Source organism: Anoxybacteroides voinovskiense (genome assembly GCF_014196205.1).
In the GTDB taxonomy this organism is placed as follows: Bacteria; Bacillota; Bacilli; order Bacillales; family Anoxybacillaceae; genus Anoxybacteroides; species Anoxybacteroides voinovskiense.
Map to the genome: position 1 here is coordinate 35,694 of NZ_JACIDE010000006.1, position 115,343 is coordinate 151,036.

General features: G+C 43.4%; 118 protein-coding genes, 5 pseudogenes and 5 riboswitches (1 of these 128 only partly in view). Of the genes and pseudogenes, 72 read left to right on the forward strand and 51 right to left on the reverse strand.

Annotation, left to right across the window (positions count from 1 at the left end; genetic code table 11):
- Nucleotides 1-418, reverse strand: a pseudogene (locus GGR02_RS05360) (hypothetical protein); the annotation flags it as partial.
- A 226-nt stretch (nt 419-644) separates the two neighbouring features.
- Complete coding sequence (locus GGR02_RS05365) at nt 645-1,031, reverse strand: permease (RefSeq protein WP_183183711.1); 387 nt, start codon at nt 1,029-1,031, stop codon at nt 645-647.
- An 80-nt stretch (nt 1,032-1,111) separates the two neighbouring features.
- On the opposite strand from GGR02_RS05365, the gene GGR02_RS05370 reads away from it, so the two are divergent.
- Nucleotides 1,112-1,798 carry a hypothetical protein gene (locus GGR02_RS05370; RefSeq protein ID WP_183183712.1) on the forward strand — a complete coding sequence of 229 codons (687 nt, stop codon included), beginning with the start codon at nt 1,112-1,114 and terminating at the stop codon, nt 1,796-1,798.
- A 55-nt stretch (nt 1,799-1,853) separates the two neighbouring features.
- Here GGR02_RS05370 and cdr read toward each other — a convergent pair whose 3' ends face one another.
- Both cdr and GGR02_RS05380 read right to left on the reverse strand, forming a co-directional pair.
- Nucleotides 1,854-3,500, reverse strand: a complete 1,647-nt coding sequence (cdr, locus tag GGR02_RS05375) for a CoA-disulfide reductase (RefSeq protein WP_183183824.1) — start codon at nt 3,498-3,500, stop codon at nt 1,854-1,856.
- Between the two features lie 22 nt (nt 3,501-3,522).
- Complete coding sequence (locus tag GGR02_RS05380) at nt 3,523-3,798, reverse strand: hypothetical protein (protein WP_183183713.1); 276 nt, start codon at nt 3,796-3,798, stop codon at nt 3,523-3,525.
- 246 nt (nt 3,799-4,044) lie between these two features.
- Between GGR02_RS05380 and GGR02_RS05385 the strand changes: the two genes are divergently transcribed.
- The 9 genes and pseudogenes from GGR02_RS05385 (at nt 4,045) to GGR02_RS05425 (ending at nt 13,354) form a co-directional block, all read left to right on the forward strand.
- The gene (locus GGR02_RS05385) at nt 4,045-5,253 is read left to right on the forward strand and encodes a S1C family serine protease (RefSeq protein WP_183183714.1); all 1,209 of its coding nucleotides are present in this window, start codon (nt 4,045-4,047) and stop codon (nt 5,251-5,253) included.
- A 162-nt stretch (nt 5,254-5,415) separates the two neighbouring features.
- Entirely contained in the window at nt 5,416-5,724 is a 309-nt protein-coding gene (locus tag GGR02_RS05390; RefSeq protein WP_183183715.1) for a DUF962 domain-containing protein, read from the forward strand.
- A gap of 72 nt (nt 5,725-5,796) precedes the next feature.
- Nucleotides 5,797-6,210, forward strand: coding sequence for an RDD family protein (locus GGR02_RS05395; RefSeq protein WP_183183716.1), 414 nt, complete (start codon nt 5,797-5,799; stop codon nt 6,208-6,210).
- A gap of 324 nt (nt 6,211-6,534) precedes the next feature.
- Nucleotides 6,535-7,870 (forward strand): annotated as a pseudogene (locus GGR02_RS05400) (amino acid permease); the annotation flags it as partial.
- A gap of 121 nt (nt 7,871-7,991) precedes the next feature.
- Entirely contained in the window at nt 7,992-9,101 is a 1,110-nt protein-coding gene (locus GGR02_RS05405; RefSeq protein WP_183183825.1) for a nitric oxide synthase oxygenase, read from the forward strand.
- Between the two features lie 41 nt (nt 9,102-9,142).
- Complete coding sequence (locus GGR02_RS05410; RefSeq protein WP_183183718.1) at nt 9,143-9,586, forward strand: DUF2935 domain-containing protein; 444 nt, start codon at nt 9,143-9,145, stop codon at nt 9,584-9,586.
- Nucleotides 9,587-9,921: 335 nt separating this feature from the next.
- Nucleotides 9,922-11,175 (forward strand): methyl-accepting chemotaxis protein, encoded by a 1,254-nt coding sequence (locus tag GGR02_RS05415; RefSeq protein ID WP_183183719.1) that lies wholly within the window; start codon nt 9,922-9,924, stop codon nt 11,173-11,175.
- A 57-nt stretch (nt 11,176-11,232) separates the two neighbouring features.
- Nucleotides 11,233-11,347: riboswitch (TPP riboswitch) on the forward strand.
- A gap of 119 nt (nt 11,348-11,466) precedes the next feature.
- Nucleotides 11,467-13,188 carry a phosphomethylpyrimidine synthase ThiC gene (gene thiC / locus GGR02_RS05420; protein ID WP_183183720.1) on the forward strand — a complete coding sequence of 574 codons (1,722 nt, stop codon included), beginning with the start codon at nt 11,467-11,469 and terminating at the stop codon, nt 13,186-13,188.
- Nucleotides 13,166-13,354 (forward strand): coiled-coil domain-containing protein, encoded by a 189-nt coding sequence (locus GGR02_RS05425; RefSeq protein ID WP_183183721.1) that lies wholly within the window; start codon nt 13,166-13,168, stop codon nt 13,352-13,354. The genes thiC and GGR02_RS05425 overlap by 23 nt, the downstream gene beginning before the upstream one ends.
- Nucleotides 13,355-13,663: 309 nt before the next feature.
- On the opposite strand, the gene GGR02_RS05430 is transcribed toward GGR02_RS05425, so the two are convergent.
- Genes GGR02_RS05430 through GGR02_RS05450 form a run of 5 tightly spaced genes read right to left on the reverse strand, consistent with a single transcriptional unit; the run spans nt 13,664 to nt 18,869 of the window.
- Nucleotides 13,664-14,119, reverse strand: coding sequence for a (2Fe-2S)-binding protein (locus GGR02_RS05430; RefSeq protein ID WP_183183722.1), 456 nt, complete (start codon nt 14,117-14,119; stop codon nt 13,664-13,666).
- The gene (locus GGR02_RS05435) at nt 14,116-14,952 is read right to left on the reverse strand and encodes an FAD binding domain-containing protein (protein ID WP_183183723.1); all 837 of its coding nucleotides are present in this window, start codon (nt 14,950-14,952) and stop codon (nt 14,116-14,118) included. The genes GGR02_RS05430 and GGR02_RS05435 overlap by 4 nt, the downstream gene beginning before the upstream one ends.
- Complete coding sequence (locus GGR02_RS05440) at nt 14,939-17,263, reverse strand: xanthine dehydrogenase family protein molybdopterin-binding subunit (protein WP_183183724.1); 2,325 nt, start codon at nt 17,261-17,263, stop codon at nt 14,939-14,941. Before GGR02_RS05440 ends, GGR02_RS05435 begins: the two co-directional genes overlap by 14 nt.
- A complete protein-coding gene (locus tag GGR02_RS05445) occupies nt 17,260-17,871 on the reverse strand; it encodes an NTP transferase domain-containing protein (protein ID WP_183183725.1) in 612 nt (203 codons plus the stop codon). The genes GGR02_RS05440 and GGR02_RS05445 overlap by 4 nt, the downstream gene beginning before the upstream one ends.
- The gene (locus GGR02_RS05450; protein ID WP_183183726.1) at nt 17,868-18,869 is read right to left on the reverse strand and encodes an XdhC family protein; all 1,002 of its coding nucleotides are present in this window, start codon (nt 18,867-18,869) and stop codon (nt 17,868-17,870) included. Before GGR02_RS05450 ends, GGR02_RS05445 begins: the two co-directional genes overlap by 4 nt.
- Before the next feature lie 209 nt (nt 18,870-19,078).
- On the opposite strand from GGR02_RS05450, the gene nirB reads away from it, so the two are divergent.
- From nirB to cobA (GGR02_RS05465), 3 genes are read left to right on the forward strand one after another with little or no spacing between them, the layout of a single operon-like run.
- Entirely contained in the window at nt 19,079-21,499 is a 2,421-nt protein-coding gene (gene nirB / locus GGR02_RS05455; protein WP_183183727.1) for a nitrite reductase large subunit NirB, read from the forward strand.
- 2 nt (nt 21,500-21,501) lie between these two features.
- Nucleotides 21,502-21,822, forward strand: coding sequence for a nitrite reductase small subunit NirD (gene nirD / locus GGR02_RS05460; protein WP_183183728.1), 321 nt, complete (start codon nt 21,502-21,504; stop codon nt 21,820-21,822).
- A 15-nt stretch (nt 21,823-21,837) separates the two neighbouring features.
- A complete protein-coding gene (gene cobA, locus GGR02_RS05465; protein ID WP_183183729.1) occupies nt 21,838-23,217 on the forward strand; it encodes a uroporphyrinogen-III C-methyltransferase in 1,380 nt (459 codons plus the stop codon).
- A 51-nt stretch (nt 23,218-23,268) separates the two neighbouring features.
- On the opposite strand, the gene GGR02_RS05470 is transcribed toward cobA (GGR02_RS05465), so the two are convergent.
- The 3 genes from GGR02_RS05470 to GGR02_RS05480 form a co-directional block, all read right to left on the reverse strand.
- The gene (locus tag GGR02_RS05470) at nt 23,269-25,779 is read right to left on the reverse strand and encodes a bifunctional diguanylate cyclase/phosphodiesterase (protein ID WP_183183730.1); all 2,511 of its coding nucleotides are present in this window, start codon (nt 25,777-25,779) and stop codon (nt 23,269-23,271) included.
- A 198-nt stretch (nt 25,780-25,977) separates the two neighbouring features.
- Nucleotides 25,978-26,157 carry a type II toxin-antitoxin system antitoxin gene (locus GGR02_RS05475; protein ID WP_183183731.1) on the reverse strand — a complete coding sequence of 60 codons (180 nt, stop codon included), beginning with the start codon at nt 26,155-26,157 and terminating at the stop codon, nt 25,978-25,980.
- Between the two features lie 15 nt (nt 26,158-26,172).
- Nucleotides 26,173-27,018 (reverse strand): SPFH domain-containing protein, encoded by an 846-nt coding sequence (locus GGR02_RS05480; protein WP_183183732.1) that lies wholly within the window; start codon nt 27,016-27,018, stop codon nt 26,173-26,175.
- Nucleotides 27,019-27,137: 119 nt separating this feature from the next.
- On the opposite strand from GGR02_RS05480, the gene GGR02_RS05485 reads away from it, so the two are divergent.
- From GGR02_RS05485 to GGR02_RS05570, 18 genes and pseudogenes are all read left to right on the forward strand, one after another.
- The gene (locus GGR02_RS05485) at nt 27,138-28,472 is read left to right on the forward strand and encodes a D-serine ammonia-lyase (RefSeq protein WP_183183733.1); all 1,335 of its coding nucleotides are present in this window, start codon (nt 27,138-27,140) and stop codon (nt 28,470-28,472) included.
- Nucleotides 28,473-28,716: 244 nt separating this feature from the next.
- A riboswitch (cyclic di-GMP riboswitch) is annotated at nt 28,717-28,802 on the forward strand.
- Nucleotides 28,803-28,913: 111 nt separating this feature from the next.
- Complete coding sequence (locus GGR02_RS05490; protein WP_183183734.1) at nt 28,914-29,261, forward strand: DUF192 domain-containing protein; 348 nt, start codon at nt 28,914-28,916, stop codon at nt 29,259-29,261.
- Nucleotides 29,262-29,298: 37 nt separating this feature from the next.
- A complete protein-coding gene (locus tag GGR02_RS05495; protein ID WP_183183735.1) occupies nt 29,299-29,496 on the forward strand; it encodes a Flp family type IVb pilin in 198 nt (65 codons plus the stop codon).
- Between the two features lie 60 nt (nt 29,497-29,556).
- Nucleotides 29,557-30,078: an A24 family peptidase gene (locus GGR02_RS05500; protein WP_183183736.1), complete on the forward strand. Its 522-nt coding sequence runs from the start codon at nt 29,557-29,559 to the stop codon at nt 30,076-30,078.
- Nucleotides 30,075-30,458: a TadE/TadG family type IV pilus assembly protein gene (locus GGR02_RS05505; RefSeq protein WP_183183737.1), complete on the forward strand. Its 384-nt coding sequence runs from the start codon at nt 30,075-30,077 to the stop codon at nt 30,456-30,458. The genes GGR02_RS05500 and GGR02_RS05505 overlap by 4 nt, the downstream gene beginning before the upstream one ends.
- A gap of 1 nt (nt 30,459) precedes the next feature.
- The gene (locus GGR02_RS05510; RefSeq protein WP_183183738.1) at nt 30,460-31,368 is read left to right on the forward strand and encodes a TadE/TadG family type IV pilus assembly protein; all 909 of its coding nucleotides are present in this window, start codon (nt 30,460-30,462) and stop codon (nt 31,366-31,368) included.
- An 8-nt stretch (nt 31,369-31,376) separates the two neighbouring features.
- Nucleotides 31,377-32,057 (forward strand): Flp pilus assembly protein CpaB, encoded by a 681-nt coding sequence (gene cpaB, locus GGR02_RS05515; protein WP_183183739.1) that lies wholly within the window; start codon nt 31,377-31,379, stop codon nt 32,055-32,057.
- A gap of 24 nt (nt 32,058-32,081) precedes the next feature.
- A complete protein-coding gene (locus GGR02_RS05520) occupies nt 32,082-32,909 on the forward strand; it encodes an AAA family ATPase (protein WP_229706098.1) in 828 nt (275 codons plus the stop codon).
- A 1-nt stretch (nt 32,910) separates the two neighbouring features.
- Nucleotides 32,911-34,341: a CpaF family protein gene (locus tag GGR02_RS05525; RefSeq protein WP_183183740.1), complete on the forward strand. Its 1,431-nt coding sequence runs from the start codon at nt 32,911-32,913 to the stop codon at nt 34,339-34,341.
- Nucleotides 34,329-35,291, forward strand: a complete 963-nt coding sequence (locus tag GGR02_RS05530) for a type II secretion system F family protein (protein WP_183183741.1) — start codon at nt 34,329-34,331, stop codon at nt 35,289-35,291. Before GGR02_RS05525 ends, GGR02_RS05530 begins: the two co-directional genes overlap by 13 nt.
- Nucleotides 35,292-35,294: 3 nt before the next feature.
- Nucleotides 35,295-36,200 (forward strand): type II secretion system F family protein, encoded by a 906-nt coding sequence (locus GGR02_RS05535; RefSeq protein WP_183183742.1) that lies wholly within the window; start codon nt 35,295-35,297, stop codon nt 36,198-36,200.
- A gap of 156 nt (nt 36,201-36,356) precedes the next feature.
- Nucleotides 36,357-36,806, forward strand: a complete 450-nt coding sequence (gene hutP, locus GGR02_RS05540) for a hut operon transcriptional regulator HutP (protein WP_183183827.1) — start codon at nt 36,357-36,359, stop codon at nt 36,804-36,806.
- 89 nt (nt 36,807-36,895) lie between these two features.
- Entirely contained in the window at nt 36,896-38,419 is a 1,524-nt protein-coding gene (hutH, locus tag GGR02_RS05545) for a histidine ammonia-lyase (RefSeq protein ID WP_183183828.1), read from the forward strand.
- Nucleotides 38,420-38,433: 14 nt separating this feature from the next.
- Nucleotides 38,434-40,083, forward strand: coding sequence for a urocanate hydratase (hutU, locus tag GGR02_RS05550; protein WP_183183743.1), 1,650 nt, complete (start codon nt 38,434-38,436; stop codon nt 40,081-40,083).
- Between the two features lie 2 nt (nt 40,084-40,085).
- Entirely contained in the window at nt 40,086-41,348 is a 1,263-nt protein-coding gene (gene hutI / locus GGR02_RS05555) for an imidazolonepropionase (protein WP_183183744.1), read from the forward strand.
- Nucleotides 41,332-42,276, forward strand: coding sequence for a formimidoylglutamase (gene hutG / locus GGR02_RS05560; protein WP_183183745.1), 945 nt, complete (start codon nt 41,332-41,334; stop codon nt 42,274-42,276). The genes hutI and hutG overlap by 17 nt, the downstream gene beginning before the upstream one ends.
- 128 nt (nt 42,277-42,404) lie before the next feature.
- Entirely contained in the window at nt 42,405-43,091 is a 687-nt protein-coding gene (locus GGR02_RS05565) for a TerC family protein (protein WP_268238435.1), read from the forward strand.
- Nucleotides 43,092-43,145: 54 nt separating this feature from the next.
- A pseudogene (locus GGR02_RS05570) lies at nt 43,146-43,889 on the forward strand ((Fe-S)-binding protein); the annotation flags it as partial.
- A gap of 325 nt (nt 43,890-44,214) precedes the next feature.
- Here GGR02_RS05570 and GGR02_RS05575 read toward each other — a convergent pair.
- A complete protein-coding gene (locus GGR02_RS05575) occupies nt 44,215-44,661 on the reverse strand; it encodes a C40 family peptidase (RefSeq protein WP_183183746.1) in 447 nt (148 codons plus the stop codon).
- Between the two features lie 312 nt (nt 44,662-44,973).
- Between GGR02_RS05575 and GGR02_RS05580 the strand changes: the two genes are divergently transcribed.
- Genes GGR02_RS05580 through GGR02_RS05590 form a run of 3 tightly spaced genes read left to right on the forward strand, consistent with a single transcriptional unit; the run spans nt 44,974 to nt 48,466 of the window.
- On the forward strand, nt 44,974-47,427 hold the full coding sequence (locus tag GGR02_RS05580) for a putative bifunctional diguanylate cyclase/phosphodiesterase (RefSeq protein WP_183183747.1): 2,454 nt from the start codon (nt 44,974-44,976) through the stop codon (nt 47,425-47,427).
- Nucleotides 47,428-47,429: 2 nt separating this feature from the next.
- Nucleotides 47,430-47,801, forward strand: coding sequence for a DnaJ family domain-containing protein (locus GGR02_RS05585; protein ID WP_183183748.1), 372 nt, complete (start codon nt 47,430-47,432; stop codon nt 47,799-47,801).
- A 47-nt stretch (nt 47,802-47,848) separates the two neighbouring features.
- Nucleotides 47,849-48,466 carry an NAD(P)-binding protein gene (locus GGR02_RS05590; RefSeq protein ID WP_183183749.1) on the forward strand — a complete coding sequence of 206 codons (618 nt, stop codon included), beginning with the start codon at nt 47,849-47,851 and terminating at the stop codon, nt 48,464-48,466.
- A gap of 8 nt (nt 48,467-48,474) precedes the next feature.
- Here the strand turns inward: GGR02_RS05590 and bshB2 are convergent, their stop codons facing one another.
- On the reverse strand, nt 48,475-49,122 hold the full coding sequence (gene bshB2, locus GGR02_RS05595; protein ID WP_183183750.1) for a bacillithiol biosynthesis deacetylase BshB2: 648 nt from the start codon (nt 49,120-49,122) through the stop codon (nt 48,475-48,477).
- Nucleotides 49,123-49,135: 13 nt separating this feature from the next.
- On the reverse strand, nt 49,136-49,480 hold the full coding sequence (locus GGR02_RS05600; protein ID WP_183183751.1) for a YojF family protein: 345 nt from the start codon (nt 49,478-49,480) through the stop codon (nt 49,136-49,138).
- 145 nt (nt 49,481-49,625) lie between these two features.
- Here GGR02_RS05600 and GGR02_RS05605 point away from each other — a divergent pair, with 145 nt between their 5' ends.
- Nucleotides 49,626-50,375, forward strand: coding sequence for an arginase family protein (locus tag GGR02_RS05605; protein ID WP_183183752.1), 750 nt, complete (start codon nt 49,626-49,628; stop codon nt 50,373-50,375).
- Nucleotides 50,376-50,412: 37 nt separating this feature from the next.
- Here GGR02_RS05605 and GGR02_RS05610 read toward each other — a convergent pair whose 3' ends face one another.
- The 10 genes and pseudogenes from GGR02_RS05610 to GGR02_RS05650 form a co-directional block, all read right to left on the reverse strand.
- Complete coding sequence (locus tag GGR02_RS05610; protein ID WP_183183753.1) at nt 50,413-50,685, reverse strand: acylphosphatase; 273 nt, start codon at nt 50,683-50,685, stop codon at nt 50,413-50,415.
- 86 nt (nt 50,686-50,771) lie between these two features.
- Nucleotides 50,772-51,512: a sirohydrochlorin chelatase gene (locus tag GGR02_RS05615; protein WP_183183754.1), complete on the reverse strand. Its 741-nt coding sequence runs from the start codon at nt 51,510-51,512 to the stop codon at nt 50,772-50,774.
- Nucleotides 51,513-51,592: 80 nt separating this feature from the next.
- The gene (cobA, locus tag GGR02_RS05620; protein WP_183183755.1) at nt 51,593-52,357 is read right to left on the reverse strand and encodes a uroporphyrinogen-III C-methyltransferase; all 765 of its coding nucleotides are present in this window, start codon (nt 52,355-52,357) and stop codon (nt 51,593-51,595) included.
- 153 nt (nt 52,358-52,510) lie between these two features.
- Nucleotides 52,511-53,113: an adenylyl-sulfate kinase gene (gene cysC, locus GGR02_RS05625; protein WP_183183756.1), complete on the reverse strand. Its 603-nt coding sequence runs from the start codon at nt 53,111-53,113 to the stop codon at nt 52,511-52,513.
- Nucleotides 53,114-53,128: 15 nt separating this feature from the next.
- Nucleotides 53,129-54,286 (reverse strand): sulfate adenylyltransferase, encoded by a 1,158-nt coding sequence (sat, locus tag GGR02_RS05630; RefSeq protein ID WP_183183757.1) that lies wholly within the window; start codon nt 54,284-54,286, stop codon nt 53,129-53,131.
- A gap of 51 nt (nt 54,287-54,337) precedes the next feature.
- Nucleotides 54,338-55,408: an inorganic phosphate transporter gene (locus tag GGR02_RS05635; RefSeq protein ID WP_183183758.1), complete on the reverse strand. Its 1,071-nt coding sequence runs from the start codon at nt 55,406-55,408 to the stop codon at nt 54,338-54,340.
- 13 nt (nt 55,409-55,421) lie between these two features.
- On the reverse strand, nt 55,422-56,123 hold the full coding sequence (locus GGR02_RS05640; protein ID WP_183183759.1) for a phosphoadenylyl-sulfate reductase: 702 nt from the start codon (nt 56,121-56,123) through the stop codon (nt 55,422-55,424).
- Between the two features lie 67 nt (nt 56,124-56,190).
- Nucleotides 56,191-56,298: riboswitch (SAM riboswitch) on the reverse strand.
- A 101-nt stretch (nt 56,299-56,399) separates the two neighbouring features.
- Complete coding sequence (locus GGR02_RS17445; protein WP_229706104.1) at nt 56,400-56,939, reverse strand: peptidoglycan-binding domain-containing protein; 540 nt, start codon at nt 56,937-56,939, stop codon at nt 56,400-56,402.
- Between the two features lie 9 nt (nt 56,940-56,948).
- Nucleotides 56,949-57,449 (reverse strand): annotated as a pseudogene (locus GGR02_RS17450) (peptidoglycan recognition protein family protein); the annotation flags it as partial.
- A gap of 125 nt (nt 57,450-57,574) precedes the next feature.
- Nucleotides 57,575-57,799 carry a DUF1128 domain-containing protein gene (locus GGR02_RS05650; RefSeq protein WP_183183761.1) on the reverse strand — a complete coding sequence of 75 codons (225 nt, stop codon included), beginning with the start codon at nt 57,797-57,799 and terminating at the stop codon, nt 57,575-57,577.
- 102 nt (nt 57,800-57,901) lie between these two features.
- Here GGR02_RS05650 and GGR02_RS05655 point away from each other — a divergent pair, with 102 nt between their 5' ends.
- Nucleotides 57,902-58,372, forward strand: a complete 471-nt coding sequence (locus tag GGR02_RS05655; RefSeq protein ID WP_183183762.1) for a low molecular weight protein-tyrosine-phosphatase — start codon at nt 57,902-57,904, stop codon at nt 58,370-58,372.
- Nucleotides 58,373-58,393: 21 nt separating this feature from the next.
- A complete protein-coding gene (locus GGR02_RS05660) occupies nt 58,394-59,224 on the forward strand; it encodes a YihY/virulence factor BrkB family protein (RefSeq protein ID WP_183183763.1) in 831 nt (276 codons plus the stop codon).
- 191 nt (nt 59,225-59,415) lie between these two features.
- On the opposite strand, the gene GGR02_RS05665 is transcribed toward GGR02_RS05660, so the two are convergent.
- Together GGR02_RS05665 and GGR02_RS05670 are read right to left on the reverse strand one after the other, a co-directional pair.
- Nucleotides 59,416-59,562: a BH0509 family protein gene (locus tag GGR02_RS05665; protein ID WP_183183764.1), complete on the reverse strand. Its 147-nt coding sequence runs from the start codon at nt 59,560-59,562 to the stop codon at nt 59,416-59,418.
- 119 nt (nt 59,563-59,681) lie between these two features.
- Nucleotides 59,682-60,821 carry an MFS transporter gene (locus tag GGR02_RS05670; protein WP_183183765.1) on the reverse strand — a complete coding sequence of 380 codons (1,140 nt, stop codon included), beginning with the start codon at nt 60,819-60,821 and terminating at the stop codon, nt 59,682-59,684.
- A gap of 86 nt (nt 60,822-60,907) precedes the next feature.
- Between GGR02_RS05670 and GGR02_RS05675 the strand changes: the two genes are divergently transcribed.
- The 3 genes from GGR02_RS05675 (at nt 60,908) to GGR02_RS05685 (ending at nt 63,318) form a co-directional block, all read left to right on the forward strand.
- A complete protein-coding gene (locus GGR02_RS05675) occupies nt 60,908-61,312 on the forward strand; it encodes an OsmC family protein (RefSeq protein ID WP_183183766.1) in 405 nt (134 codons plus the stop codon).
- Nucleotides 61,305-62,357 (forward strand): calcium/proton exchanger, encoded by a 1,053-nt coding sequence (gene cax, locus GGR02_RS05680; protein WP_183183767.1) that lies wholly within the window; start codon nt 61,305-61,307, stop codon nt 62,355-62,357. The genes GGR02_RS05675 and cax overlap by 8 nt, the downstream gene beginning before the upstream one ends.
- 196 nt (nt 62,358-62,553) lie before the next feature.
- A complete protein-coding gene (locus GGR02_RS05685; protein ID WP_183183768.1) occupies nt 62,554-63,318 on the forward strand; it encodes a YfkD famly protein in 765 nt (254 codons plus the stop codon).
- A 26-nt stretch (nt 63,319-63,344) separates the two neighbouring features.
- Here GGR02_RS05685 and yfkAB read toward each other — a convergent pair whose 3' ends face one another.
- The gene (gene yfkAB / locus GGR02_RS05690) at nt 63,345-64,469 is read right to left on the reverse strand and encodes a radical SAM/CxCxxxxC motif protein YfkAB (RefSeq protein WP_183183769.1); all 1,125 of its coding nucleotides are present in this window, start codon (nt 64,467-64,469) and stop codon (nt 63,345-63,347) included.
- 100 nt (nt 64,470-64,569) lie between these two features.
- On the opposite strand from yfkAB, the gene GGR02_RS05695 reads away from it, so the two are divergent.
- From GGR02_RS05695 to GGR02_RS05720, 6 genes are all read left to right on the forward strand, one after another.
- Entirely contained in the window at nt 64,570-64,752 is a 183-nt protein-coding gene (locus GGR02_RS05695; RefSeq protein WP_183183770.1) for an SE1561 family protein, read from the forward strand.
- A 114-nt stretch (nt 64,753-64,866) separates the two neighbouring features.
- Nucleotides 64,867-66,405 carry a fumarate hydratase gene (locus GGR02_RS05700; RefSeq protein ID WP_183183830.1) on the forward strand — a complete coding sequence of 513 codons (1,539 nt, stop codon included), beginning with the start codon at nt 64,867-64,869 and terminating at the stop codon, nt 66,403-66,405.
- Nucleotides 66,406-66,531: 126 nt separating this feature from the next.
- On the forward strand, nt 66,532-67,317 hold the full coding sequence (gene pdaA, locus GGR02_RS05705; protein WP_183183831.1) for a delta-lactam-biosynthetic de-N-acetylase: 786 nt from the start codon (nt 66,532-66,534) through the stop codon (nt 67,315-67,317).
- A 55-nt stretch (nt 67,318-67,372) separates the two neighbouring features.
- Nucleotides 67,373-68,239: a DNA-3-methyladenine glycosylase family protein gene (locus GGR02_RS05710; protein WP_183183771.1), complete on the forward strand. Its 867-nt coding sequence runs from the start codon at nt 67,373-67,375 to the stop codon at nt 68,237-68,239.
- 11 nt (nt 68,240-68,250) lie between these two features.
- Nucleotides 68,251-69,609, forward strand: coding sequence for a 23S rRNA (uracil(1939)-C(5))-methyltransferase RlmD (gene rlmD / locus GGR02_RS05715; RefSeq protein ID WP_183183772.1), 1,359 nt, complete (start codon nt 68,251-68,253; stop codon nt 69,607-69,609).
- A 77-nt stretch (nt 69,610-69,686) separates the two neighbouring features.
- A complete protein-coding gene (locus tag GGR02_RS05720; RefSeq protein ID WP_183183773.1) occupies nt 69,687-70,445 on the forward strand; it encodes a PmeII family type II restriction endonuclease in 759 nt (252 codons plus the stop codon).
- Here the strand turns inward: GGR02_RS05720 and dcm are convergent.
- The 5 genes from dcm to GGR02_RS05745 form a co-directional block, all read right to left on the reverse strand.
- Nucleotides 70,442-71,797 carry a DNA (cytosine-5-)-methyltransferase gene (gene dcm / locus GGR02_RS05725; protein WP_229706097.1) on the reverse strand — a complete coding sequence of 452 codons (1,356 nt, stop codon included), beginning with the start codon at nt 71,795-71,797 and terminating at the stop codon, nt 70,442-70,444. The two genes, GGR02_RS05720 and dcm, sit on opposite strands and share 4 nt — an antisense overlap.
- Before the next feature lie 280 nt (nt 71,798-72,077).
- The gene (locus GGR02_RS05730) at nt 72,078-72,272 is read right to left on the reverse strand and encodes a hypothetical protein (protein ID WP_183183774.1); all 195 of its coding nucleotides are present in this window, start codon (nt 72,270-72,272) and stop codon (nt 72,078-72,080) included.
- A gap of 36 nt (nt 72,273-72,308) precedes the next feature.
- The gene (locus GGR02_RS05735; RefSeq protein ID WP_183183775.1) at nt 72,309-72,488 is read right to left on the reverse strand and encodes a hypothetical protein; all 180 of its coding nucleotides are present in this window, start codon (nt 72,486-72,488) and stop codon (nt 72,309-72,311) included.
- Entirely contained in the window at nt 72,485-72,715 is a 231-nt protein-coding gene (locus tag GGR02_RS05740) for a hypothetical protein (protein ID WP_183183776.1), read from the reverse strand. Before GGR02_RS05740 ends, GGR02_RS05735 begins: the two co-directional genes overlap by 4 nt.
- Nucleotides 72,716-72,747: 32 nt before the next feature.
- Nucleotides 72,748-73,275 carry a hypothetical protein gene (locus tag GGR02_RS05745; RefSeq protein WP_183183777.1) on the reverse strand — a complete coding sequence of 176 codons (528 nt, stop codon included), beginning with the start codon at nt 73,273-73,275 and terminating at the stop codon, nt 72,748-72,750.
- Nucleotides 73,276-73,487: 212 nt separating this feature from the next.
- Here GGR02_RS05745 and GGR02_RS05750 point away from each other — a divergent pair, with 212 nt between their 5' ends.
- Genes GGR02_RS05750 through GGR02_RS05760 form a run of 3 tightly spaced genes read left to right on the forward strand, consistent with a single transcriptional unit; the run spans nt 73,488 to nt 79,540 of the window.
- On the forward strand, nt 73,488-74,945 hold the full coding sequence (locus GGR02_RS05750) for a type I restriction-modification system subunit M (protein ID WP_183183778.1): 1,458 nt from the start codon (nt 73,488-73,490) through the stop codon (nt 74,943-74,945).
- 9 nt (nt 74,946-74,954) lie between these two features.
- The gene (locus GGR02_RS05755) at nt 74,955-76,151 is read left to right on the forward strand and encodes a restriction endonuclease subunit S (protein WP_183183779.1); all 1,197 of its coding nucleotides are present in this window, start codon (nt 74,955-74,957) and stop codon (nt 76,149-76,151) included.
- Between the two features lie 47 nt (nt 76,152-76,198).
- Nucleotides 76,199-79,540: a DEAD/DEAH box helicase family protein gene (locus GGR02_RS05760; RefSeq protein ID WP_183183780.1), complete on the forward strand. Its 3,342-nt coding sequence runs from the start codon at nt 76,199-76,201 to the stop codon at nt 79,538-79,540.
- Between the two features lie 158 nt (nt 79,541-79,698).
- Here GGR02_RS05760 and GGR02_RS05765 read toward each other — a convergent pair whose 3' ends face one another.
- Together GGR02_RS05765 and GGR02_RS05770 are read right to left on the reverse strand one after the other, a co-directional pair.
- On the reverse strand, nt 79,699-79,932 hold the full coding sequence (locus GGR02_RS05765; RefSeq protein WP_183183781.1) for a hypothetical protein: 234 nt from the start codon (nt 79,930-79,932) through the stop codon (nt 79,699-79,701).
- A 73-nt stretch (nt 79,933-80,005) separates the two neighbouring features.
- A complete protein-coding gene (locus GGR02_RS05770; RefSeq protein ID WP_183183782.1) occupies nt 80,006-80,866 on the reverse strand; it encodes an RpnC/YadD family protein in 861 nt (286 codons plus the stop codon).
- Between the two features lie 216 nt (nt 80,867-81,082).
- Here GGR02_RS05770 and GGR02_RS05775 point away from each other — a divergent pair, with 216 nt between their 5' ends.
- The 5 genes from GGR02_RS05775 (at nt 81,083) to GGR02_RS05795 (ending at nt 87,415) form a co-directional block, all read left to right on the forward strand.
- Complete coding sequence (locus GGR02_RS05775) at nt 81,083-82,525, forward strand: protein adenylyltransferase SelO (protein ID WP_183183783.1); 1,443 nt, start codon at nt 81,083-81,085, stop codon at nt 82,523-82,525.
- 88 nt (nt 82,526-82,613) lie between these two features.
- Nucleotides 82,614-83,231 carry a Crp/Fnr family transcriptional regulator gene (locus tag GGR02_RS05780; protein ID WP_183183784.1) on the forward strand — a complete coding sequence of 206 codons (618 nt, stop codon included), beginning with the start codon at nt 82,614-82,616 and terminating at the stop codon, nt 83,229-83,231.
- A gap of 68 nt (nt 83,232-83,299) precedes the next feature.
- The gene (locus GGR02_RS05785; protein WP_183183785.1) at nt 83,300-83,488 is read left to right on the forward strand and encodes a YgaP family membrane protein; all 189 of its coding nucleotides are present in this window, start codon (nt 83,300-83,302) and stop codon (nt 83,486-83,488) included.
- A 222-nt stretch (nt 83,489-83,710) separates the two neighbouring features.
- Nucleotides 83,711-85,441, forward strand: coding sequence for a methyl-accepting chemotaxis protein (locus tag GGR02_RS05790; protein WP_183183786.1), 1,731 nt, complete (start codon nt 83,711-83,713; stop codon nt 85,439-85,441).
- Nucleotides 85,442-85,508: 67 nt separating this feature from the next.
- Nucleotides 85,509-85,604, forward strand: a riboswitch (cyclic di-GMP riboswitch).
- A 119-nt stretch (nt 85,605-85,723) separates the two neighbouring features.
- Complete coding sequence (locus GGR02_RS05795) at nt 85,724-87,415, forward strand: methyl-accepting chemotaxis protein (RefSeq protein ID WP_183183787.1); 1,692 nt, start codon at nt 85,724-85,726, stop codon at nt 87,413-87,415.
- Nucleotides 87,416-87,436: 21 nt separating this feature from the next.
- Here GGR02_RS05795 and GGR02_RS05800 read toward each other — a convergent pair whose 3' ends face one another.
- Together GGR02_RS05800 and GGR02_RS05805 are read right to left on the reverse strand one after the other, a co-directional pair.
- On the reverse strand, nt 87,437-87,655 hold the full coding sequence (locus GGR02_RS05800) for a hypothetical protein (RefSeq protein ID WP_183183788.1): 219 nt from the start codon (nt 87,653-87,655) through the stop codon (nt 87,437-87,439).
- A gap of 160 nt (nt 87,656-87,815) precedes the next feature.
- Nucleotides 87,816-88,172 (reverse strand): helix-turn-helix domain-containing protein, encoded by a 357-nt coding sequence (locus GGR02_RS05805; protein WP_183183789.1) that lies wholly within the window; start codon nt 88,170-88,172, stop codon nt 87,816-87,818.
- Nucleotides 88,173-88,698: 526 nt separating this feature from the next.
- Here GGR02_RS05805 and GGR02_RS05810 point away from each other — a divergent pair.
- The 4 genes from GGR02_RS05810 (at nt 88,699) to GGR02_RS05825 (ending at nt 92,931) form a co-directional block, all read left to right on the forward strand.
- Nucleotides 88,699-89,433, forward strand: coding sequence for an EAL domain-containing protein (locus tag GGR02_RS05810; RefSeq protein ID WP_183183790.1), 735 nt, complete (start codon nt 88,699-88,701; stop codon nt 89,431-89,433).
- Between the two features lie 421 nt (nt 89,434-89,854).
- Nucleotides 89,855-90,883, forward strand: coding sequence for a hypothetical protein (locus GGR02_RS05815; protein WP_183183791.1), 1,029 nt, complete (start codon nt 89,855-89,857; stop codon nt 90,881-90,883).
- Nucleotides 90,862-91,497: a response regulator transcription factor gene (locus GGR02_RS17775; RefSeq protein ID WP_221210722.1), complete on the forward strand. Its 636-nt coding sequence runs from the start codon at nt 90,862-90,864 to the stop codon at nt 91,495-91,497. The genes GGR02_RS05815 and GGR02_RS17775 overlap by 22 nt, the downstream gene beginning before the upstream one ends.
- Nucleotides 91,498-91,680: 183 nt before the next feature.
- On the forward strand, nt 91,681-92,931 hold the full coding sequence (locus GGR02_RS05825; protein WP_229706096.1) for a methyl-accepting chemotaxis protein: 1,251 nt from the start codon (nt 91,681-91,683) through the stop codon (nt 92,929-92,931).
- 22 nt (nt 92,932-92,953) lie between these two features.
- Here the strand turns inward: GGR02_RS05825 and GGR02_RS05830 are convergent, their stop codons facing one another.
- Complete coding sequence (locus GGR02_RS05830; RefSeq protein ID WP_183183792.1) at nt 92,954-93,295, reverse strand: STAS domain-containing protein; 342 nt, start codon at nt 93,293-93,295, stop codon at nt 92,954-92,956.
- Nucleotides 93,296-93,683: 388 nt separating this feature from the next.
- Nucleotides 93,684-94,412 (reverse strand): EAL domain-containing protein, encoded by a 729-nt coding sequence (locus GGR02_RS05835; protein ID WP_183183793.1) that lies wholly within the window; start codon nt 94,410-94,412, stop codon nt 93,684-93,686.
- A gap of 121 nt (nt 94,413-94,533) precedes the next feature.
- Nucleotides 94,534-94,629: riboswitch (cyclic di-GMP riboswitch) on the reverse strand.
- 224 nt (nt 94,630-94,853) lie between these two features.
- Here GGR02_RS05835 and GGR02_RS05840 point away from each other — a divergent pair.
- Nucleotides 94,854-95,066 carry a hypothetical protein gene (locus GGR02_RS05840; RefSeq protein WP_183183794.1) on the forward strand — a complete coding sequence of 71 codons (213 nt, stop codon included), beginning with the start codon at nt 94,854-94,856 and terminating at the stop codon, nt 95,064-95,066.
- Between the two features lie 16 nt (nt 95,067-95,082).
- Here the strand turns inward: GGR02_RS05840 and GGR02_RS05845 are convergent, their stop codons facing one another.
- From GGR02_RS05845 to GGR02_RS05860, 4 genes are all read right to left on the reverse strand, one after another.
- Nucleotides 95,083-95,262 (reverse strand): YfhD family protein, encoded by a 180-nt coding sequence (locus GGR02_RS05845; protein WP_183183795.1) that lies wholly within the window; start codon nt 95,260-95,262, stop codon nt 95,083-95,085.
- 81 nt (nt 95,263-95,343) lie between these two features.
- Nucleotides 95,344-95,472, reverse strand: coding sequence for a YfhE family protein (locus GGR02_RS05850; RefSeq protein ID WP_084256191.1), 129 nt, complete (start codon nt 95,470-95,472; stop codon nt 95,344-95,346).
- Between the two features lie 104 nt (nt 95,473-95,576).
- Nucleotides 95,577-96,134 carry a GNAT family N-acetyltransferase gene (locus tag GGR02_RS05855; protein WP_183183835.1) on the reverse strand — a complete coding sequence of 186 codons (558 nt, stop codon included), beginning with the start codon at nt 96,132-96,134 and terminating at the stop codon, nt 95,577-95,579.
- Nucleotides 96,135-96,366: 232 nt separating this feature from the next.
- Nucleotides 96,367-97,272 carry a TIGR01777 family oxidoreductase gene (locus tag GGR02_RS05860; RefSeq protein WP_183183796.1) on the reverse strand — a complete coding sequence of 302 codons (906 nt, stop codon included), beginning with the start codon at nt 97,270-97,272 and terminating at the stop codon, nt 96,367-96,369.
- A 58-nt stretch (nt 97,273-97,330) separates the two neighbouring features.
- Here GGR02_RS05860 and recX point away from each other — a divergent pair, with 58 nt between their 5' ends.
- Nucleotides 97,331-98,140, forward strand: a complete 810-nt coding sequence (gene recX, locus GGR02_RS05865; RefSeq protein ID WP_183183797.1) for a recombination regulator RecX — start codon at nt 97,331-97,333, stop codon at nt 98,138-98,140.
- Between the two features lie 263 nt (nt 98,141-98,403).
- Here the strand turns inward: recX and GGR02_RS05870 are convergent, their stop codons facing one another.
- A complete protein-coding gene (locus GGR02_RS05870) occupies nt 98,404-99,072 on the reverse strand; it encodes an SDR family NAD(P)-dependent oxidoreductase (RefSeq protein ID WP_183183798.1) in 669 nt (222 codons plus the stop codon).
- A gap of 56 nt (nt 99,073-99,128) precedes the next feature.
- On the opposite strand from GGR02_RS05870, the gene GGR02_RS05875 reads away from it, so the two are divergent.
- Entirely contained in the window at nt 99,129-99,455 is a 327-nt protein-coding gene (locus GGR02_RS05875) for a YfhH family protein (RefSeq protein WP_183183836.1), read from the forward strand.
- Between the two features lie 41 nt (nt 99,456-99,496).
- Here GGR02_RS05875 and GGR02_RS05880 read toward each other — a convergent pair whose 3' ends face one another.
- Nucleotides 99,497-99,658, reverse strand: a complete 162-nt coding sequence (locus GGR02_RS05880; RefSeq protein WP_183183799.1) for a YpzG family protein — start codon at nt 99,656-99,658, stop codon at nt 99,497-99,499.
- A gap of 30 nt (nt 99,659-99,688) precedes the next feature.
- Nucleotides 99,689-99,844 carry a small, acid-soluble spore protein K gene (locus GGR02_RS05885; protein ID WP_183183800.1) on the reverse strand — a complete coding sequence of 52 codons (156 nt, stop codon included), beginning with the start codon at nt 99,842-99,844 and terminating at the stop codon, nt 99,689-99,691.
- 109 nt (nt 99,845-99,953) lie between these two features.
- Between GGR02_RS05885 and GGR02_RS05890 the strand changes: the two genes are divergently transcribed.
- Entirely contained in the window at nt 99,954-100,223 is a 270-nt protein-coding gene (locus tag GGR02_RS05890) for a YfhJ family protein (protein ID WP_183183801.1), read from the forward strand.
- A 19-nt stretch (nt 100,224-100,242) separates the two neighbouring features.
- Here GGR02_RS05890 and GGR02_RS05895 read toward each other — a convergent pair whose 3' ends face one another.
- Nucleotides 100,243-101,223, reverse strand: a complete 981-nt coding sequence (locus GGR02_RS05895) for a metal-dependent hydrolase (protein WP_183183802.1) — start codon at nt 101,221-101,223, stop codon at nt 100,243-100,245.
- A 125-nt stretch (nt 101,224-101,348) separates the two neighbouring features.
- On the opposite strand from GGR02_RS05895, the gene mutY reads away from it, so the two are divergent.
- Nucleotides 101,349-102,479 (forward strand): A/G-specific adenine glycosylase, encoded by a 1,131-nt coding sequence (mutY, locus tag GGR02_RS05900; protein ID WP_229706095.1) that lies wholly within the window; start codon nt 101,349-101,351, stop codon nt 102,477-102,479.
- Nucleotides 102,480-102,498: 19 nt separating this feature from the next.
- Here the strand turns inward: mutY and GGR02_RS05905 are convergent, their stop codons facing one another.
- On the reverse strand, nt 102,499-102,723 hold the full coding sequence (locus GGR02_RS05905; protein ID WP_183183803.1) for a cytosolic protein: 225 nt from the start codon (nt 102,721-102,723) through the stop codon (nt 102,499-102,501).
- Nucleotides 102,724-102,790: 67 nt separating this feature from the next.
- Between GGR02_RS05905 and fabL the strand changes: the two genes are divergently transcribed.
- The 9 genes from fabL (at nt 102,791) to GGR02_RS05950 (ending at nt 110,660) form a co-directional block, all read left to right on the forward strand.
- On the forward strand, nt 102,791-103,534 hold the full coding sequence (gene fabL / locus GGR02_RS05910) for an enoyl-[acyl-carrier-protein] reductase FabL (protein ID WP_183183804.1): 744 nt from the start codon (nt 102,791-102,793) through the stop codon (nt 103,532-103,534).
- Nucleotides 103,535-103,591: 57 nt separating this feature from the next.
- Nucleotides 103,592-103,795: a gamma-type small acid-soluble spore protein gene (locus tag GGR02_RS05915; RefSeq protein ID WP_183183805.1), complete on the forward strand. Its 204-nt coding sequence runs from the start codon at nt 103,592-103,594 to the stop codon at nt 103,793-103,795.
- A gap of 136 nt (nt 103,796-103,931) precedes the next feature.
- Nucleotides 103,932-104,183, forward strand: a complete 252-nt coding sequence (locus tag GGR02_RS05920) for a YgaB family protein (protein ID WP_183183806.1) — start codon at nt 103,932-103,934, stop codon at nt 104,181-104,183.
- Between the two features lie 69 nt (nt 104,184-104,252).
- Complete coding sequence (ntdP, locus tag GGR02_RS05925) at nt 104,253-104,789, forward strand: nucleoside tri-diphosphate phosphatase (RefSeq protein ID WP_183183807.1); 537 nt, start codon at nt 104,253-104,255, stop codon at nt 104,787-104,789.
- Between the two features lie 276 nt (nt 104,790-105,065).
- A complete protein-coding gene (locus GGR02_RS05930; RefSeq protein WP_183183808.1) occupies nt 105,066-106,091 on the forward strand; it encodes an ABC transporter ATP-binding protein in 1,026 nt (341 codons plus the stop codon).
- On the forward strand, nt 106,057-107,022 hold the full coding sequence (locus GGR02_RS05935) for an ABC transporter ATP-binding protein (protein ID WP_183183809.1): 966 nt from the start codon (nt 106,057-106,059) through the stop codon (nt 107,020-107,022). Before GGR02_RS05930 ends, GGR02_RS05935 begins: the two co-directional genes overlap by 35 nt.
- Nucleotides 107,023-107,067: 45 nt before the next feature.
- Nucleotides 107,068-108,678, forward strand: coding sequence for an ABC transporter substrate-binding protein (locus GGR02_RS05940; RefSeq protein ID WP_183183810.1), 1,611 nt, complete (start codon nt 107,068-107,070; stop codon nt 108,676-108,678).
- 63 nt (nt 108,679-108,741) lie between these two features.
- Entirely contained in the window at nt 108,742-109,746 is a 1,005-nt protein-coding gene (locus GGR02_RS05945) for an ABC transporter permease (RefSeq protein ID WP_183183811.1), read from the forward strand.
- Between the two features lie 17 nt (nt 109,747-109,763).
- The gene (locus GGR02_RS05950; RefSeq protein ID WP_183183812.1) at nt 109,764-110,660 is read left to right on the forward strand and encodes an ABC transporter permease; all 897 of its coding nucleotides are present in this window, start codon (nt 109,764-109,766) and stop codon (nt 110,658-110,660) included.
- Nucleotides 110,661-110,733: 73 nt separating this feature from the next.
- On the opposite strand, the gene GGR02_RS05955 is transcribed toward GGR02_RS05950, so the two are convergent.
- The 3 genes and pseudogenes from GGR02_RS05955 to GGR02_RS05965 all read right to left on the reverse strand — a co-directional run.
- Complete coding sequence (locus GGR02_RS05955) at nt 110,734-111,798, reverse strand: FUSC family protein (RefSeq protein WP_183183813.1); 1,065 nt, start codon at nt 111,796-111,798, stop codon at nt 110,734-110,736.
- A 127-nt stretch (nt 111,799-111,925) separates the two neighbouring features.
- Nucleotides 111,926-112,805 (reverse strand): annotated as a pseudogene (locus tag GGR02_RS05960) (IS982 family transposase).
- Nucleotides 112,806-113,095: 290 nt separating this feature from the next.
- On the reverse strand, nt 113,096-115,343 hold the 3' portion of the coding sequence (locus GGR02_RS05965) for a glutamate synthase-related protein (protein ID WP_183183838.1). Its footprint extends 2,225 nt past the window's final position; only the last 2,248 of its 4,473 coding nucleotides appear in the window; the start codon falls outside the window, past its right edge; it ends in the stop codon at nt 113,096-113,098.

Consider the following 115,343-nt stretch of genomic DNA (forward strand, 5'->3'; position numbering starts at 1 on the left):
CGAGCTCTTTTGTGAAACTATGCTTCACTTCTTCCAGTTCTTGTTTCGTGGCCATATTAGCTTTAATATCTTCCAGTTCTTTTGTGAAACTATGCTTCACTTCTTCCAGTTCTTGTTTCGTGGCCATATTAGCTTTAATATCTTCTAGTTCTTTTGTGAAGCTTTGTTTTACTTCTTCGAGTTCTTGTTTCGTGGCCATATTAGCTTTAATATCTTCCAGTTCCTTTGAGAAGCTTTGTTTTACTTCTTCGAGCTCTTGTTTCGTTGCCATGTTCGCTCTAATGTCTTCGAGCTCTTTTGTGAAACTATGTTTCACTTCTTCCAGCTCTTGCTTTGTTGCCATGTTCGTTTTGATGTCGCTTACTTCACTTTCAATAGTTTGAAGCTTGTCCAAAATTTGTGTCAATATCGCTTCCAAGGAAACCCCTCCCTTCTACTAAAAGTAAACGATGGTAGCCATGGAAAAGTGTGTGGTGATGAATCGCTCCTTCCTTTGAAAAATGGGGAAACGAGTGCGTAGAGTAAGTGGTTGAGGCAAAGGATGGTATTGTGGCGCAGAACAAGTGAGGATAATCGTTTCCCACCCATATTATAAATGATTCACAGAAATTTGAAAATAACGTTCTTGGCGTACTGTGTATGTGTCATTGTCGCTTTATTAATATACGAACTAGTTGCGCTAAAACACCGGCAACCATCCCAATCCCTGCAAGAAAAAGAAAAGCAATGATACTCGTTAAATCACTCCATCCATCGTTTGCTCGCGTCCATGAAAGAAAGAGTAAATACATAATGGCAATAACATAAAAAGAAAATGAAACGGTAAAATAAGTTGTTCCGCCAAAAAAACCCCCGACTCCAGCTATCATAGCTAGTAGAAACGAAACGATTAAAAAAGCGATAACGTTTTTTGCATCTACCGCTACATGCAGCATAAAGCGGGACAGTAGAAGCATAATGAATAATAAAAGAAAAACACCTCCAGTAATCCAATACCAGCGAGAAGAAAATTTAGGTGGAAGGTTGAACATATTCATCGCTCCTTTACAATGAGTTGCTTTCACTATATCATAAAATGAAAGCGTTTACGAATGAAAAGGTGGGAGAAAAAATGAAACGAAAATGGCTGCTTGTCGGTACTTTTCTCGTTACCGTTATTTCTGGCTGCACGAACAAGACGAATGATGATGCGCAAATCAATGCGTTAAAAACGAAAGTGGAAGAACAGCAAAAAGTCATCCACCAGCTCAAACAAGAGAATGAAAAGTTGACGAAAAAAATATCCGAACAACAAATGAACAAGGATGTGCTGCATATAGCGCTAGATGTTGTAGCAGCACTTCAAGCAAAAGATATGAGTAAAGTAGCCACATATGTCCATCCAGAAAAAGGAGTACGTTTTAGTCCATATGGTCATGTAAACATTGACAGCGATGTTGTTTTTAAGAAGAACGAACTTCCTTCTTTAATGGAGAGCGACCGTATTTATCATTTTGGTACGTTTGATGGTTCCGGACAGGCGATTGATATGACGTTTCGCGACTACTTTCAAAAATTTGTGTATGACGTCGATTTTGCTTCTCCGCACATGATCGGAAACAACGTAGTTATCGGAAAAGGAAATACGTTAGAAAACATTCATGACGTATACCCGAACGCCGTATTTGTCGAGTTTCATTTTACCGGTTTTGATAAGCAGGCGAATGGAATGGATTGGCGAAGCTTACGGCTTGTATTTGAAAAACAAGGAGATACGTGGTATTTAGTCGGAATCGTTCACGATCAATGGACGATTTAAAAAACGACCTGCTCTACAAAGAAGAGCAGGCCGTTTTTACGGTTAAGACATCTTTTTATTTCGCGCCAAATACCAAGGAATATAATTTATATCCGCCATCTAAGTTTTTCGCGGCAAATCCGTTTTCTTGCAAAATACGAGTGGCTAAATAGCCGCGTAGCCCGACTTGGCAAGTAACATAAATCGGTTGGTCGCTCGGCAATTCATGTAATCGCTCGCGAAGTTCGTCGAGCGGAATATTGACAGACCCATCGATAGCGCCACGTGCTACTTCTAGTGGGGTGCGGACATCGACGAGGAATCCACCGTTGGCAACGATGTCATCAATCTCGTGCCATTGTACTGTCTCAACCCCGTCCATGATGTTCGATGCCACGTACCCAGCCATGTTTACCGGGTCTTTCGCCGAGGAGAACGGCGGTGCATAAGCAAGTTCTAAATCTGGCAACTCACGGACAGTTAACCCGCCTTTAATAGCAGTAGCAATGACGTCAATGCGTTTGTCCACCCCATCTTTTCCAACCGCCTGTGCCCCGTAAATTTTTCCTGTTTGTTTATCGAAAATGAGCTTTAGCGTCATTTGTTGGGCGTTTGGATAATAGCTTGCATGGCTCATTGGGTGAATGTGTACGACTTCGTACGGAACGTCGAGCTGTTTTAACGTTTTTTCATTATTTCCTGTAACGGCAACTGTTAAATCAAACACTTTCGCAATTGCCGTTCCGAGCGTGCCGTTATATTTCACGTCGATTCCATGAATATGGTCAGCGACAAGGCGACCTTGCCGGTTTGCTGGCCATGCGAGCGGGACGAATGTCTCAAAGCCGTGAATGTAGTTTTTCACTTCAATCGCATCGCCAATCGCGTAAATGTTCGGGTCGGACGTTTGTAAATGCTCATTCACTTTAATTGTCCCGCGGATACCTAATTCAAGCCCTGCATCTTTTGCTAATTGGCTTTCTGGCTGTACTCCGATCGCTAAAATAATCATATCGGTATCAATCACTTGCCCGCTCGTTAAGACGATGCGGCGACCGTTATTTTCAAACGATTCCACCCCATCTTCTAACATAAGTTGAATACCGTGCTCTTTCATGTGAGTATGCACAATCGCTGCCATTTCATAGTCGATTGGCGGCATTACTTGATTTGCTCGTTCGATGAGCGTGACGTTTACCCCGCGCTCGGCTAAGTTTTCTGCCATTTCGACACCGATGAATCCACCGCCGATAACGACAGCGTGTTTTGGTTGTTGTTCATCGACGTATGCTTTAATTTTATCTGTATCTGGTACGTTGCGAAGTGTAAAGAGCGCTTCGGCTGTTTCAATGCCTGGAATCGGCGGCACGATTGGCTTTGCGCCAGGGGATAAAATGAGTACATCGTACGTTTCTTCGTACTCTTCTCCTGTCAAGACGCGCTTCACAGAAACCGTTTTTCGGTCGCGATGAATCGCAGTTACTTCGCTAAAGTTGCGAATATCCAGCTTAAACCGTTTGGACATGCCTTCGACTGTCTGCACTAATAATTTTTTGCGGTCGGTAATGACTTCCCCGATATAATACGGTAATCCGCAATTGGCGAAAGAAATATATTCTCCGCGTTCAAACATGACGATTTCGTATTTTTCGCTTAACCGGCGCAAACGCGCTGCGGCGGTAGCTCCCCCTGCCACTCCGCCGACGATAACAATTTTTTTCATCACGTAGCCCCTCCCATAGAATTTATGCTGTTTTTATTGTTGGTTTGATTTCTAAGCAACATACTCCCTTTATTTGAAATCCGTACCGCTTCAATTTGCGCACCCCTAAATTTGTCGTAATCGCATCAGATGTAATCAAAATAACATCTTTATAAGGAATTTGATGGTAATTGCGCTCGATGTACGATAACGGCAAAAGAATTGCCATTGGAACAGGGAGTGCCGTTGCCTCGTTATATTCGCGCAAGTCAATGACAGCAACATGTTTTATATTAGATAGTTGTGTCTTTGAAATCATGGAAACACCGCAAACTGGCACGTATCGTATATACAGCTGGTATATGATTGTACTAACAATTAGAGTAAGCAATAATTCCATGTCGTTGAATACATCCCTCCATTTCTATATACCCCATAAGGTATATTAACAATTGTTTGTTGATTTGTCAAGGAGGTTTAAAAGAACGGGTTTGCTTTCACCATATTTTCACTTTTCTTTTTTACACTGAAACTAGAAAACGAAATACAACGAGGAGGAATCGTGATGAACATGACACCGTATGAATATACGACACCACCAGTGAAAAAGCGAGGGTTTTTCTCTGTTTTATCTGCTTCTATCATCGGGGCAGTGATTGGAAGCGGGGTGACGCTTTATGCTGCACCGCATTTAGGGGTGCTACCGATAGAAACGAAACAAACGAAAATTGCTTCAACGGAAACAAAGCAAGAAACGACTGAAAATGCTCTATCGCTTCAACAAACGGCCAGCACCGCAACCAATATGATTGATGCCATCAATCAAGTAGCGGACGCAGTCGTTGGGGTTGTCAACATTCAAAAACAAACGGACTTTTTCTCTGGCTCTTCTTCAGAACAAGAGGCAGGGACTGGCTCGGGTGTTATTTTTAAAAAAGAAGGGGACAGTGCGTATATTGTGACAAACAACCACGTCATTGAAGGGGCAAATAAAGTAGAAGTATCGCTAAGTAAAGGAGAACGTGTGGCAGCAACGGTTGTCGGCGCCGATCCGTTAACGGACTTAGCCGTATTAAAAATCGATGGAAAATACGTGAAAAAAGTCGCTAGTTTCGGTGATTCGTCTTCGCTTCGTATCGGTGAGCCAGTTGCAGCGATTGGCAATCCACTCGGCTTAGATTTGTCGCGCACCGTAACAGAAGGAATTGTCAGCGGCAAACGAACGATTCCTGTTTCGACATCGGCAGGAGAATGGGAGTTGAATGTCATTCAAACCGATGCGGCCATTAACCCTGGCAATAGTGGCGGTGCGTTAATTAACAGTGCTGGACAAGTTATCGGGATTAACAGTTTAAAAATTGCTCAAGAAGGAGTAGAAGGGTTAGGATTTGCGATTCCAATTCAAGATGCTAAACCGATTATTGAGCAATTGATGCAATATGGAAAAATTAAGCGTCCGTACCTTGGCGTCGGATTGCGAGACGTTAGCGAAATTCCAGCGGACGTTCGTTTTGAACAACTTGGATTGCCAGAAAATGAAACGAATGGAGTAGTTGTCACAGCGGTCGAGCCATCTTCGCCAGCTGCCAAAGCAGGGCTGCAAGCGAAGGATGTGATTACAGCGATTAACGACACAACGATCAACAACGTCAGCGAATTAAGAAAATACTTATATACGAATACAAAAGTTGGCGAAACCGTCCAACTCCACATTTTACGTAACGGCAAAAGCATGACAATCCCCCTTCAATTAAGTGAGCGGAAGGATCAATAAAAAGAATGCGGTCAAGATTCCTTGTTTACCAAAAAATCGCGGTCATCGTTTAGGCGAATGGCCGCATTTTTTTTAGGCATCGGTGCATAGAAATGATAAAAAAGGAATTTTTTTTAGTATATAGAATTAAAAAATAAAAACGATACCATTGGAGGGAGGCAAATGAAGTTTAAGAATTACGAAGAGTTTTGGCCGTTTTATTTATCGCAACACAGCAAGCGAGCAACGAGAGTTTGGCATTTTATTGGGACTAGTTTTGTCTTTATTTTTCTTGTCATAGCACTTGTGACGGGGAACGCTTGGTGGATATTAGCCGCTCCGATAGTAGCGTATTCGTTTGCTTGGATTAGCCACTTTTTCATCGAAGGGAATAAGCCAGCGACGTTCGGCCATCCGTTTTGGTCGCTTCGAGCAGATTTTCGGATGTATCGGCTCATGTTGCTTGGAAAATTAGAAAAAGAGCTCGAGTAGCGCAGCTTGCCTTCGAATGAGGCGTATTTGTAAAGCATATAGTAGTAATATATCGAAAAGGGGGAATACAGCTTGGTGACAAAACCAGCGGGCTTTTGGAAACGATTTCTTGCGAGTTTTTTAGACGGTCTTATTATCGGTATTCCGTTAAGTATTATTGGTTATTTCATTACTGGCAAGGCAGATGGAAATTGGTTCACTTCGCTTATGAACATGCTATATATGTGGCTTATTCCGGTTGTATGGTCCGGATATACAGTAGGGAAGAAAATCGTCGGTATTCGCATTGTGAAGGTAAACGGGGAGAAACTTGGCGTTGGTGCGATGTTTTTGCGCTCCTTTGTCGCCTACCTTATTTATGGGCTTACGCTAGGAATTGCCTTCTTAGTCAGTGCCATTATGGTTGCGGCTCGTGAAGATAAACGGGCGATTCACGACTTTCTCGCTGGAACATACGTAACGACCGAACCGAAAGTGGAGGCGTAAAAACGACAACAATTATTGTGCTACGCAAGGAAATCCGCTCCTCTTTGAGTTTTTATTCATCGAGGAGCGGATTTTTTATGCTTTTTCAGATTAAAGAAAGCATATTCATTCATATATAAATTTTTTTAAAATATTTATAAAAACGAATTTATAAAGATTCATCATTGTTTTTAAATATTCTACTAAAAAACTTTTTGCGTTTTTCTCTTGGATAATGTTAATATTAGAATAACTAAAAATATTCTTAATTAATAAAAAAGGGGGAAGGGCTTTATTAAATATAAAGCGCTTACATAAAAACGATAACAAAGGGGAGGAAGGTATATGCAACCATCACATGGGTTAAAACGGGAGTTGAAAAGCAGGCACTTATTTATGATCGCACTTGGAGGCGTCATCGGAACAGGATTGTTTTTAGGCTCAGGGTACACAATCCATGAAGCGGGGCCGGGGGGAGCGCTTGTTGCTTACTTGTTCGGCGGACTTGTCATGTATTTGACAATGCTTTGTCTTGGAGAATTGGCAGTTTCCTTGCCGGATGCAGGTTCGTATCAAACGTATGCAACCAAATACATTTCGCCTTCCGCAGGATATGTCATCGGCTGGCTTTCATGGCTAAACTGGTCGGTGACAGTAGGATTGGAGCTTTTGACAGTCAGTATTTTAATGAAACGGTGGTTTCCAGACGTTCCTTCTTGGATTTGGTGCGTCGTTTTTGCGGTTGTACTATTTTCCATTAACGCGCTTTCGACAAGAAGTTTTGCCGAAGTAGAGTTTTGGTTTTCGAGCATTAAAGTATTAACGATTATTGCGTTTATTATTTTAGGCGGGGCAGCGATGTTTGGTTTCCTAGAAATGAAAGGTGGAAAGCCCGCTCCGATGTTTTCTAACTTTACAGACCATGGGGGATTGTTCCCGAATGGCATCGCGGCCATTTTAGTGACGATGATTGGGGTAAACTTTTCCTTCCAAGGAACAGAGCTTGTCGGTGTAGCAGCAGGGGAAAGTGAAAATCCAGAAAAAACGGTGCCAAAAGCGATTAACAATACGGTTTGGCGCATTTTGCTCTTTTTTGTATTAGCCATTTTTGTGCTGGCAGGGCTTTTCCCGTGGGAAAAAGCAGGATTAGTAGAGAGTCCGTTTGTTGTTGTCTTTGACAGCATCGGCATCCCATATGCAGCTGACATTGTAAACTTCGTAATTATTACAGCTGTTCTTTCTGTCGCCAATTCCGGCTTGTACGCTACTTCCCGCGTCCTTTGGTCGATGTCGCGTCAAGGAATGGTGAGCCCTGTGTTCAGCAAGTTGTCGAAAAACGGGGTACCGCTCAACGCGCTCATCGCTAGTATGCTCATCGGCTGTCTTTCTTTATTAAGCGGCATTTACGCAGAAGATACGGTCTACTTATGGCTTCTTTCCATTGCAGGATTTGGTGCGGTAACGGTATGGGCATCCATCGCATTATCCAACTATTTAGGGAGAAAAGCGTTTTTAAAACGAGGCGGCAATGTGCGTGATTTGAAATATAAAACACCGCTTTATCCATTCGTCCCACTTTTAGCGTTTGCGTTAAATGTGCTCATTATCGTTAGCCTTGCGTTTATCCCAGAGCAACGCATGGCACTTTATTGCGGCATTCCATTTATGATTGCTTGCTATATTTATTACCATTTTGTCGCAAAACACCGAACAACCGAACAACGAATGACTTCCAAAGTAGAAATGGAGAGAATGTGAAGGTAAAAACAGGCTTCCGGACAAGGGGCCTGTTTTTTGGTACAATGGTGGGGGAAAACAAAAAGGGAGGGCGTGTGTTGGAGAAACAACCGTTATGGAATGAAGCAGAAGCGTTTATTCGCACATGTTATCAAGAACTAGGGAAAAATGGGATCGATACTGAACGTCGTCTTACGGAGATTGAGCGAGAGATTGCCCTTACCGGTACGTATACTCATACATATGAAGAATTGGAACACGGTGCCAAAATGGCGTGGCGCAATAGCAACCGCTGCATCGGTCGTTTATTTTGGCAAACGCTACATGTGTTTGATGCGCGGAATGTGGAAACAGAAGAAGAAGTAGCTGAACAGCTCTTTCGTCATATAACGTTTGCGACAAACGGTGGAAAAATTCGCCCGACAATTACAGTGTTTAAGCCAGATGGAGAAGTGCGCATTTGGAATCATCAACTCATCCGCTATGCAGGGTATGCAACAGAACTTGGGGTAATCGGTGACTCGTCTTCTATTTCTTTTACAAAAGCATGCGAACAGATGGGATGGAAAGGAGAACGAACAAATTTTGATTTGTTGCCTCTTGTCGTTCAACAAAAGGGGAAGCAACCGAAATGGTTTGACATCCCACGTGAACTTGTACTAGAAGTGCCGATCGAGCACCCTGAGTTTGTGTGGTTTCAAGATTTGCAGCTGAAATGGTATGCGGTGCCCATTATTTCGGACATGTGTCTAGAAATCGGGGGCATTCGTTATATGGCTGCTCCGTTTAACGGCTGGTACATGGAGACGGAAATTGGTGCCCGTAATTTAGCAGACGACTACCGGTATAACATGCTTCCGAAAATTGCTTCATGTATGGGACTTGATATGAGCACAAACGCAACGCTTTGGAAAGATAAGGCGTTAATTGAGTTGAATGTGGCAGTTCTTCACTCATACAAAAAAGCAGGCGTCAGCATCGTCGACCACCATACAGCAGCACAGCAGTTCAAGCGATTCGAGCAAAAAGAACAGGAAGTTGGTCGGCACGTCACCGGCGATTGGACGTGGCTTATTCCGCCTGTTTCGCCAGCAACGACACACATTTTCCATAAAGACTATGACAATACGACCGTAACGCCGAACTTCTTTTATCAAAAGCGACCGTACGAATAACATGGCCTTTCTCTCCATATAGTAAAGTGGAGGGGATGCGTATGCAATTTTACTACGGTCAGCAAATGCCGTTGCGTATTTTAGATGAAGCGGAATTTTGGAAACATCAAGAAGAAGAGCATACCGTTGTCATTCGCGAGCTTGTGACCGGATTAGAACAACCGTTTGTCGAGGCATTGCAAAAATGGGAAGAGGCATTGTCAGCTACCCATCAGCAAATCGTTCGCTATATCGAGTCCGTTGTTCGTGCGGGGGCGTATGTATCTAATGAACTGTATCAGCAAGTGTTGCATTTAGTGTCATTTTGTTTGCAACAAAGTCTAGCATTTATTCAGTTATGCCGGCAACTAAAAACCGACAGCGCTGCTGTTCGGCAAAATAAAACCGCGAACGTCGTCTTAAACCACATTATTCGCGAATCGGAGTACTTTGTCGGCATTGCCCAAGCACTGTTGTACAGAAAACAAGATGCCTACTCAAGGTAGGCATCTTTTATTTTAAGGTAAGAAAGTATAAAATTTTACGATTAGGTGGGGCGCTGTCTAGCTCCAAGCGCCATCGGCTCGAGTCGCTCCGCCCCACACTGCGGCGGCAACAGCCTCCTCGGTGGGGCTTGTGCGATCTTCGCCGATAGGCGGGCGCTTTGCGCTTTTCTTAAAAACTATATTTACAAAACAAAAAAGAAAAATAGGACCTTTGGATGTTTTATTATATCGTTTTTTAACAGTATATTATAATAAAAATTCTCTTTCCTTTCTTCAAGGAAATGATATAATAAAAAATAAATTCTTAATTTACCGAAAATTTGGAGGGGGAAAACGTGTCGCTGTCGAGTTATATTATTCGCACACTGTTAGTCGTCATTCCAGGGACGGCGCTTATTGGCTTAGGGGTGTGCATTGGAAACGGAGTGGATGGTCTTGCTTTTTGGTGGACAATGGCAGCAACCGTATTGCTAGGTATTATTCTTGGAACGTTATCCGCAACGATAAACTATCGCCGCTTTGTCGCACCAATTGCCGTCATTAACGAACATTTGCAAAAAATGACGAACGGGGACTTATTAACTCGTGTTCCGCTTGAGCGTGTACGGGAGTTAAAACCGATTGCTGTTTGTATGAATACCATGGCAGAAACATGGGGCGAAATGATGGGAAACATGAAACGTCATTCCGATGAGATGGCACATTTTTCTGAACAGCTTTCGCACATTGCCGAACAAACGACAAAAGCAACGGAACAAATTGCAACCACGATGGAAGATATCGCCGTGCACGCTGAACAGCAAGTAAAAATGGTACAGGAAACGTCTCGGTCGATGAATGAAATTTCGCATTCGCTCACGAATGTTGCAGCGAATACGGAGCGTGTATCAGCGAACACAGGGGAAACGTTAGTGAAAGCAACGACAGGGAAGCAATCCATTGAGCAAATGGAAGAACAAATGAAATTTATTCATGCACATGTGCAAACGCTTGGACAAGTGGTAAAAGGATTAGGGGAGCGCTCGAACGAAATCGGGCAAATTACGCAAGTCATTACTGGCATTGCTTCGCAAACGAATTTGTTGGCGTTAAATGCAGCCATCGAAGCGGCACGAGCAGGCGAACAAGGAAAAGGATTTGCTGTCGTTGCCGACGAAGTGCGTAAACTCGCCGAGCAATCCGCTCAATCTGCTCAGCAAATTACCCAACTAATCGGCGACATTCAGAAAGAAACAGAACAAGCGATTCGCTCGACAGAAACGGTCGTTGGCGAAGTATCGGAAGGGCTTCATGCTGTGCAAACCGCTGGCTTGTCATTTGAACAAATTCGTCAGTCCATCAACGGCGTCAATGAACAAATGGAACACGTTTCTTCCGTCATTCAGCAAATGACAACAAGCGCCCAACAAGTAGCCACCTCGATTGAACAAATCATTGCCATTGTAGAACAATCATCGGCAGGTTCTACAAACATCTCCGCAGCTACGGAAGAGCAAATGGCATCAATGGAGGAAATCGCTTCTTCTGCTGCCTCGCTCCGCAAAATGGCGGAAGATATGCAGCGACTTATGCAGAGATTCCGAGCATAAAAAACGTTTACAAGCGTGAATAAATATGCTAGAATTTTAGAAAAAATAAATCCATGCTTGATCTACTAGGGGAGTCCAATAGCTTGGACTGAGAGAAGAACGCGCGAAAGTTCTTTGACCCTTCGAACCTGATCTGGGTTATACCAGCGTAGGGAAGTAGATAGTGGGAGTATCCTATATACTTTACGCTATTTATACATTCCATCGGGTTCTCTTTATAAGAGAGCCCGATTTTATTTGTCCATACGTTTTGGTGTAACTTCGGATCAAATCAAAAAAGGAGGAAGTTGCATGCAAAACGTTTTATCTTCTATGCCGTTTCCAGCAAGCAAAAAAGTGTATGTGGAAGGATCGCGCCCAGATATTCGCGTGCCGATGCGAGAAATTACGCTAAGCCCGACGAAAACAGAATTTGGCACGTTTGAAAACGCACCCGTTCGCGTCTATGACACAAGCGGGCCATACACAGATCCACAGTTTCAGCCCGACATTCATAAAGGCTTGCCAGAATTGCGCAAGCGCTGGATTTTAGAGCGCGGCGACGTCGAACAATATGACGGACGGCCGGTAAAACCGGAAGATAACGGTGTTCGCAACGGAAAACAGCCAGAAATCGTTCCACCGTTTGCCCGTAAGCCGCTTCGAGCAAAAAAAGGGCATGTCGTCACCCAAATGCATTACGCCAAAAAAGGAATGATTACACCGGAGATGGAATTTGTTGCGCTTCGTGAGCAAATGGATCCAGAATTCGTCCGCCAAGAAGTGGCTGCAGGGCGAGCGATTATCCCGTCGAATATTAACCACCCAGAAAGCGAACCGATGATTATCGGCAGCCGATTCCATGTCAAAATTAATGCGAACATCGGCAACTCGGCAGTCACGTCGTCGATTGAAGAAGAAGTTGAAAAAATGCTTTGGGCAGTCCGCTGGGGCGCTGATACGATTATGGATTTATCGACTGGAAAAAACATTCATGCAACGAGAGAATTTATTATTCGCAACTCGCCAGTTCCTGTCGGGACGGTGCCAATTTATCAAGCGTTAGAAAAAGTCAATGGCGTTGTCGAAGATTTAACATGGGAAATTTATCGCGATACACTCATCGAACAAGCGGAACAAGGGGTCGATTATTTTACGATTCATGCTGGCGTCTTGCTTCGCTATATTCCGTTGACGGTTCAGCGGACGACTGGCATCGTGTCGCGCGGTGGCTCGATTATGGCACAATGGTGTTTAGCTCATCATCAAGAAAACTTCCTATACACGCATTTTGAAGAAATTTGCGAAATTTTAAAAGCCTATGACATTGCCGTTTCGTTAGGGGACGGTTTGCGGCCTGGTTCGATTGCTGATGCAAACGACGAAGCACAGTTTGCGGAATTAGAAACGCTTGGAGAACTAACGAAAATCGCATGGAAGCACGATGTGCAAGTCATGATTGAAGGACCTGGACATGTGCCAATGCACAAAATTAAAGAAAATGTTGACAAACAAATCGACATTTGCCAAGGGGCACCGTTTTATACATTAGGTCCGCTCACGACAGATATTGCCCCAGGGTATGACCATATTACATCGGCAATCGGAGCAGCAATGATTGGCTGGTTTGGGACATCGATGCTTTGTTACGTTACCCCGAAAGAACATTTAGGATTGCCGAATAAAGAAGATGTACGACAAGGGGTTATTGCGTATAAAATTGCTGCCCATGCCGCCGATTTAGCCAAAGGGCATCCTGGGGCGCAATTGCGCGATGATGCATTGTCGAAAGCGCGTTTTGAATTCCGTTGGCACGATCAATTTAATCTCTCTCTTGACCCAGAGCGAGCGCGGGAATACCATGACGAAACGTTGCCAGCGGAAGGAGCGAAAATCGCTCACTTTTGCTCCATGTGCGGACCGAAGTTTTGCTCGATGAAAATTTCGCACGAGCTGCAAAAGGCGGTGAAAGAAGAAGGGATGAAACAAAAAGCGAAGGAGTTTGTTGACAATGGCTCAGCCCTTTACCAATGAAACCGTTGCCGCATTAAAAGAAGAAATCGCCCAACTAAAAGGACGAATCGCGCAATTAGAGCAACAAATCGCAGACATTCAAGCAAAATGCCAACATATCTTTTCTGAAACGCCCATCATGCGTAAATGCGTGAAATGTGGGTATACGGAAAGCATGTACTACTAAACTGCTTAACAGAAAGAGGTCGCCTTGCTAGCGCCTCTTTCTTCTGTGAAAATATATAAGTTGCAATAAAGAATTTCCGATTTTTCATTTCCGTTTTCATCTCAATACAAGCAGATATAGTATAACGTGGAAGGTAATCAGCTGGATGTAAAACAAAATTTCAACTTATATAGCAAATCGATGAGCGGTTATTTTTCATGCTTGGATGAGGAGGAACACCTGCTCATGGATGTTTTTCTGTGAAATAACCGACCAATGAAACGGCTACTTCCATGTTTAGATGGCGAGCAAAATTTGCCCATGGACATGCTACCGCTTCTTTTGTACGAGAACAGAACGCACTGCCTGCTCAATTTCCTGATAGCTTGTGCAGCGGCAAATGTTGGACTCCAGCCATTTTCGAATCGTTTCCTCGTCTGCGTCTGGCTTTTGTGTTGTTAAAGCGTAAGCATTCATCACAAATCCTGGCGTACAATAGCCGCACTGAAACGCAAACTGTTCGACGAAAGCGCGTTGAATGGCAGTGTCATGCAGCCCTTCAATCGTCGTAATCTCCTGTCCAACCGTTTCTATCGCTAGCATCATGCACGATTTTATTGGCGTATCGTTCACAAGGACTGTACACGCCCCGCAATCACCGTTTAAACAGCCAGGCTTTGCACCGGTTAGCTCTAAATGGCGAAGCACGACCAATAACGTATCTGCTTGACGAATGACTGTCGACCGTTGTTCGCCGTTAATATGCAAAATGACTTCGGATTTCATGCTGATTCCCCTTCCAGCGCAGTAATGACGTCCAAAAGCGCATGTCTTAGTACAAACAAACGGTAGTTTGCTGACCCTTCGATATCATCCAACACCGGAGATGGAAGTGCTTCGATCGCATTAGCGATGCGAACATCAAGCGGTAGCTTTCTGTTTAGCCGTTCTTCCACTTCCAATGAGCGAAACGGAAACGGACAGACACCGCTGAAGGCGACGCGAAGCTTCTCGTCTTTTTTCAATGCAGCGACCGTCACGAGCGGATACCCAGTATTTCCTTGTTGCCGACGTTTCGTATGGACGTATGGCAGTTTATTGTATACGGCATCAATTTTTACTTGCACGAGAAATTGAGATGGAGAAAGGCGCATATATTGCTCGAACACCTCATGAATGGACTGTTCACTTATTCCTTCTTTCCCAGCGATAACAACCCGACTATCGGCAAGCAAGAAAGGAAGGACGGCTTCGTGGTAAAAAATACGCCCACAAATATTGCCGCCGAGTGTAATTTGGTTGCGCGCGGTTCGGTCAGCGATTTCACGTACGGCTTTTGTCAATAGCGGAAACGAATTTGCTTCTTCAATCGTAGAAAGTGAAAGGGCTGCGCCGAACGTCAACTCATGCGCTGTGACAGAAAGGATACGGCATTCAGGAAGAGATTTAAGGTCAATGACCGCATCGGCAAACGTCCGTCCTAGGCGTGCTAACGTAATAAATTCGGTGCCGCCGCCGTAATAAAGAGGGCGCTTTCCTTCGGCTTCGAGGGAGGAAAACAGTTGGACTGCTTCTTCAATCGTAGACGGGCGATAGTACGCTACATCAAACGGAATCATTAAACCACCCTTCCTTTGTCCGCCAAATCAGCTCTGGAAGGAGCGGCAATTGGTTAAGTGGAACTTGGGCGGCCGTCGATAAGGCGTTCGCTAAGGCAGCAGGCATCCCAATTAGTCCGTGTTCTCCGACGCCGCGAGAGCCATATGGCGCATCAATTTGTGGGGTATAGACGAAATCAGCGATGTACTCTGGATGTTCCCCAAACCGAAGCGGGCGGTACGTTCGAAATTGCGCGTTTAACACGCGCTCATATCGGTCGAAGAAAAACGTTTCGCGACTAGCAAAGCTCAATCCCATGCTCATTGCTCCCATCACTTGCCCAAGCGCAGCCTTTTCATTTAGCACTTTTCCAATATCAATAACCGAAACGGCTTTTATAATGCGATACGTATAGTCACGTTTATCGAACTCTACTTCGACGGCATGCGAACATACCGTCCATTCTGGCCCAGGTTTTCCGGCGCCTGTTTCTTTGTCAAGCGGGGTTAAGTGGCGTAAAATATAGTGGCCGCGCCCAATAATTTGCCCGCCGATGGCATTTCCGTTCGGGTATTTGTAGCCGTAGGCGATTTCTTTTATCGGTATATAGACGCTTGGATCGTCGCGCAAAAAAACGTTGCCGTAACCGACTTCTAAATCTTCGCTAGAAACGCGGAGGATGCAGGCAGCGATGGCTTTTAACTGGCGAATGGCGTCATCCGCCGCGGATAAGACAGCGCGTCCAGCCATAAACGTGCCGCGGCTTGCGACCGTTTTCCAATGTTCTGGTGTCGTTTGCGTATCGATGTCCATTTTGACATGAATATCGTTAATGTCCATTTTCAACTTTTCGGCAAGGATTTGCGCTAAGACGGTTTTTGTCCCTGTTCCGATTTCGACAACGCCAGTGATAAGGTTTATGCTTCCGTCTGTGTTAAAAGTAATGATGGCACCTGAGCTAGCGTCTGTGTCGATGGTAGACGTTTTCCAGCTACAGCTAACACCTTTCGCTCGTACGAGACGGGAGTTGATTTCGATACGTTGCCATTCATCCCATTCGATTAGTTCGCGCACTCGAGCGATACAAGCAGGCAAGTTGCCGACATTGCTTTTATTGAGCATGACTTGTGTCGGAGTAGTATTGCCAGGGAGAATGGCATTTCGTTCGCGAATCGCTAATTTGTCCATTTGTAATTTTTCCGCTAGCATATCAATCGTTCGCTCAATGGCAAATGCTTGCTCACAATGGCCGAAACTGCGAAACGGAGAAGCGTACGGATGGTTTGTATAGACGCATAACGAGTCGCACCATACGTTGTTAATGTGATATGGACCAGTGCAATCCGCCGCGGCCGCTCGGGTCACATCAATCGCCTTATCAGAATATGCCCCGCCGTCAAATAAAAAGACCATTTCGGCTGCTGTTATTTTACCATCTTTCGTTGCCCCTAGCTTAATCGTTGCTTCCATGCCGATATGAACAGGCGAAGTGACCATGTCTTGTTCACGTGTGTTCCATACGCTCACCTTTCGTCCACCAACCGCTTTCGCCGCAAGATAAGCGAGCAATTCTAGTTGAACAGGCGCTTTTCCGCCGTACGCTCCGCCAACGAATGGGGTATGAACGACCACTTTGCCCACTTCTTCTCCGAAATATTCCCCAATGAGCCGTTTAATCATAAATGGCGCTTGCGTCGACGCTGTGATGACAACTGTTCCGTCTGCTCGAATTTCCGCGGTTGCACATCTCGTTTCCATCGCGGCGTGGTCGGAAGGGGAAAACGAAAAGCTTGCTTCGACAACTACATCACTTTCCGCCCATCCTTTTTCCATTGATCCTTTGCGAATTTTCGTGCGGTGGGCAATGTTTGTGCCAGGTTCGGGGTACGTATATTTTCCTTTTTGATAGGTTGCTAAGTTTTCATGAAGAAGCGGTGCTCCTTCTGCTAGCGCTTCTTTCGGTGAACCGACGACACGGAGTGGCTCATAGATAATAGAAATAAGCTGCGCTGCTTGTTCTGCTTGCATAAGCGTATCTGCCACTACAACGGCGACGACTTCACCGTGGTAGCGAACTTTTTCCCATGCGATTGGCGGGCGATCGCGCAAATCTTCTCCTGTTAATGGCAGCCCTTCACCTGTGAGAATAGCGCGTACTCCGGGGGCAGCGTACGCTTTTTCGGTGCGAATGTCGCGAATGCGAGCGTGGGCGTATGGGCTTGTGACAAGCTTTGCATGTAACGTTCCACTACTAACCGTATCGAGCGTATATTTTGCTTTTCCTGTTACTTTTTCCCACGCTTCTTTTCGAATGACGCTTTTTCCAATCATCCTATTCCCCCTTTTTCCCAGTACTCAAGTGCTTGTTTGTACTCTTCCATTGTGTCAATGTCGAAAAAAAGGCGATGGTCATCAGTATAAAGCAATGTTCCGTTCCAATGTTTTTGGCGAATGAGCTGCCGTGCTCCTTCGTCGCCTTGAATGTTCAGGAGCAAAGGAAAGACAGTCGCGTTAAACAAAATGGGCGGAAACGGAATGCTGTTATTGGTAAACGCTACATAGTCCGTGCGCGTTTGCGCGAAGCAAGCGATGAGCTCGTTAATCGTTTCCTTTCGGACAAATGGTTGATCGGCTAGTAAGACGATAGCGGCTTCTGCTTGGTGGCGAATGGCTTCACGAACGCCGCATCGCAGTGAAAAAGACTGGGTAGCTGAAGGACAACGAACAATCGTGATTTTTTCGTGGTGTAATAACGGAGATACTACCCAATCGAGCGAATCATTTGGCTGTACGATGAGAAAAACGGTCGAAAGAAAAGAAGAGAGAGCGGCTTGCAACGCGCATGAGCCGAGGGAAGAGTCAGCAAGCGGAAGCGCCCGTTTATCCGTTTCCATTCGCCTGCTGTTTCCAGCGGCTAAATAAATGCCGACAGTGATCATCCTTTTCCTCCTCGTAAAGCCTCGATCATTTCAGCGACGATGCTAATTGCAATTTCCTCTGGACTGCGCGCGCGAATGGCAAGCCCTGCTGGCGAGCGAACAGTCGAAGGGATATGGCCGCTAAACAAGCGAGCGGTGCGAGCTTTCGAACTTAACACACCAAGATAATAAAGCGGCTTGTCACGCAGCAAGGCTAAAATTTCTTGATCGCGCTGAAAATGATGGGTCATGACGACAACGAAATCTCGCTCATGCATAGAAAGCGTTGGGATAACCTCCCGTGGAAACCCATGCTTTATTTCTGCGAACGGGAAATACTGTGCATCCGCATAAGCTGGTCGCCAATCGACAACAATGATACGAAACCCGAGTTGATGGGCGAAAGAAGCAAGTGGACGCACATCTGGATTCGCTCCAAACAAAATAAGACGAGGCTTTGGCCAAAAATGGTGTACATAAATAGGGAGGTTGCCAATTGTACAGATGCCGTTAGCCATCGAAAAAGATGGGGTCGTTTGTAAAATGTTAATCAGTTCATCATGAATTCCTGAAAGCTCACCAAATACTTGCCCGCTTTCAGTGACAAAAAGCCATGGCCGATTTATTTGTAGTTTGTCAATTGGTCTAGCAAACACGACATGTTCTCCGCGGTCAAGGCATGCTTTCACGGCGAGTAAATGGGCACGAAAGGATGCGGTAAGCGGCTGTAACAACACGTGAATCGTTCCGTTGCATCCTACTTGCCCCCAAGAAAAATCATCTTCTTGTGTTAAATCATAAACAACGACAGTAGCGGTTTTCGTGCGCCATACGTCGTCTGCTTTAGCGGCTAAATCTTCTTCAAGGCAGCCGCCGCTCAATATTCCCATTTGCGCCCCGTTTTCCCCAAATAGCATACATGTTCCTTCTTTTTGATACGACGAGCCTTCGACATGAATAATCGTCGCTAGCACATGCCAACTACAATGCCCGACTATTTCCAATAGATGATATTCCATTGTTTTCCCTCCATTCGTATTGTATTAACGACTTTTCTGCAATATGTATATGTGAATGGGAATGTTACAATTTTGTGAAACTATTCACATTCATTGTTCTTAATGTGATAAAATTCACAAACATAAAAATGATTCAATAATAAAATAAAACTAGCGAATCTGTAGATATTTATATGTGAATTATTGAGCAAATAAGGAGTGTTTCAACGATGCAGAAGCGAAAACTAGTAATGATCGGAAACGGAATGGCAGGGGTACGGACGATTGAAGAACTAGTAAAAATTGCTCCAGATGCGTTTGATATTACCATTTTCGGAAAAGAGCCGTATCCAAACTATAACCGCATTCAATTATCCACGATTTTGCAAGGGGAAATGTCGTTTTCTGATATCATTATGAACGATTGGGATTGGTATGAAAGCAATCATATTCAATTATATGCCGGTGACCAAGTGGTGCGGGTCGATACGAAAGAAAAAATCGTTTACTCAGAGTCTGGTCGAGCGGTGCCATATGATGAACTTATTTTCGCGACTGGCTCGCTTCCGCTTATGTTGCCGATTCCAGGCATCAATAAACAAGGCGTAATCGGGTTTCGCGATATTCACGATTGCGAAATGATGATGCAAGCAGCCAAACAATATAAAAAAGCAGCAGTCATCGGGGCAGGGTTGCTCGGGTTAGAAGCGGCAAGCGGGTTAGTGCATCTTGGTATGGACGTTCATGTCGTACATTTGTTTGGACATATTATGGAAAAGCAATTAGATGAAACAGCTGCTCGTTTATTACAGCGTGAACTAGAAGCGCAAGGCATGAACTTTTTATTAGAAAAAGAGACAGTAGAAATTCTCGGCGATGATCGCGTTACGGGTCTCCGCTTTAAAGATGGCTCGGAAATTGCGGCAGATTTCGTCGTCATGGCCGCAGGCATCGTACCAAATGTGAAATTGGCGAAAGAAAGCGGGTTATTTGTCAATCGCGGCATCGTTGTAAACGATTATTTAGAAACGAGCGTTCCGAACGTGTACGCCGTCGGAGAGTGCGCAGAACATCGCGAAATTGTATACGGGCTTGTTGCACCGCTTTATGAGCAGGCACAAGTGTTAGCAAAACGACTCGTTGGCATGGTAGAGAAGGGCTATGAAGGCTCGATTGTCGGCACACAGTTAAAAGTATCTGGCATCGATTTATTTTCTGCAGGAGAGATTTACGAAGCGTACGAAACAAAAGCGATTAAAGTGCATAACGAATTAGACGGCGTTTATAAAAAAGTATTGATTCGCGACGGCCGCATTGTCGGCATTGTCTTATATGGCGATACGTCCGATAGCACCCGCCTATTTCGGATGATGCAGCAAAAACAAGACGTTTCTTCTTTAACAGACATCGCCTTTTTAAAAGAAGGGGGAGCAAAAGAAGAAGACGTTGCGATGATGGCGGATGAGGAACTGGTGTGCGGATGTAACGGTGTTACGAAAGGAACGATTGTGCAGGCGATTCAACAAGGGGCATCGACGGTCGAACAAGTCGGCGGCTGTACGAACGCTGGGCGCTCGTGCGGCAGATGCAAGCCGTTGATTGCGAAAATTTTAGAACATACGCTTGGGGATGCGTTCGCCGGGCAAGCGCAAAAAGAAACGTTATGTAGCTGTACCGACTTAAACCGCGACGAAGTTGTAGCCGAAATTCAAGCGAAAGGACTAACAACCGTAAAAGAAGTAATGCACGTCTTAGGCTGGAAAAACGAAGAAGGGTGCTCGAAATGCCGACCAGCGCTGAATTATTACCTTGGCGTCATTTACCCAGAATATCGTGATGACCGCGATTCGCGGCTTGTGAACGAAAAAATGCACGCCAATATTCAAAAAGACGGCACGTATTCGGTCGTGCCAAGAATGTACGGAGGGGTGACGACACCAGAAGACCTTCGCCGCATTGCTGATGTCGCGGAAAAATATCGTGTGCCGCTTGTGAAATTAACGGGTGGTCAGCGCATCGCGTTGTTTGGCATTAAAAAAGAAGATTTGCCAAACGTATGGGCAGATTTAGGCATGCTTTCGGGCTACGCTTACGGAAAAACGTTACGGACGGTGAAAACGTGCGTTGGTGCTACGTTTTGCCGATATGGAACGCAAGATTCGATGCAGCTTGGCATTGAGCTAGAAAAACGGTTTGAGCGGCTTGATACGCCGCACAAAGTAAAAATGGGCGTATCGGCTTGCCCGCGCAACTGCGCCGAAGCAGGCGTAAAAGATGTCGGCATTGTAGGGGTCGATGGTGGCTGGGAAATTTATGTCGGGGGAAACGGCGGCACCGATTTACGGGCAGCGGATTTATTGTGCACCGTCAAAACAGCGGAAGAAGTGTTCGAGATTGTTGGCGCATATTTGCAATATTACCGCGAAACAGCAAAATATTTAGAACGGACGTCAAAGTGGCTTGAACGAGTCGGACTTTCTCACGTCAAAGAAGTCGTAGCGGACGAAGAGAAACGCACCGCATTGAACGAACGGCTGCAACGCACGCTTGTTCGCTATGAAGACCCATGGCGAAAAGTGCTAGAAGACGAACCTCTTCGGCAACATTATTACACGAAACGTTCCATTCCTGTTTCGGTGAAGGAGGATTAACGATGCAACAAACTGTCACACGCGTTTTCGTTGCGAAATATTCCGAACTGCCAGAGCGAATCGGTCAAGCAGTGAAAGTTGGAGAGGAAGAAATTGCGCTCTTTCGCTTAACGAACGGGGACGTACGGGCGATTGAAAACAAAAGCCCACACCCAAAAGGCGGAGTGCTTTCGGAAGGATTGGTTAGCGGAGAATACGTTTTCTGCCCGCTTTATGATTGGAAAATTTCTTTAATTGACGGGAATGTCCAACCGCCAGATGAAGGAAAAGTGAAAACGTACGCTGTGGAAGTCGATGGCGATGACGTATATCTTTTATTATGAAAGAAGGAAAAAAGAATGCCTGTAGGAACGGTCTATTTCGTCGGGGCTGGCCCTGGCGATATTGGTCTAATTACGGTGAAAGGACTGGAACGATTAAAACAAGCCGACGTTGTGTTATATGACCGGCTTGTGAATCCAGAGCTATTAGCTTATACTCGCCCAAATTGTGAAAAAGTATATTGTGGGAAATTGCCAAAACACCACATCTTACGGCAGGAACAAATTAATGCGGAACTTGTCGCTAAAGCGAAAGAAGGAAAAACGGTCGTGCGGCTAAAAGGCGGGGATCCTGGCGTATTTGGTCGCGTCGGGGAAGAAGCGGCTGAACTTGCAAAACACGGCATCCCGTTTGAAATCGTTCCTGGCATTACGTCCGGCATCGCCGCACCACTTTATGCTGGCATCCCGGTGACGCATCGAGAATATGGCCATTCGTTCGCTCTTGTGTCTGCGCACGGAAAAGCAACGGAACCACAAGTCGATTGGGCGTCGCTAGCGAAAATGGATACGATTGCGTTTTATATGGGGGTTGCTAATCTCCCGCTGATTTGCGACCAGTTGCTAGCGCACGGAAAGCGAAATGATACGCCGGTCATTTTAATTCGATGGGGAACGATGGGACGGCAACAGACGCTCGAAGGAACGCTTGAAACGATTGCCAAAAAAGCAGAGGAAGCGGCGTTTTCCAATCCGGCGATTACGCTTGTCGGCGACGTCGTCGCATTGCGAAAAACGACGAATTGGTTTGAGAAAAAGCGATTGTTTGGGCAGCAAATTTTACTTGCGAGCGATGGGACAGAAACCGAATTTGCTCAAACGTTGCGGGCAGAAGGAGCGGACGTGTTCGAATTTCCGAAATGGAAGCTAGTAAAAAAAGAAATCGCTCACTATGTGTTTACTAACCTTTCTTCTTACGAACAGATTGTTTTTGTTTCGAGTGAGAGTGTCCATTTCTTTTTCGCCGCGCTTCGTTCAGAAAAAATAGATGTCCGGACGATAAAAGCGGAGCTGTACGCTCGCACACCTAGCGCTAAACGAGCGCTAGAAGAGCGGGGATTTTGCGTAAGCGACGGACAGCAAAAGGGAAAAACGTTAGTTGTTGGAGAAGAAGCTGTTGAAAACGAAGAGTGGTGTTTGACGCACGAAGTAAAACAAGAGGAAACGAGCCAGCTGTTATGGGAACGGATGAAAGAAGAGGCAGACGTTCGTACGGTCATTTTTCCAACAGTCGCTTCCGTTCATCGTTTGCTTGCAATGAGCGACAAAGCATGGCTCAAAGAGCGGACGATTCTTTGTTTCGACGACGAAACGAAAGAAGTAGCGCGAACGTACGGGGTATTTGCTCGTTGTATCGAAAAAGAAACACTAATCGATTATTTAGCGAGGGAGCGTTAACGCTCCCTCTACTAGTTGAATCGACAATCCCCGCTTATGAGATGAGGAGAGTTACACATTGACGCGCTGTTGCAAAAGCGGGAAAAGCTGTCCAAACGGAACCGGCGGGCTAAATAAATAGCCTTGTACGCGGTCGCAGCGATGTTTGTTTAAAAAGGAAAGATGTTCTGTGCTTTCGACCCCTTCGGCGACAATTTGCAACCCTAAACTATGCCCGAGCGTAATGACGGCAGCGGTCAAGCGGGCGGTAGCGTCATGATTTATCACATCGAATATGAATGATTTATCAATTTTTAATGTATCAATCGTAAATTGTTTTAAATAGCCAATCGATGAATAGCCGCTACCGAAATCATCAATGGCAATGCGAAAGCCTAGTTGTTTTAACGCTTGAATTGTACGAATGACATGTTCATCGTCGCTAAGAGCAATCGTTTCAGTAATTTCCAATTCGATATTGTGTGGATGAACATGTATGTCATGAAGCAACTGTTGAACAAATGATAAAAAGTGTTCGTGTTGTAGCTGTTTAAGTGATAAATTAACGCTCATGTATAAATCGGTAAACCCGCTATGCTGCAATTCGCTCAAATGCTCGCAAGCTGTTCGCAGCACATATTCGCCGATAGGAACGATGAGCCCGTTTTCTTCCGCGATCGGAATAAATTCGCTTGGGGAAATGAACCCGATGTCTGGGTGGTGCCAGCGCACTAACGCTTCTAATCCGACCGTTTTTTTCAACGATGTATCAACGATTGGTTGGTAATACAACGCAATTTCTTTCTGCTCCAGTGCCGTATGCAAAAGACGTTCGATTAATAAGTTTCTTGCCCGCCGCTGTTCTAGCTGTTTCGTATAGCGCAAAAACTGATTTTTTCCTTTCTTTTTTGCTTCGTACATTGCCATATCGGCATGTAAAATTAAATCCATTTCCGTTTCTCCATCGTCAGGGTACAAACAGATGCCGATACTTGTAGTGACAAATAGTTCTTTTCCTTCGATTACAATTGGTTTAGATAATGCTTGAATCGTTTGTTCTGCAACCGTTTCCGCACTGATGGAGTGCACCGGAAAGACAATGGCAAATTCATCACCGCCTAGACGCGATACGAATTGGTGCGGGTGAATGGAAGCAAGCCGGTTTGCTACTTGTTGCAACAACAAATCACCGACAACATGTCCAAACGAGTCGTTGACGTTTTTAAAGTTATCTAAATCAAGGTATAAAATTGCGAGTTTTCCGTTCGATTGTTTTGTTTTTTCGAGTTCGGTTTTCACGTGCTCGATAAAGTGATGGCGGTTTGGCAATCCTGTAAGGGCGTCATGATAAGCTTGGTATTTGATTTTTTCGTGGTATTGTTTTCGTTCTGTAATATCTTGAATGGCAACGACTACCCCGACAAGTTCCCCGTCTTCGACCATCGGAGCTGCGACATAGGAAACAGGTAACATCGTGCTGTCTTTTCGAATAAAATAATCTTCTTCGACGCGGACGGTTTGTTTTGTTTCTACCGTGTTCCGAATCGGGCATTCTTCTGCTGGGAACGGACTCCCATCGATTTTTCGATAATGGATTTTTTCATGCATGTTTTGCCCGAGTAATTCTTCTTTTTGGTAGCCAAGTAAACGCACCGCTTCCTCATTTAAAAACACCGCTTTTTGTTCACGATTTAATACGACGACTCCTTCTCCAAGCGATGCAGTAATCGCTCGTAAACGCCGCTCGCTTTGTTGCAACGCTTTTTCGGCTTGCTGTCTTGCTTCAAACGGCTCTTGAATCGTTGCGATATAAATGCCTTTCATAAAATAAACGTAACCGGCAACTTTATAAATATGGCCAAGCAAGTTTTGCAAATCGTATACGCTTTTATATAATGTAAACGCAAGTTCGCTAAACAATAAAAAGGCGAATGCCACCATTAAGTCAAGCGCCGAAGGTTTTTTATGCTTTCGGTAAGAAAGAAAGAGCGAAAGAATCGTCGCTGCTTTTAAGAAGCAGACGAAATATTCAAGCTGATTTTTCAACGTGGTCGTTCCTACCCCTTCAATGACAAGGAGTGGCAGTTGTTGCTCGTAGCGAACGACAACAAAGGAAAGAATCGTTACATAAAAGAGCGCGACAATTGCTACACCCCCTTTTTCGTACCGCTTGACCGGTTTGTCTGGAAATAAAAGAACAGCAAATAGCAAAACTGCTTGCGTAAGACGTGCGGTAATCCAAAACCATGTCGCTTTTTGTGTGGAGCTTTCGGTGACAATTAGTCCAGGCATTCCTTGATACGAAAGGGTATGCAACAAGTCAATGAGTCCGATGGCGAGAAACGTCCCAGAAATCCAAAGCCGATGGCGCGATAAATGTTGCGGAAAAAGCATTAGCCCTTGAATCGCGATGGCGAACGAAACTGTAATACTAAAAAACTCTAAAATCGTATGCACCGTCAAATAATGCTCGCCGTGCGGAACGACGTACAGTTTATCGCGAAAAACGTATGCAGCAACAAAGACGAAAAACGCCCCAATGACTAGCCATATGCTTTTTCTCTCTTTTTCTGTTAGCATCATCGTTCACATCCTTATATCCCCCAAAGATTTTTACATATATCATATAACAAAATTGGATAAATGGTATAACATATTTGTGGAAATATGATGAAAATAAGTAGAACGCCGATAAAATTTAGTTTTGCATAATTATTAATAGTGTATGTATATTTACTTACATAAGCAATAGAAAACCTCTTGCTCGATAGGAACAAGAGGCTAAGAGGATTCGTTTGCTTTCGTGCCGTCTTTTTTTAGCCGACCTTCTTTGCGGGCGGCTTCGCGCAACAAAAATTCGATATGGGCGTTGACGCTGCGGAACTCGTCTTGCGCCCAGCGGGCAATGACTTCGTATAATGCAGGGTCAATTCGCAACGGAAAGCTTTTTTTGTTTGTCATCGCACTCCACAACCATCAATATAAACTTCCGGTATTAATGACCGGCTGAGTGGCGCGTTCAGAAACGATCGCCACCATTAAATTATTAACCATATTCGCTTTTCTTTCATCATCTAACTCTAAAATTCCTTCTTTGTCAAGCTGTTCAATGGCCATTTGCGCCATAGAAACGGCTCCTTCCACGATTTTTTTGCGCGCGGCTAAAATCGCAGATGCTTGCTGGCGCTGAAGCATGGCGCTTGCAATTTCTGGTGAGTAGGCGAGGTGGCTAAGCCGTGCCTCGACGACTTCTACGCCAGCAACCGTGAGCCGAGCTTGTAGTTCGTTAGCTAAGACGTCTGAAATAATATCTGCGTTTCCTCGTAATGTAATTTCATGTCCTTCAAACGTATCGTACGGATATTTCGTAGCAACATGGCGAATCGCTGTTTCGCTTTGAATCGCGACAAATTTTTCATAATTTTCGACATCAAATACCGCTTTAGCGGAATCGACAACTTTAAAGACGATAACTGCCGCGATTTCAATCGGGTTTCCTTCGACGTCGTTCACTTTTAGCGTGCTGCTATTAAAGTTGCGGACGCGGAGAGAAACGGTTTGCCGAATCGTCAGCGGTACGGTCAAAAACAACCCGCTATCGCGAATACTTCCTAAATAGCGCCCGAAAAAGGTGACGACTTTTGCTTGGTTCGGTTGAACAATCGTCATTCCTGTAGCTAATAACAACGCAAGTACGACTAAAACAGCTGGAAGCACTATCGACATATACTGGACGAATAACAACGCTGCCCAAACTACTAAAAAAATAATGAGCACGACACCAATACCGCCATTGACATACCATGCTTTCGTTTCTTTCATCTTTTTCTCCTCCTTCCATATTATATCATAATGATATCATGTTTTGAAAAAAATGTAAATAATGAAAAGAGGAAAAAGCAATGAAATGGTGGAATTAATAGACGAAGGAGATGAGGAAAATGGAACAAATCATTCATGGCAAACGGCTAGAGGAATGGAAAGCGACGTATCCGCTATTCCCTCGTATTTTAGCGACAGACGAAGTGTTTTGGCACAATCCAAACTACCGACCGTTTGCGGACGTTAGCTACCATCTACCGTTTAGCGAACGTGATGTATTCGAAGCAGAGGCACGGCTGCGGCGGTTTGCCCCGTTTTTTGCGACCGCTTTTCCGGAAACGAACGGAATCATTGAATCGCCGCTTATCGAAATCGAGCAGGCACAGCAGGCAATGGAGGCGATGTTCCGAACACCGATTGTGGGGAAAATGTGGCTTAAGTGCGACAGCCATTTGCCGATTGCTGGTTCGGTAAAAGCAAGAGGCGGAGTGTACGAAGTATTAGTGCATGCGGAGCAATTGGGATTAGCGAACGGATTGCTTTCGCATGACGACAATTATTCCGTTTTTGCGAGCGAACCATTTCGTCAGTTTTTTTCCCGCTTTTCGCTTACCGTCGGTTCGACAGGCAACCTCGGGCTAAGTATCGGCATTATTGGTGCGAAACTCGGGTTTCGTGTCGTAGTACATATGTCAGCAGAGGCGAAACAGTGGAAAAAAGAGCTGTTACGAAAACACGGTGTCCACGTCATCGAACATTTGGCGGATTACAGTGCGGCAGTCGAACAAGGAAGAAAGGAAGCGGCGCAAGAGCCGAACAATTATTTTGTCGATGATGAAAATTCTCCGCATTTATTTCTTGGTTACGCAGTCGCAGCGCTGCGGCTGAAAAAACAGTTAAAAGAAAAAGGAATCGTTGTCGACCGTGACCATCCGCTTTTTGTCTACCTTCCTTGTGGCGTCGGGGGAGCGCCAGGCGGCATCACGTTCGGTTTAAAGCTAGTGTTTGGCGATGCAGTCCATTGCTTTTTTGCCGAACCGACCCATGCCCCGTGCATGTTGCTCGGAATGATGACCGGACTTCACGACCAAATAAGTGTGCAAGATTTCGGGATTGATCATCGAACAGAGGCAGACGGACTTGCGGTCGGGCGACCGTCCCGCTTCGTCGGAAAAACGGTAGAACAATTAGTAAGAGGCATTTATACTGTCGATGACCAAACGTTGTTTCGATTATTAGCGCTCATGTACGACAATGAACGGCTTTCCTTAGAGCCATCCGCTCTTGCCGGTGTTTATGGTCCCGTTGCTCTACTTCGACATTCTCCACACTTCGCAGAGACCATGGTCGAAGCGACCCATTTATGCTGGGCTACTGGTGGTAGTTTTGTGCCTGAGCAAGAGTGGCGAAAGTACTATGAGAAAGGAAAAATGATTATAGGGGGAATGTACTAGTTTTCACCATAGAAAAAGAACTTGTTTCATGTAAAAAAACAATAATTTATGCAGCACATTTATCAAAAATGTGCCATTTACTTATGTGATAAGCCTTATTTACTACTCCAGAATAAAGAAGATAGGAAAAGGGTTGGAGAGGGAAGGAGCCGCCTATCTTTTAAAAATAAACATTTTGTCCGTTGTTCAAAAATGAAAGCGCTTTTAAGATAAAGATAAGAGATCAGTCGGACAAACCACTGAATCTCGATAAAGGCAAAACTGGTGAAAGCCAGTGACGCAAAGCTACAGGGGCTAAGGCACGTCGTGCTATGCCAGCCAGTTACCGAAAGATGCAGGGTTATATACAGTGCGAATCATTGTGTTGTGAGCAATGATGCCATTCCCCCGCTTTCGGTAAAGGCGGGGGTTATTTTTTCGGGCGAATTGGGAGGTGAGTGAATGCAACTAATCAACCTGAGTACCGGGCAAATTATTGCGGAACAAGTACGTACAGCCGATCGTTTTTTTGCAAGATTGCGAGGGTTAATGTTTACAAGTGAGCTCGGATCAGGTTGTGCCCTTCATCTAAAGCCCTGCCGTTCCATTCATACGTTTTTCATGAATTATCCAATTGACGTTCTTTATGTTAACGAACATGGCATTGTGATTGGATTAGAAGAGAATTTGCCGCCGGGAAAGGTTGGAAAGTACTATCCAGATGCAAATTCCGTCATTGAGCTTCCAGCCGGAAGAATTAACGAAACAGCGACGAAAATCGGTCATCAAATGGTTTTTACGAAAAAATGAAAGCGTTTACTTTATGAATGAAGAAAGGATGAGGGGAATGGAAAAGTTTAAATCGTTCATCATCGAAGAAGAAGGACAAGGAATGACAGAGTACGGACTAGTATTAGGTATTATTGCTGTGGCGGTTGTTGGTGCGCTTGCGGCGTTGCGTGGGCAAATTATTGCAATGTTTGACAACGTCGTCAACGCAGTGACAGGGCGCGAAACAGGAAACGGAAGCACAACGGGACAATAAATGAAGAAATAGCCTTGCGTTTCGCTGACGTAAGGCTATTTTTATAAGCGAGGGATGGCGATGGCATTCATCAATCTTCTTCTTTTTGTCATATTAGCAATTTGTTTTGTGACGGATATAAAAAAGCGGAAAATTTATAATATCGTCACGTTTCCAAGCTTAATCGTTTCCCTGGTTTGGCACACCGCGACAGGCGGCTGGGACGGCTTACTATTTTCGCTTTCTGGCTGCTTCATCGGTTTTGGGATTCTTTTGATTCCATATCTGTTAGGAGGCATGGGAGCAGGGGACGTAAAATTAATGGCAGTCATAGGAGCTGCAAAAGGAACGGTCTTTGTCCTTACGACAGCTGTATATATGGGGCTATTAGGAGGAATTTTAGCAATCGGGGTGCTTTTATTCCGCAAAGGAATGTGGCAACAGGCCAAAGCGGTCATTTATTCCCTTTGCGGCTTCAGATATGGATTGAAAATCCCAATTTATATTGATTCACGGCACGTTAAACAAACGTACCCGTATGGAGTAGCGATTGTTGGGGGAGCATTAGTTACTCTTATGGGGAAAGGTTGGTTACTGCTATGATCCGGGATGAGAACGGGCAATCGCTTGTTGAAATGGCGCTGCTCTTGCCGGTATTGCTTTTATTAATGGTGGGAATGATTGATTTTGGCCGGGTGTTGTATGCGTATTCTTATTTGCATTTAGCTGCCCAAGAAACGGTTCGATTAGGTGGGCTTGGAAAAAATGACCGCGAAATTGTTCAATTTGCTAAAGATTATGTTCGGTTTGGGGAAACAGCACAGCTGAGTGTAACGATTTCGCCGCCTGATACAGAACGTCATTCAGGGGAATATGTAACGGTGACACTTGAATACCCGCTTAAGTTGTATACACCGTTTCTTTCAGAAATCCTTCCTTCCCCTGTTAAAATTCAAACAAACTCGACAATTCGGGTGGAGTGAGATGCGGAAAAAATTTTGGAGGCAAGAAGAGGGAAACGCTCTTCTTCTTATGGCAGTTGCTTTTTTTAGTTTGTTAGTAATGGCTGGCTTTGTCATTGATGGTGGGATGATTTATATGACGAAAAGTCGCTTGCAAAAGGCAGCGAATGCGGCGGTATTGTCAGGGGCACAGGAATTGACGACGAGCGAAGCGGCTGTGCAAGCAGTCGTCCACGACATATTAGTTCGCCACGAAGAAGAAAAAAATTTAAAACAAATCGATATCGTGCTGGAACAAAAGGTAGCGGTTGATTTAGAGCGAGCAGTACCGCTAGCATTCGGGAAACTGTTAGGAATGGAAACCGTTCGCGTCACTGCCCATGCAGCGGCAGGGCTGCGGGTGATGGGGAGAGCGAAAGGAGCTGCACCGTTAGGAATTGATGAATCGATTCCGCTAGAATTTTACAAGGAATATCAGTTGAAAGTCGATTCTTCCGGTGTAGAATACGGTAATTTCGGAGTGCTTGCCCTCGGAGATCCTGGAGCACAAACGTACGAAGAAAATTTGCGGTACGGCTATCAAGAAGAAATTCGAGTAGGAGACATATTAGAAACGCAGACAGGAAATATTGCTGGAAAGACACGTTCAGTCATTCAAGAAAAGATTAACGAGTGCCCAGACTCCCCAGACAATATTTATAAACGAGACTGTCCACGCATTCTTTTAATTCCGGTATATCGGCCGTACGAACATACGGTTAATCAACTAAAAAAAGTGGAAGTGACAGGGTTTGCGTACTTTTATATTACTGCACCGATGAATCCAAAAGATACAACGATTACAGGGATGTTTATTAAAAGGACAGGTACTGGATTAGAAGAACGAAATAGTGTCAATAGAGGGGCATTCAGCATTCGATTAATAGAGTAGGTGAAACGATGCGCGCAAAAATGATTTTCGTCTTAGCGTTAGTCATGGGAGCGATTACGACTGTTTTGTTTTTTCAATATATGAAACAGCTAAGTGCTGATAAAAATGAACAAATGGTAACTGTTGTCGCTGCGAGAGAGGACATAAAAGAAAACGAGCAAATTTCGCGAGGAATGCTGCAACTAGTGCAAATTCCTAAAAAAGGGTTACCTCCAAATGCTGTTTATCACCTATCGGAGCTAGAAGGAATGATAGCGACTTCGGACATAAAAAAGGGGGAGGTATTGCTTAAGCACCGAGTTCGTTCGTGGAACGATGAAACGACTGTTGTGTCGCGAAAAGTACGTGAAGGTTTTCGTGCCGTTTCTGTCGGTGTTAATTTCGTACAATCCGTTTCCAATTTAATTGAGCCAGAAGATAAAGTCGATGTTATTTTCAGTGAAACGATTAAGCTTCCTAATAACCAAATAAAAGTAGAAACAAAACAACTACTGTCGGGCGTTCGGGTATTAGCTGTCGGCAGAAAAATAGCTGAATCTTTACAACAAAAAGAACCACACGCCGACTACAATTCGGTCACGCTTGAATTAAAGCCAGAAGATGCCGTTTTATTAATAAACGCGAGTGAACGTGGGCACATTCAATTAACACTGCATACAAAAGTCATTTCTTCTGATGAAGCAAAATAAAGAAGCAGGACGGGGGTGAGGACGGTGACAAATGAACAGGCAAAAAAGCGAGGAGAAATGATCGCGATTGTCAGCGCAAAAGGAGGAGTCGGGCGAACGACATTAGCGGTGAACTTGGCAGTAGCATTGACAAAAAAAACGATTACCGTCAGTTTACTTGACGGTGATTTTCAGTTCGGTGACATTTCTTTGGCGATGGATTTACAACCGACATTTACAATTAAAGATGTTGCAGAAGAATTAGAACGGATTGATGCACATAGCGTATTAAGCTATTTATGCGGTCACAATAGCGGTGTGAAAGTGTTGCCTGCCCCTGTCCGTCCTGAATTTGCCGATTTAGTAACTAATGAGGTAATCGAGCAAGTTGTTCGATGGTTACTAAATCAATTTGACTATTTAATTGTCGATACGAGTGTTGGATTAGACGATAAAACGTTGGCAATTGTGGAAAAGGCAGACCAAGTGTTAGTAGTCACTAACTTAGAAATGGCGACGTTAAAAAATACGAAATTATTGCTAGAAACATTTCAATTGTTAGGGCTGAAAGAAAAGACGAAGCTTGTCATCAACCGAGCGACGATGGAGAGTGTTATTCAAGCAACTGACATCCCGGATATTTTAGGGGAACAAGACCCTTTTTACATCCCAAATGATTTTCAAACTGCTTCACAGTCGCTAAATATTGGTATCCCGTTTGTTGTGAGCCAAGGGAAAAGTGAAATTGCGAAAGCGGTATTTAAAATGGCAGAAGGGCTAACATCAAGACGGGAAATTGCAACGTTTAAAGCAAAGCAACCATCGTTTCTTGAAAAGTTGTTTCAAAAAAAGCGGTTGAAAGAGGGGAAATAAGATGAGCTTACTCGACCGAATTCAAGCAAAGGCAAAAGAGCATGCCCAACCGTTATCACTAGATTTAGGCGAAGAAGAACAACGAACCTCGAAAAAAGATTTGATTGCGGCATTTCGTGAAACACGAAAAAAAGAAGCAGTTTCTTCTAAAACGAAACCGCCAAACGATAAGCAACAAGAGTTGAAAAATTTGTTGCATAAACAAATTTTAAGCGAGCTAAAAGAGGATAACCTCGATGAAATCATTCAAAAACTTGATGCAATGGCATTAGAAATTATAAAAGAAGATGAATCGTTTCGCGGAACAGTGGATAGAAAAAAAGTGGTAGATGAACTGATTAACGATTTAACCGGATTTGGTCCGATTAACCCGTTATTAGTAGATGACGAAGTAACAGAAATTATGGTGAACGGTCCCTATCAAGTATATTGCGAACGAAACGGAAAACTAGAATTGACTAATATTCAATTTCGTGATGAAGAGCATGTCATGAATGTGATTGAGAAAATTGTTGCTCCAATTGGTCGGCGCATTGATGAAAGCAGTCCGATGGTTGATGCTAGGTTACCGGATGGTTCTCGTGTCAATGCTATCATTCCACCGCTTTCCTTAAACGGGCCAACGATTACGATTCGCAAATTTTCCAAAGACCCGCTTCAAATTGAAGACTTAATTCGGTTTGGAACATTGACAGAAGAAGTTGCTCTTTTTTTAGAGGCGTGTGTAAAAGCAAGGTTAAATATTTTTGTGAGCGGTGGAACAGGCTCGGGGAAAACAACGACGTTGAACGTCCTTTCTAACTTCATTCCAGATGACGAGCGGATTGTCACCATTGAGGATGCCGCGGAACTTCAGCTCCACCAAAACCATGTTGTCTCATTAGAGTCACGTCCGCCGAACATCGAAGGAAAAGGAGCGGTAACGATTCGCGATTTAGTCAGAAACTCGTTGCGAATGCGTCCAGACCGCATTGTCATTGGGGAAGTGCGCGGAGCAGAGGCGCTTGATATGTTGCAAGCAATGAATACAGGGCATGATGGGTCGTTAGCGACCGGACATTCCAATAGCCCACGCGATATGATAGCAAGATTAGAAACGATGGTACTACTTGCGGGCGTAGAATTGCCCGTCAAAGCCATTCGTGAACAAATTGCCGGAGCGATCGACTTAATTATTCACCAAGCGCGATTAAAAGACGGATCTCGTAAAATTGTTCACATTACCGAAGTACAAGGAATGGAAGGGGATGTCATTGTTTTACAAGATATTTTTCTTTTTAAGCAACAAGGTATCGATTCCGATGGAAAAGTGAAAGGACGTCTTGTGCCGACAGGGGTTCGCCCAAAATTTTATGAACGTCTTGAGCAATCAGGAATCACTATTCCGCCAAGCGTCTTTGTTGAAGAGGGGTGGAGCGGATGGAATGGATAATCGCCACAAGCTTTTTTCTTTCATCTTTCTTATTTTTTACATTCGTTTTGTCGCGCCTATTTTTATCAGATAAACGGCTTGAACGAAGATTAAAACAATATTTAGCGGTGTCAGACCGACCGCGATTAGACCGGGAAACATTTCAGTTGCTATGGCAATTACAATGGACGAAGCAAAACATTCGCAAAAAACTATTAACAAAAGAAAAAAATGAAAAGCTAGAAACGATGCTCCAGCGGGCAGGGTTACCATTAAAGCCGGAAGAGTACGTATTGTTTCAATGGATTGTGACCGCTTTATGCGGTAGCTTGTTTCTTTTATTTTTCGGCCAGTTTGCCTTTTTAGTCATTGGGTGTACCATTGGTTGGATGATGCCGCGATGGTATGTGCGAAAAAAGCAAAAGGCGCGCATCATCAAATTTAACGAAAGCCTTCCGGACGTATTGACGACGATAATCGGTTCATTGCGAGCGGGATTTAGTTTCCCGCAAAGTTTGCAAATAGTGATCGAAGAAGCGCCTTCTCCAATGAAAGAAGAGATGGAAGCGGTATTGCGAGAAATGCAGTACGGCGGCAGTCTGGAAGAAGCGTTAAATCATTTGAAAGAGCGGGTGCCAAGCGGTGATTTAGAGTTAATGATTCAAGCAATTATCATTCAGCGACAAGTCGGTGGGAATTTGGCTACTGTGCTTGAAAAAATTGTCCAAACAATTCGCGACCGTACGAAAATTCAGCGGCAAGTACTAACATTAACCGCTCAAGGACGATTATCTGGAATGGTGATTGGTTTGTTGCCGGCGATTTTAGCAATGGTTATTTATTGGATTGAGCCGAACTATATGAAAACATTATTTTCCCATCCCATTGGGCTAATGATGCTTACCGGTGGAGGAGTCGCTAGCACTATTGGATTTATAATTATTCGCAAATTGACAGCGATTGAGGTGTAGAGGATGTATGTAACTTTTTTCTTTACGGTAACGCTCTTTGTCTACGCGTTGTTTATTAGTCGTACCGAACGAAAAGAGCGGGTAAAACGGCGGCTAGCGGTATTTGTTTTAGAAGATATGGAGCATCAGCAAAAGGAAACTAACGAATTACCGTTTGTTCAGCGTGTCGCTATTCCGCTATGGCGCGAGTGGAAGCGCAGTGTAAAAAAGAAAATGTCCGGCGAAAAAAAAGAAAAATTAGAACAAAAGCTATGGCAAGCGGGGAATCCGTTTGGCATGACATCGGTCGAGTTTCGATTGCTGCAAATGGTATCACTCTTTTTATCCCCTGTAGCATGTTCTGGCTATGCGTTATTGTTACACTTACCAATAGGAGCGGCGGTTGGATTCGGAATGATTGGCGTGGCAGCCGGAGGATATTTGCCGCATATGTATATAAACCAAAAAATAAAAGCACGTCATCAACAAGCGTTGCGAGAGTTGCCAGATGTGCTTGATTTGTTGACCGTCAGTTTAGAGGCGGGGCTAGGGTTTGATGGAGCGCTCAGTAAAGTAGTAGCAAAAAAAGACGGAGTGTTAGCACGCGAATTTCATCGCTGCTTAGAAGAAATTCGTTTAGGAAAACCAAGGCGCGAGGCGTTAGCTGGCGTTCGTGAGCGCATAGTTGTGAACGAAGTGCAATCATTTATTAACAGCGTGCTGCAAGCAGAGAAATTAGGAATTGGCATGGTGCAAGTGCTTCGCGTCCAATCGGCAGAGGCGCGTGAACAGCGGCGGCAACGTGCGGAAGAAGCAGCGATGAAAGCACCGATTAAAATGTTGTTTCCGCTCGTCCTGTTTATTTTTCCAAGTTTGTTTATCGTATTATTGGGCCCGGCTATTTTGCAATTTTTGCAAATGTTTAAATGACAGGTCGAGGGGAAGCTGCTTTACTTTACTACCATATCACCATATTAATTTACTAAAATATGGTAAAAAATCATTGACAGCGAGAACCACCGACCGTTACAATGAAGATAGACGATTAGTTTTTTAGAAAATTAAAAAAATAGGTGTTGGTGTGTGTTGCTAAAGCAGGCAGGAGGAAGAATCGGTCGCAATGCGATTTTGCTCGCGTTAATGGAAGAAGAAGAGGAACAAGCGGTGCTTGAGCACTTATCGGCATTGCAATGGCGCTACTGCAAAGGAAAAGTCGGATCGATGGAATTGCAAAAAATTGTCGCTGCCATCGAAACAGCAGCGAAACGAAACGGTGTCGTGAGCGGAGAGTTGTACCGGGAAATGCACGCCTTATATCATGCGGTTATCGAAGCGATGCAAGGGGTTACAAGAGGTCAAGTAGAGTTAGGTGATTTAATGCGAACGGTCGGTCTTCGATTTGCGGTAGTGCGCGGCATGCCGTATGAAAACGAAGCAGAAGGGGAATGGATTGCCGTCGCCTTATATGGAACCATCGGGGCACCGATTCGCGGATTAGAGCACGAAACAATCGGATTAGGAATTAATCATATGTAGCCTATAGGTATTTAGTTCAGAAGGAGGCTATCCCACTAAATGGTGGTGTAGCCTCTTTCTTTATTTCATGAAAGGGATGGGGTGTGAGCGTGGTCATTTTAACAGGTCATACGTTGACGTTAGATGAGGTAAAGCGAGTATTGTACGATAATGAAAAAGTCGTAGCGGCAAAAGAAAGCATGGACGAGGCGGCGCGCAGCCGGCAGGCGGTTGACGAAATCGTCGCTAATAAACGAATCGTATACGGTATTACGACTGGGTTTGGAAAGTTTAGTGATGTGTTTATTGAGGCAGACGATGTGGAGGAGCTACAGTGGAATTTAATTCATTCGCACGCTTGCGGGGTAGGAGAGCCGTTTCCAGAAATCGTATCACGTGCGATGTTGTTGTTGCGAGCCAATGCGCTTTTAAAAGGCTATTCGGGTGTTCGGCCTGTCGTCATTCAACGGTTGCTTGATTTATTAAATGCTCATATTCATCCGGTCGTTCCGCAGCAAGGTTCTCTTGGAGCGAGCGGTGACTTAGCGCCACTATCGCATTTAGCGCTCGCATTGCTTGGCGAGGGAGAAGTGTTTTACCGCGGACAGCGCGTGTTGGCGATGGAAGCGTTGGCGAAAGAAGGCATCGCTCCCCTCTCGTTAAAGGCGAAAGAAGGATTAGCCCTTATTAACGGTACGCAAGCAATGACAGCCATGGGAGTTGTCGGCTATTTAGAAGCAGAGCAGCTAGCGTATGAAAGCGAATTAATTGCCGCATTAACGATTGAAGGGTTGCGTGGGATTATTGACGCATTCGATGAGCGCGTACATCTTGTGCGCGGCTACCGCCAACAAACAGAGGTGGCGAAACGCATCCGCTCATATTTAGCTGGAAGCAAGTTGACGACGGCACAAGGAGAATTGCGCGTCCAAGATGCCTACTCGCTCCGCTGCATTCCACAGGTGCACGGCGCTTCGTGGCAAGCGCTTGATTACGTGAAAGAAAAGCTCGAAATTGAGATGAACGCAGCAACCGACAACCCGCTTATTTTCGATGATGGTGCGACCGTCATTTCTGGTGGAAACTTTCATGGTCAACCAATCGCCTTGGCGATGGATTTTATGAAAATTGCGGTAGCGGAATTGGCCAACATTTCGGAACGGCGCATTGAGCGGCTTGTCAATCCCCAATTAAACGATTTGCCCCCGTTTTTAAGTCCAGCGCCTGGGCTGCAGTCAGGGGCAATGATTATGCAATATGCGGCCGCATCGCTTGTGTCAGAAAATAAAACGTTAGCGCACCCAGCAAGCGTCGATTCGATTCCGTCCTCTGCAAACCAAGAAGACCACGTCAGCATGGGAACGATCGCTTCCCGCCATGCCTATGCGATCATCCAAAACGCGCGGCGTGTATTGGCAATCGAATTGATTTGTGCGTTACAGGCGGTGGAATATCGCGGCGTGGAAAGCATGGCACCAAAGACGCGAGCGTTTTATGAAGCGGCACGGAAAATCATTCCTTCTATTACAAAAGACCGCATCTTTGCCAAAGATATCGAGGCAGCGGCAAAATGGCTGAAGGACGTGGAATGGGATTTTTTTTCACAAACGATGGAAACGGTGATAAATAGATGAAAGGGGATAGTGAGATGAGACAGATTCAAGCGAAAAAAGGATTACAACTTGAATGCAAAGGTTGGGAACAAGAAGCGGTATTGCGCATGTTATACAACAACTTAGACCCAGAGGTGGCAGAAAAACCAGAAGAGTTAATTGTATATGGAGGCATTGGGAAAGCAGCGCGAAATTGGGAAGCATTTGACGCCATCGTGCGGACATTGCGCACGCTCGAAAATGATGAAACATTATTAATCCAATCCGGAAAGCCAGTCGGCGTGTTTAAAACGCATGAACGAGCGCCGCGCGTGCTTTTATCCAACTCTGTCCTTGTGCCGAAATGGGCGACGTGGGAGCACTTTCATGAGCTCGATCGAAAAGGGTTAATCATGTACGGGCAAATGACAGCGGGAAGCTGGATTTATATCGGCACCCAAGGCATTTTACAAGGAACGTACGAGACGTTTGCCGCGGTGGCGAAGCAACATTTTGGCGGAACGCTAAAAGGAACGATTACGCTCACCGCTGGGTTAGGCGGTATGGGCGGAGCGCAGCCGCTGGCGGTAACGATGAATGAAGGGGTAGTGATCGCTGTAGAGATCGACCCGAGCCGAATTCAAAAACGAATCGACACGAAATATTGCGACCGGATGACATATTCGCTTGATGAGGCGCTTCGTTGGGCACAAGAAGCAAAAGAAAATGGGGAAGCGCTATCGATTGGACTTGTTGGAAATGCTGCTGAAGTGCATCATGAATTGCTAAGACGTGGTGTGCCTATTGACATCGTGACCGACCAAACGTCTGCCCACGATCCGTTAAACGGCTATGTGCCAGAAGGATTGTCATTACAAGAAGCAGCGGAATTAAGAAAAAATAATCCGACAGAATACGTCCGTCGCTCGAAACAAAGCATGGCAAAACATGTGGAAGCAATGCTAGAATTCCAAAAACGCGGGGCGGTTGTATTTGACTACGGCAACAATATTCGCCAAGTTGCCAAAGATGAAGGGGTAGGAAACGCGTTTTCATTCCCAGGGTTTGTTCCTGCCTATATCCGTCCGCTATTTTGCGAAGGAAAAGGACCGTTTCGTTGGGCGGCTTTGTCAGGTGATCCGGAAGACATTTATCGCACCGATGCGCTCATTAAAGAGCTATTCCCAGAAAACGAGGCACTATTGCGCTGGATTGACATGGCGCAAAAGAAAGTGGCGTTTCAAGGGCTTCCTGCTCGCATTTGTTGGCTAGGCTATGGCGAACGGGTAAAAATGGGGCTAGCAATCAACGAATTAGTGCGTAAAGGCGAATTAAAAGCGCCAATCGTCATCGGGCGCGACCATTTAGATTGCGGTTCTGTCGCCTCGCCAAACCGCGAAACAGAAGCGATGAAAGACGGTAGCGATGCCGTTGGGGATTGGGCGGTGCTCAACGCACTCATTAACACTGCGGCTGGTGGGTCATGGATTTCGTTCCATCATGGCGGTGGGGTCGGCATGGGCTATTCATTGCATGCAGGAATGGTCGTTGTTGCCGATGGAACGGATTTAGCGAAAGAACGGCTCGAACGAGTGTTAACGACTGACCCAGGCATGGGTATTATTCGCCATGCAGATGCGGGCTACGAACGAGCAATAGAAGTAGCGGAAGAAATGAACATTCATATCCCGATGTTAAGGGGGTAAATTTGATGGACACACTTATTGTGAATATCGGGCAGTTGTTAACGATGGAAGGGGACGGACCAGTAAAGGGGGAGCAAATGAAGACGCTCCCCTTGATTGAACATGCAGCGATTGGAATAAAAGATGGGCTTGTAGTGTGGATTGGCAGCAATGAAGAAGCGAAAACACTTTCTGCCAAACATATCATTGACGCAGAAGGGAAGCTTGTGACGCCAGGGCTTGTCGACCCACATACGCATCTTGTATTTGCCGGTTCGCGCGAACACGAACTTTCGCTAAAGCAGCAAGGTGTTCCGTATTTAGAAATTTTAAAGCGTGGCGGCGGCATTTTATCGACTGTACGCGCGACGCGAGCAGCAAGCGAAGAAGAGCTGTACGAAAAAGCACACGTTCATTTAGACCGCATGCTTTCGTATGGGGTGACAACGGTCGAAGCAAAAAGCGGATACGGGTTAGACGAAGAAACCGAATTGAAACAATTGCGTGTGGCGAAGCGCCTACACGAAACGCACCCGGTAGAAGTTGTGTCAACGTTTTTAGGCGCACACGCCATTCCTACAGACCATAAAGACAATCCTGATGATTTTTTGCAGCAAATGGTCGACTTAATGGATGTCATTAAACAAGAGCAGCTTGCCGAGTTTGCCGACATTTTTTGTGAAACAGGTGTATTTACGGTCGAACAGTCGCGCCTCTTTTTACAAAAAGCAAAAGAAAAAGGGTTTGCCGTCAAAATTCATGCTGATGAAATTGACCCACTTGGCGGAACGGAGCTAGCAGTCGAAGTCGGAGCGGTAAGCGCCGATCATCTTGTTGGGGCATCTAAAGCAGGAATTCACCAGCTTGCTCATTCAAATACTATTGCAGTGCTGCTTCCAGGGACGTCTTTTTATTTAGGGAAAGGAAAGTATGCAAACGCGCGGCAAATGATTGACGAAGGGGCAGCGGTGGCGCTTGCGACAGACTTTAACCCAGGTAGCTCGCCAACAGAAAATTTGCAATTCATTATGACGCTCGCTGCACTATATTTACGAATGACCCCAGAAGAAATTTGGCATGCGGTAACAGTCAATGCGGCATATGCGGTCAATCGCGGGCAAGACGCAGGGCGAATTATGGTTGGAAGAAAAGCGGACATCGTCCTATGGGACGCACCGAATTATATGTACGTACCATACCATTACGGAATCAACCATGTCCGGATCGTGTTAAAAAACGGAAAAGTGGTGAGCGAAAGGGGAAAAGGCGATGTTTCCGTATCTTAAAGAAGCAGGAAAAGCAAATTTTCAAGACCGCTATGTGAAAAAAGCGAACGAATTACTCGTTCCGTGGGACGGAAAGCATGCCAGCAACATCGGATTGATTGGCGCACCGCTGTCCAAATCGTCGATTAGCCATTCTGGTGCGGCATTTGCCCCACAGGCGATTCGGCAAGCGCTGTCGTTTTATAGCACATACTCGATCGAAGCGGGGATTGATTTAGCGGACATCACGGTTACTGATTATGGCGATATTGTGATGCACCCGACCGATATCGTCGAGTCACAAAAGCGTATTGCAGAAACAGTCGAGCAAGTCGTTGCGTTACATCAGGAATCACTATGGATTACGCTTGGGGGCGACCATTCCATTACGTGTCCAGTCGTTAGCGGCTGGCAAAAACAAAAAGGGACAATTGGCATTATCCAGTTCGATGCCCATCACGACTTGCGCAACTTAGAAGATGGGGGGCCAACAAACGGCACGCCATTTCGTCGGTTAATCGAAGCGGGTGTCATCGATGGCAGCCGGCTTGTACAAATTGGCTTGCGCGATTTCGCGAATAGCCTCGCGTATACGGAATACGGAAAGCAGCGTGGGGTTACGATGTACACGATCGAAGAGGTGCACCGTCTCGGTATACAAACGATTATCGACAAAAGTATGCAAATGTTATCGGACGTGGATGCAGTGTACGTGTCGGTCGATATGGACGTGCTCGATCAAGCGTTTGCGCCAGGGTGTCCAGCGATTGGTCCAGGCGGCATGGATAGCCGTACGTTGTTGCACGCCATTTCGCTACTTGCGCGCTATGACGCGGTGCAGGCAATGGACATTGTCGAAATCGACCCGACGATTGATTTTCGACAAATGACAAGCCGGCTGGCGGCGTGGGTTATATTACAGTTTTTAAAAGGAAAACAACTCGCTTGAGGCGAGTTGTTTTTTAAAAGATAAGAAAGTTTTCACTTCCACCGCGAGAAAACAAGAAAGTTGCTCTTCCTAGCTGTTTCAGATAAGATGAGAGGAGATAGCTAGTATGAGAAAAGGAGAAATGATAGGTGTCTTCAGAAGCGTTGGCGGCGTTAGTGAAAATTGTGATGATCGATATTATTTTATCGGGGGATAATGCGGTTGTCATTGCGATGGCAACAAGGAAGCTTGCGAAAGATCAGCGGAACAAGGCGATTTTTTGGGGGACAGGCGGTGCGGTTGTTTTACGAGTTTTATTTGCGGCAGTCATCGTCTTTCTTTTAAACATTCCGTTTGTCCATTTAGTTGGCGGGTTGTTATTGCTATGGATTGCGTATAAAGTGTTGCTAGAACAAGAAGAAGAAGCAAACATCCAATCTTCTGACCGGTTGTTTCAAGCGGTTTGGACGATTATTGTTGCAGATGCGGTGATGAGCTTAGATAACGTAGTGGCAGTGGCTGGTGCGTCTGAGGGGCATATCGGCATGATTGCGTTCGGTGTCGCCATTAGCATTCCAATTATGATTTTCGGCTCGAAAGCGATTGTGGCGGCAATGGAAAAATATAAATGGATTGTGTATGCCGGGTCTGGCATTTTAGCATGGACCGGGGGAAAAATGATGATGGAAGATGAAGGATTTATACAAATGTTGCACCTCCCGCACGGACCGATGACGTATGCGGTTACTGCAGGATTAACTGTTTTTGTGTTAGCTGCTGGCTACATCACAAACAAAAAGGCGGAAGCGCAAAGCAAAAAAGAACGAATCGTATAATGGAAGCTAGCATCCAAGCGAGATGCTAGCTTTTTCAAAAGCTAAGAAAGAAATTTTACTGGCTGTTTAATGGATACGATGTTTATGAACATAAACGACGCGACAATGAACCTATTGCAATTGGTGGGATGCGAAGTTGTCATTCCATCTCATCAAGTATGTTGTGGAGCGTTACATGGACATGGCGGCGAAAAAGGGCAAGCAAAAGAATTGGCAAAACGAAATATCGAAGCATTTGAGCAGTTAGATGTCGATTACATCGTTACGAACGCAGGTGGATGCGGCGCATTTTTAATTGAATACGACCACTTATTGAAAGACGATAGCGAGTGGAACGAACGAGCAAAAACGTTCACGAAAAAGATAAAAGATATTTCAGAAGTGTTGTTAGAATTGGAGTTTTCAAGCATCGGGCTAAAAGTATCTCCACAAATCGTGACGTATCAAGATTCTTGCCATTTGCGCAACGTCATGAAAGTAGCAAGCGCCCCTCGGCAATTGCTTCAATCGATTGAAGGAGTGGAGTTTTGCGAAATGAAAGACGCTGACCGTTGCTGTGGTTCGGCAGGGATTTATAACATTGTACAGCCAGATATGTCGATGCAAATTCTCGATTATAAAATGGCGCAAGCAAAACAAACGGATGCACGGACAATTGTAACTGCTAACCCTGGATGTTTGTTGCAAATGAAATTAGGAATTGAGCGAGAGGGGCTTGCAGGACGTGTGCGCGCCGTGCACATCGTCGAATTTTTATTAGAAGCAGTAGAGAGCGGAATAGCGAAAAAAACGTCGTAAAAATTTTTTGTTTCTATGTATAAAAACAAAAAGAATGGGCATAATGGAGGCTAGGTATTCCCCCGATCCCCTGTGAAATAAATGAGCCCTCCGCAATGCGGAGGGCTACTTTTTATATATACATGCAACTGAGAAGTTTAACTTCATTTTTTCGACTGTCGAGGCAAGCCTTTGGCTTGCTTTCGTCACGCCAAAGCGTGACGGAGAACCGAACAACACCGCTCCCAGACAAATTCATTTGTCTGGGAGCGGCTGGTTGTTCGGTCGCCCGACAGTCGAAAAATAACGACGTAAATGATAAAAATGTTAAAGCTTCAACGTGCACCTATATAATACGCTTTGCTCCGATAAATTTAGAGCTCCAGTAAGCGCTGTTTAAGTTATCAATTGTGACGCCTTTTGATGTGGCATGGATGATTAGATTGTTACCAATATAAATGGCGACATGGGAAGCGCCTTTTTTGTATGTACTGAAAAAGACTAAATCCCCAGGGCGTAAATGAGATTTATGTACAGATGTTCCCCGTTGAAACATTAACGTGGAAGAACGAGGAAGCGTTTTACCTACTCGCTTATGTGTATAATAAACGAACCCAGAGCAATCAAATCCGCTAGGTGAAGTACCGCCGAATTTATACGGTGTCCCAACAAATTTTTTTGCTTCTGCAATAATCCGTTGCGGGTTCATCGCTGCTTCTGCTTTGAAAGCGTTAACAAAAAGAGAACTAAATAACAGTGTAAACGCTAGAAAAATAGTAGTCACCATTCTCATTTCTCTAAACCTCCAACGCCGAGTTCCCGTTTCCCTTCTCACAAGGTTTAGTATAGCAAAAATATTGTCGAAATGTTGTTACAGTTGAATTAAATAATATTACAACGACGTTACAAAAAATAGAGATAAGACATTAGGAGCAGGTATTAAAAACGATGGTTTTCAATAAAATTGACATGATTTTTCGACAAGAAATAAAGTATAATAAAGAAGAATGTGTCGGAAGATGTCGAAAAAATAGGACGGATGGTAGGAGAAGTATAGTATTTACTCGGTTTATAATAATAGTAAAAACATGGTGAGAGAGAACTTATGCTATCAAACGTGCTGGAATATACATTATTTGTATTATTCATTCTTTTAACGGTTATATTTGTACAGCGACAAATGAATCAATTGATTCAAAAAAAATTAAATGTGTCGCTCCTTTATATTTCGCAGCAACTGACAAGCGTTTTTTATATATTTATTTTTTTTCTATTAGTTTCTGGGGTTTGGTTTGTGCAATATGTAGAAAAAATGGAGCATAAGCAGTATGAAGATTTCGCGCACCATTTTTCTTCCATTTTTGCTTCCGAGTTACGGCAAATGAATCATCACCTATTAAACGAGCATACAAAACCGACGGATAAAACATATGTTCGTATTTTAAGTGCGATGACACGCTGGCAGCACGAGCACCCAGAAGTGTTGAGCATTTATACATTAAAAAAACGTGCCGATGGAAAAAATTATTTTGTCGTTGATCCGGCAGTGGATTATAACAAAAACGGGAAAATTGATGGCAAAAAGGAACAACTGATACCAATTGGGACGGTATATACAAAATATATTCCAGAACTTGAGCAAGCGTTTCGCGGGAAGTTTAGCATCGAAAAAAAGCCGACAATAGATGATTGGGGAGAGAGCTTAGGTGCGTTCCATCCGGTTTTTGATAAAGAAGGACGCGTAGATGCCGTATTTGGAATCGATTTTGACGCTAACGAATACAATGCGCGAATGGAGTGGGAACGCAATAAAGCAATAGGGGAAATTTTTCTCGTCTTTCTTGTTAGCTATATTTTTTATTTATTGCTTGTATATATTCGGATAGAAAAATTAGTGTTTAAAAAATATCGTGAAGAATTGATGGTGAGTCAGCAGCGGTTTCAATTGCTGTCGGAAGTGTCGATGGAAGGAATTATCATTCATTCGCAAGGTATCGTTTTGGAAATAAATGAAGCAGCATGCCGGATGTTTGGCTATGCAGCGAACGAAATGGTGCATATGCCGATTAAAGAACTTGTAGCACCAGCTTCGCTGCAAGATTTAAAGCGAACAATCGATGAAGAAGATGTATATGAAATGTATTTACGGCGCAAAGACGGCTCGTTGTTTCCAGCAGAAATTCTTCGCCGCGAATACGAGTATGATGGAAAGCGGGTAAGCGTGACCGCCGTTCGCGACATTACCGAGCGGAAACAGCAGGAAGAAACGATGCATTATATCGCTTTCCATGATGATTTAACTGGATTGCCGAATAAAGGGTTGCTTCATCGAGTATTGGCAGAACAAATTGAGAACGCCAAAAGCATGCGAAAAAAAATCGCGGTGCTGTTTATTGAAATGAAAGGATTAAAGATTGTAAACGACTTGTACGGCTACGCAATCGGCGACCAAGTGCTATTGGCAGCCACGACGCAAATTCGCCAAGCAATGGCGGAAGAAAGCGTGCTCGGTCGATGGAGCGGCAACGAATTTGTTTTAGTATTGCCTGTTGAAAAAGAAGAACAAGTAAAAGAACTAGCGTACCAGCTGATAGAAACGATGGAAGAACCGCTTCTTGTGAACGGGCAAGAATTTTTCATGACATTGAAAATCGGCATTAGCTTGTATCCAAAAGACGGAGAAGATGGAAAAACGTTAATTCGCAAAGCCGATATCGCACGGCACGAGCTGTCGAAAAAGGCGATTAGCCAGTTCCGTTTTTTTGAAAAGCAGATGAATCGAACGATTCATGAAAAAATACAAATGGAGCGAGAATTGCGGAAGGCGCTCGAGTTAGAAGAGTTTGAAGTATATTACCAACCGCAAATACAGTTACAGACTGGAAAAATCGTTGGAATGGAAGCGCTGATTCGCTGGAACCATCCAGAGAAAGGCATGATTCCGCCAAATAAATTCATTCCAATTGCGGAGGAAACGGGGCTTATTATCCCAATTAATGAATGGGTGATGGAAACAGCTTGTCGGCAAACGAAAGAATTATTAGCGCAAAACCAACACCTAACCGTGTCAGTGAATTTATCACCGTATGAGTTTGAGAGCAGACGGCTTGTGCAAAAAATAATGAAAATATTAGAAAAAACGAAACTGCCGCCGCACTGCCTTGACGTCGAAATTACGGAACGAATGACGATGGATACGGAAAAAGCGATTCCGATTTTAAAACGGCTAAAGTCAATTGGCGTAACGATTAGTGTTGATGATTTTGGCACAGGCTACAGTTCGTTAAGCTATTTAAAAAAATTGCCGATTGACCGGCTGAAAATCGACCGTTCGTTTGTGCAAAACATGCACGAAAAAGAAGCCATTTTGCCAACGATTATTTCATTAGGGCATAATATTGGTGTGAAAGTATTGGCGGAAGGGGTAGAAACAGAGCAAGAAGCAGCGTATTTAAAAGAAAAGCAATGCGATGAAGCACAAGGATATTATTATGCGAGACCGCTTCCGTATCGTGAGTTAACGGCATTTTTGGCGCAACACGCCCAAAGGGATGGATAACAATGGATATTATTTGGAAAATAGCAGATGAAAAAATTCGCGAAGCGATGAAAAACGGAGAATTTCGTGACTTGCCTGGTTTTGGAAAACCGCTCGATATCGATGATTTATCGCACATTCCGGAAGAATTGCGCATAGGTTATTTAATGTTAAAAAATGCTGGATACGTATCGGAAGCTACTGATTTGAAAAAAGAGTTAATGACAATTGAAGATTTGCTTCGCTGTTGTGAAGATGAGAAAGAAAAAGAACGATTGACACAGAAATGGAATGAGAAATTGTTGCGGTTACAGGCGGTGATGAGAAAGCGTAACATAAGCAATTCACTTGCATTGAGAGAATACCAGCAACGCATTGACGAGAAATTTCGCTAAAGGCTTACTGTAACGGGCAGTAAGCCTTTTTTGAAAGGGGAAGAAAAATGTATCCAGTGATGCTACAAATTGCGAATCAGTCGGTAGTCGTCGTTGGCGGCGGAAGCGTAGCAGAGCGAAAAGTGGTTGGATTGTTAGAGGCGAATGCTGCTGTGACGGTCGTTTCTCCCGCTGTGACGGAGGCGCTAAAGGAATTGGCAGCAAAAGAAAAGATTCGCTGGAAGGAAAAAACGTTTTCCGCTGATGACATAGATAAAGCGTTTCTTGTTATTGCGGCAACGAGCGACCGTCACGTCAATGAAGCGGTGGCGCAAGCAGCAAAACCGTACCAATTAATCAATATTGTTGATGACCCTGAGCGTTCGAACTTTTACGTCCCGTCTGTTGTCCGCCGTGGGAAGCTGACGATTTCCGTGTCCACAAGCGGTGCAAGCCCAACGCTGGCAAAACAAATTCGCGACGAGATTGCAAACATATATGATGAAGAATACGAACGGTACGTCGATTTTTTAACAGCATGCCGCCGCTATATTTTACAGCATGTTGATGATGCAAGCATAAGACGGTCGCTGTTAAAGACGATTGCGACCGAATCGTTTCGCAAAAGCGGAAATTGGGAAGAACAATTTACGAAGCTACTTTCTCAATACAAAAAGCAGCCATGACGGCTGCTTTACCATTTATAAGTCCAGAATCGTTCTGTTTTAAATCGTGCGATGGCATCGCCACCGTACTTGGCCGCTGCTTTCATGAGCCCTTCGGTTTGCGAGCGATGCGCTTTTATGGCGGCAATTTTTTTGTCAATGACCGCACTGACGTTGCGGACGACGTCTGGTTTGCCGATTTCTTTTTCGCAGTTTTTCGCAAATGCCACGCAATGGACAACGGGGCGTTTTTCGCTTGGAATTCGCTCGACCGCACGGATGACGGCTGCCCCGCACGCATCATGGTCCGGGTGGACGCTATAGCCTGGATAGAACGTAATAATCAGCGATGGGTTCGTTTCCGCGATGATGGCATGAATGCGGTCGGCAAGCAGTTCTTCATCTTCAAACTCAACCGTTTTATCGCGGAATCCGAGCAAGCGCAAATCACGAATGCCAATGACGCGACAAGCATCTTCTAGCTCTTTTTTCCGGATCGATGGCAGTGTCTCACGATTGGCAAATGGCGGAATTCCCATATTGCGTCCCATTTCTCCAAGCGTTAAGCACGCATACGTAATCGGAACACCTTGTTCGGCGTACAGCGCTAACGTCCCGGATACGCCAAACGATTCATCGTCTGGATGAGGAAATACGACGAGAATATGTCTTTCCATATTATCCCTCCCTTTAAAACGGCTCATCGCTTAGTTGCAACGCAACCGCTAATTTCCCTTCGTAATCATGTCCTGCTAATAAAAGTTGCCCTTTATCGGTCACTTCCCAATCGGTTAATCCTTCCGCGTATACCCAGCCAAGGTCCAGTTTTAGCCCGACGCGGTAAGGGCCGTTGCCCGCGATTTTGGCGCGGCTAAAACGGATGCGACCGTTGCGAATGTATGCCCCCGCAGCAAAAAATCCTTCGTTATGGTGAGACGCATAGGCGCCATTGGTCGTTTCTAAATGCAAATAAACGTCTTGATTGGCGAAACGGTTTAGCGCTTTTTGTACTTCCTCGATACGAATCGGCTGCACCAAAACCCCTCCCTTGTCGTTTTTCCTTATTGTACATGAAAATGAGGTAGAAAAGGAAATATTTCGTTTAGCGAATTTTTTAGTGTAATAGAAACAGGCGATTGTTTGAAAACTTGCACCGAAACAAAAAAAGAGGTGGGGGACGATGCGCTTTCATGGTGTAACGTTTTTAAACATTGATGGCACTTATTCTTCGCAACAGCGCCTTTTACGGTTGCCACACGAATGGATTGACGCGACCGATATACCACAGACGAATTTGTATTGTGCCCCGCAAGCATTAACGGAAATAGAAAAGCGCCTTTTGCAGCGTCGTTTTCAAGGAATGACGTTTATCGGTAGCGGCAACTATCATTATGTGTCTTACTTATTAATGAAACGCATAACCGAACCGTTTACGCTCGTGCTGTTTGACAATCATACCGACATCGGCACTAGCAAAGACGGGGTGATTTCTTGTGGCTCGTGGGTTTCTCACGCGCTAACGATTCCTGCGCTAGACAAAGTAATCATCGTCGGACCGTCTGAATGGTCGCCTTCTTTTGCTAAAAGCATCACGATTTTTCCAACATTGCTTTCTCCAAAACTTCTTCTCTCACATATTCAAACAGAGCATGTGTACATTAGCATTGATAAAGATGTTCTTTGCCGTGAAGATGCAGTGACAAACTGGGAGCAAGGGACGATGTCGCTTTCGTTTTTGCTTCGCTGCTTGCAAACGTTATTTGCCTATAAAAGAGTCATAGGCATGGACGTGTGCGGGGAATATCCACAAGCGGCAGTTGACTTGTTTCACCCACTTCACCGTGAAGCGAATCGAAAAAATGAGTATGCCAATCTTTGTATTGCCGAAACGTACTTGCACCATACGCTTCATCATCCGCGGTTAGCGTAGGAAAAAGCGCCCAGTTGAACTACACCGGGCGCTTTTCTTAATAAATAATGCGGAACGTTTTTTCGTTTGGAAGCGGTGGTATGTACTCGGTTTCTATGTTCGTGACGCGTGCGAACGGAGAGCCTTGTTCGATTTTGTCGAGAAACATTTGCAGTCGCTCGTCCGTTCCTTGTACTTCCAACTCCACCGTTCCGTCGTCTTTGTTTTTTACCCAGCCGGTTAGGTCCCATTTGAGCGCTTCAACTTGTGCATAGTAGCGAAAGCCGACGCCTTGCACGCGACCGTGGACAACAACATGTAACCGTCGCATCGCAACCCCTCCTCATTTTCCTACCATCCATCATACAACAAGATAGGGTGCTTTGCCTACGGAAAACGAAAAAAGATGAGGAGTGGTCAATTTTTTTGCAGAGAGAGTTGGTGTGCTACTTTTTCTTTTACAAGCTCTTCTAACAGCGGATGATACCCGAGGTAGCGGCATACTATCCATCGTTTGCTCGTTTGCGGAAGCATTTGAATCATTGCTTCTATTTTTTTCATGAGTACGCCAGTAAAAAGCAAATAAGGGACGATGAAAATCGTTTCGTAAGAAGAACGGTTTAGTTGTTGTATGCTGTCAGTAATGGACGGCTTAGCGCTAGCGAGAAAGCAAACCTCTACAGCAGGAATGTTTCGTTGTCGCAACTTCCTTGCGATCGCTTCCATGTCCCGTTTCGTATCAACATCGCTACTTCCACGACCAACGAGCAAGACGACCGACCGTTCATCGACAGGAATAGATTGTTCCAAAATTCGCTCCATAATAATATTAATCATATTGTCGTGGACGCCAAACGGTTCGCTCACAGAAAATGTGAGGTGCGGGTGGCGTTGTTTTGCACGTTCGATGGCGGCAGGAATGTCTTGTTTTGCATGTCCTGCCGCAAGCAATAATATCGGGACGACGATAATGGATGTAGCGCCTTTTTGTACGCAACGGTCGATGCTTGTTTCAATCGTTGGTTCGGCATGTTCAAGAAAAGCAATTTCTTGAATCGGACAAGCGATTTTTTGTTTGCATCGCTCGATAAATAGGGCGGCTTCTTCACGCGCTTTCGCTACGCGGCTGCCGTGGCAAATGTATAAAATAGCTTGCATATTGTCCTCCTCACAAAATTTTAGCGAGAAAGCCCCTGCTTTTAGGCATGGGGATGAATCACTGATTTTTTTGAATAAATTTATAATGCTTCTATTGCTAGCGACGATAGTTGCTCAAACCAATGAATGCGCTGGCGAAGTGCGACAACTTCGCCGATAATAATGATGCTTGGGTTTTCTAATTTATTTTGTTGGACGGCTTCGACAATCGTTGCTAGCGTCGCGGTTACAGTACGTTGGCTAGAAAACGTTCCCCATTGAATGACTGCTACTGGAGTAGACGATGGCTTTCCGTGTTGGATGAGCTGGTCGCGAATGTACGGCAAGTTGCTCATGCCCATATAAATAACGATGGTATCGATCCCTTTCGCAAGGCTTTCCCATCTTCCTTCGCTGCTTCCATCTTGTCGATGGCCTGTAATAAAAGCAACGTTTGCACTAAACTGGCGATGGGTGACAGGGATACCGGCGTAAGCAGCTGCTGCAATGCCTGCTGTAATGCCAGGAACGATTTCAAACTCGATGCCGTGCTTCGCAAGCGTTTCCGCTTCTTCGCCACCTCTACCGAAAACGAACGGGTCGCCACTTTTTAATCGTACCACGGTTTTCCCTTTTTTCGCATGGTGAACGAGAAAATGGTTAATCGTTTCTTGCTGCATCGTATGGTATCCGGGCAGTTTGCCACAAAAAATAAGCTCCGCATCCTTTTTGGCAAACGTCAATAATTGTTCATTCACGAGGCGGTCGTATAAAATAACGTCTGCTTGTTGAATGCATGTTAAGCCTTTGACCGTAATCAATTCTGGATCGCCAGGACCTGCTCCGACTAAATATACTTTGCCCATTTTCGTTCCGCCCTTTCTTTTCTATGTGTGATCATAAAAAATTTCTAGGTATAAAGAAGCAACCCGCTATGCAGGTTGCCCTTTGTTTGCATTATCGTAACGAGTTTTTTTGCCTACATCAACGAATGTGTTAAAAACATCAACAAACAAAAATTAATGTGCGATGTGAATGAATTGATGGTGCTGTAAATACGCAATGACTTGTTCAACGCACTGCTCGAGCGAATGGCGGTGCGTTTCAATCGTCAACTCTGGCGAAACCGGCTCTTCATATGGGGAGTCGATGCCAGTGAATTCACGAATTTCCCCGTTCCGCGCTTTTTTATATAGTCCTTTCGGGTCGCGTTTTTCACATTCTTCTAACGGACATTTCACGTAAATTTCGATAAATTCGTCGTTTGCTAATAGTTGCCGAACGAGCTGACGGTCACGGGCAAATGGCGAGATAAAAGCGGTTAACACAAATTGTCCGCTGTCGACAAATAGTTTTGCCACTTCCCCGATGCGGCGAATGTTTTCCGTCCGGTCTTCCGCGGAAAAGCCTAAATCTTTATTTAAGCCGTGGCGAATGTTATCGCCATCTAGTACGTAATTTTGCACGCCAAGTTCAAACAACTTTTTTGATACTGCGTTTGCAATTGTCGATTTTCCTGAACCAGATAATCCAGTAAACCATAAAACAGCGCTATGATGACCGTTTTTTGTGCGGCGGTCTTCTTTTGTAACGGTCGCGTGATGCCAAACGATGTTTGCCAATAGTCTTCCTCTCCTTTACTTCGTCGTTGAAACAGCTTCGCGTTGTTGAAGCCCTTTAATAAGCACTTGCGCGACTTCTGGTCGGCTGAACGTGCTTGGCGGTACTTCGCCTGCTCGCAACATTTCTCGCACTTTCGTTCCTGACAAGACGACATGGTATTCACGGTCGTGCGGGCACGTTTTTGTGGAAGCCATTCCTTCGCATTTTGTGCAATAAAAGCTATGCTCGAAAAAGAGCGGGGTAATGCCAAGCTCTTCTTGTGTAAAGTTTAAGAAGATTTTTTGCGCATCGTATGTGCCGTAATAATTTCCAACCCCCGCATGGTCGCGACCGACAATGAAATGTGTGCAACCGAAATTTTTGCGCACCATTGCATGGAAAATTGCTTCGCGCGGACCAGCGTAGCGCATCGCTGCTTGGAAGACACCGAGAAAGACACGGTCTTTCGGATAATAATTTTCGAGCAAAACTTGATAGCTTTCCATGCGGATATCGGCTGGAATGTCATCGTCTTTCGTTTCGCCGACGAGCGGGTTTAAAAATAAACCGTCGACAATTTCCAGCGCGCATTTTTGAATATATTCATGGGCACGGTGAACCGGATTGCGTGTTTGAAACCCAACAACCGTGTTCCAGCCAAGCTCGGCAAATCGTTGGCGCGTTTCGGCTGGGTCGAAATAAAAGGAAGCAAACCGTCCTTTATCCGTTCGTTTCACAAGCGTAATTGGTCCGCCGATATACACGTTAGGTTTTTCAAATAGTTTTTTAACGCCAGGATGGTTGTTATCATCGGTTTTATATACATGAACGGCTTCTTTTTGTTTATCTGGCACGTAAATGTCTTGAATATCAATGACGCCATAGACGTCGCCGTCGTAAACAAGCTTTACTGTTTCTCCGACAGCTAGTTCATTTGCTTTTTCTTCACTGACGGCAAGCGTGATTGGAATGCTCCATACCGTTCCATCGGCAAGGCGCATCGTTTCGACGACCGCCTCGTAATCGGTTTTTGTTAAAAATCCGATAAGTGGGCTGTAGCCACCGATGCCGATCAACTCAAGATCGCTTAGTTCGGCATTGCTTAAACGAATTTCTTTTGCAACGTTTTCGATAGGATAGTCTGGATTCCAACGATTGATTAACGTGCCTCCGTGAGGGATGCTTACACTCATTTTGTATTCCTCCTTGTTCAATAAAATTTATAAGATAACTAGGAATTAACTTTAAATGCCGCCACCGTTTTCATGAAGCGACCGTTTTTCTTCGGAGATTGTCTTTTTTAAGCTAATGACCCCAATCGTCGCCAAGCAGACGCTAAAGATGGCGATGACGGTGTATAAATCGCTATCAAGCAATAATTTTACTAAACTATACGAAATAACGAGCGAAAAAATCGGTGAAACAAACCATACTTTTAATAGTTGAATGACGATTCGCTTTTGCCAAATATAAAATCCCGTTTTGGCAGTGCCGATTCCGATAATGGCCGATGTCGTAATTTGTGTTAGCGGCACTGGAAGCCCAAAAACGGAAGAAATGATAACGAGAATTGCCCCTGTGCCGGAAATGGCACACCCTTCAAACGGGGAAAAGCGCGTAATTTTTTTTCCGTTTGTTTCGAGCACACGCCTGCCGAGTAATAGCGCGCCGAGTGCAACGAACAATCCACCGAATATCGTTCCCGTTGTGACGGAAATAAGCCCTGCACCGACAAGCGGTCCGACCGCGTTCGCGACGTTGTTCATTCCTGCCGAAAATGCTTCAAAAAAGCCGGCAACAATCAATAACGCCATAAAGCTTTGTTGCCATTTCCCTCTTTCGACTTGCGGGTATTTGCGCTTTAGCGCTAAAAACCATTTGCCGATGAAAAAGGTCAACGTAAACGCAATAATCGGAACAACGACCCAAATGGACACGATAAATAATAGTTTCGATACATAAAGCGCTTCGTAAGCGATGCCGACGCCAACGACCGAACCGACGGTAATTTCGCTTGTTGAGAGCGGGATTCCCATGATGTTTGCGGCAAATAAGGAAATCGCTGCCGCCGTTAAAATGATGATGACAATTTTAACGCTTAACACGGAAGACGGAATAATGCCTGAGCCAATCGTTTTGACGACTTCCCCGCCACCAAGGCTGCCGAGAAATACACCAAGGCCACAAAGAAGGAGGGCGACGTATTTCCGTTTGATTGCTCCTGCTCCGTAAGCGACGCCCATGGCGGCCGCTGCACCGCTTGCGCCGATGTTCATGGCGAAAAAGAAAGAGACGATAAATGCAAAGGTGATCATCTACACGCCCCCTCTATAAATGCAGCCCGCATTCGGTTTTTCCGTGTCCAGCCCATCTTCCTGAGCGCAAATCGTTTATGTCGAGGGCAGGGGAGGTGCATGGTTCACAGCCGATGCTCGGATAGCCGCGGTCGTGCAGCACGTTATACGGCAATTCGTGTTTGTATACATAATTCCAAACGTCTTTCCACGTCCAATGAATGAGCGGACACACTTTTATCGATTGGAATTTGTCATCTTTGTTCAAATATTGGACGTGCTGGCGTGTCGGTGATTGTTCGCGCCGTAACCCAGAAATCCAAGCAGTAACCCCCGTTAGTACTTCCCGTAACGGAATAATTTTTCGTAGTTCACAACATTTGTTTGGATTTTGTTTCCAAAGTTCAGCCCCAAACTGTTCTGCTTGCTCGTCGAGCGTGAGGTGTGGTTTTTTCATGACGATGCGAAGCGATGGGTATTGTTGTTTTACTTTTTCGATTGTTTCGTACGTTTCTGGAAAATGAAGATCGGTATCTAAAAAGACGATTTCTGCATTCGGTCTTACTTTGGCGATAAGGTCGATCAGCACAATCCCTTCGATGCCGAAGCTGCAGGCATAGACGATGTCGTCTTCGTAATGGTCGTATGCCCAGCGCAACACATCAAGCGCGCCTTTTGTGTCGTTATCGCTTGGAAATGACGGTTTCTCTCCATCCCATGTGTGATACGTAAGCAAGGAAATCCCCCCTTAATTCGTAATAAAAAAACTTTCCATTTCGGAAAGGTGAAAGACGAATTATTTTCCCTTATCTCCCAAAATGGTTTCCATTTGGCTGGACGTAGCACCTTGCTTCCAAAAGCAGGTTGCTGGGGTTCATCGAGCCAGTTCTCTCCCCCTCTCTTGATAAGTTGATTGTAATTGACTAAAATTTTAACATAATTCATACAAAAGTCAATCCTAGTTTTTCGATAGGAATTATTTTTTTTTAAAAAAAGCCCCTTTAGGAAGGGGTTATTTTTTCTGATCCAATTCCATGCGCATAAACTTTCGTGTATTCGGTCCGTATATTCCGTCGTCTTCTAGCGCCGCGTACATTGATTGGAAACGCCGTACGGCATCTTCTGTTTGTTCACCGTATACGCCATCAATTGCTTTCGGGTCAAAGCCGAGATGTTTTAAGGCACGTTGCACCATTTTCACTTCTTCCCCTTTGTCGCCTCTTTTTAATAGTTTGTTTGGTAATGGGAATGGTTCTTGGCGCAGTTTTTGGTTGACGACCTCGGTTAATTTTGCTAACGTTTCTTGGCCAACGATACCGTCTACGTGCAAGCCGTATTTTTTTTGAAATGCCATGACGGCATTTTCTGTTTCTTCGCCGAAAGTGCCGTCTGCCCCGTATTTTGGAAGCGGAAAGCCGATGCGGATAAGGTCTTGTTGAATTTCTTTCACAAACGTTCCTTTATCTCCGAGCTTGAGCGGCAATCGAACGGTAGTGCCTTTTACGACTGGTGTTGCGGGATTGTTTTTAGTCGGTTGATTAGCAGGTGTCATTGTATCGACAACATCTTGGATAAAACTATCCCATGTTACCCCATAGAGGCGAAACGCATCGAGCGGGTCGCTTCTTCGTTCAGGGTCAAGCGCATGATGGGACACGATGTGCCGCTTCGGGTCAAGGCGGAACGTTTTGCAAAGATAGGCGTGATACCAGACGTACCGTTTATACGCTTCGGAAAAATCAATCGTTCCTCCGTAACAAAGCTCCACCCCGATGGCAGCATCGTTTGCATCGACCCCGAACAGCTGGTTGTCGGTAGGCTTGTTATATAACACGTGCCACGCTTTTTCGTCTAGCGGAATGATTTCAAGAATATATTTGTCATCGATAAATGTATGTGCCGACGAGGATGGCTGTCGTTTGTCAAAATAGTTGCGGTTAGCATAAGCAGTCGAGCCAGGATTGCCGGTAGAGTGGCTGACGATAAATTTTACTCCTTGTAGTTTTTGACCAGAACGGGCGTTGCCGATTTGAATATAGTCGCGAGTAATGGCATATTCCATGTTTGTCCACCTTCCTTTAACATGATTTCGTCATATCATATGTATAAATCATCGAATGGTGAAAGACGTTCTACTATGTTATCGTAACGAAAAAAGAAAAAAGAAAGATGGAGACGCCATCTTTCTCATTTTTTTCGTAAGTTTCCTAGCTCTTCAACAATTGCTTGCATTTCACTTGGGCTGAATGACTGTTTTTTCATGACGAGGTCATAAATGTCTTTTAGTTCTTCGTACATTTCGTCATCGAAATGCGACGGTTTTAAAACAGAGAAGTTTAACACCTTTAGTTTTTCTTTTAGCTGTTCAATCATATATGCGATGTTTTCTGGTGATTTTTTCGATAAATCCACGTTCGTCCTTCCTTTCGGCTCGTTGTTACCGCTTATTGTACCATAGAGATGCATGCTAGTGCATCTTTTGTTTATAATGGAGAACGAGAGGGGGATTTGGCAATGGTGAAAGTGTTGTTCGTTTGTTTAGGGAATATTTGCCGTTCACCGATGGCAGAGGCAGTATTTCGCGATCTTGTGAAAAAAGAAGGATTAGCGGATAAAATTTCAATTGATTCAGCAGGAACGGGAAATTGGCACGTCGGCAAGCCACCACATCGCGGAACACAGGAAGTTTTGCAAAAAAACGCCATCGAGTTTGAAGGGATTCGTGCGAGACAAATTACGGAAGAAGATTTGCGGAATTTTGATTACATTATTGCGATGGATGTCGAGAATCTCGGAAATTTACGTCGATTAGCAGGATATACGAAAACAGGCTTTATCGGTCGACTGCTCGATTTCGTTCCAGATAGTGACCTGACCGATGTACCAGATCCGTATTATACAGGCAATTTTGCGGAAGTATATGAATTAGTTCAAAAGGGATGTCGTCATTTGCTTGAGACGATTAAAAAAGAACAAGGACTATAAAACTAGGCGAAAGGGGGGGAAGTGATGGTTAATCTCACGTTTATTCGTGAATTAATCCGGCGGTTTCAAGAAGACGAAGTATCGCGGTTGTCAGCGGAGTTAGCGTACTTTTTCCTTCTTTCCCTCTTTCCGTTTTTAATTTTTCTATTGACGCTACTAGCGTATTTGCCGATTCCGCACGAAGATGTGCTTACCATCGTCCGGCAGTATGCACCGAAAGAAGCGATTGATCTCATTGAAACGAACATTCATTATGTGATGAATCATCAAAACGGCAAGCTACTGTCATTAGGGATTATTGGCGCGATATGGTCGGCGTCTAACGGCATTGATGCGATTGTTCGTGCGCTAAACCGCGCGTATGATGTAGAAGAAAGCCGGTCGTTTCTCGTCGCACGCGGGATGTCGATTGTCCTGACGTTTGGGATGATGCTTGTCATTGTCGTGGCACTACTCGTTCCTGTGTTCGGCAAGGCGATCGGGCTTTTTTTATCGTCGGTATTAGGCGTTTCTTCCGTTTTTTTGGCACTTTGGGATACGTTGCGTTGGACGGTCAGTGCCCTTATTTTATTTATCGTATTTACGGCATTGTATTACTTTGCGCCAAATAAAGAGCTCCATTGTAAAGAGGTGTATGTCGGTGCTCTTTTTGCCACGGTCGGTTGGATTGCGACATCGCTTGCGTTTTCTTATTACGTCGGGACGTTTGCGAGTTATACGTCGATGTATGGAAGTCTCGGTGGAATTATCATTTTACTCATTTGGTTTTATTTATCGGGCATGATTATCGTGCTTGGCGGGGAGTTAAATGCGATTTTTGCTTGCCGGCGCGAAGGACGAAAACGAGGATAAATGTGAGGAAAAGGGGGATATTAATCGGTGTAGCCGGTTAGAGGAGGGGTTAAGGATGACGAAAAAAACAAAAAAAGATGGCGGAACAAAGCAAAAAGGAAAGCATAAGCCAACGCATAAAACAAGCGGTAGTGCGAACGGACAAAACGGATATCATTAAAAAAAGAAAGGCTGTCGCCCCCGACAGCCTTTTATTCTGCAATTTCTTCGTAATGATAATATGTTTGGTTGTAAATATGTTCGATTTCTGCATCGGTCATGTACACAAGCTGCTCTCTCGTCATTCCTTTTACTTTCTCGATAAACTCAATCATATTTTTCCGTTCCGCTCTGCTCATCGTTTTTCGCTCCTTTGTTCTGTTTTAAAACAGTTTATTTATTTGTTATTTGTATTATATAACAGTGCGAAAAAATCGGTCAACACTTTTTTTAAAAAATAGGCAAAAAAAATGGAAGGCTACTTTGCAGCAACCTCCGTCCGTTTGTTATAAAACAGCGCGACTGAAACGAAGAAAAGAAGAGAACTAATGGTGAGAAAAAAGCTCCCGTGTGGTTCGTATTGAAGCATCATGCCGATGAAAAGCGGGCCAAACATGCTGCCGACGCTATAAAGAATGCCAGAAAGCAAATTGCCCGTCGGCAATAGATGTTTCGGAAGCAAATCTGCCATATACGTAATTCCAAGCGAGAAAAGGGAGCCGACAAACATCCCAGCAACAAAAAAGCAAAGGAATAAACCCGCAGAGTGAAGAAAAAACAGGGCACTGATAAAACTTGCTGTCCCAATCCATAGCGAAACAATAAGCACACGCTTTCGATAAAAATGATCGCTTAGCATGCCAAGTGGCAGTTGAAACAAAATGCTGCCGATCGAAAAAGCAGGCAACAATGAAGCCACCTGTTGCACCGATAAATGTTCACGAAGTGCATATACTGGAAAAATGCCGTGAATGGCAGCCTCTAAAAATCCGTAAGTAAATGGGAGCAACAGCGCTGCCCACGCATATTTCCACGTTTCCGAAAAACGATGTGTTGCGCTTTTCGGGGCGTCTTTTGTTGGTTCTGGCCGTTCGTTTCGCAACAAAAACACCATCGCCCAGCTAACTAAACTAAGCAATGAAGAAACGAAAAACGGCAGCGCTTCCTGTTTTTCGACGAGCGACGCAACCATCGGTCCGATGGCAAATCCGATGCCAAAAGATAACCCATAGAGCGACACGTTTCGCCCGCGGCGATGGGGAAGAGAAAAATCGGTAATCCACGTTTGGACGGCAAAATGAAGCATATGGTCCCCGATTCCGATGACGAAACGCAAGAAAAACCAAAACAAAAACGACTCCCATAGTGGAAAAAGGGCGAGCGATAATAGTACAATAAAACCACCTAGTATAATCATGGGCTTGTATCCATATTTTCGTAACGGTTTTTCCATAAACGGGGAAACGAGCAAAATGCCGATATACATCGCTGTCGCATGCACCCCATTGATGGAAGAAGAAACACCATGTTTCTCTAATAAAATTGAAATTAGTGGAAGAAGCATCCCTTGCGATAACCCAGAAATGGCGACAACGCTAACTAAAATGAACAGCCGCATAACGAATTCCCCCGTTTGTTAAAAGTGCATCGATTATCATCGTACATAGTTCATGGAAGAAAGACAAGCAAAAAGAGGTGAGCGATATGGAATTTACAATGAAAGAAATTGGCTTTCGGACAACGTTCGAATATGGGGAGTTGCACGTAGCTGGTGATGAAGCACACGGTTTCCGACCGTATCAGTTGCTCGTTTCCTCGGTTGCGGTGTGCAGCGGTGGGGTGCTAAGAAAAATATTAGAAAAAAAGCGGCTTCCTGTACAAAACATGACGATTCATGCCAACGTGACGCGCAATGAGCGAGAGGCAAATCGCGTCGAAGCAATTCACCTTCATTTCGTGCTCGAAGGAGAAGAGCTAACGGAAGAAAAAGTAGCAAAATCGCTAGAAGTCACACGGAAAAATTGTCCGATCGTTCGGTCGGTCGAGGGATGCATTCGTATTACGGAAACATTTGAAATTAAAAAGGGGTTGGAGAATAACGATGAATAAAGTGTTTGCGCTGCTCGTTTTAGCTGGTGTTCCACTTTCTATCATTGGAGGTCTTTTTCATTGGCCTTCCGTCGTCATGTTTGCGGTATATTGCGTGACGATTATTGCATTGGCAAGCTATATGGGAAGAGCGACGGAAAGTTTAGCCATCGTTGCTGGCCCACGCGTTGGCGGATTGTTAAACGCCACGTTTGGCAACGCGGTAGAGCTTATCATTTCCGTTTTTGCGCTAAAAGCAGGACTTGTCGGAGTCGTCTTAGCCTCGCTTACCGGTTCAGTATTAGGAAACTTACTATTAGTCGCCGGACTATCGTTTTTCGTCGGCGGACTTAAATATAAACGCCAAGAATTTAACGTCTATGATGCTCGCCATAACGCAGGATTGTTAACGTTTGCGATTTTAGTTGCGTTTGTCATTCCGGAAGTGTTTTCTTTACATATGTCAGAGGCAGAAACGTTGTCGCTTAGTATCGGCATCTCTGTCATTATGATCATTTTGTATGTAGCCGCGCTTTATTTTAAATTAGTGACGCACCGCGGGGTATACCAACATAAATCAGACGAAGTAGAAGAGCATGAAGAACCGGAATGGGGAAAAGGAAAAGCGATTGCGATTTTAGCACTTTCGACGCTTGCTGTTGCGTACATTTCGGAAAAGCTTGTACATACGTTCGAAACGGTTGCCGAGTCGTTTGGCTGGAGCGAGTTGTTTATCGGGATTATCATCGTCGCCATCGTCGGCAACGCGGCAGAACATGCTTCTGCAGTCATTATGGCGTATAAAAACAAAATGAATGTCGCGGTAGAAATTGCGATTGGCTCGACGCTGCAAATTGCGATGTTTGTCGCCCCTGTTTTAGTGCTCGTTTCGCTTCTCTTTCCGACGAGCATGGCGCTAGTGTTCTCGCTTCCGGAGTTAGCGGCGATGGCGACATCGGTCTTGCTTATGATCGTTCTTTCGAATGATGGCGACACGAACTGGTTTGAAGGAGCAACGTTACTGGCGGCATATACAATTATGGGTATTGGTTTTTATTTGCTGTAAAAAAGAGGACTCTGTCAGACGGCAGAGTCCTTTTCCTATTATAAAAAATAGGAGGAAAAACAGCACATGTGTATATAGTATATCATGTTATTAGAAAATTTCAAATATTAAAATAAAAATATTATGTATTCTCGATGGATAAATGCGCTTTTTTTGAAAAAAATAACGAGGAAAGCAATAGAAAGGAGTAGATGCAATGAGAAAATGGTTTCTTGCTTGCGCGATAAGTTTGTTCGTCGCTTATTCTCCAGCGCTAGCTATTGCAGCGACGCCTGTCGACATTTCAAAAGAAAATACGTATCCAAATCCGACACAAGATTTGCCGTACTTGCAGCCGAGCCCGTTCGCCAAACAACTAATTGAAACGGCGAACGTCAAAATTGAAAATCCTGAACTTATTCGATTGTTAAACGAGTCATCGGTATCTAGCACCCCGTTTGCGCTCGGCTATCGGGCAACGATTTATTTAGGGCAGTGGCCGTTGAACTATCAATCGTTAGAAACATCGACGAATTGGGAATATCAAAAAGTGAATACGAACTTTTTAGACAATCGCGGCGGCAATACTGCGCAAAAGCTGTATTATAAACAAGAAATGCAAAAACATATCCGCGGCGGGCTAACAGCGCCAGTGCCAAACGAAGAAGCAGTGAAAAAAATGATGCTCCTTACGGCGATGAAAAAAACGAATTTACCGCTATCATTTAGCACCGTCATCGGCATTGGCACGAAAAAAGATCAGCCGTATCAAGTGCCTGTCAAAAAGCTCGGCTATTTGTATGCGTTTAGTCCGGCGGTCAATGAAAAAGGAAAAGTGACGTACGGGGAAGTATACATCGTACTAAAAGGAAATAAAAAGAAAATTGTCGTCAAAAACGTGATGACACAAGGCGTCGGTGCATGGATTCCGGTGCAAGACCGGCTGTCGTTTTTGTATATTATAAGCGATCAGCCACGATAAAACGTCAAGGCAAGCTGCCTTGACGTTTATTTCGTCAGATGCGTTTTCCGTGTCGTAAAATCAACGGTTGGATAATAAATGTTTTTGACGAGCACATTTGGTCCTAGACATTGCACGGAAGGACAGTGGCAGTTTAATTGCTTAGCGAGCGGCGAGCGCATCCATTTTTCGTACGCTTCTAGCAACGTATCGTGCTGGATGTTGCCAAGCGACGGCTCATCGCCGAAATCGGTTACGATGATTTCCCCTGTGAAAATGTTGACATTTAGCCGGGAACGCCCATCGGGGTCGTTGCGCACGGTGACGTTTTTGCTTTCGTATAGCCGTTTTAACAAGGCAAGGTCTTCTTCGTTGTCGCTGCACGGATAAAACGGAAGCGTGCCAAACAGCATCCAGACGTTTTCATCGCGGACGTCTAGCAAATGATGAATCGCTGCTCGAAGTTCAGAAAGGCTGACCGTTTCAAGTGCACTTGCAAAATCGCTCGCATACATCGGATGCACTTCATGCCGCTTACAGTGCATTTCTTCGACAATTTGTCGATGAATCGTTTCTAAATGTGGCAATGTTCGTTTATTAATCATCGTTTCTGCAGAAACAAACACTCCCATTTTGGAAAGTACTTTCGCGTTTTCAATCATTCGGAAAAAATACGCTTCCCGTTGTTTTCGGCTCGGCTTTTTCTCCATCATCGCAAAGCCGCCCTCGACGAAATCGTCGATTGTGCCCCAGTTATGGGAAATGTGTAAAACGTCTAAGTAAGGGATAATTTTTTCGTATCGTTCCAAATCAATCGTTAAATTGGAGTTTAGTTGTGTGCGTACGCCGCGTTCATGCGCATATTTTAAGAGTGGCACGACGTATTGTTCGACAGACTTTAGCGAAAGCATTGGCTCGCCGCCAGTAATGCTTAATGAGCGCAAATGCGGAATTTCATCAAGCCGCCGAATCAAAAGCTCTACACGCAGCGCTTCTGGGTCTTTCGTCTGCAACGTATAGCCGACGGCACAATGCTCACAACGCATATTGCAAAGCGTCGTTGTCGTAAACTCAATATTCGTTAGCTGCATGCTTCCATATTGCTTTACATCCATATATGCTTCCCACGGATCGAACGATGGGGTAATCGGTTCAAATGTTATCTGAGTCATACGCGTCTCCTTCACTATCGAAAATTTAACCATGTCCATTATAGTCCATTGTCATTTTTTCAACAATCGGGTACGATGGAAAGGAAGGGAGAGAAACAATTTGGGCAATGCAGTGTACGAAAAAGATCTACAACTAAAATATTTAAAAGAGCGGTTGAATATGCTTTTGCATATGCTCGATTCCCTCGATCCGGAGTCGACGGATGTCGACGACATTGACCGTCTTCTTGAGGTAATTGATTCGCTTGAAGTGAAGTACGAGCAATTCAAGAAAACGTGGTGAAAAGCTGGAGCATCCAGCTTTTTTCTTTTTTTGGTCACCATCCGTTTTCATTGATTGGGAAAAAGCAGTATAATAAAGGGGAAAAAGATGGACAAAGGGGAAGGGGCGTTACGCATGGAAAAATTTCAAGAAAGCATGTATCAGCTGATTGTCGAAACGTCAACCAAATTGCCGAAAGATGTGCGACGGGCGATTGCGAAAGCAAAGCTGCGTGAAAACGCAGGCACTAGGGCGGCAATGGCATTAACGACAATTGCGGAGAACATTCAAATGGCAGATGAAAATGTTTCGCCGATTTGCCAAGATACGGGGATGCCAACGTTTAAAATTAAAGTGCCGGTTGGCGTCAACCAACTGAAAATGAAAGAGGCGATTCATCGAGCGATCGCTCAGGCAACGAAAGACGGCAAACTTCGTCCAAACTCGGTCGATTCGCTCACTGGGGAAAATAGCGGCAACAATTTAGGCGATGGCGTGCCAGTCATTAAGTTTGAACAGTGGGAGAAAGATTACATTGATGTTCGCTTAATTTTAAAAGGTGGCGGCTGTGAAAATAAAAATATTCAATACAGCCTTCCGTGTGAACTAGAAGGGCTTGGTCGTGCTGGTCGCGATTTAGATGGGATTCGCAAATGCATTTTGCATGCCGTCTACCAAGCGCAAGGGCAAGGATGTAGCGCAGGCTTTATTGGCGTTGGCATCGGTGGGGATCGCTCCTCTGGCTACGAATTAGCGAAAGAGCAGCTGTTCCGTTCGGTCGACGACGTCAATCCAAACGAAGAACTTCGCAAGCTCGAAGACTATATTATGGAAAACGCGAATAAGCTTGGGATTGGAACGATGGGCTTTGGGGGCGAAACGACACTTTTAGGCTGTAAAATTGGCGTCATGCACCGCCTTCCAGCGAGCTTTTTCGTTTCCGTTGCCTACAACTGCTGGGCGTTTCGCCGCTTAGGAGTGAAAGTGAGCCCAGAAACAGGTGAAATTCAAGAATGGCTTTACCAAGAGGGAGAAAACGTCGATTTTGCGAAAGAGCTAGAAAAAGCAGCGCAATCCGTACCGGCAGAAGGGCGTGAAATCGTTCTAGAAGCACCGCTAACGGAAGAACAAGTGCGGCAGCTAAAAGTTGGCGATGTTGTCCGCATTAACGGCATGATGTATACAGGCCGCGATGCGATTCATAAACATTTAATGGACCATGATGCACCGATTGACTTAAATGGGCAAATTATTTATCACTGTGGACCGGTGATGCTGAAAGACGAGAACGGCAATTGGCATGTCAAAGCGGCAGGTCCGACGACAAGCATTCGTGAGGAGCCTTACCAAGGAGAAATTATGAAAAAGTTTGGCATTCGCGCGGTGATTGGTAAAGGCGGCATGGGCGCCAAAACGTTGGCGGCGTTAAAAGAGCATGGCGGCGTGTACTTAAACGCCATCGGTGGTGCGGCGCAATATTATGCCGATTGCATTAAGTCGGTCGAAGGCGTTGACTTTTTAGAGTTTGGCATTCCAGAAGCGATGTGGCATTTGCGTGTCGAAAACTTTACAGCCGTTGTGACGATGGACTCGCACGGCAACAGCTTGCACGAAGATGTGGAAAAATCATCGCTTGAAAAATTGGCGCAATTGAAAGAACCGGTATTTAAATAATAGATGAACCCCGCAACCGTCGCGTTGCGGGGATTTTTGTTAAAATTTGTCGTGGGTAAAGTGCTGGAAATGGAAAACCCTATATGTAGTAGCTTTTTTAAGAGGGGGATTGCGGTGAACCGTTACATGTTTTTGTTGCTAGCGTTTATCGTTTCGTTTGCACCGTCATCTGTTTATGCGCTGTCGAACGAAGCGATTCATTGGGGGTTTTCCAAAAGCAAAAACCACGAACCACCTTCTGCTGGAAAAGAATGGGATGCGCTTCTTGCGAAATACGACGCGTTTTATTTAGGAAATCCGCATGAAAAGGCGATTTATTTAACGTTTGATAACGGCTATGAAAACGGCTATACGGAACAAATTTTAAACGTGTTAAAAGAAAAGCATGTGCCCGCCACTTTTTTTGTTACAGGTCATTATTTAGAAACGGCGCCAGAATTAGTGAAGCGAATGGCGAAAGAAGGGCACATTATTGGCAACCACTCTTGGTACCATCCAGATTTGACGACGGTAAGCGACGAGCGGCTACGTGCGGAACTGGAGGCCGTGCGGAAAAAAACGGAGGAATTAACCGGGCAAAAAGGGATGATGTACCTTCGACCGCCAAGAGGCATTTTTAGCGAACGGACGCTCGCTATCGCTCGTGAACTTGGCTATTACCACGTCTTTTGGTCGCTGGCGTTTGTGGACTGGCACGTTGATAAGCAAAAGGGATGGGAATACGCCTATAATAATATTATGAAGCAAATTCATCCTGGAGCGGTCATTTTGCTTCATACGGTTTCTAAAGACAATGCCGAGGCTCTAGCAAAAGTGATTGACGATTTACGCAAACAAGGATATACATTTAAACGGCTAGACGATGTAATGATGGAAAAAACGGGGCTTTCCCCATGGCTATTTGCCCTTTGACTTTGTGCAAAGGGCTTTGTTTCGTTATAATAAAGGAAAAAAGGTAGGAATCGAGATGTGGCAACAACGAATCGAAGTAGAGGCTCCATACGATTTTTCACGTGTATTAGAGCGGCTTAGACAAGATCCGTTATCTGTAGTAGATGTCGGCAAACAACAGCTAGTCTTGCCTCTTTATATAAATGAAACTCCTGTTGCTGTTTCCGTTCGCAGTATCGGCACAAAACAAGCACCGGTTTTTCTTGTCGAGGCGCAGCACGAACAATTCAAAGAAGCGATATTGTCACGGTTGTTTCGCATATTGCATTGGGATCGCTCGCTTTTGCCGATTCATGAACATTTTTTGCAAACGGAGCTGCGGGACATTTTTCGTGAACATGAAGGGACACCGCTTGTGTTAGAAGCGGATTTATATTTTTGTTTAATCAAATGCATTATTCACCAGCAGCTACATATGAAAGTGGCGTACAAAATGACGGAGCGGTTTGTGAAAGCGTTTGGGCGAGAAATGGACGGCATATGGTTTTATCCGCGCCCAGAACAAATCGCTCGCTTATCGTACGATGAGCTGAGAGCGTTGCAGTTTAGCGGAAAAAAAGCGGAGTATATGATTGATATTTCGCGACTTGTTGCGGAAGGAAAATTAGCACTAGAGAAGCTAGCCGAAGCAACAGATAAGGAAATTATGGACACGTTGCTTCCGCTGCGCGGCGTCGGGCCGTGGACGGTGCAAAACTTCTTGTTATTTGGGCTTGGTCGCCCGAATTTATTTCCGAAAGCAGATATCGGCTTGCAGCGGGCGGTGCAAAAATTGCTTTCATTAGAAACGAAGCCTTCGATGGCGCAAATGGAGGCGTTAAGTAAGCGATGGGAGCCGTATTTAAGCTATGCATCGCTATATTTATGGAGAAGTATTGAATAGGAGAGAGAACAATGCTACAGCAAGGACAACAATTTCCACTAACGATTAAACGGCTCGGCATTAATGGGGAAGGGGTCGGCTATTTTAAAAAGCAAGTCGTATTTGTTCCAGGAGCGCTTCCAGGAGAAGAAGTCGTTGTTCAGGCGACGAACGTGTATCCAACGTATGCCGAAGGAAAAATTGTCCACATCCGCAAACGCTCCCCGCACCGCGTTAAGCCGCGCTGCCCGGTATATGACCGATGCGGTGGCTGCCAATTGCAACATCTGGACTACAACGCCCAGCTAGAAGCGAAGCGCGATATCGTTATGCAAGCGCTAGAACGCCATAGCCGATTAAATATAGAAGCGCTTGATATTCGTCCGACGATTGGAATGGACGATCCGTGGCATTATCGCAACAAAAGCCAATTTCAAACAGGAGTGAAAAAAGGGCGCGTCATCGCCGGGCTTTACAGCATGAACTCGCATGAACTGATTGACATTGACCGCTGTTTCATTCAACATGACGCCACTAACCGCGTCACAACGGTCGTCAAAACGATTTTGCAAGATTTGCGCATTCCGATTTATCACGAACGGAAGAAAACAGGCGTTGTGCGCACGATTGTTGCTCGTGTCGGATTTTTTACAGGCGATGTGCAGCTTGTCGTTGTGACGGCGACGAAAGAACTGCCGCGCAAAGAGCTGTTTGTAGCGGAAGTGAAGCGGCGGTTGCCAGAAGTGAAATCCATCGCGCAAAACATAAACGGACAAAAAACGTCGCTTATTTTTGGCGATGAAACGATCGTTCTCGCCGGTGAACCGTACATTCAAGAAGTGCTTGGCGACTTATCGTTTGAACTATCCGCCCGCGCTTTTTTCCAACTCAATCCGATTCAAACGGTGAAGCTATACGACGAAGTGAAAAAAGCGGCAGCGCTGACCGGACAGGAACGCATTGTCGATGCATATTGCGGTGTTGGCACGATTGGGCTTTGGTTGGCACGAGAGGCGAAAGAAGTGCGCGGCATGGATATTATCCAAGAAGCGATTGACGATGCGCGTCAAAATGCCGAACGTCACGGCTTCACCAACGTCACGTATGCGGTTGGAAAAGCAGAAACGTTGTTGCCAAAATGGGTGAAAGAAGGATGGAAACCAGACGTCATCGTCGTCGACCCACCACGAACGGGCTGCGACAACGCCTTACTAAAAACGATATTACAAGTCAAGCCAAAAACGGTCGTGTACGTTTCTTGTAACCCATCCAGCCTCGCTCGCGACATCGACACACTTGCGAAACAATATCGCGTCGAATACATTCAACCGTTCGATCTTTTTCCACATACGGCGCATGTGGAAAGTGTGGCGAAGTTAAAACTCAAATAAAATTGTTCTACTTTAACACATTCTGGAGGATAGAAATGGTAATATAAAAGCAGTGAATGTTCGTGGGGGGAATAGAAATGTCGGGGGAAACGTCACATGTAAATGTATTGAGTGAAGAAGAATCTAATAAAATGATTGAAAGGGCGAAAGAATTTTTTAGGAAAGAAATCGCTTCTAGCCATATACGTAACACAAAAAAATTGAAGAAATTAAAGGAATTTCATTTAAACCCGTTTTTAGACAAGTATAAAGCGAGATTTTTAACAGGGAATGACGATCCTGTTAGCATTGCAAAAGCGCTGGTTTACCCAAGAGTATTGGGGACATCTATTAACACAACGTTTGGAAATAAACTTCAAAAATTTTGTAGCGAAGTATTGGGGAGCTTTGCTTCTACTACAGCAGGGATAGACATTGAATTTATTGATAAAGTAGACGGAAGAAGAAAATATTGTCAAGTGAAAGCAGGACCCAACACTATTAATAAAGACGATGTAGAAACGATAAAAAATCATTTTGCAGGTGTTAAAAGGCTTGCGAGGACGAATAATCTTCATATTGGATTCACTGATTTAGTCGTTGGTGTTCTTTATGGTACACCTGGTCAGTTAAGCGGTCATTATCAAAAAATTAATCAAGAATATCCTGTCATTGTTGGGCAAGAGTTTTGGTACAGGCTTACGGGGATTGAAAACTTTTATCAAAGATTAACAGATGCAATAGGGGAAGTTGCAACAGAATTTGACTCTTCAAAGCTAATTGAGGAGATTATTGAACAGCTCGCAAAAGAGATTGAGAAAACGCTGAACGCTGATAAAGCAAAAGGAAATGCCTAGGCATTTCCCTTTTTGTTCATTTCGTTCAAAACTTTTACGATCGATAGACCTACAGCTTTAGCCATATGAACCGGAACAGCGTTGCCAATTTGTTTATAAGCATTGTTCATCGAGCAATCAAATACCCAGTCGTCAGGGAAGCTTTGTATTCTTGCATATTCTCTAACCGTAAAAGGTCTTGTTTCTTCTGGATGGCATCTTTCCGTTTGCTTTTGGGCAGGAGAACATGTTAACGTTAGGCACGGCTCGTCCCATGACAATCTTCTTGCCATTCCTGTTCTTCCGCCGCCTGAGTAGTAACTTTTTCCCATGTACTGTTTGGCAACTTCTTCTGGGAGATCCCTCCAATAACCGCCAGGAGGAACAAGTTCAAGAACTTTTCTCTTTTCTTCAGGGTATTTAGCGCCCTCGGATGGAGGAACATCTTGTAAAACATCTCTTAATGTCAACGTATATCCATATGGTTTAGGAAAACGATAAGAAATGCTATATTTTTCAACTAAATCTTTTCTTATCCCTATAATGAATATTCGTTCTCTTTTTTGTGCTACATCATAGTCTAAAGCATTCAATACTTTCCATTGAACGTTGTAGCCAATTTCTTCGAAAACGGAGAGCATCGTTGCTAATGTTTTTCCGTTGTCGTGGTTGACAAGCCCTTTCACATTTTCGGCTAAAAACATTTTTGGCTGCAGTTCTTGCAAAATCTTTGCGTAATAGTAAAATAATGTCCCTCTTGCGTCATTTAACCCTAGTTTTTTCCCTGCATAGCTAAATGACTGGCAAGGATACCCTCCAGATAACAGGTCGATGTCGTTTGGACAGTTGTTAATAAAGTTTTTTATTCCATGCTCAGCCACTTCAATAATATCTTTTTCGATTACGTTCCAATGAGGTCGATTTTTTCTTAATGTTTTGCATGCATATTTATCAATTTCTACTAGCCCCAAGGAGTGGAAACCTGCCATTTCAAGCCCAAGCGCTAACCCTCCGGCACCTGCAAATAATTCAACAGCTGTATATTGTTTAGCTGCAACGATATCTCTCACTTCTACACTATGGGAGCCTTCATAGTGAAAAACATTAACAGTATCTTCTATTTCAACATCAGTTCTTGTATCTATATCTCCTAAATCAAGCTCAAGTTGTTCGGAGTAAATGATATCTTCAATGTCTACTCCAAGTGTATGGCAAAGCTTTAAGGCGTTTGACTTGATAGGATTGAAGGTAGGGGAAAGGAGCATAGATAATTGGTTTTTACTAATTCCCATCTTTTCCGCAAGCTCTTTTTGCGTAGAAATTCCCGATTTCGTCATATACTTCCTAACTTTTTCTTTGCTAATGCTATACAAATTTATACCCCCGTAAAAGTTAAAATATTTTTTTAACTATTATATGGTTATTATATGTGATGAGAAGATGAGCGTCAATGATATGCTTGTTTTCAAAACATTACAATCTGATTAGAACGTCATGTCGCAAAAAAATGCTTGCGAAAGGGGATAAAAACGATTCACGAACGAAATTGTCAATGGAAGAAGTTAAAGTGCGGTGCGAAGTGTTTGAAGTGAAAATGACGATACAGCCATAGGTGTAAGAAAAAACACATAACCGAACATGGTTACGTGTTTTTTAAATGAGTTGAATTTGTTTTATCTCTTCTTCTCCAACAGCGACCATCCTCCCACCATCTGGAGTAAATATGATTTCATCATCATCGAAATCTGTATCTTCTTGATCAATATAATCATGAACAAACCCTTCCAGCACGGTTCCATCTTTAAACACAATTCGCACTCTTTTTTGAATGTATCTCCATAACTTCATAAGAATCCCCTTAATATTGTAAAATACGCTTTGTTCTCAATCATTTTTCCTACATTTATACGTAACTTCAACAACTTCATCGGTTGTGACGTAAAACATATCATCAAAATCATCTGCGCGTTGGCAAAAATATTTTGGTTCAGTCGGAAACACTTCCAAAACAGTCGCCTCTGTCCCGTCTTTTAGACGTATAACATCCAATTCTTCCACAATCATTTGTCTCTCCCTCGCTTTTCGTTAAGGATTGTAATCGATTTTATTTCGTTTTCCGATACTCCAAAAACATAGCCTTTTCCTTTTGTTTCTTTGTTTGTAATCACTAAACTATCTATTCCATCCTCGCTGTCTTCCCCATCGCAGTAATCGCGAACAAACCCTTCTAACACATCTCCGTCTTTATATACAATTCGTACGTTTTTCCCAACATATTCCCATAATTTCATGACAGTCCTCCTTTATTTTTCGTGCATTAAATTTAAAACAGCTTTAACTGCTCTGAATTGTGCATAAGCTCATGAAGTTTAGCGACAACAGGGGCATTGTCGGTATTTATCATCATTTGAATGTCGTCCACATCTTTAATTGTGTAAAATTGTTTAGCAGGGATAAAGTATACTAATACTTTTTTGTTTAGTTTGGCAAGATTGATGATGTTATTCAATGTTCCTTTACTTTGCCCATTCCAAATCATAAAACCGTAGTCTGCGTTTTTTGCCATTTCTATATCTTTGGCTGCATAGTAATCAAATCCTTTTTTGTGTGGTTCAACCTCCACCTTCTCTACTTCCCATTGTCCGATATTGTTTCTTGCTCTTCCATTTGTTGCATAAACTTTAACATTTCGATAATTCAACGAATGTAAAAACTTTTGTACTTGCTTATCGACTCCATTTGCATCCCCGACCAAAACAGTGAAATTGTTGTTTATAATGTTGGACAATCTTTCTTTTACTTGTTTATTCAAAATGGACACTGCCCGTGGACCAGCTACAAATACCTTCATTGAACTCACCTTTACCACTTCTTATTTTCGTATATTTCTTCAACAATAGCCACTAAATTCCTTTATGTGAAGAAGAGATTTTAAAAATATGTCGGAAAAACGGCATACCAAACTTTCATATCGGTCGATTTTTATGAAAAGTCATCGCTTTTTGTTTTACACATCGCGTGGACAAGTTATAATTAAATTTGGAAATAAAAAGGAGGTATACGATGCTTACAGGTGAATTGCGCAATAAAGTCGATAAAATATGGGAAACGTTTTGGACGGGAGGGATTACTAATCCGCTAACCGTCATTGAACAGTTTACCTATTTGTTGTTTATTAAAGGTCTTGATGAAGCAGAAACGTATCGTGAACAAGAGGCGGCTATATTAGGTGTTGATTTTGAACGGATGTTTCCAGAAGATAAGCAGCACCTTCGTTGGAGCAAATTTAAAAACTTAGAAGCGTCGCAAATGTACGACATTGTATCGAACGAAGTGTTCCCGTTTATTAAAAGTTTGCATGGCAATAAAAATTCAGCGTACGCGAAATATATGAGCGATGCCATTTTTATGATTCCAACGCCACAAATGCTTGCGAAAATTGTCGATGGCATTGATAACATTCCGATGAAAGACCGCGATACAAAAGGGGATTTATACGAATATTTATTATCAAAAATCGCAACGGCGGGAACGAACGGTCAATTCCGCACGCCGCGTCATATTATCGAGATGATCGTTGACTTGATGAAACCGACTCCAGAAGATATTATCGTCGATCCAGCGGCGGGTTCGGCAGGATTTTTAGTAGCGGCAGGCGAATATTTGCGAAAAAAGCATGCGGACTTATTTTTAGTGCAAGGACTAAAAGAACATTTTCATAACGATATGTTCTATGGCTTTGATATGGATCGCACGATGTTGCGAATCGGTGCGATGAATATGATGCTTCACGGCATTGAAAATCCAAATATTGAATATCGTGATTCCCTTTCCGAGCAAAATAAAGATAACGAGAAATATACGCTCGTCCTCGCCAATCCACCATTTAAAGGTTCGTTAGATTACGAAGCAGTTTCAAGCGACTTGTTGAAAATTACAAGAACGAAAAAAACAGAGCTATTGTTTTTAGCATTATTTTTGCGCATTTTGAAAAAGGGCGGACGTTGTGCGTGCATCGTGCCAGACGGGGTATTGTTCGGAAGCTCAACTGCCCACAAAGCGATTCGGAAAGAAATTGTCGAAAACCATAAGCTAGAAGCAATTATTTCGATGCCAAGCGGTGTATTTAAACCGTACGCTGGTGTTTCGACAGCGATTATGATTTTTACAAAAACAGGCGTCGGCGGAACAGATTACGTCTGGTTTTACGACATGAAAGCGGACGGCTACTCATTGGACGACAAACGCAATCCAATCGAACAAAATGATATTCCCGACATCATTGCGCGCTTCCACAACCGTGAAGCGGAAAAAGACCGGAAGCGCACAGAGCAATCGTTCTTTGTGCCTGTGGAAGAAATCCGGGAAAATGACTATGACTTGTCGATTAACAAGTATAAAGAGATTGAGTATGAAGAAGTGCAGTATGAAGCGCCGAGTGTCATCTTAGAACGAGTGGAAACGTTGGAGAAAGAGATTATGAATGGCTTATCGGAATTAAAAAATTTAATACGGGGATAGAGTGATGCTATGTTTAGTAAGTATCAGGATAGTAAATCTTTAAGAAGTTTGCAAAGAAAAAATGATTGGAATTTATTTAGGTTTAGTGATGTTTTAAGGGATGATACTAAGAATGCAAGAAAAATAAAAAAAGAAGATTACCTTTCACAAGGGAGTTATCCAATTATTGACCAGGGGAAAGACTATATTGCTGGGTTTACCAATGAGGGAGACGGTATTTACGCTACTCCTCCATTAATTGTATTTGGTGATCATACAAGGCTCTTAAAGTATATTGATTTCCCTATATTCATAGGTGCGGATGGTGTAAAGCTGTTAAAAAATACATTTTCTGAGGAAGAAGTTCTTACAAAGTACATATATTATTATCTATGTACAGTGAATATACCTGACACAGGATATAACCGCCATTTTAAATTTTTAAAAGAAGTTATAATTCCTATTCCTAATATAGAGGTGCAAAAGCGTATCGTTCGTGTACTTGACAAAGCCCAAGAACTTATCGACAAACGTAAGGCCCAAATTGAAGCGTTGGATCAACTGGCGCAAAGTGTGTTTTTGGAGATGTTTGGGGATCCGGTTCGAAATAAAAAAAACTTTCCTAAAATGTCAATTAAAGATATTGCGAAATCAGATAAAAATGCAATTAAATCAGGACCATTTGGCTCAGCTTTAAAAAAAGAATTTTATGTAAGTAAAGGCTACAAAATATATGGACAAGAACAAGTGATCAGAGACGATTTTTCTTTTGGTGATTATTATATAGATGAAAATCTGTACAAGAGTTTAGAAAGTTATAAAATATCAGCAGGAGATATACTCATTAGTCTTGTAGGAACTTTTGGTAAAATAAGTATTGTTCCAGAAGAGTTTGAGCCAGGAATTATTAACCCACGTCTTATGAAAATCACCTTAAATCAAAATATAATGAAACCTGAATATTTTAAGTATTTGTTTTCTGTTCCAAGTATCATTTCACAAATAGAGCACGTTTCTCATGGTGGGACGATGGGAATTATTAATACAAAAATTATGAAGAATTTTGTTATTCCTGTTCCGCCTTTAGAACTTCAGAATAAATTCATAAACTTTTTGAAGAAAATTCAAATGCAAAAGAGCCTTTTACACAAAAGTTTGAATGATTTGGAGATTGCTTTCCACTCCCTAATGCACCGCGCGTTTAAGGGGGAGCTATTTAACAATTAATGCACGTCAACGGAATTGATATCGTGTTTGTCAGGGGAGGGGATTGAGTGTTATCTAACTTTCACTTTTTAATAGGCAAGCCCCATTACGAAAGTTTTGCGAATGCGTGTGTCGAGGCGGAGAGAAGTTTGATCGTGAGTCCGGCGACGTGCGCGATTTTGACGCGCCGGGCGCTGGAGCTTGCGGTGAAGTGGGTATATAGCTTTGATAGCGCGTTAAAAGTGCCGTATCAAGACAATTTATCGAGCTTAATTCACGATCATGGGTTTATGGAAATTATTGACGAAGAGTTGTTGCCGCTGTTGCGTTACATTGTCAAACTGGGAAATGTCGCGGTTCATACGAACTCGATGATTACGAGGGAAGAAGCGATTCTTTCGTTGCATCATCTTCATCAATTTGTTTCTTGGATTGACTATTGTTATTCCGATGAATATACCGCGACAGACTTTGACGAATCGCTGCTGCAAATGGGGGAGGAAAAGCGTGAACGTCCAGAGGAGCTAAAAGATTTATATGAGCGGTTAAGTTCGAAAGACAAGCGTCTTGAAGAAATGATGAAAGAAAACGAAAAACTTCGCGCGCTTCTCACCGCCAAAAGGGAAGCGAATACGAAAGAGTACGATTTCCAAGTTGACGAGTTAAGTGAATATGAAACGAGAAAGAAATATATCGATTTAGATTTAAAGTTAGCGGGTTGGGAATTTAAAAAGGACGTTGTTGTGGAATATCCTGTCGTTGGCATGCCGAATCAAGAAGGAGTCGGCTATGTCGATTACGTCTTGTTTGGCGATAACGGCAAGCCGCTTGCGGTTATCGAAGCAAAACGAACAACCGCTGATCCGAACAAAGGAAAGCAACAGGCAAAACTGTACGCCGACTGCATGGAAAACATGCACGGTCAACGCCCGATTATTTTTTACACAAACGGTTTTGAAACGTATATTTGGGATGATATTCATTATCCAGCGCGAAAAGTTTCTGGATTTTACAACAAAGAAGAATTGAGCTTATTGATTGATCGCCGAATGATGAAAAAGCCTTTTAACTATGTGCAAATTAACGAAAACATCATCAATCGTTACTATCAAAAAGAAGCGGTGTTAGCTGTATGCGATGCGCTCGAGAAAAAACAGCGCAAAGCGTTGCTTGTCATGGCGACGGGGAGCGGCAAAACGCGAACGGCGATCGCGATTGTCGATGTGCTCACGCGCCATAATTGGGTAAAAAATATTTTGTTTTTAGCAGACCGTAAAACGCTTGTCACGCAAGCGAAAAATAACTTTAGCCACCTGCTTCCGAATTTAACGCTATGTAATTTGCTTGACAACAAAGATAACCCAGAAGAAAGCCGTATGGTATTTTCGACATATCCAACGATGATGAATGCGATTGACGAAGCGAAGCGAAAAGACGGCAAACGCCTCTTTACCGTCGGACATTTTGACTTAATTATCGTCGATGAGTCGCATCGCAGCATTTATAAAAAATATCGGGCGATTTTTGACTACTTTGACGCAATATTGCTCGGGCTGACCGCCACACCAAAAGACGAAATTGACCGCAATACGTATGAAGTGTTTGATTTAGAAAACGGTGTTCCGACCTATGCCTATGAGTTAGATCAAGCGGTGAAAGACGGCTATTTAGTCGATTATCGGACGATTGAAACAACCCTGAAGTTTCTTGAAGAAGGCATTCGTTACGATGACTTATCCGATGAAGAAAAAGAACGATATGAAGAAACCTTTGACGATGAAGTAGGTGAGGATATTGACAGTGCCGCGTTAAATGAATGGCTGTTTAACGACGATACGATTGATACGGTACTGAGAGATTTAATGGAAAAAGGAATTCGCGTCGAAGGCGGGGACAAACTCGGCAAAACGATTATTTTTGCGAAAAATCACCGCCATGCGGAACGGATTGTGGAGCGTTTTGATCGATTGTATCCTGAATATAAAGGCGGCTTTGCACGCGTCATTGATTATAGCGTCAACTACTATCAAACGTTAATTGATGACTTTTCGGATCGGAACAAATTTCCGCAAATTGCCGTATCGGTCGATATGCTTGATACGGGTGTCGATATTCCAGAAGTCGTCAATCTTGTTTTTTTCAAAAAAGTGCGTTCGAAAGCAAAGTTTTGGCAAATGATTGGACGGGGCACGCGTTTATGTAAAGATTTATTAGGAATCGGTCAAGATAAAACGCATTTTCTTATTTTCGATTATTGCGGGAACTTTGAGTTTTTCCGTCAAAACCCAAAAGGAATCGACGGAGAAATAGGAGAAAGTTTAACAGAGCGCTTATTTCACGCCAAAGTTGAAATGATTAAAGAGCTTCAACATTTACGTTATCAAGAGGAAGAATATGTTGTTTATCGCAATGAATTAATTGATGATGTGCTTGCACAAATCAAGAAATTAAACGAAGAAAGCTTCCGCGTAAGGCAATCCATTCAGTATGTGCATAAGTTTAAAAATCGCGCGAATTGGGATTCGTTGACGGCGATGGATGTGAATGAGCTCCAACAATACATCGCGCCGCTTATTGTTCCGCTTAACGATGATGAGTTTGCGAAGCGGTTTGATTTGCTTATGTATACGATTGAACTAGCAAAACTGCAAACGAAAAACGCCACAAAACCAATTCGGAGCGTAATTCGCACTGCGGAGGCATTATCTAAGCTCGGTTCGATTCCTCAAGTCGCGGAACAAAAAAATATTATTGAAAAAGTGCAGACGGAAGAGTTTTGGAAAGAAGCAGATCTTTTTGAACTAGAAGCTGTTCGCGAAGCGTTGCGTGAATTAGTGAAGTTTCTTGAACGAGAAACAAGGAAAATTTACTACACGAATTTTAAAGATCAAGTGTTGGAAGTGAAAGAAAACGGTTCGATGTTAGAAGTAAACGACTTAAGAAATTATCGCAAAAAAGTCGAGCATTATCTTCATGAACATCGCGATCAGCTAGCGATTTACAAACTGCGCCATAATAAAAAGTTAACCGTGCAAGATTTGCGCACATTAGAACACATTCTTTGGAACGAACTCGGGACGAAAGCCGATTACGAAAAAGAATTTGGCGACACGCCAATTATGAAACTTGTTCGCAAAACGGTCGGGCTTGATCCGCAAGCAGCAAACGAAGCGTTTTCGGAATTTTTATCAAACGAACGGCTAAACATTCACCAAAGCCGCTTTGTCAAATTGATCGTCGATTACTTTGTAAAAAATGGCGTGATGGACAAAAAAGTATTACAAGAGGAACCGTTTAAAACGGTCGGAAGCATTGTCGATTTGTTTAAAGACAACTTAGACGATGCACGTAGAATTATTAGCATTATCGATGAGATTAATCGAAATTCAGAAGAGATTGCAGGGGCATAGCATCGTGCGATTATCTGGAATAGGGGCATGAACGCCCCTCTTTTTGAAACGAGATGAACGAGGTGGAAACAAAAGAACAAGTGTTGAAATTGGTTGTTTTGCATGAGAAAGAAGCCAAAATAAATCCCCAGAGAGCACATTATTTGTTCTTCTGGGGATTATTGTTGACTTAAGTATTTTTCTAACGTTTCCAAATCATCAGCGTCAGTCAATATACTTAAAGCCCAATGGTAAGGAGATTCATGAAAACCAATTGGGTCTTCCATTAATGACTTAACAGCACCTGACTTTTTGATAAGCTCTTTTGCTTCAGTTTCACATTTTCCAAATTCGACAATAAGTTCACGAATAATATGCTGAACCATAATTTCGATTTCTTTTTGAATGATCATAGACATGAGCCCCTTTGCACTTTCATGCATAGTCATCGTACCATACACGAAAAGCGACATCATCGATATGCTATTATTTCTCCATTTTCTTCGCCAAATCAGCAACCTCGCTAATTGTAAGCCCTGTTCGTTTTGCAATTTCGTGAATCGGTAGTACGTCTAATAAATTTTTTGCTATTTCAAGTGTTTTTTCGTGCACTTCTTTTTCTTTTTCTTGCTCAAACTCTTCGACAAGTAAGCGCATGACTTTGTTCATTTTCATCCACTCCTTTATTTTTTGTGCATATTGTTCGTCAATAAACTTATCGGTAGCGGTTAAAATGCCAGCAATGACGTGCAATTGTGTTCGTTCGTTGTGAATATTTTTTGCCAATTCAATCGTTTTTTCAATCATCATTTGTCGGTCAAAACGGCTATGCATAAGCGGAACGAGAATGAGCTTCATCGTTTCCTCTGCTGTTAGCGGTTCATTGTTGCAAATTTTTTCTTCGATCGTTGCAAAAATTGCATCACCGTTGTACTCAGAAAGCAACACGGCTTTGGAAGAAAGAAATACATCACCAGCGTAAAATTGTTCATATTTTCGTGTGACATCACTTGTGTAAATGACCACGATACGAATGTGTCTCAGTTGTTTTTCTTGTTTATAGTATGTGTACAAAATTCGGTAAGCATAATCGAGGTATTTCAGATGATTGTCGATAAACCGTTCATTGCTTTCGTATTCGAGTAGGAGAATAGAATCGTCTTCGAGAAGAAATAATGTGTCAGAACGCTTTTCATCAGCTCGCACTGCTGGGAATTCGTTCGGCAGAAGCGCTTTAATTTTCGGAAGGTCATGGAGACCGTACACATCAAGCGCTTGATTACGATACAATTCGCTTAGCGACTTAAACAAAATATCTTTAGCGTGATACGATATTCCGTGCGCCATTTTGTTGCCCTCCGCTTTTTACTATTATTATACCTGTTGCCTCCTTTCATTGTCATCATTTGTTAGAATTTTGTCATAACAATCCGTCACCGCAGCGTTGTTAAGGAAAATGGGGTATACTGAAAAACAAATAGAACTACAATTTTTGTGTATGGAGTGAGAAGCAGTGAAAAAAGAACAAGGGTTGGACTGGGATATTTCATGCAGGAGGGAAATATGTTGAACGCAAATTGGAACTTTGACAATAGCTATGCCCGTTTACCCGAGCGATTTTTTACGAGGATTCACCCAACGCCTGTCAGTGATCCGGAACTTGTCATGCTTAATCGTTCGCTTGCCGAGGAGCTAGGGTTGAATGTAGAGGCGTTGGCGAGTGAAGAAGGGGTGGCAGTGTTTGCGGGAAATCATATTCCGGAAGGAGCGGAGCCTTTGGCGCAGGCGTATGCCGGGCATCAGTTCGGGTATTTTAATATGCTTGGCGATGGTCGCGCCATTTTGCTTGGGGAGCACGTGAATTCAAATGGAGAGCGGGTCGATATTCAGCTGAAAGGGTCGGGACGGACGCCATATTCGCGCGGTGGGGATGGTCGTGCGGCGCTTGGGCCGATGCTTCGTGAGTATATCATTAGCGAGGCAATGCACGCCCTTCGTATTCCGACGACTAGAAGTTTAGCTGTTGTGACGACAGGGGAAGTTGTCATTCGAGAAACGGAACTTCGAGGGGCGATTTTAACGCGCGTGGCGGCGAGTCATTTACGGGTCGGGACGTTTCAATATGCGGCACGGTTTTTATCCAAAGAGGAATTGCAGACGTTAGCCGATTATGCGATAAAGCGGCATTACCCGAACGGTGAACATGCGTCCAACCGCTATCTTTTTTTACTTGAAGAAGTGATGAAAAAACAGGCGGCGCTTGTCGCGAAATGGCAATTGGTCGGGTTTATTCATGGGGTGATGAATACCGATAATATGACGATTAGCGGAGAGACGATTGATTACGGACCGTGCGCGTTTATGGATGTGTACGATCCGAAGACGGTGTTTAGTTCGATTGATACGCAAGGTCGCTATGCGTACGGCAATCAGCCGTATATTGCTGGGTGGAACATCGCACGCTTTGCAGAAAGCCTATTGCCGCTTTTCCATGACGAAGAAGAAAAAGCGATCGAACTAGCGCAAGAAGTAATCGCTCCATTTCCGACGTTGTATGAAACGTATTGGCTGAAAGGGATGCGAGCAAAACTTGGGCTTTGTACGGAAGAGGAGGAAGATAAAAAGCTCATTGGTGAGTTGCTTCATCTTATGCATACACATCGCGCCGATTATACGAATACGTTTCGCGCGTTGACGCTAGATGAATGGAATTTTAGTGAAAAAGAGTTTCGCGACTGGCATACACGGTGGCAACAAAGAATCGCTCGCCAAGACATGAAAAAAGAAGAAGTGTATGAATTCATGCGACAAAACAACCCTGCGATCGTTCCACGAAACTATCGGGTCGAAGAAGCGCTTGCCGCAGCCGAGCAAGGGGACAATACCGTTATGGAACGGTTACTTTATGTACTTTCCGCTCCCTATGCATACACGAAAGAACAAGACGAATACGCCAAGCCCCCTGCACCGTCTGACCGACCATATCGGACGTTTTGTGGGACGTAGGAAAACTTCTCTTTGTTGAGAGAAGTTTTTTCTTATGGAAAGGGGCTGTTGTTGCGTTGTAATATAAGGAAAGAAAGGGGGAGAAATATTGTTTCCATTTTTGCAAAACAATTTATACACAAAGGTAAAGCTCCCAAAAGGAACGGTTGTTTTTCGTGAAGGAGATATATGTGAACATGTTGCATTTATCGTTTCCGGTGTTATCCGAGTAGCAAAGATAGGGGAAAACGGGAAAGAAGTGAATTTATATCGTGTTTGTCGTGGAGAGTCGTGCGTGTTGACCATTTCAAGCGTATTGTCGCGTTCACCTTTTCCAGCGACTGCGATTGTGGAAGAAGATGCGGAAGCGATGATCGTTCCGAAAGATACGTTTGTGACGATGATGACAACACATACACAGCTACAAACGTTTGTTTATGACATGATGATGAATCGCTTTATGGCGATGATGCAGATGATTGAACACATAGTATTTGAAAAAATGGACAAGCGTCTTATTGAGTTTTTGCTTGGATGGTGTGAGAAAAATAAAACAAATGTTATCGAGATGACACATGAGTATATCGCGACGGAACTTGGAACGGCGCGTGAAGTTGTCAGTCGCATTTTAAAACAACTCGAGCGAGAAGGATATGTGCAATTAGCGCGCGGAAAAATAAAAATTGTTGATAAAGAAAAATTATATGACAAATTAGCAACAATGTGACTTTATCACGGAACGAATCGATTGTTTCCTCTATGATAAAGGTAGAAAGGCGAGGGGAGGAAAAAGCAATGAAAGCAAATGTTGGTTCGGCTGATCGTATCGTTCGTTTCATACTAGGAATTTCTTTATTAGGATTATTTTTTCTTGAAGGGAATATCAAATACGTTGGCATTTTAGGAATTGTTCTTATTGTTACTGCATTCATGAAATTTTGCCCACTTTATGTACCATTTCGGATTAATACAACGAAAAAATAACCTAAGCAAACGCTTAGGTTATTTTTTTAAAGATAAGAAAGCCTCCTCAGGCGGGCGTTTTGTGTTTTTCTTAAATAGAGGATAAAAATTAGCGAGTACGAGAAAACTAGTAGTTTGTTCATGTGATTGTTGTCATACCAATCTGCCCTCTGTTACACTAACAATAGGATAAATGTTCTATATGTAAAAAATAGTTTTAAAATTAAAGACAGGGGTGGATGTATGCTGTTTAGGCGCTTTTTTCCGAAAAAAGGTGAACTGCTCGAACAAGGAACAAACTATTCTTTTGAAGGGCGTTTTGTTGATACGCTTTCGTTCAACCATTTTACAAAAGACGATTTTATGAAATTACAACAAATTCACCAGTTGCTTTCCCCCTATCAAGAAGAAATAGTAGAGTTGTTTTATGAAGCATTAAAAGGTATTAGCCCTAAAGCTGCGCAAACGGTGACAAAGAAAAACATCGCTGATTATCTCCGTACGTTTTTTACGATGGAACGGCAACGGGAGTATGTGGACGAAAGTTTGCGCTTTTTCCATCGGCTAAGAAAAGAAAGCGTAAATATCGGAAAGTTAATTGTTGCATTTAACCAATTTAATTTTTTTGTACTAACAACGCTATTAGCTAGAGTAGCGCTATCTCCAAAGCGTTGTATCTCCTTAATGGCTGTATTGCAACGGGCAATCAATATCGAGCAGCAGCTTTTAGTTGAAGTATATACAGAGGCGATGTTAGAGCAAATTGCTGATGGTACTGCCGCACTGATGGAACAAAATACAGAAATTATGTTTGTGAAAGATTTATTGCGCTCGCTCGATGAACAAAACGGAAATATTCAAATGGTGACAGCAGCAACAGAGGAAATTAATTCTTCCGTGTTTGAAGTGGCAAATGCGGCGACCGTGATTGCAGAAAAGACGACGATGGCAGTAGAGCAAGCAGAACAAGGACAAAAAATGATTGCAGAAGCATTTCATGAAATTATTGAAACCGATCAAACGTTTGCGAATATGGTGCGACAATTTGAACATTTGCAGCACCACTTAACCGCCATTGAAAAAGTCATGCAGCTAGTAAACGGGATTGCCGACCAGACAAACTTGCTAGCACTTAATGCTTCCATCGAAGCGGCAAGGGCAGGGGAATATGGAAAAGGCTTTTCCATCGTCGCAGAGGAAATTCGCAAGCTAGCGGATCATACGGTTCAATCGCTCGATGAAATCCGGAAAAATATTGGGGAGCTAAGAGGTATCTCCGATAACGTTTCTTCCGCTATTCATTCCACGTCCACTGTTATTCGTCAAGCGGTAAATCAAGCGGAAGAAGCGTTGCCGATTTTACAAACGATTACACAAGCAATGGGAGATATTCAAGATAGCACAAACACAAATGCAGCTGTTGCCCAAGAACAAGCTGCAGCTGTGGACGAAATATCGAATCGCATGGCAGAGATAGCATCGTTGACCGAACACGTAAAGCAGTTGGGAGAAAGAACAGGGAAAACGATTCATGAATTAAGCCAAGCGATTGATCGTTTCCGTTTGCAAACGGTCGAAGGAAACGGGGTCAAGCTATCATCCAAGGCGCTACTTTCCTTAGCAAAGGCAGATCATCTATTATGGAAATGGCGTATTTATAATATGTTGATTGGGATTGAACACGTTCGCCCAGACGCGGTTGCCTCCCACCGTCACTGCCGCCTTGGGAAATGGTATTTTGACGAAGAGACGCAAAAATGGCTAAAAGGCATCGCAGCGTTTGATCGTCTAGATATGCCGCATCAAGCGGTGCACGCAGCAGCGAAAAAAGCTGCAGAAGCATATGAGCGCGGAGATATTCGCCAAGCGGAAAGTCATTTGCGTGAATTAGAAACAGCATCTGCGGAAGTAGTAGGGTATATCAATGGATTAATAGAAAAAATTGAGCGAGATAGAACGTTTATGAACGCTTAATAAAATAATGGTAAAAAATACAAATATAAATCTTATTAACGTTTGTGCTATAATAATATGTGAAAAAATGAATATATGGCAAACTACTCGAAAGGGTAGGGCGCAAAGCTAAAGGGGCTACCTCTATTGAGTTGTTCAATAGACATGCCAGCCAGTTGCCCTTCTTTTTTAAGAAGGTTTCACGGACTTGGATTCACGTGTCGAAAACTGCCTCTTTATCAAGGGCAGTTTTTTTATGTGGACGAATTCTCTTACACACAGAAAAATGGGAGGAGATAGCACATGCAGCTAAGCGTAAGAAAAAAACTAGTAGCGACTTTTTTTGCGGTTTTATTGCTTTTTTCTACTGTTACGGTTATCACGTATAGCCGATTTGGCACGATTGACCACCAATACTCGATGATGACAACAGAAAGTTTTCAACGGGTAAATTTAGTAACGGAAATGCAAAATTCGGTATTAAGAGAACAAATCGCGGTTCGCGGCTATTTAATTAATGGGAAAGAAGAAAGCTTAACGGCATTTCGGCAAGCAGCAGACGATTTTGCAAAGCATGCAGACGAGTTAATGCAGAGAAAATTTAGCGCGCAATCGCAAGCGATTATCGAACAATTAATCGCAGCAGAAAAAGAGTACCGGCAATTGGCAGAACAAGCGATTGTGTTAAAACAACAAAACAATATGGCGGAAATTTCGCGGTTAATGAAAGAACGAGGCAACGCTATTACCGTTCAAGTGACGGAAGCTGGAGAAAAGGCGCGAGCTGACCAAGCGGCGTACGTCAAAACGGTGAGTGAAACATTGTCACGGCAAGTAGATGGGATTAAACAAATTACACTGCTTATTAGTGTTTTTTCACTAATTGTGAGTATCGCGGTGGCGCTATACATAAGCAAACGAATTTCTGATCCTGTGGAGCAACTTTCAAAGCAAGCGGAACAAATCGCTAACGGAAATTTAGCTGTTGAAGAGCTTCACGTGAAAAACCGCGACGAAATTGGTCAATTAGCGCACTCGTTTAACGCGATGGTGAAAAATTTGCGAACGCTCATTCACGAAGTAAGTCAAGCGACAGAGCATGTCGCTAGTTCGGCAGAAGAGTTGACAGCGAGCGCGGAACAAGCGAGCGCGGCGACAAACCAAGTGACGATGGCGATTCAAGAAGTGGCGAGCGGTGCCGAGTATCAAGAGAAAAGTACGGAAGAAAGCGCAAAAGCAGCGAATGAAATTGCGGTGTCGATTCGACGAGTGACAGAAACGGCGGCGCTTGTTGCCGAATCAGCGCTCGAGACGAACAAACAAGCAACAGCGGGACACGAATATTTAGGAAAAGTTATCGGCCAAATGCATACGATTAACGAATCGACAAACGAAATGAATCACGTCATTAAAGAACTGAATCATAAATCGACGCAAATCGGCCGTATTGTTGATGTCATTGTGACGATTGCTGAACAGACAAATCTTCTCGCATTGAATGCGGCGATTGAATCTGCAAGGGCAGGGGAGCATGGCCGAGGGTTTGCGGTAGTAGCCGATGAAGTGAGAAAATTAGCCGAACAATCACGGCAATCTGCCAATGAAATTGCCCAGTTAATTGAAGTCATTCAGCAAGATACGCTAGGCGTGGTCGAAATTGTTGCTAAAGGGACAGAGGAGGTGCAGCAAGGAACGAAGCTAATAGAGGAAACCGGTGCGTTTTTCGAGCGTATTTTGCAGTCGGTAGCCCACGTTAGTGCACAAATTCAAGAACTATCCGCTGTTTCAGAAGAAATGGCAGCAAGCGTTCACCAAGTTCACGCCTCGATGGAGGAAGTTGCAACCATCGCGAAACGATTCGGCGAAAGCACAGCTGAAGTCGCCTCTGCTTCTGAAGAGCAGCTAGCGTCTGTCGAGGAAGTGACATCATCCGCCACAGAATTAGCAAACATGGCAGAACAGCTGCGGCAGGTAGTTGGAGCGTTTAAACTATAGGCTCGGCAAACATGCCGAGCCTTATTTTCGATACCGATCCCCACCATACCGATGCAAATCGTCCACTTTTTTCATCGAATACCACTGCCCGACCGTCAACGACAGCACCATAAACACACTCCCAACCGCAAATCCGACTTTGTAATACCCTAAGAAAAAAAGCAAAAAGGAGCTGATGAGTGAAAGAAGCATAATAATCATTAACCACGTTTTCATTTGTTCTTTTCTTTTTCCGTCCATTAGGCAACCTCCATGTGTGAAAAAGATAATTTTATCATAACCAATTAGAAAAACAGCTTCAAGGAGAGTAGATGTGGGGGAGGGAAGGTGAGCCAAAGAGCGGTCACTCTTCCTCGTCTTGAAGTAATAATATGTAAATGCGTGTGAATATGTAGCCCTTTTATTTATTTTTTATGGAAGTAGTCTGACTATGTTCAACTAAGGAAATAATATCTTTGATAATTCGATAAACATGGATTTTTTGCTTTTTATCCAACTTCTTTAACAGAGCAATAATCTCTTTCTCCATATCATCCAGTTGTTCTTCGTGCTCATGTACAAGCCAATCGATTGAAACGTTCAATACTTTGCTTACGGGAATGATGACATCTATTCTTGGAGTGACAACTCCGTTAATCACTTTGCTAATTGTACTTTTTGGTTGCCCTGTTTTTTCTATTAAATCTTTTTGTTTCATATTTAACTCCTTTAGTCGCTTTTTAATTTGTTTACTTAATATTTGCTTCACATCGTTCATGAAAATTCAATCCTTTCAGAAAAGGGTAATATAATATCCTTTTTTGGTTATTTTTTTGTTGAAAAATTCCCAATAAGGAACTATAATCTGAGTTAAGAGGAAAAAATATGTTATATCATCGTTTCCGATAAATGGTTATCATTATATGAATGAACTTTGTTTCATTTCAATATACGGCTTTATTGCACTAAAGGAGTGATTTTTAATATTGCTAAATGTTATAGGTTAAGTATGTTAACTGGGTAATAAATATGGGTTGATTTTGTTACATTCATTTATTTTTTAACGAGAGACTATCTAATGGTTGTTATTTACAAGATATAAACATTTTAGCATATTCATTCAGTGTATCTGTTCTCGGTTTATTATTTCTGTTTTAGGCATATAAATCGATTATGACCATAATTTGTTGTTGTAAAAAGGCGTTAGATATATTTTATCATTTTCTTAAAAAGTCCTTCATTTCAAATTTTTATAAAGAGGTTTTAAGTATTAGGTAAAATTAGCTTGAATATCGAGGTCGGCTATGGAAAGTAACGTCACTGTCAGGGGCATTATCGTTAATCAATTATTTGAAAACGTATTTCAGCCAATTTATTGTTTGCCTAATTTAGAGTTAGTTGGGTATGAGAGTCTACTTCGTTGTCCATTTGTTCCTAATCCTGAAGAACTATTTCTTTATGCGAGCGAACGTGGGAATGTTTATAATCTTGATATTGCTTCCATAGTGAATTCATTGAAGGAATTTTCTGCGTTTTTCAATTCTGTTTGTTCTTATAATGTTTTTTTGTCTTTAAATGTATATCCATATACAATTGAAATGCCTTTTTTTCCGCAAGTGATGAATCAGCTAGTGAAAAATGCTTCTTTGTTTCATCAACAAGTGATTTTAGAAATTAACGAATTGGAGAAGATGGAGAATTTAGAGAAAGTATTGAATAATATATATTTGTTAAAAGAACAGGGGTTTCTTATCGCGCTTGACGATTTAGGGAAAGGAGACTATTCGCTGCAGCTGCTGATTGAACTAGCACCGAATGTCATAAAAATTGACCGATCGCTTGCGAAAAACTTATCAAAAGATGCGAAAAAACAGCGAGATGTATCATCTATCGTTCGTCTTTTTGGAAAGAATACAAAAATCGTATTGGAAGGAATTGAAACAGAAGAAGATTTTCATTGTGCGAAATTGCTAGGTGTTTCCTATGGACAAGGATATTATTTAGGGAAGCCCAAAAAATTAAATGTAGAAATAGTATAGTGGGGTCGATACACTATCTTCCCATTATTTTTACGTGAATAGGTCTATGAACCTATTTTTTTTATGTACTCAACATTTTTGAAACGATGAATATAAATTGTTGATAGAAATGTTTTGAGTGACACTTTTCACCTCTGGAGAAAAAAGCAAGCTTTGCCTACGGGCGTTTTGTTTGCAAGAATAAAAATTGTTGTTTATTATGCTTTTGGATAAAAGTATTTCTACTTCAATAGCATTTCCACAATGTTTTTCCAAATAAACTATTATTGAAAGAATGGAAGGAGGAGAATGGGAGTAGTTTTTTTGTTGTTTTTTGTTAAAATAAGCGTTAAGAGCCAAAGTTAGTGGAAACACGTTTGTTAGGAGGGAGACAATCGATAAAAGCTGCCGCAAATAAACAAAGCAAAGAGAGTGAGTACGAATGGAACTAGAAAAATTACTTCAAAACATTCAAGATGCGTATGCATCGCTGTTAAATTGCACCGTTGTTATTGTCAATCAATCGTTCATACCTGTCACAAGAGCATCTAAACTGAACGATTTTACAAAACATATTCTCTTAACTTCTCGCATCACTAACGATTTTTCACGGCTACGCCGTACGATGTTAGTATCTACTGATATTCCTGGTGTAAAAGTTCTAATCGCTCCTATTAAGATTTATAACGAAACGTCTCTTTTTATTTGGGCAGGAGCATTTATGGAAAAGGGAGAAAAGCAATGGGTCGAATCTTCTTTAAAAAATCAGCAACTTCCTTCTACATCTTGTTTTCCTGAGGAAATTACGCTAGATGATATGCAGGAAAAACTCGAATATATTGAACAAATGGCATATACATGTCAGCAAATTTTAGAAACTAATAAACACAAAGGTGAATATGTTCGTCATTTTCAATGGTTAAATGAGGCGGTACAACCATTTTCTAAAAAAAATTTTGATATGGAAACGAGTTTAAACATACTTCCCAAATTAGATTCATCTATTGAGTTCGCTGCATATGCCCAAAAGATAAATGAAAACAAGTTTTTGATTAAATATACAGTGGGGGAAGAAATAAAAAAATGGAAACAGACCCCTTTAAAGGATGATGAGTTATTTGTTAAATGGTTTTTAGAAAATGGTAAACCGCTTGTTATTGAAAATGCGTCAACTCATTTACTTCTACCGTCTTTTTTGCAACAATTGAAACCATTACTTTTCTTTGCATATCCATTAATGCTTGATGATGAGCTGGCGGGAATTTTACTTGCTGGAAGCTTCCATAAAAAATTTTTTACAACTATTACGACAAAAAAAACGATGCAAATCGCTATGAATGTCGCCTCTCTCCGCCTACAATATGAAAAGGCAATGTCCGCTGTAGACCGTCATTTAATGCGACTTTCTATGTTAAACGATATGGGATCTATTATCGATAATGCAAAAAAATGGAAGAATTGTTATATATGATAAGTGACTTAGCTTCTCATTTAATACCGAATAAATTATTTATCATTACAATTGGCGATAAATACCGCCACATTAAAAATGAAAAACTTGTTTTTGAAAAACAGCTTAGCGAATATGTTAGTAGCCTACAAAGTCGCTATGTAAAAAAGGTAAGAGAAGGGCGTTCGTTTTTACCATATTTGTTTAATGCGCCATTTGGGCTAATGGTAGAAGTTCCTTTTTTGCTATCAGAAACGATAGTAGGGGTGTTAGCTGTTTGTATCGATAAAGAAGATGAAGTAAAAGAGGCTGAAGTATATACCAATACGTTACTTACTGTTAGCTATGATAAATTAAAGCAATTATTAGGTGAACAAATGACTGTTTCAGAAGTGGCTGAAGAACAGCAGATGCTACTTAAGCATTTAACCAAAAGAGAATTAGAAGTATTAAAATTACTTGTACAAGGATACAGTAATCGTGAGATAGCGGAAAATTTGTTTATTAGTATCCATACCGTTAAAAACCATATTACTAATATATTTCAAAAATTAGGGGTTTCTGATCGTTCTCAATTAATAGCGATGATATACAAAACTCGATTGTATGATTTAACTGATAAATACAATAATTGAAATATATTTCTAAAGCACCAAAAATATCGTTTGGTGCTTCTTTTTTTAGTACCTTATTACTATCGATATAGAATTGCTTATGAACAAAAGTAGGGAAATAGGAATGAAAAAGGATACCGGCAATACCGTTTCATTAGTTAAAATGACATTGTCTTTAAAGTTAAGTTGGGTAGGGGAAGATGAATGAACAGAGAAACCAATAAAAAATTGGATGTTATTATTTTTACGTTGCTTCTTGTAGTGAGTCATATACCTGTACTAGTTAATATATGGATTCAGAATTTGGTGGTTGAGTTTGTTTTAGCGGTGCTACTTTCTATTATTGGATTTGTAATAATAAGGTCTCTATTTATTCTTCCACTGCGTGAATTGACCCGATGTTCTCAGGCGGTGTTAGAAGGGGATTTAACTCAAGAAGTAAATATTAGAGCGATTGGAGAAGTAGAACATTTAGCAAAAACAATAGAGGGAATGACAGAAAGTTTACGAAATTTAGTAATTAAAATTAAGGACGATTCAAGAAATTTAACAGAAGCTGCAACTAGCTTAGCAAAAGCAGCAGATACTTCAGATCAAGCTATTGAAATGTTAGCGAGTACATTTACCCAAGCTTCTGCTGCTACGCAAGAACAAAGCGCTAATATCGAGGAACTACAATCAACAATCGAAGAGATTACTTCTTCGATGGAAGAGATTGCAGCGTCAGCACAGCAAGCAAGTGCTGTAGCGACAAGTGCCATTCAAACTTCAAAAAATGGTGTTAATGCAGTGCACTACGTAGCAGAACAATTATCCTTTGTTGAAAACCAATCAGATATTTTACAAAATGCTATTGAAAAATTAGAGAGTAGTTCTAAACAAATTACAGAAATGATTGCATTAATAACTCATATGGCAGACCAAACAAATTTATTAGCTTTGAACGCAGCGATTGAAGCTGCTAGAGCAGGAGAGCATGGACGAGGATTCGCAATTGTGGCAGACGAGGTCAGAAAATTAGCAGAAGAAAGTGCGAATGCGGCAAAGCGTATTGATGAAATTGTTGTAGAAAATGAAAAAGAAACAAAAGCAGCTGCAGCAATCATTGACAAACTACGAGAACAAGTAGCTGAAAGTAGGCACTTATCAAATCAAGCGGAAGAAGCACTATCTGCTATTATGCAAAGTACAGAGGAAATTGATAGAAGTTCAGCAAATATTGCAGCTGCTGTAGAGCAACAGTCCGAAGCAACTCAAATCATTAGCCAATCTATCGAAACAATTTCCAGCGCTGCTCAACAAATCGCGGCTTCTAGCCAAGAAGCGAACGCTGTCATTGAAGAACAAGCAACTGCAGCAAATTTAGTGAATCGTTCTTCTGCGGAATTGCAAACTCTTGCAGAAGAACTAGAGAAACTTATTGATACGTTTAAAACGGACATGTCTACTATCTAAGTGGACATGTCCTGTGAGGCGATTATTTTGTTTTTGAAACTCGATTATTTTGATAAAGGTACTCGATTGCTTCCTTATCTGAATCAAAAAACTTTGCAACCATAAAAAAAGCGGTAGTTTGGAAAATTTCTTTTAACGAATTTCCGATATTTGTGATAATTATTTCCTTGTTCCGTTTTCTAGCTAAAATAGCATATTTAATAATAGCTTCTAAACCAGTTTTATTGATGAAGGTTGTTTTTTCCATGTTCAATATAATAAAATTATAATTACTAAAAACTAGTCTACTTATTGTTTTTTGGAATTTTTTAACATTATCTAATGTGATATTTCCTTTCAAATAAATAATTTTAAATTTTGTCATGGATTTTATCGCCGTCCATTCTTTTTATCATTTTCTAAATGCTCAGTTCATCACCACAACATGTACTTGACAAGCAGGGGATTTTCTTGTGCCGTCGTGTACGAAAAATATGATTTACTGATTTTTTCCTTATAAGTACAAAGAAGGCGTGTTCTGAAATAGTCAAGTACAACTATCGGTGAAGAGCCAAATGCTCATAATGACGACTATTTTTTATAATTAAGGATAATTTTGTAAATAAACAATTAATTTACAATAGGGATAGATAAGAATTCCTTTCTCATTGTAAGTATTAAAAATACACGGTGGGTTAGCGATGATATCCAGTGCTAAAAATGATGTTAGAAAAAAGGCCTTGAGAGTGTCGAGGCCTTTTTATTATATCATATTAACAAGAAATGTGTAGTAAGTGAGGTTTAGATAAATAATAACCTTGTGCATATGGAACTCCTATCTTTTGTGCACAAAGCATATCTTCTTTCGTTTCAATTCCTTCCAGTATAATTTTTTTGTTATTATCAAAAAAGTCTAAAAAATAAGTAAGTACTTTTTGCTTTTTTGGATTGCTAGATAAGTCTTTTGCTAAATAATTATCAAACTTAATGACATCTGGTTCTATTTCTAATAAAGTATATAAGGAATGCTCACCTGTCCCTAAATCGTCGAGCGCAATAATAAATCCTTTTTCTTTTAACGAAGAGATGTTTTTCATAATTTTGCTTATATCCTTTAAAGGTTCGGACTCGTTTATCTCCAGTATAATTTGTCGATTTGATAAACATGTTTTTGTAATGATCTTTTCCAAAAACTGAGGAAAGAACGGAAATGACATTGTCGAAGGATAGACATTCACGGCTAAAAACAAATCATTGACGTAATTTTGTTGATAATATAAATCGAAAGTTTGGATTGAATTCGCAATCGAAGCCATGTCTAGTTCATGCACGTATCCTTGTTTTCGAGCAGCGTCAAAAAGTAAATCAGGGCTTTTGATAAGCGGGCAGCGCAGTAAACTTTCATATCCAACGATAGTTTGACTTGGTAGATGATAAATTGGTTGGAATACATTTGTAAACATTTTTCTCTCAGTAATTTCTCTAATTGTTTCTAGTTCCATTTTTACTTCTCTCCTTGTTCCGTAAATCAATAAAAAACTGCCTCTATTTTTTCTAAAGAGGCAGTTTTGCGAGCCGTCAGCAAGGCTGACATATTATATCCTTCTTAGAGGTGGTACTAAGAAGGGCAACTGGCTGGCATGTCTATTGAACAACTCAATAGAGGTAGCCCCTTTAGCTTTGCGCCCTACCCTTTCGAGTAGTTTGCCTATTTTTATGAAATTTTTTCCTGATATTGTTTGTAATTATATAATAATGCAGTCTGTAATATAATGGAATAGCACGCTATTCCTATTTATACTTAAGATGATAATTCCCATATAGCTCTTGTATATGATTTTAAAAATGTACCTACAAAAAGGGATAATACCTGTGGATAATGATGGGTTAGCATTGTATAATTTATGTGAAAAGAAATACCAACAATCAGAAGGTGACCAAAAATGAAAGCCTACCGCGTTTGTTGGCATTCGTGGGTGGAGGATGGAAGCATTTTAGAAGGACGCAGTCTTGTGTATGCGGATTCGCCGGAAGAAGCGGCGGAGCAGGTTGTGTGGAAAAAGACGAAAGAGTATCGGTTGAAGCCAGAGTGGATGCGGATTGAATCCGTGACGGAAATCCCGAGTTTGCATACTGAACAAAAGGCGGCTCTATAACAAAAGCCGCCTTTTCTCACTCGTTCTTTTGCCGAATTCCTGCCGCAGCGGCTCGTGCTTCGGCTTCTAAATCTTCGTGGTCGGCAAATTCGCGCGAATACTCGACGTCCACGCCGTCGGATTTCCATTGCTTCGGCACTTGCGGGAGCGACGATTTATTTTTATCCCGCGTTTTTTGCCCTCGAGATCGACCCATGTGAATTCCTCCTTCGTGTTATCGCTTGCACTTCACACTTAGGATGACGCAACGGGAAGAAAGTATAAATAGAATTTTTTGTTAATGCCTTGCTTTTTTCGTTGTGTACCCACCAGCTTGATCCGCCATTTTAAAATCGCGGGCATAACTAACTTCTTGTGCACTGGATAACGTGCTTTTCGTTTTTTCCGCTTTCCGTTTTTCCGCCATATCCATCCCTCACTTTCTTAAAATACATTCATATTTTTTCCAATCTCTTTCGTTTTTAAGCATAAAAAAAGAACTGTCACGTTTGTGAAACAGTTCCTTTTCTGCTATGCTTCTTTTCGTTGCTGCTCCTCTAATAACAGCGGACAACGCAGTGTATAAAGTGTGTAGTTGTCTTTGGAAATTTCATACAAGTTATAAATGTCTTCCCCTTGGTTAATTTGCTCGAACAACGCTTTTCTCGTTTCGTTTGCTAGCGTCACATACGGGAGCTTTTCTGCTGCCTTTGTCGAACGGACATTCACTTTGCGAATGCGCATAAAAACTGTTTGAATCGATAACTCGTAAAACAGTTCATTGAAAAACGCTTGTTTCGCGCGTTGGTTATAGCCTTGCCCATGATAAGGCTTGCCGAGCCAAGTGCCTAAAAACCCAGCCCCGTCTTGAATATCATATAAATTAATCGTGCCGATCGGATTGCCCCATTCGTCGATAATCGTCCGCGAAATGACTTCGCCTCGTTCTTCCGCTTCTATCGTTTGTTTAGTGACAAACAAAAATTCTTCATACGAATAAGCTTTTTGGCGCACGAAAGGGAAGACCTCAGGGTGCACCATTAATTCATAAAGCGCTTGACAATCTTGCAATTCGCGTTTTTTTAGAATCATGTTTCCCTCCTGTTCTGAGGGCAGTTTACACGTGGGAAAACCACCCTCGAAATTTTTTAATTTATTTCAATCAAAAAATTTCGGGGTGGGAATCGAACCCACTAGAACCAGCTTTCCGCTGGTGGCGCACCATTTGCCTTCCCTGTTATTGACGACGATATCCAGTTGTGATATGCACAGCTTTCTTCCATCATACATCATTATACGGAAAAAAGAAATAGCTATTTTGTTAACTTTTTGTTAAAAGATCGCAGAGCGCTTCTTCGAGGGACGGGAAGGAAAAAACGAAACCAGATTCCATCAATTTATTTGGCAACACTTTTTGTCCTTCTAAGACAAGCATGCTCATTTCTCCAAGTAAAAGGCGAAGCATAACACTTGGGACAGGCAGCCAATGCGGGCGGCGAACAATGCGAGCGACTGTTTTCCCAAACTGTTTCATCGTTACTGGAAACGGCGCTGTAAAATTGACCGCCCCTAATATATCATGATGTAATACATGCTCGATTGCTCGAACGACGTCATGAAGATGAATCCAAGACATCCATTGCGCTCCAGAACCAATCGTTCCACCAATCCACCATTTGTAAGGCGTCACTATTTTCGGCAACGCCCCGCCGTGAAGACCAAGCACGATGCCGAAACGAGCGAAAACGGTGCGAACACCGAGCGTCTCTGCTTGTTTCGCTGTTTTTTCCCAATGGTATACCGTTTGCGCTAAAAAGTCATTTCCGATGTGTGGAGAGTTTTCCGTAAATACATCGGTAAGCGACGTTCCATAAATACCGATGGCGCTTGCGTTAATAAGGACGTTTGGCGGTTTTGGCAAGCGGCGAATCATCCGAATCACTTCTTCCGTTGTTTGGATGCGGCTTTGCATAATCCGTTCTTTTCGCGCTTTCGTCCATCGTCCACTATTAATCGATTCGCCTGCTAAGTTGATAACTGCATCTAGTGCAGGCAGTTCTGCCTCTGGCTTGCTTTCGGGCGTAAGCCATTGCACATAATGAACGTTTGGAGAAGGCGATATACGTGGAGTTCTCGTTAATACATAAAGATGATGCCCTTGTTCTTTCAAATAATCGACTACTGCTTTTCCAACAAATCCTGTTCCACCGGCGATAGCAATGTTCAAAAAAACCACCCTTTCCCCTCATTTTTTTTATGGTACTATAAATCATGAGGTGTTGGAAATGTGGCTGGTGACAAAAATTGCGGCAGACCCCCGCGACCATGAGCGGTTTGTTCTTCATTTGTTGCACGAAAATGGTGAAACGATGTCCGTTAGCATCGACCAAAACGTGTTAGTTGAATTTCGCTTGAAAAAAGGGACGGAATTGGATGAATTTACATTCGGGGAAATAGTATATGCAGATGCGGTGAAAAAAGCGTATCATGCGGCATTATTATTTCTTGCTTCGCGCATGCGTTCGGAGAAAGAAATCGTCGATCATTTAAAGAAAAAAGGAAATACAGATGCTATTATTCGCGACGTATTGCACGAACTAAGGAAGCATCGGTACGTAGACGACCGCGAATTTGCGCTTGCGTTTGTGCGCACCCAAATGAACACAACGCTAAAAGGTCCTCTCGTCATCGCGAAAGAGCTAGAGAACTTCGGAATTGCGAAAGCGCTAATCGACGAAAGCTTGCGTCTATTCCCAATCGAAAAGCAACGAGAAACCGCTAAAAAGGTGGTGGAAAAGGCGAAAAAGCAGTCGAAAAAACGTTCGTCGCTTGAATGGAAGCAACAACTTATGCAGCTTTTGCAGCGAAAAGGCTTTTCACGTGCGGTCATCGACGACGTTCTTTCAGAACTCGATGAATGGCAGACGGAAGAGGAAGAATGGGAAGCACTCGAATACCACGCGCGCAAAATCCATCGCCGCTACGCTAATTACAGCGGATGGGAATATGAACGAAAAATGAAACAAGCCCTTTACCGGAAAGGATTTTCGCTAGAACAAATCGAGAAAGTATTGCATCGACTAAACGAAGAATAGCGGGAACGTCCGCTTAGGCGTGTTGATTAACCATTTAAAAGCCAGCTGGCATCGCTCTATTCCCAGCTTTTCTGCTGTAGTCGGCACTTTTGCCGACTGGGCATGCTGTACGCATGCCCTCCTCGAACAATGAACGCTTTGCGGGCAAATGACATTTGCCCGCCGGCGTTCTTGTTCGAGGGAAGAGGCAGAAAAGCTGGTGTTCAGCCATATGATTGTGTGTTTTTCGTAAAACAATGGATAATCAATACTCGCCACATTCGCTACTCAATGATGATTTCCGGCTGTCCGTTTTCTTGTGCAACGATTTGTTCGGCGACTTGGCGCGGCGACCGAAGGCGAGAGCGGTCTTGAATATGGTCGCTTCCTTCCCAAAACGGGGTGTCCATGCCGCCCATATACACAGCAGTGACGGAAATATTCGTTTGTTCGAGCTCTTTGACAAGGCTTTCGCTAAACCCGCGAATCGCAAATTTCGTTGCAACATAAACAGATTCGTTCACTTTTCCACGCAAGCCAGCGGTGGAAATAATGTTGATAATTTTTGCTTTCGGCAACAAGCGGAAGTATGGAAGGAACGCTTTTGTCATATAAATCGTTCCGTTAATATTTGTCGCAATCATATCCGCAATTTGCTCGTGCGAAAGCGAGGAAAGCGGTCCAAAATAGCCGATGCCGGCGTTATTCACTAAGCACGTGACACGATGTTTTTTTAAAATCGCTTTCGCTGTTTCGCTTACTTCGTCGTAGCGGCGAATATCAAGCGGATAGACGAACGCGGTTCCATGATTGGCTTCAATTTCTTGCTGGACGCTTAACAGCGGAGATTCGCGTCTTCCAAGCAAAATGACCGCGTATCCTTTCTCGGCGTACAATAGCGCTAATTCTTTGCCGAGACCTGTCCCAGCTCCAGTAATGACGATTGCTTCCATTGTGCACATCTCCATTTCATGATTTCATCATGATTATCATATACCAATCGGAAGGAGTGGAAAAGATGCAACAAAAACGGTACAGCGAAATGACGGAGTATGAGTTGAAACAAGAAATTGCCCATCTGACCGAAAAAGCACGCAAAGCCGAGCAAATGGGGATGGTAAATGAACTTGCGGTCTATGAACGAAAAATCGCGATGGCAAAAGCGTATTTATTGAACCCAGAAGACTTTCGACCGGGAGATATATACGAAATTGACGGTGATCCGGGTTCAGTGTTTAAAATCCGTTATTTGAATGGAGTATTTGCGTGGGGGTACCGATTAACCGGTGATGGAAGCGAAGAGGCGCTACCGATTTCATTGCTTATTAAACCGTAACATATGAAAGGTGCTCCGCTCATTTGGAGCACCCTTTTCCGTTATGATTGTTTTCGTGTCTGCCGTTCTAAAATAATTAAATCAAGTGTTTGCTGGGTTTCCCCATTCACTTGGGAATGGGCATGCTTCGGGTTTGCCCACGGTTGCTGGAACGGGTTGGAATATAAGTTGTCATAAAAGTTTTTCCGTTGATGTCGACCCATTCGAGTACCTCCTCACTATTGGAAAAGCGGTTACTCATCGCGTTGATTGGAGGCGCTCATGCGTTCTTGCGGGTGGGTATTAATCGTCCCATTGGCGCGTTTAGAAGCATACTCTGCTTTCGCGCGCGGCTCGCCTTCCAATTTGTTATTATTTTGGTTAGGAAAACTTTTCGCTTTATTCCGCATGACTCATCCCTCCTCGGCATTCGTTTGTGTTGTCCCAACACATTTTTAGTATGGCGAATGACCGAATGGTTATGTAGTTCAAATGTTGGTACAAAAGGGAGGTGAAACGATGAACGAACACTTTGAACGATTAACGAATTATTTGCTCGAAAAAAACGATTCGCTTGCGTACGCACAGGCGCGCACGTGGGTGGAATTACTTTGGGAAGATTTTGAAACGACATACGCACGCGCAGGATATTCGTATAAGGGAAAAGAACTGACAGAAAAAGTCGTTCGCCAGTGGATTGACCAATATGGGGCGCAACTACATGAGTTTCGGACGACGAACCCAAAATATAAACATTTGTTGAACCAAGAGGACTATTTGAAACATTAACCCGAGCAAAATGCTCGGGTTAGCTTGGGATAAGTTCTAGTTTTTTGCGCAACTTCCCTTCGCTAAAAATCCAGCCAGTATACGAACTGACGATTTGAAAATGAAGGTCGAGCTGAACGACCGCTACAAACGGATAATACCCTTTACTGCGGTAGCGCAAATCGGTAAAACGCACTTCGTAATGGTCGCTATATTCGTTTACTTCCCAACGGTAAACTGGCGAAAACGATAAAAACGCCGCTAAGTTTTCATCTTGCTTCGCCGCTTCAATGGCTGGATGGGCAGGAACCGGGCATCGTTCGAACGTGTCTTGCAGATGAATGACACCATTTTTCGCGCGTGCCACGTAAAAATAGTCTTTCGCCGTAATCGCTAAATGCCATTCCCGAAAACGAAAGGTCGGCACGGTAATAATTTGTTCCACGTCGCGAATTTGCTGCTGGACGGCCCGTTTAATCGCTGCTTGTTGCCGAAATCGAACGACATAATATCCAACGAGAATCGCATAAATGGCTAAAAACGTATACCCAGGCTGTGTCCCAAGAAATAATAAGCCGATACCAACGAGATGAAGCCCGAAAATAAATGGGTCAAACGTATTAATGACGCCAAAAGCTACCCATTTTTTTGTAAACGGACGCAGCGCTTGTGTCCCATACGCATTAAAAAGGTCGACGAATACGTGTAACCAAACCGCAACCGAAATCCATACCCAAAGATGAAAAACGTTCACGTCTGGATAAAAATAGACGAGAACCCCTGTTAAAAGCAGCGGCCAAAGGAATAGCGCTGGAATCGAATGCGTCATCCCGCGGTGGTTGCGAATATATTTGGCGTTATTTTTTAATTTTAAGACCGTATCAATATCTGGTATTTGGGAGCCAGCTAATGCACCAATAAGTACAGCATGGGCTAAAACTGGGTCATGGCTAACGGCAGGATCGAGTGTCGCTATACTCCCTAACGCTACGCCCATGACGATATGTGTTCCTGTATCCAACGAAAAATCCTCCTTTAAGTTTCTGCTTCATAGTATATCCATATTTTCCAATGACGCTTGGACAATTGCAATTTTTTTAAAATCGCGAGATACTATCATTAGTTTATCATCTTGGAGGAGTCATCGTGAACGAAAAAATTGCCCCATTTCTTGAAGGATTTGCGACAGAAAGGTTTCAACGTGACCTCATTCAATGGTTCGAACGAGAACAGCGCGAGTTGCCGTGGCGAAAAGAAACTGACCCGTACAAAATTTGGGTTTCCGAAGTGATGTTGCAACAAACTAAAGTCGATACGGTTATCCCTTACTTTCAACAGTTTATGGAGCAATTTCCGACATTAGAAGCGCTTGCGGATGCCGATGAAGAAAAAGTGTTGAAAGCATGGGAAGGACTTGGCTATTATTCGCGCGTTCGCAACTTGCATGCGGCAGTGAAAGAAGTGAAAGAACGATATGGCGGAAAAGTCCCAGATAATGTAGAGCACTTTTCGAAGCTAAAAGGCGTCGGCCCATATACGACGGGAGCTGTGTTAAGCATCGCTTACGGAATCCCCGAGCCAGCAGTCGACGGCAACGTCATGCGCGTGTTGTCACGCATTTTTCTCGTATGGGAAGATATTGCAAAGGCGAAAACGCGGACGTTATTTGAGGCCATCGTTCGCGCGATTATTGCTCGCGACCACCCGTCGTATTTTAATCAGGCACTCATGGAGCTTGGCGCATTAATTTGCGTTCCAAGGAAACCAGCGTGTTTACTTTGTCCCGTTCGCAGCCATTGCCGCGCCTTTCACGAAGGGGTGCAGGAGCAGTTGCCGGTCAAAACGAAAAAAGCGAAAGGAAAAGAAGTGGACATCGTCGCTGCGGTAGTCGTTGATGAAAAAGGACGAGTGCTTATTCATAAACGTGACAGCGACGGGCTGCTAGCGAATTTATGGGAGTTTCCAAATTGTGAAGTCGTCTCAGAAAACCGGAGGCAACAATTAGAATCATTTTTTCTAGAGAGGTATGGGGTAAGCGTTACGCTACAATTTCCGTTTGCCGCTTTGCAGCACGTTTTTTCCCATTTAGTCTGGAACATTGTCGCTTACTATGGTACGATTGTGGGCGATGTCAGCGAAACCGACCGGCTAAAACTGGTCAGCGAGGAAGAATTGCAACAATATGCGTTTCCTGTTTCGCACCAGCGGCTTTGGGAAGAATATCAAAAAAAAGCGACGGACGAAGATAAAACCGTTCGCCGCATTGTATGTGAATGATAACGCATCGTACGGAACTTTAATCATACGGCTGTGCGGTTCCTTGCGTATACGTCGCTTCCATTTTCTCGAATCCGCCGCGCGCTTCGATTTCTTCGATAATTTCGCGGTGGATCGTCTGCCCTTCGGCGTTTAAATATGGTGCGATTTGTTGGAGTGCATGATGAAAAAACGCTAGTTCGCTATTTTTCCATTTTGCTTTTGGCATCATCGAAAGCTCGGTCATATCGCGACCAACATACATCGGCTGTCCCTCCTTTTCCATAGTTTGCAAAACAGCCGGTGAAATTATACATAAGGGGAGAGAAACGATGAAAGTAGCAGTTGTCACAGGAAGCAGCCGCGGCATCGGAAAAGCGATTGCGCTTCGGCTCGCAAAAGAAGGATACAATATTGTTGTTAACTATGCCCGCAGCAAAGAAGCAGCGCTACAAACAGCGAGCGAAATTGAAGCGCTTGGTCGAAAAGCGCTCGTTGTCAAGGCGAACGTTGGCAAAGTCGAAAAAATTCAAGAAATGTTTGCACAAATTGATGAAGTGTTCGGTCGTGTGGACGTCTTAATTAATAACGCCGCTTCCGGTGTATTGCGTCCAGCGATGGAATTGGAAGAATCCCATTGGGACTGGACGATGGACATTAACAGTAAAGCGCTCTTGTTTTGCGCACAAGAAGCGGCGAAGCGAATGGAAAAAGTAGGAGGAGGGAAAATTGTCAGCATCAGCTCGCTCGGCTCGATTCGCTATTTAGAAAACTATACAGCTGTCGGTGTATCGAAAGCAGCGGTCGAGTCGCTTACTCGCTACTTAGCGGTTGAGTTAGCTGCGAAAAATATTTCTGTCAACGCCGTATCCGGCGGGGCCGTTGATACGGATGCACTCAAACATTTTCCAAACCGTGAAGAACTGCTTGCCGATGCAGTAGCGAAAACGCCAGCTGGACGGATGGTCGAGCCGGAAGACATCGTCAACGCCGTGCTATTTTTACTATCCGATCAAGCAGAGATGATTCGCGGGCAAACGATTATCGTCGATGGCGGTCGCTCGTTGCTTATGTAATTTTCGTGGATAAAAAATCACCTCTTGGACACATTAAAAGTCGTGGAGGTGATGACGATGGCAAAACAACCGAACAAAACGATTGCCGGAACAAATATTCAAGAAGTAAGACAACAAAACGCGCAATCGGCACAAGCTGGTCAATTCGGCACAGAGTTTGCGGCGGAAACGAACATTCAAGACGTGAAACAACAAAACGCCCAATCCGAATCACGGAAAGCACAAAATACGACGCGTCAAGCGCCAAACCAAAGCAAATAACAAATACGGCATCTCTCTTTAGCGCGAGGGATGCCGATTTTTTTTAGGATAATCGACAAAAGTTCCCATCACTCTACAAAGGGATTCGCCTGTTCTCCACGAATTTGTAAGTAAAAAATGAGAAGGGGAGAACACGATGGATCGTTTCGATCAATTAGTAAGAGAGCAGCTAGAAACGATGGAGCAGCTTCTATTTTTACAGTCAGAAATCGAGCGTTGCAAAATACTAGAAGCAGAACTCAGCGCGTTGCAACACGAAACGAAACGACAAGCAGTCCATGATGAAATTGAGCACATGAAGCAGCAATTAGCTGAAATCCAACGGCTGTTTGAGCAGCAAACAGAAAAAGTCATTCGGTCGTATCAATGCAAAGAGCCATCGTTATGATTTGATGGCTCTTTTGTTTTATAATGATATAATAAAGAAAGAAGCACCAGAGTGAAAGTAGGGAAATGTATGACGCTAGAACATCCACGCGAAGGAGAGATTATTCAAATTCATAGCTACAAACATAACGGCTCGATTCATCGTATTTGGAAAGAAACGATTGTTTTAAAAGGCACGCCAAACTATATTATTGCAGCTAACGACCGAACAATCGTCATGGAGGCAGATGGACGGACATGGATAACACGAGAGCCAGCGATTTGCTTTTTTTATGCGAAACATTGGTTTAATATTATCGGCATGTTTCGTGAAGATGGCATTTATTATTACTGTAACCTTAGTTCCCCATTTGTCCGCGACAAAGAAGCGCTTAAGTACATCGACTATGATTTAGATGTAAAAGTTTTTCCAAATATGACGTACGTTCTTTTAGACGAAGAAGAGTACGAACGCCATCGAAAAGAAATGAACTATCCGGACGTCATTGACCGCATTTTAAAAAGCAACGTCGAGAAGCTCATTAGTTGGATTCATCAGCGCAAAGGACCGTTCGCACCCGATTTTATTGACATGTGGTATGAAAAATTTCTTTCGTATCGAAAATAAAAAACCTGTGCAACGAAGCAGGTTTTTTATTTTTTTATTCACTTTTATTTGATAAAGAAATAAAGTGAAAAAGTACTCATATTATTTGGCAAAAAGGTATTTCAAAGAACAATAGCAAGATTAAATCGTAAAAAGGAAGTGTATTCATTTTGTTTCGATAATTTAAATTTTTTTTAATATTACGTATTGTATTATTCTACTATACGTGGCATAATTTAAATGAAAAATGACAGAATTGCATTGCAATTCTTTTTTTACTTAGGCAGGGGGGGCGTCATGAATAAGCAGCATGTGCTAGAAGTGAAAGGGTTGAAAACATCCTTTTTTACAGACGATGGGGAAGTTCCAGCGGTCGATGATATCGATTTTTACATAGACGAAGGGGAAATTTTAGGCATTGTTGGGGAGTCGGGCTGTGGCAAAAGCGTCACTTCGCTCTCCATTATGGGGTTGTTGCCAAAGGGCATCGGCAAAATTGTTGGCGGCGATATTTTGTTTAAAGGCGAAAATCTCGTTCGTGCGACGGAAAAACGCATGAAACAAATTCGCGGCAACGAAATTGCGATGATTTTCCAAGAGCCGATGACGTCGTTAAATCCATTGTTTACAATTGGTAACCAGCTAATGGAAGCCATCCGTATCCATACAAATTTGAGTAAAAAAGAAGCAAGACTTCGTGCTATCGAGATGTTGAAACTCGTCGGGCTTCCGCGCGCAGAGGAAATCATCGATGAATATCCGCATCAGTTGTCAGGAGGAATGCGGCAGCGCGTCATGATTGCGATGGCGATGGTATGCCAGCCGGCAGTGTTGATTGCCGACGAACCGACGACGGCGCTTGATGTCACAATTCAAGCACAAATTTTAAAACTAATGAAAGACTTAAACGAAAACTTCCAAACAGCGATTATGATGATTACGCACGATCTAGGGGTAGTCGCAGAAGTATGTCAGCGTGTCGTTGTCATGTATTCCGGCAAAATTGTCGAAGAAGGGGACGTTCGGACGATTTTTAAAGATCCGAAACACCCGTATACGGTCGGTCTCATTCAATCCGTCCCAGACATTCGCGAGAAGAAGGAACGGCTTTATTCGATACCAGGCAACGTTCCAAAACCAGGTTCGATCAAACAAGGCTGCCGTTTCGCCGCAAGATGTGCGCACGCGTTTGACCGTTGTTTTCAAGAAACTCCAAAGCTATATGACATCGATGACAAAGGACATCGCGTCCGTTGTTTTTTGCACCAAAGAGAGGGGGAAATAAATAGTGACCGAGCCGTTGTTGCAGGTGAAAGGGCTTAAAAAATACTTCCCCATTACCGGCGGTATTTTTAGTAAAACGGTCGGGGAAGTGAAGGCCGTTGATGACCTTACATTTACTGTACATAAAGGGGAAACGCTTGGCATTGTCGGCGAATCAGGCTGTGGAAAGTCGACGACTGGGCGGATGCTTCTTCGTTTAATCGAGCCGACAGACGGTTCAATTATCTTTGAGGGACAAGAGATTACAAATCTATCGAAGCAGGAAATGCGGAAAGTTCGTCGCGATATGCAAATGGTTTTTCAAGACCCATTTGCGTCGCTTAATCCTCGTCATACGGTAGAGAAAATATTGGAAGAACCGCTCATTGTACACGGAATTGGCTCGAAACAAGAGCGAAAAAAACGCGTGCAAGAAATGCTCGAAGTCGTCGGGCTCGGTAGCTACCATGCTAAGCGGTATCCGCACCAGTTTAGCGGCGGCCAGCGCCAGCGAATTGGCATCGCCCGCGCGCTAATGACAAAACCGAAATTAATTATCGCCGATGAGCCTGTTTCGGCGCTTGACGTGTCGATTCAAGCACAAGTGCTAAATTTATTAGAAGATTTGCAAAAAGAATTTGGTCTAACGTACATTTTTATCGCACACGACTTAGGGGTCGTCCGCCATATTAGCGACCGTGTTGGCGTGATGTATTTAGGGCGGATGGTTGAATTAGCGGATAGCGATACGCTCTATGAATCTCCGAAACATCCGTATACAAAAGCGCTATTATCGGCCGTTCCGATTCCAGACCCGGAATATCGTCAAGAACGGCAACTTCTTGCAGGTGATTTGCCAAGTCCGGCAAATCCGCCAAAAGGATGTGCGTTTCATACACGTTGCAGCGCTTGTATGGATATTTGTAAGACGGCGCGTCCGGAGTTGAAAGAAGTCGAACAAGGTCATTACGTTGCTTGTCATCTTTATTAAAGCAGCAAGCAGCGAAACAATAAATAAAAAAGGGGGAAACAAAAAGTGAAGAAAAAATCACTCATGGCAGTGCTTGCGTTTATGCTTGCAATGTCGCTTGCACTTGCTGGCTGTGGAAAATCTGAAAAAACAGCTGGCGGAGAAAAAGAAAGCTCAAAAAGCACTACCCAAAGTACGCTTGTTTATGGTCGTGGCGGGGACTCAGTAGGACTTGACCCAGCGACAGTGACAGACGGAGAGTCTTTGAAAGTAACAAAAAATATTTTTGACACATTGCTAGATTACAATGATGGCGACACGTCGATTCAACCGGCGTTAGCAGAAAAATGGGAAGTTTCTCCGGATGGACTCACGTATACGTTTACGCTTCGTAAAGGCGTGAAGTTCCACGACGGAACAGATTTCAATGCAGAAGCAGTCGTATTCAACTTTGAACGTTGGGCGAACGGTAATGCGGATACATTCCCGTACTACGGTTCGATGTTTGGCGGTTATAAAAATGACGAAGGTCACGTCATTAAAGAAGTCAAAGCAGTGGATGACTATACGGTGCAATTCGTATTGAAACGTCCGCAAGCGCCATTTTTGAAAAACCTTGCGATGACACCGTTTGCGATTGCAAGCCCAACAGCGGTGAAAAAATATGGCGACAAATTTACAGAACATCCGGTTGGTACAGGTCCATTCGTCTTTAAAGAATGGAAACGCAATGAGCGTATTGTATTGGAGAAAAATAAAAATTATTGGATGGAAGGTTATCCAAAGCTCAATCAATTAATTTTCGTTTCGATTCCTGACAACTCGGCACGCTTAAATGCATTATTAAAAGGCGAAATTGACATCATGGAAGACTTGAATCCAAACGACTTGAAGCAAGTAGAAGGAAATAAAGACTTCCAAATTTTCAAACGTCCATCGATGAACGTTGGTTATGTTGGGTTAACGACGACAAGAGGTCCGTTGAAAAACAAACTTGTTCGTCAAGCATTAAACTACGCAGTGGATAAAAAAGCGATTATTGATGCGTTTTATGCAGGGCAAGCAGAGCCGGCGAAAAACCCAATGCCGCCAAGCATCCCTGGCTATAACGACGCGATTCAAGATTATCCATTTGATTTAGAAAAAGCAAAACAATTGCTTGCACAAGCTGGCTATCCAAACGGCTTTGAAATGGAACTATGGGCAATGCCTGTTCCACGTCCATACATGCCAGATGGAAAGAAAGTAGCGGAAGCGTTGCAAGCGAACTTTGCAAAAATTGGTGTGAAAGCGAAAATCGTCACATACGAATGGGCAACATACCTTGAAAAAGCGTCTAAAGGAGAAGCAGATGCATTTTTACTCGGTTGGACAGGGGACAACGGCGATGCGGATAACTTCTTGTACGCATTGCTTGATAAAGATAGCATCGGCAGCAACAACTATACGTACTACTCAAACGACGAGCTACACAAAATTTTAATCGAAGCGCAAACCGTCAGCGATGAAAATAAACGTAACGAACTTTACAAAAAAGCACAAGAAATCATTAAAGAAGATGCACCATGGATCCCGCTTGTGCACTCCACACCATTGTTAGCAGGGAAAGCAAATATTAAAGGCTTTAACCCGCATCCAACTGGTTCGGATAAATTTACGAAAGTTGAGTTTCAATAATCTTCGGGTCGAGGGAGGGGGAGTGCATCCTCTCCCTTTTCACTTTCCAAAAGGAGTGAGACTATGTTCGCATATACGGTGCGACGGGTGTTAATGGTAATTCCAGTGTTGCTCGGAATGTCGCTCGTTGTGTTTTTTATGATTCGTGCGATTCCTGGAAACCCTGCGCAAGTTATTTTAGGACAAAAAGCAACGAAAGAAGCGGTTGCAGCCTTGACGCATAAACTTGGGCTTGATCAGCCGTGGTATGTACAATACGTCAAATATGTAGGTGGCTTATTGCAAGGCGATTTAGGCGAATCGATTCGCACAGGCTCTGCGGTAGCTGATGAAATTTGGCCGTATTTAGCAGCGACGTTAGAACTGTCATTAGCAGCAATGTTGATTGCGATTGTCGTGGGGGTGAACGCTGGCATTATTAGTGCATGGTTCCAAAATTCATGGTTTGACTATGCGGCGATGGTATTGGCGCTTGTTGGCGTATCGATGCCAATTTTTTGGCTCGGACTGATGGAGCAATGGGTGTTTGCCATTCATCTTGATTTGCTTCCGACGTCCGGACGAGAAGATATTAGAAATCCAATAGAACCAATCACGCATTTATATTTAGTGGACACACTACTGCAAGGAAATACGGATCAGTTTGTACAAGTATTGCAACATTTAATTTTGCCAAGCGTTGCATTGGCAACTATTCCGATGGCGATCATTGCCCGCATCACTCGCTCAAGCATGTTGGAAGTAATGAAATCCGATTATATTCGGACGGCAAGAGCAAAAGGGCTAAGCATGTTTTGGGTCGTGTACAAGCACTCATTGAAAAATGCAATTATCCCGGTATTGACGGTAATTGGCTTGCAGACAGGTTTGTTGCTTGGTGGTGCTATTTTAACAGAAACGATTTTTAGCTGGCCAGGAATCGGGCGCTACATTTACGATGCCATCGGCTACCGCGATTATCCGGTCATTCAATCAGGCATTTTAATTGTTGCGACGATTTTTATTTTTATTAACTTAATTGTTGACCTTCTTTATGCAGCCGTGGACCCACGCATTAAATATAACTAATGGAAGGGGGAGTCATCGTGGCTGAACTAGCTCGCAATCAAACACCAACGATACGGCAAGAAAAAGAAGAATCGGTTTCTTTATGGAAAGAAGGGTGGCGCAGCTTTAAGAAAAATAAAGTAGCGCTTGTTGGCATGGGGATTGTTGTCTTTTTCATTTTATTGGCGATATTTGCCCCATTGCTAGCTCCGTATGGCATTAATGACCAAAATTTATCGTTACGTTTGCAGGCGCCGTCTAAAGATCATTTGTTTGGTACAGATGATTTTGGGCGCGACATTTTATCGCGCGTCATTTATGGCGCACGCATTTCGCTTTGGGTCGGTTTTTTCTCTGTGCTTGGTTCTGTCATTGTCGGCTCGCTGCTCGGCATTGTTGCAGGGTACTACGGTCGCTTGGTAGACGGTGTCATCTCGCGCATTTTTGATATTATGTTGGCGTTTCCAAGCATTTTGTTAGCCATCGGCATTGTCGCTGTACTTGGACCATCATTGCAAAACGCGTTAATTGCGATTGCAGTCATTAACATTCCAAATTTCGGTCGTCTCATTCGCTCACGCGTCTTAAGCATTAAGCAAGAAGAATACATTATGGCAGCAAAAGCGATTGGAATGAGCGATGCTCGCATTTTGTTCCATCATATTTTGCCAAATAGTATGGCGCCGATTATTGTGCAAGGGACGCTTGCGATTGCTACGGCAATTATTGAAGCAGCTGCGCTCGGATTTTTAGGGTTAGGTGCACAACCGCCGAACCCAGAGTGGGGGACGATGTTAGCAAGTTCCAAAGAGTTTTTAACACAAGCACCGTGGACGATGATTTTCCCCGGGTTAGCGATTATGTTAACCGTGCTTGGGTTCAACTTAATGGGGGACGGTTTGCGCGACGCGCTCGATCCGCGCATGAAAAGCTAAAACAAACGGCTATCCTTAAATGGGGATAGCCGTTTGTTTATCGTTTCGTAGCTAACGAATCGCCTCCGCTTTTCTATGTTTTTTGATCGGACAGCTTGAATGCTTCGGCGTCCTGATGATATTGTTGAAAGCTATCAATGAGTTTATCTAAATGCTCCAATTGTTCTCCGTAGGCAATGATTGTTCCGATGAGCAAAAAGAGATGGTGTTCATTGCCGTATTGATTGTATTCGTAAAATGCCTCCACTAGCCGTTTTTTCTCATGGCATGCTTCGCTTGCAATTTCGGATTGTTGCTGTAGCTTCGCTTTCCCGATAAATTTTAGCAAAAGTTGCTCGTGATAAGAAAGCAAGCAATCGAGCTGTGCTCGTACGGTTTGTTGAAATTCATCCGGCATATGAAAAAGTTCGTTTTCAAGGCGATGCAGCACTTTTAACGTATCAAGTGCCCGATTCGTTGCAGAAATCATTTGCCGGTACAATACGAGTTTGCGCGACCGCTGGTAACGATTTTTTTGCAAATACATTCGTTCTTCTTTGTAAAGCAAATACAATTGATCGAGCTTGATCATTTTTTCTTTTAGCTTTTCGATATCTTCTTTTAACACATGATGTTCTGACGCGTGGCGAATGTTCAGGCGAATCCATTTTAAAATTTCCTCTGTATTTTCTGTGATATGGAAATACAGCTTTTTTTCGTACTTCGGCGGAAGGAATATAAGGTTCACGACGAAGGCAGCAAGCACGCCAAGCATAATCGTCGAAAAGCGAATGGCCGCAAACTGAATGAAATTCGCGTTCGTATATTCCATAATAGCGATAACGGTAACTAGCGCAACGGAAATGGTCGACTCCAGCCGAAGCTGCAAACAAAGCGCGATGACTAAAATGGCTGTCAATCCTACGATAAATGGATTATGTCCAAATAATAAAACGCTCACAATCGCAAAAACAGCACCGATTATATTGGCTTGTACTTGTTCGACGAGCGACAAATAGGAGCGATAAATGGTCGGCTGCATCGCAAACACTGCCGATATTCCGGCAAATACTGGCGAAGGGAAATTCATTATACTTGCTAAAGAAAGCGCCAATGTAACGGCAATTCCCGTTTTAAAGATGCGGGCTCCGAGTCTCATAACGTTCGTATCCTTCCTTTTGCCTCAAAAAAGTTGCTAAACAATTTAGTAATATGGATAATAAAATTAACCAAATAAATAAAAATAATTAAAAATTTTTATAAAAACCCGTGGTGCTAGTTGAGCGCTAGCGCTCAACTAGTCCGAGTGTGACAAGCGAATACACCAACAATATGCCATCTAGTGCCACTTCAAACCCTGAAATCGAATTCGCACGAATTTCTGTCATACGATACTGGTCAACGAGGACGGAGAACACCGTTTCTATCACTTTCCGTTTTTGTTTGAGCCATTTCTCCCATGATGCCGATGGACGGTGTTTCTGATTTTTGTGAGATGGAGTCCAAAAAGCGATTTGGTACGCTGCATACAACTTTTTTTTGCAATTCGCTACTGATGAATCCTTTGTCACCTAAGTTATAGGGGTGAGGAATTGGAGTCATGACCGTTTCAGCTGCGGTTCGATCGTGACAGGACGCCTCCGTTACCACATATCCCATAGGCAGTCCTTGGTTGGTCACTTGAAGATGAAACTTAAACCCATAGTACCACTGCTTTTTCGACGCACAAAGTCCGATGTCCGCGATCCCTTGGAATCGTTTGACACGGTACATTCTTGCGGCATGACACAACTCAATTGGCATGCTATCTACTACCGCATAGGCATGATGTTGACCACGTTGTGCTAGTTCATGACGAATCCATTTGATCGCAAAGCGCAGTGCTCGGCAACGGCGATTGTATCGGGATCGTTCGATAAACTGCCCATCGGTAAATAAATTTCCCTCCACAAAACGATGCCATGCACGTTCGGAGGAGAAGCCAAGCAGCTTTCCCAAAAGATGAATGGCAATGATCACCGCGTCTTCTTGTTTCGCCAAATGACGATTGCGACGTTGAAGATAGCATTGAATTTGTGACAGCTGGGCAGAAACAAAAAAGAAAATGGCTGCATATTGTTTTTGAATCTTCGCTTGATCTGTAGTAAAATGAAAGTGCTCTTGCATGGGGATTCTCCTTTCGAATGTTGGATCGCACTTTCATTCTACAGGAGATCCACAGGCAAGGGCTATTTTTTTGCTTGCTCGATTTTATCTAGCACCACGGGTTATATATATTGAAGCATTGTTGCATTAATTACACAAAAAAGAGGCATCCGGATTCCGGTGCCTCTTTTGTCATAAGAAAATTTTATGATTAGGTCGGGAGCTGTCTAGCTCCAAGCGCCATCCGCCTGAGTCGTTTCCTCCTCGGTGGGGATTGTGCGACCTTCGTCGATAGGCGGGCGCTTTTCTTATTATTCTGTAGAGACGGAAGGGTCCGCTTGTTCTTTAGATGGGATGACTTGGAAGAAATGTTCTTCCGGTTTTTCAAGCAGCGGCTTCAGTGACTCTGCTTCTTCGATTTGTTCGTGCTCGATAAGTAAGGAAATGTAGGTCGATAAAAGCTCGTGTACATCCGCTTTTCCTCGTTCGCTTAAGCGCTCGATGCGAACTTGGGCGCCTTTGGCGATACGGCGTTCGAGCGCAGCCTTTGTTAATCCCATTTCTGGTTGATGGCGCAAGTAAACGACACCACCTGTCATTCCTGCACAAATCCATGGGCCAGGGTCGCCGAGAACGAGCCCGCGTCCATTTGTCATATATTCAAACGCAAACCCTTTAATGTTTGCCCGTGCTCCGATATTGCCATGCTCTTCTTCTGGGATTGGCACGGTCACTTGTCCGCCGATAATCATATCGGCACCTGAGAGGCGAATGCCAGCCCGTGCATCAGCATTACCTTGGGCGACGAGCAATCCTTTTTGCGCGCCATAGCCAAACCCTTTTCCGACGGAGCCGTTGTAATAGTTGCCGTCTTTTCCTTTTGCTTTGAAGATGAGAATGCTGCCACCAAGCGCTGTTTTGCCGATGCCGTCTTGGGCGCCGCCATCGACGTGAATGTGAATGCCGTAGCTATTGTAAGCACCAAGGCCGTTCCCAGGAATAGAGCCATCTTTAAAGCGCAATGTCACGTTCGGCAATTTTTTATAAGAGCCATCTAAACGCCCGCGCACGCGATGGCATGATACGCGGCTGCCGAGCACGCGCTGTTCAGATGTGACAGCAGAAAACTCGCGCGAACGGTGCAAATCTTCCACATGATAGTCGAGATATTCTGCTCCTGCGGCAACGAGTAATTTCGCTTCTTCTACGTTCGAGCGCATTTCTTTTGGCATAAACTGTCCAACTTCCAATACTTTCAATAAATGCGTCAAATCCATTTTTTCTAGCCCTCTTACTTGTTCTAGTAAGTCGGAGCGCCCGACAATGTCTTGCAATCGTTCAACGCCAAGCGAAGCCGTTAATGCTTTTAACTCATTACCGAAAGCAGTGAATAAGTTGACTAGTCCTTGAACCGCTGCCTCGAACTGCCGTGGCACGAAACGGCGTAAGCCATGTTCTTTTGCTTGCGCTTCCGATTCGATTTGCGTCGCGATGCCGACGTGGCACGTGTCTAAATGGCAACCGCGGCATGTCGTACAGCCAATCGCAATCATCGAAAGCGTACCGAAGCCGACGCGGTTTGCACCAAGCAACATCACTTTGATGACGTCTAAGGCGCTTTTAATGCCACCGTCTGCCCAAATTTCGACTTGGTTGCGCAATCCTGCTTCTAACAAAGCGTTATGGGCAGCTTTCACCCCGATTTCTACCGGAAGCCCGACATGTTGCAGCGCGTGAATGCGAGCTGCTCCTGTTCCGCCATCGAAGCCGCTTAGTGTAATAATATCCGCTCCTGCTTTTGCAATTCCAACAGCAATCGTCCCAATATTTGGCACAACCGGCACTTTTACGGCAACTTTTGCTTGGTCGTTTGCTGTTTTGAGTTCCGCAATCATTTGCGCTAAATCTTCAATCGAATAAATGTCATGGTTGTTCGATGGCGAAATGAGGTCAGAGCCGATCGTTGCGTTCCGTGCTTCGGCAATTTTCGCCGTTACTTTGGAACCCGGCAAATGCCCGCCTTCTCCTGGTTTTGCGCCTTGCCCGATTTTGATTTCTAATAAATTGGATGAGTTTAATAGCTCAGCATTGACACCAAAACGACCGGACGCGACTTGCTGACCGCGCGTGCGCGGATATTTGCCGAGCATATCTTTAATTTCGCCGCCTTCACCATTTAAGCTCACCATGTTGAGTCGATCGGCTGCTTCGGCATAGGCGCGGAAAGCGACTTCGTTTTGCGAGCCGAACGACATCGAGGCGATGACAAACGGCAAGCTATGTTCGCCGACGCTAATATCAACAGTTTCAGATGGCACTTCTTTTTTCGCTTTTTTCAAATCAAGCAAATGCCGAATCGTTGTTGGCGTTTCTGTTTCTATTTCTGTTAGTTTTTCACGATAGCTGTCGTACGAACCGGTTTGGGCTACTTCACCAATCGCTTTCCAAATGCGCGGAAAGACATGGAACGTTTTCCCTGGTTTTGCATTTTCATCGACATAGTCGTTTGCGCGAGCGATCGCATCTTCTTTTAGCGCCGCAAAATCGTATTGCAACGAA

Bases quoted from the DNA above. Each gene is read 5' to 3' on its own strand.
- GGR02_RS05365 (WP_183183711.1), bottom strand. From the start codon at position 1,031: ATGTTCAACCTTCCACCTAAATTTTCTTCTCGCTGGTATTGGATTACT.
- GGR02_RS05370 (WP_183183712.1), top strand. From the start codon at position 1,112: ATGAAACGAAAATGGCTGCTTGTCGGTACTTTTCTCGTTACCGTTATT.
- cdr (WP_183183824.1), bottom strand. From the start codon at position 3,500: ATGAAAAAAATTGTTATCGTCGGCGGAGTGGCAGGGGGAGCTACCGCC.
- GGR02_RS05380 (WP_183183713.1), bottom strand. From the start codon at position 3,798: ATGATTTCAAAGACACAACTATCTAATATAAAACATGTTGCTGTCATT.
- GGR02_RS05385 (WP_183183714.1), top strand. From the start codon at position 4,045: ATGAACATGACACCGTATGAATATACGACACCACCAGTGAAAAAGCGA.
- GGR02_RS05390 (WP_183183715.1), top strand. From the start codon at position 5,416: ATGAAGTTTAAGAATTACGAAGAGTTTTGGCCGTTTTATTTATCGCAA.
- GGR02_RS05405 (WP_183183825.1), top strand. From the start codon at position 7,992: ATGGTGGGGGAAAACAAAAAGGGAGGGCGTGTGTTGGAGAAACAACCG.
- GGR02_RS05410 (WP_183183718.1), top strand. From the start codon at position 9,143: ATGCAATTTTACTACGGTCAGCAAATGCCGTTGCGTATTTTAGATGAA.
- thiC (WP_183183720.1), top strand. From the start codon at position 11,467: ATGCAAAACGTTTTATCTTCTATGCCGTTTCCAGCAAGCAAAAAAGTG.
- GGR02_RS05425 (WP_183183721.1), top strand. From the start codon at position 13,166: ATGGCTCAGCCCTTTACCAATGAAACCGTTGCCGCATTAAAAGAAGAA.
- GGR02_RS05430 (WP_183183722.1), bottom strand. From the start codon at position 14,119: ATGAAATCCGAAGTCATTTTGCATATTAACGGCGAACAACGGTCGACA.
- GGR02_RS05435 (WP_183183723.1), bottom strand. From the start codon at position 14,952: ATGATTCCGTTTGATGTAGCGTACTATCGCCCGTCTACGATTGAAGAA.
- GGR02_RS05440 (WP_183183724.1), bottom strand. From the start codon at position 17,263: ATGATTGGAAAAAGCGTCATTCGAAAAGAAGCGTGGGAAAAAGTAACA.
- GGR02_RS05445 (WP_183183725.1), bottom strand. From the start codon at position 17,871: ATGATCACTGTCGGCATTTATTTAGCCGCTGGAAACAGCAGGCGAATG.
- GGR02_RS05450 (WP_183183726.1), bottom strand. From the start codon at position 18,869: ATGGAATATCATCTATTGGAAATAGTCGGGCATTGTAGTTGGCATGTG.
- nirB (WP_183183727.1), top strand. From the start codon at position 19,079: ATGCAGAAGCGAAAACTAGTAATGATCGGAAACGGAATGGCAGGGGTA.
- nirD (WP_183183728.1), top strand. From the start codon at position 21,502: ATGCAACAAACTGTCACACGCGTTTTCGTTGCGAAATATTCCGAACTG.
- cobA (WP_183183729.1), top strand. From the start codon at position 21,838: ATGCCTGTAGGAACGGTCTATTTCGTCGGGGCTGGCCCTGGCGATATT.
- GGR02_RS05470 (WP_183183730.1), bottom strand. From the start codon at position 25,779: ATGATGCTAACAGAAAAAGAGAGAAAAAGCATATGGCTAGTCATTGGG.
- GGR02_RS05475 (WP_183183731.1), bottom strand. From the start codon at position 26,157: ATGACAAACAAAAAAAGCTTTCCGTTGCGAATTGACCCTGCATTATAC.
- GGR02_RS05480 (WP_183183732.1), bottom strand. From the start codon at position 27,018: ATGAAAGAAACGAAAGCATGGTATGTCAATGGCGGTATTGGTGTCGTG.
- GGR02_RS05485 (WP_183183733.1), top strand. From the start codon at position 27,138: ATGGAACAAATCATTCATGGCAAACGGCTAGAGGAATGGAAAGCGACG.
- GGR02_RS05490 (WP_183183734.1), top strand. From the start codon at position 28,914: ATGCAACTAATCAACCTGAGTACCGGGCAAATTATTGCGGAACAAGTA.
- GGR02_RS05495 (WP_183183735.1), top strand. From the start codon at position 29,299: ATGGAAAAGTTTAAATCGTTCATCATCGAAGAAGAAGGACAAGGAATG.
- GGR02_RS05500 (WP_183183736.1), top strand. From the start codon at position 29,557: ATGGCATTCATCAATCTTCTTCTTTTTGTCATATTAGCAATTTGTTTT.
- GGR02_RS05505 (WP_183183737.1), top strand. From the start codon at position 30,075: ATGATCCGGGATGAGAACGGGCAATCGCTTGTTGAAATGGCGCTGCTC.
- GGR02_RS05510 (WP_183183738.1), top strand. From the start codon at position 30,460: ATGCGGAAAAAATTTTGGAGGCAAGAAGAGGGAAACGCTCTTCTTCTT.
- cpaB (WP_183183739.1), top strand. From the start codon at position 31,377: ATGCGCGCAAAAATGATTTTCGTCTTAGCGTTAGTCATGGGAGCGATT.
- GGR02_RS05525 (WP_183183740.1), top strand. From the start codon at position 32,911: ATGAGCTTACTCGACCGAATTCAAGCAAAGGCAAAAGAGCATGCCCAA.
- GGR02_RS05530 (WP_183183741.1), top strand. From the start codon at position 34,329: ATGGAATGGATAATCGCCACAAGCTTTTTTCTTTCATCTTTCTTATTT.
- GGR02_RS05535 (WP_183183742.1), top strand. From the start codon at position 35,295: ATGTATGTAACTTTTTTCTTTACGGTAACGCTCTTTGTCTACGCGTTG.
- hutU (WP_183183743.1), top strand. From the start codon at position 38,434: ATGAGACAGATTCAAGCGAAAAAAGGATTACAACTTGAATGCAAAGGT.
- hutG (WP_183183745.1), top strand. From the start codon at position 41,332: ATGTTTCCGTATCTTAAAGAAGCAGGAAAAGCAAATTTTCAAGACCGC.
- GGR02_RS05575 (WP_183183746.1), bottom strand. From the start codon at position 44,661: ATGAGAATGGTGACTACTATTTTTCTAGCGTTTACACTGTTATTTAGT.
- GGR02_RS05580 (WP_183183747.1), top strand. From the start codon at position 44,974: ATGCTATCAAACGTGCTGGAATATACATTATTTGTATTATTCATTCTT.
- GGR02_RS05585 (WP_183183748.1), top strand. From the start codon at position 47,430: ATGGATATTATTTGGAAAATAGCAGATGAAAAAATTCGCGAAGCGATG.
- GGR02_RS05590 (WP_183183749.1), top strand. From the start codon at position 47,849: ATGTATCCAGTGATGCTACAAATTGCGAATCAGTCGGTAGTCGTCGTT.
- bshB2 (WP_183183750.1), bottom strand. From the start codon at position 49,122: ATGGAAAGACATATTCTCGTCGTATTTCCTCATCCAGACGATGAATCG.
- GGR02_RS05605 (WP_183183752.1), top strand. From the start codon at position 49,626: ATGCGCTTTCATGGTGTAACGTTTTTAAACATTGATGGCACTTATTCT.
- GGR02_RS05610 (WP_183183753.1), bottom strand. From the start codon at position 50,685: ATGCGACGGTTACATGTTGTTGTCCACGGTCGCGTGCAAGGCGTCGGC.
- GGR02_RS05615 (WP_183183754.1), bottom strand. From the start codon at position 51,512: ATGCAAGCTATTTTATACATTTGCCACGGCAGCCGCGTAGCGAAAGCG.
- cobA (WP_183183755.1), bottom strand. From the start codon at position 52,357: ATGGGCAAAGTATATTTAGTCGGAGCAGGTCCTGGCGATCCAGAATTG.
- sat (WP_183183757.1), bottom strand. From the start codon at position 54,286: ATGAGTGTAAGCATCCCTCACGGAGGCACGTTAATCAATCGTTGGAAT.
- GGR02_RS05635 (WP_183183758.1), bottom strand. From the start codon at position 55,408: ATGATCACCTTTGCATTTATCGTCTCTTTCTTTTTCGCCATGAACATC.
- GGR02_RS17445 (WP_229706104.1), bottom strand. From the start codon at position 56,939: ATGACACCTGCTAATCAACCGACTAAAAACAATCCCGCAACACCAGTC.
- GGR02_RS05655 (WP_183183762.1), top strand. From the start codon at position 57,902: ATGGTGAAAGTGTTGTTCGTTTGTTTAGGGAATATTTGCCGTTCACCG.
- GGR02_RS05665 (WP_183183764.1), bottom strand. From the start codon at position 59,562: ATGAGCAGAGCGGAACGGAAAAATATGATTGAGTTTATCGAGAAAGTA.
- GGR02_RS05670 (WP_183183765.1), bottom strand. From the start codon at position 60,821: ATGCGGCTGTTCATTTTAGTTAGCGTTGTCGCCATTTCTGGGTTATCG.
- GGR02_RS05675 (WP_183183766.1), top strand. From the start codon at position 60,908: ATGGAATTTACAATGAAAGAAATTGGCTTTCGGACAACGTTCGAATAT.
- cax (WP_183183767.1), top strand. From the start codon at position 61,305: ATGAATAAAGTGTTTGCGCTGCTCGTTTTAGCTGGTGTTCCACTTTCT.
- GGR02_RS05685 (WP_183183768.1), top strand. From the start codon at position 62,554: ATGAGAAAATGGTTTCTTGCTTGCGCGATAAGTTTGTTCGTCGCTTAT.
- yfkAB (WP_183183769.1), bottom strand. From the start codon at position 64,469: ATGACTCAGATAACATTTGAACCGATTACCCCATCGTTCGATCCGTGG.
- GGR02_RS05700 (WP_183183830.1), top strand. From the start codon at position 64,867: ATGGAAAAATTTCAAGAAAGCATGTATCAGCTGATTGTCGAAACGTCA.
- pdaA (WP_183183831.1), top strand. From the start codon at position 66,532: ATGTTTTTGTTGCTAGCGTTTATCGTTTCGTTTGCACCGTCATCTGTT.
- GGR02_RS05710 (WP_183183771.1), top strand. From the start codon at position 67,373: ATGTGGCAACAACGAATCGAAGTAGAGGCTCCATACGATTTTTCACGT.
- rlmD (WP_183183772.1), top strand. From the start codon at position 68,251: ATGCTACAGCAAGGACAACAATTTCCACTAACGATTAAACGGCTCGGC.
- GGR02_RS05720 (WP_183183773.1), top strand. From the start codon at position 69,687: ATGTCGGGGGAAACGTCACATGTAAATGTATTGAGTGAAGAAGAATCT.
- GGR02_RS05730 (WP_183183774.1), bottom strand. From the start codon at position 72,272: ATGAAGTTATGGAGATACATTCAAAAAAGAGTGCGAATTGTGTTTAAA.
- GGR02_RS05735 (WP_183183775.1), bottom strand. From the start codon at position 72,488: ATGATTGTGGAAGAATTGGATGTTATACGTCTAAAAGACGGGACAGAG.
- GGR02_RS05740 (WP_183183776.1), bottom strand. From the start codon at position 72,715: ATGAAATTATGGGAATATGTTGGGAAAAACGTACGAATTGTATATAAA.
- GGR02_RS05745 (WP_183183777.1), bottom strand. From the start codon at position 73,275: ATGAAGGTATTTGTAGCTGGTCCACGGGCAGTGTCCATTTTGAATAAA.
- GGR02_RS05750 (WP_183183778.1), top strand. From the start codon at position 73,488: ATGCTTACAGGTGAATTGCGCAATAAAGTCGATAAAATATGGGAAACG.
- GGR02_RS05755 (WP_183183779.1), top strand. From the start codon at position 74,955: ATGTTTAGTAAGTATCAGGATAGTAAATCTTTAAGAAGTTTGCAAAGA.
- GGR02_RS05765 (WP_183183781.1), bottom strand. From the start codon at position 79,932: ATGATCATTCAAAAAGAAATCGAAATTATGGTTCAGCATATTATTCGT.
- GGR02_RS05770 (WP_183183782.1), bottom strand. From the start codon at position 80,866: ATGGCGCACGGAATATCGTATCACGCTAAAGATATTTTGTTTAAGTCG.
- GGR02_RS05775 (WP_183183783.1), top strand. From the start codon at position 81,083: ATGTTGAACGCAAATTGGAACTTTGACAATAGCTATGCCCGTTTACCC.
- GGR02_RS05785 (WP_183183785.1), top strand. From the start codon at position 83,300: ATGAAAGCAAATGTTGGTTCGGCTGATCGTATCGTTCGTTTCATACTA.
- GGR02_RS05790 (WP_183183786.1), top strand. From the start codon at position 83,711: ATGCTGTTTAGGCGCTTTTTTCCGAAAAAAGGTGAACTGCTCGAACAA.
- GGR02_RS05795 (WP_183183787.1), top strand. From the start codon at position 85,724: ATGCAGCTAAGCGTAAGAAAAAAACTAGTAGCGACTTTTTTTGCGGTT.
- GGR02_RS05800 (WP_183183788.1), bottom strand. From the start codon at position 87,655: ATGGACGGAAAAAGAAAAGAACAAATGAAAACGTGGTTAATGATTATT.
- GGR02_RS05805 (WP_183183789.1), bottom strand. From the start codon at position 88,172: ATGAACGATGTGAAGCAAATATTAAGTAAACAAATTAAAAAGCGACTA.
- GGR02_RS05810 (WP_183183790.1), top strand. From the start codon at position 88,699: ATGGAAAGTAACGTCACTGTCAGGGGCATTATCGTTAATCAATTATTT.
- GGR02_RS05815 (WP_183183791.1), top strand. From the start codon at position 89,855: ATGGAACTAGAAAAATTACTTCAAAACATTCAAGATGCGTATGCATCG.
- GGR02_RS17775 (WP_221210722.1), top strand. From the start codon at position 90,862: ATGGAAGAATTGTTATATATGATAAGTGACTTAGCTTCTCATTTAATA.
- GGR02_RS05825 (WP_229706096.1), top strand. From the start codon at position 91,681: ATGAACAGAGAAACCAATAAAAAATTGGATGTTATTATTTTTACGTTG.
- GGR02_RS05830 (WP_183183792.1), bottom strand. From the start codon at position 93,295: ATGACAAAATTTAAAATTATTTATTTGAAAGGAAATATCACATTAGAT.
- GGR02_RS05835 (WP_183183793.1), bottom strand. From the start codon at position 94,412: ATGGAACTAGAAACAATTAGAGAAATTACTGAGAGAAAAATGTTTACA.
- GGR02_RS05840 (WP_183183794.1), top strand. From the start codon at position 94,854: ATGAAAGCCTACCGCGTTTGTTGGCATTCGTGGGTGGAGGATGGAAGC.
- GGR02_RS05845 (WP_183183795.1), bottom strand. From the start codon at position 95,262: ATGGGTCGATCTCGAGGGCAAAAAACGCGGGATAAAAATAAATCGTCG.
- GGR02_RS05850 (WP_084256191.1), bottom strand. From the start codon at position 95,472: ATGGCGGAAAAACGGAAAGCGGAAAAAACGAAAAGCACGTTATCCAGT.
- recX (WP_183183797.1), top strand. From the start codon at position 97,331: ATGTGGCTGGTGACAAAAATTGCGGCAGACCCCCGCGACCATGAGCGG.
- GGR02_RS05870 (WP_183183798.1), bottom strand. From the start codon at position 99,072: ATGGAAGCAATCGTCATTACTGGAGCTGGGACAGGTCTCGGCAAAGAA.
- GGR02_RS05880 (WP_183183799.1), bottom strand. From the start codon at position 99,658: ATGGGTCGACATCAACGGAAAAACTTTTATGACAACTTATATTCCAAC.
- GGR02_RS05885 (WP_183183800.1), bottom strand. From the start codon at position 99,844: ATGCGGAATAAAGCGAAAAGTTTTCCTAACCAAAATAATAACAAATTG.
- GGR02_RS05890 (WP_183183801.1), top strand. From the start codon at position 99,954: ATGAACGAACACTTTGAACGATTAACGAATTATTTGCTCGAAAAAAAC.
- GGR02_RS05905 (WP_183183803.1), bottom strand. From the start codon at position 102,723: ATGTATGTTGGTCGCGATATGACCGAGCTTTCGATGATGCCAAAAGCA.
- fabL (WP_183183804.1), top strand. From the start codon at position 102,791: ATGAAAGTAGCAGTTGTCACAGGAAGCAGCCGCGGCATCGGAAAAGCG.
- GGR02_RS05915 (WP_183183805.1), top strand. From the start codon at position 103,592: ATGGCAAAACAACCGAACAAAACGATTGCCGGAACAAATATTCAAGAA.
- GGR02_RS05920 (WP_183183806.1), top strand. From the start codon at position 103,932: ATGGATCGTTTCGATCAATTAGTAAGAGAGCAGCTAGAAACGATGGAG.
- ntdP (WP_183183807.1), top strand. From the start codon at position 104,253: ATGACGCTAGAACATCCACGCGAAGGAGAGATTATTCAAATTCATAGC.
- GGR02_RS05930 (WP_183183808.1), top strand. From the start codon at position 105,066: ATGAATAAGCAGCATGTGCTAGAAGTGAAAGGGTTGAAAACATCCTTT.
- GGR02_RS05945 (WP_183183811.1), top strand. From the start codon at position 108,742: ATGTTCGCATATACGGTGCGACGGGTGTTAATGGTAATTCCAGTGTTG.
- GGR02_RS05955 (WP_183183813.1), bottom strand. From the start codon at position 111,798: ATGAGACTCGGAGCCCGCATCTTTAAAACGGGAATTGCCGTTACATTG.